This window comes from Georgenia sp. Z2081 (assembly GCF_055326445.1).
In genome coordinates, this window is the sequence record NZ_JBUZNK010000001.1 from 520,219 (window position 1) to 611,267 (window position 91,049).

88 protein-coding genes and 1 pseudogene are annotated in these 91,049 nt (G+C 68.3%); 71 read left to right on the forward strand and 18 right to left on the reverse strand.

The annotated features are described in order from the left end of the window. Nucleotides 1-83: 83 nt before the first annotated feature. A complete protein-coding gene (locus tag ACZLKG_RS02435; protein ID WP_425709963.1) occupies nt 84-899 on the reverse strand; it encodes a QueT transporter family protein in 816 nt (271 codons plus the stop codon). A 581-nt stretch (nt 900-1,480) separates the two neighbouring features. Between ACZLKG_RS02435 and ACZLKG_RS02440 the strand changes: the two genes are divergently transcribed. From ACZLKG_RS02440 to ACZLKG_RS02510, 15 genes are all read left to right on the forward strand, one after another. After that, a complete protein-coding gene (locus tag ACZLKG_RS02440; RefSeq protein ID WP_425709964.1) occupies nt 1,481-3,196 on the forward strand; it encodes an ABC transporter ATP-binding protein in 1,716 nt (571 codons plus the stop codon). Beyond that, on the forward strand, nt 3,193-3,972 hold the full coding sequence (locus ACZLKG_RS02445) for an energy-coupling factor transporter transmembrane component T family protein (RefSeq protein WP_425709965.1): 780 nt from the start codon (nt 3,193-3,195) through the stop codon (nt 3,970-3,972). The genes ACZLKG_RS02440 and ACZLKG_RS02445 overlap by 4 nt, the downstream gene beginning before the upstream one ends. Nucleotides 3,973-4,039: 67 nt before the next feature. Beyond that, a complete protein-coding gene (locus tag ACZLKG_RS02450; protein ID WP_463647813.1) occupies nt 4,040-4,957 on the forward strand; it encodes a nucleoside hydrolase in 918 nt (305 codons plus the stop codon). A 123-nt stretch (nt 4,958-5,080) separates the two neighbouring features. Next, nucleotides 5,081-5,830, forward strand: coding sequence for an MBL fold metallo-hydrolase (locus ACZLKG_RS02455; RefSeq protein WP_463647814.1), 750 nt, complete (start codon nt 5,081-5,083; stop codon nt 5,828-5,830). Nucleotides 5,831-5,950: 120 nt separating this feature from the next. Then, a complete protein-coding gene (locus tag ACZLKG_RS02460) occupies nt 5,951-6,928 on the forward strand; it encodes a phosphoglycerate dehydrogenase (protein ID WP_463647815.1) in 978 nt (325 codons plus the stop codon). A 10-nt stretch (nt 6,929-6,938) separates the two neighbouring features. Further along, on the forward strand, nt 6,939-7,736 hold the full coding sequence (locus tag ACZLKG_RS02465; RefSeq protein ID WP_463647816.1) for a hydroxypyruvate isomerase family protein: 798 nt from the start codon (nt 6,939-6,941) through the stop codon (nt 7,734-7,736). After that, entirely contained in the window at nt 7,733-9,781 is a 2,049-nt protein-coding gene (otnK, locus tag ACZLKG_RS02470; RefSeq protein ID WP_463647817.1) for a 3-oxo-tetronate kinase, read from the forward strand. The genes ACZLKG_RS02465 and otnK overlap by 4 nt, the downstream gene beginning before the upstream one ends. Continuing rightward, the gene (locus ACZLKG_RS02475; RefSeq protein WP_425709971.1) at nt 9,774-10,442 is read left to right on the forward strand and encodes a class II aldolase/adducin family protein; all 669 of its coding nucleotides are present in this window, start codon (nt 9,774-9,776) and stop codon (nt 10,440-10,442) included. Before otnK ends, ACZLKG_RS02475 begins: the two co-directional genes overlap by 8 nt. A 4-nt stretch (nt 10,443-10,446) precedes the next feature. Next, on the forward strand, nt 10,447-11,166 hold the full coding sequence (locus ACZLKG_RS02480) for a substrate-binding domain-containing protein (RefSeq protein WP_425709972.1): 720 nt from the start codon (nt 10,447-10,449) through the stop codon (nt 11,164-11,166). Nucleotides 11,167-11,255: 89 nt separating this feature from the next. Then, nucleotides 11,256-12,041, forward strand: coding sequence for an NAD-dependent epimerase/dehydratase family protein (locus ACZLKG_RS02485; RefSeq protein ID WP_425710005.1), 786 nt, complete (start codon nt 11,256-11,258; stop codon nt 12,039-12,041). Between the two features lie 53 nt (nt 12,042-12,094). Next, entirely contained in the window at nt 12,095-12,769 is a 675-nt protein-coding gene (locus ACZLKG_RS02490) for a GntR family transcriptional regulator (RefSeq protein WP_463647818.1), read from the forward strand. A gap of 476 nt (nt 12,770-13,245) precedes the next feature. Beyond that, complete coding sequence (gene purL / locus ACZLKG_RS02495; RefSeq protein WP_463647819.1) at nt 13,246-15,603, forward strand: phosphoribosylformylglycinamidine synthase subunit PurL; 2,358 nt, start codon at nt 13,246-13,248, stop codon at nt 15,601-15,603. A gap of 297 nt (nt 15,604-15,900) precedes the next feature. Then, a complete protein-coding gene (gdhA, locus tag ACZLKG_RS02500; protein ID WP_425709975.1) occupies nt 15,901-17,235 on the forward strand; it encodes an NADP-specific glutamate dehydrogenase in 1,335 nt (444 codons plus the stop codon). Nucleotides 17,236-17,476: 241 nt separating this feature from the next. After that, nucleotides 17,477-18,340 carry a DsbA family protein gene (locus ACZLKG_RS02505; RefSeq protein ID WP_463647820.1) on the forward strand — a complete coding sequence of 288 codons (864 nt, stop codon included), beginning with the start codon at nt 17,477-17,479 and terminating at the stop codon, nt 18,338-18,340. Nucleotides 18,341-18,768: 428 nt separating this feature from the next. Further along, on the forward strand, nt 18,769-21,327 hold the full coding sequence (locus ACZLKG_RS02510) for a bifunctional metallophosphatase/5'-nucleotidase (RefSeq protein ID WP_463647821.1): 2,559 nt from the start codon (nt 18,769-18,771) through the stop codon (nt 21,325-21,327). Nucleotides 21,328-21,703: 376 nt separating this feature from the next. Here the strand turns inward: ACZLKG_RS02510 and ACZLKG_RS02515 are convergent, their stop codons facing one another. Further along, entirely contained in the window at nt 21,704-22,402 is a 699-nt protein-coding gene (locus ACZLKG_RS02515) for a TetR/AcrR family transcriptional regulator (RefSeq protein WP_463647822.1), read from the reverse strand. Nucleotides 22,403-22,539: 137 nt separating this feature from the next. On the opposite strand from ACZLKG_RS02515, the gene ACZLKG_RS02520 reads away from it, so the two are divergent. The 11 genes from ACZLKG_RS02520 to ACZLKG_RS02570 all read left to right on the forward strand — a co-directional run bounded on the left by ACZLKG_RS02520 (nt 22,540) and on the right by ACZLKG_RS02570 (nt 33,268). Further along, complete coding sequence (locus ACZLKG_RS02520) at nt 22,540-23,877, forward strand: MFS transporter (RefSeq protein ID WP_425709979.1); 1,338 nt, start codon at nt 22,540-22,542, stop codon at nt 23,875-23,877. Nucleotides 23,878-24,185: 308 nt separating this feature from the next. Then, nucleotides 24,186-24,821 (forward strand): nucleoside/nucleotide kinase family protein, encoded by a 636-nt coding sequence (locus tag ACZLKG_RS02525; RefSeq protein ID WP_425709980.1) that lies wholly within the window; start codon nt 24,186-24,188, stop codon nt 24,819-24,821. 412 nt (nt 24,822-25,233) lie between these two features. Continuing rightward, on the forward strand, nt 25,234-26,127 hold the full coding sequence (gene yhfZ / locus ACZLKG_RS02530) for a GntR family transcriptional regulator YhfZ (RefSeq protein ID WP_463647823.1): 894 nt from the start codon (nt 25,234-25,236) through the stop codon (nt 26,125-26,127). A gap of 23 nt (nt 26,128-26,150) precedes the next feature. Then, nucleotides 26,151-26,549: a hypothetical protein gene (locus ACZLKG_RS02535; RefSeq protein ID WP_425709982.1), complete on the forward strand. Its 399-nt coding sequence runs from the start codon at nt 26,151-26,153 to the stop codon at nt 26,547-26,549. Then, nucleotides 26,543-26,908: a DUF2620 domain-containing protein gene (locus ACZLKG_RS02540; protein ID WP_463648072.1), complete on the forward strand. Its 366-nt coding sequence runs from the start codon at nt 26,543-26,545 to the stop codon at nt 26,906-26,908. Before ACZLKG_RS02535 ends, ACZLKG_RS02540 begins: the two co-directional genes overlap by 7 nt. 2 nt (nt 26,909-26,910) lie before the next feature. Next, nucleotides 26,911-28,308 (forward strand): YhfT family protein, encoded by a 1,398-nt coding sequence (locus ACZLKG_RS02545; protein ID WP_463647824.1) that lies wholly within the window; start codon nt 26,911-26,913, stop codon nt 28,306-28,308. Further along, the gene (locus ACZLKG_RS02550) at nt 28,305-29,246 is read left to right on the forward strand and encodes a phosphotriesterase family protein (protein ID WP_463647825.1); all 942 of its coding nucleotides are present in this window, start codon (nt 28,305-28,307) and stop codon (nt 29,244-29,246) included. The genes ACZLKG_RS02545 and ACZLKG_RS02550 overlap by 4 nt, the downstream gene beginning before the upstream one ends. Next, the gene (locus ACZLKG_RS02555) at nt 29,243-30,373 is read left to right on the forward strand and encodes an aminotransferase class V-fold PLP-dependent enzyme (RefSeq protein ID WP_463647826.1); all 1,131 of its coding nucleotides are present in this window, start codon (nt 29,243-29,245) and stop codon (nt 30,371-30,373) included. The genes ACZLKG_RS02550 and ACZLKG_RS02555 overlap by 4 nt, the downstream gene beginning before the upstream one ends. Continuing rightward, on the forward strand, nt 30,363-31,538 hold the full coding sequence (locus ACZLKG_RS02560; RefSeq protein WP_463647827.1) for an alanine racemase: 1,176 nt from the start codon (nt 30,363-30,365) through the stop codon (nt 31,536-31,538). Before ACZLKG_RS02555 ends, ACZLKG_RS02560 begins: the two co-directional genes overlap by 11 nt. Further along, nucleotides 31,535-32,788, forward strand: a complete 1,254-nt coding sequence (locus tag ACZLKG_RS02565; RefSeq protein ID WP_463647828.1) for a phosphopentomutase — start codon at nt 31,535-31,537, stop codon at nt 32,786-32,788. The genes ACZLKG_RS02560 and ACZLKG_RS02565 overlap by 4 nt, the downstream gene beginning before the upstream one ends. A 336-nt stretch (nt 32,789-33,124) precedes the next feature. Beyond that, a complete protein-coding gene (locus ACZLKG_RS02570; RefSeq protein WP_463647829.1) occupies nt 33,125-33,268 on the forward strand; it encodes a hypothetical protein in 144 nt (47 codons plus the stop codon). Nucleotides 33,269-33,654: 386 nt separating this feature from the next. On the opposite strand, the gene ACZLKG_RS02575 is transcribed toward ACZLKG_RS02570, so the two are convergent. Both ACZLKG_RS02575 and ACZLKG_RS02580 read right to left on the reverse strand, forming a co-directional pair. Next, complete coding sequence (locus tag ACZLKG_RS02575; RefSeq protein WP_463648073.1) at nt 33,655-34,134, reverse strand: PIN domain-containing protein; 480 nt, start codon at nt 34,132-34,134, stop codon at nt 33,655-33,657. After that, complete coding sequence (locus ACZLKG_RS02580; RefSeq protein ID WP_463647830.1) at nt 34,067-34,297, reverse strand: hypothetical protein; 231 nt, start codon at nt 34,295-34,297, stop codon at nt 34,067-34,069. Before ACZLKG_RS02580 ends, ACZLKG_RS02575 begins: the two co-directional genes overlap by 68 nt. Before the next feature lie 225 nt (nt 34,298-34,522). On the opposite strand from ACZLKG_RS02580, the gene ACZLKG_RS02585 reads away from it, so the two are divergent. Further along, nucleotides 34,523-35,140: a hypothetical protein gene (locus tag ACZLKG_RS02585; RefSeq protein WP_463647831.1), complete on the forward strand. Its 618-nt coding sequence runs from the start codon at nt 34,523-34,525 to the stop codon at nt 35,138-35,140. Next, entirely contained in the window at nt 35,137-35,715 is a 579-nt protein-coding gene (locus ACZLKG_RS02590; protein ID WP_463647832.1) for a hypothetical protein, read from the forward strand. Before ACZLKG_RS02585 ends, ACZLKG_RS02590 begins: the two co-directional genes overlap by 4 nt. Nucleotides 35,716-35,828: 113 nt before the next feature. On the opposite strand, the gene ACZLKG_RS02595 is transcribed toward ACZLKG_RS02590, so the two are convergent. Continuing rightward, nucleotides 35,829-37,010 carry an acyltransferase family protein gene (locus ACZLKG_RS02595; RefSeq protein ID WP_463647833.1) on the reverse strand — a complete coding sequence of 394 codons (1,182 nt, stop codon included), beginning with the start codon at nt 37,008-37,010 and terminating at the stop codon, nt 35,829-35,831. Between the two features lie 88 nt (nt 37,011-37,098). Between ACZLKG_RS02595 and ACZLKG_RS02600 the strand changes: the two genes are divergently transcribed. Then, nucleotides 37,099-37,479 (forward strand): sterol carrier family protein, encoded by a 381-nt coding sequence (locus tag ACZLKG_RS02600; RefSeq protein WP_463647834.1) that lies wholly within the window; start codon nt 37,099-37,101, stop codon nt 37,477-37,479. Next, the gene (locus ACZLKG_RS02605) at nt 37,476-37,988 is read left to right on the forward strand and encodes a hypothetical protein (protein ID WP_463647835.1); all 513 of its coding nucleotides are present in this window, start codon (nt 37,476-37,478) and stop codon (nt 37,986-37,988) included. Before ACZLKG_RS02600 ends, ACZLKG_RS02605 begins: the two co-directional genes overlap by 4 nt. Nucleotides 37,989-38,249: 261 nt before the next feature. On the opposite strand, the pseudogene ACZLKG_RS02610 reads toward ACZLKG_RS02605, so the two are convergent. Beyond that, nucleotides 38,250-38,522, reverse strand: a pseudogene (locus ACZLKG_RS02610) (hypothetical protein); the annotation flags it as partial. Between the two features lie 28 nt (nt 38,523-38,550). Further along, on the reverse strand, nt 38,551-38,985 hold the full coding sequence (locus ACZLKG_RS02615; protein WP_463647836.1) for a helix-turn-helix domain-containing protein: 435 nt from the start codon (nt 38,983-38,985) through the stop codon (nt 38,551-38,553). Nucleotides 38,986-39,243: 258 nt separating this feature from the next. Between ACZLKG_RS02615 and ACZLKG_RS02620 the strand changes: the two genes are divergently transcribed. Together ACZLKG_RS02620 and ACZLKG_RS02625 are read left to right on the forward strand one after the other, a co-directional pair. After that, nucleotides 39,244-39,813: a type IV toxin-antitoxin system AbiEi family antitoxin domain-containing protein gene (locus ACZLKG_RS02620; protein WP_463647837.1), complete on the forward strand. Its 570-nt coding sequence runs from the start codon at nt 39,244-39,246 to the stop codon at nt 39,811-39,813. A gap of 100 nt (nt 39,814-39,913) precedes the next feature. Then, nucleotides 39,914-40,501, forward strand: coding sequence for a nucleotidyl transferase AbiEii/AbiGii toxin family protein (locus ACZLKG_RS02625; protein WP_463647838.1), 588 nt, complete (start codon nt 39,914-39,916; stop codon nt 40,499-40,501). An 18-nt stretch (nt 40,502-40,519) separates the two neighbouring features. On the opposite strand, the gene ACZLKG_RS02630 is transcribed toward ACZLKG_RS02625, so the two are convergent. Beyond that, nucleotides 40,520-41,506, reverse strand: a complete 987-nt coding sequence (locus ACZLKG_RS02630; RefSeq protein ID WP_463647839.1) for a WD40/YVTN/BNR-like repeat-containing protein — start codon at nt 41,504-41,506, stop codon at nt 40,520-40,522. 235 nt (nt 41,507-41,741) lie between these two features. Here ACZLKG_RS02630 and ACZLKG_RS02635 point away from each other — a divergent pair, with 235 nt between their 5' ends. The 6 genes from ACZLKG_RS02635 to ACZLKG_RS02660 all read left to right on the forward strand — a co-directional run bounded on the left by ACZLKG_RS02635 (nt 41,742) and on the right by ACZLKG_RS02660 (nt 49,405). Further along, nucleotides 41,742-43,511, forward strand: coding sequence for a polysaccharide biosynthesis protein (locus ACZLKG_RS02635; RefSeq protein WP_463647840.1), 1,770 nt, complete (start codon nt 41,742-41,744; stop codon nt 43,509-43,511). 55 nt (nt 43,512-43,566) lie between these two features. Next, nucleotides 43,567-44,895, forward strand: a complete 1,329-nt coding sequence (locus ACZLKG_RS02640; RefSeq protein WP_463647841.1) for a flippase — start codon at nt 43,567-43,569, stop codon at nt 44,893-44,895. 251 nt (nt 44,896-45,146) lie between these two features. Further along, nucleotides 45,147-45,965 carry a nitroreductase family protein gene (locus tag ACZLKG_RS02645; protein WP_463647842.1) on the forward strand — a complete coding sequence of 273 codons (819 nt, stop codon included), beginning with the start codon at nt 45,147-45,149 and terminating at the stop codon, nt 45,963-45,965. A gap of 115 nt (nt 45,966-46,080) precedes the next feature. After that, nucleotides 46,081-47,187, forward strand: a complete 1,107-nt coding sequence (locus ACZLKG_RS02650) for a polysaccharide pyruvyl transferase family protein (RefSeq protein ID WP_463648074.1) — start codon at nt 46,081-46,083, stop codon at nt 47,185-47,187. A gap of 89 nt (nt 47,188-47,276) precedes the next feature. Further along, the gene (locus tag ACZLKG_RS02655) at nt 47,277-48,101 is read left to right on the forward strand and encodes a glycosyltransferase (RefSeq protein ID WP_463647843.1); all 825 of its coding nucleotides are present in this window, start codon (nt 47,277-47,279) and stop codon (nt 48,099-48,101) included. Nucleotides 48,102-48,235: 134 nt separating this feature from the next. Continuing rightward, a complete protein-coding gene (locus ACZLKG_RS02660) occupies nt 48,236-49,405 on the forward strand; it encodes a DegT/DnrJ/EryC1/StrS family aminotransferase (protein ID WP_463647844.1) in 1,170 nt (389 codons plus the stop codon). 38 nt (nt 49,406-49,443) lie between these two features. On the opposite strand, the gene ACZLKG_RS02665 is transcribed toward ACZLKG_RS02660, so the two are convergent. After that, complete coding sequence (locus ACZLKG_RS02665; protein WP_463648080.1) at nt 49,444-49,752, reverse strand: hypothetical protein; 309 nt, start codon at nt 49,750-49,752, stop codon at nt 49,444-49,446. Between ACZLKG_RS02665 and ACZLKG_RS02670 the strand changes: the two genes are divergently transcribed. The 5 genes from ACZLKG_RS02670 to ACZLKG_RS02690 all read left to right on the forward strand — a co-directional run bounded on the left by ACZLKG_RS02670 (nt 49,702) and on the right by ACZLKG_RS02690 (nt 54,881). Further along, a complete protein-coding gene (locus ACZLKG_RS02670) occupies nt 49,702-50,031 on the forward strand; it encodes a GNAT family N-acetyltransferase (RefSeq protein WP_463648075.1) in 330 nt (109 codons plus the stop codon). The genes ACZLKG_RS02665 and ACZLKG_RS02670 overlap by 51 nt on opposite strands. Before the next feature lie 25 nt (nt 50,032-50,056). Next, nucleotides 50,057-50,677: a sugar transferase gene (locus tag ACZLKG_RS02675; protein WP_463648076.1), complete on the forward strand. Its 621-nt coding sequence runs from the start codon at nt 50,057-50,059 to the stop codon at nt 50,675-50,677. A 14-nt stretch (nt 50,678-50,691) separates the two neighbouring features. Then, nucleotides 50,692-51,807, forward strand: coding sequence for a glycosyltransferase family 4 protein (locus ACZLKG_RS02680; RefSeq protein ID WP_463647845.1), 1,116 nt, complete (start codon nt 50,692-50,694; stop codon nt 51,805-51,807). Further along, entirely contained in the window at nt 51,804-53,150 is a 1,347-nt protein-coding gene (locus ACZLKG_RS02685; RefSeq protein ID WP_463647846.1) for an O-antigen ligase family protein, read from the forward strand. The genes ACZLKG_RS02680 and ACZLKG_RS02685 overlap by 4 nt, the downstream gene beginning before the upstream one ends. A gap of 438 nt (nt 53,151-53,588) precedes the next feature. Continuing rightward, on the forward strand, nt 53,589-54,881 hold the full coding sequence (locus tag ACZLKG_RS02690; RefSeq protein ID WP_463647847.1) for an IS256 family transposase: 1,293 nt from the start codon (nt 53,589-53,591) through the stop codon (nt 54,879-54,881). Nucleotides 54,882-55,054: 173 nt separating this feature from the next. Here ACZLKG_RS02690 and ACZLKG_RS02695 read toward each other — a convergent pair whose 3' ends face one another. Beyond that, complete coding sequence (locus ACZLKG_RS02695; protein WP_463647848.1) at nt 55,055-56,338, reverse strand: hydantoinase/carbamoylase family amidase; 1,284 nt, start codon at nt 56,336-56,338, stop codon at nt 55,055-55,057. Between the two features lie 150 nt (nt 56,339-56,488). Between ACZLKG_RS02695 and ACZLKG_RS02700 the strand changes: the two genes are divergently transcribed. Continuing rightward, the gene (locus ACZLKG_RS02700; protein ID WP_463647849.1) at nt 56,489-57,238 is read left to right on the forward strand and encodes an IclR family transcriptional regulator; all 750 of its coding nucleotides are present in this window, start codon (nt 56,489-56,491) and stop codon (nt 57,236-57,238) included. Here the strand turns inward: ACZLKG_RS02700 and ACZLKG_RS02705 are convergent. The 5 genes from ACZLKG_RS02705 to ACZLKG_RS02725 all read right to left on the reverse strand — a co-directional run bounded on the left by ACZLKG_RS02705 (nt 57,235) and on the right by ACZLKG_RS02725 (nt 61,387). Next, the gene (locus ACZLKG_RS02705) at nt 57,235-58,491 is read right to left on the reverse strand and encodes a dihydroorotase (RefSeq protein ID WP_463647850.1); all 1,257 of its coding nucleotides are present in this window, start codon (nt 58,489-58,491) and stop codon (nt 57,235-57,237) included. The genes ACZLKG_RS02700 and ACZLKG_RS02705 overlap by 4 nt on opposite strands. Beyond that, nucleotides 58,491-59,234 (reverse strand): iron-sulfur cluster-binding protein, encoded by a 744-nt coding sequence (locus ACZLKG_RS02710; RefSeq protein ID WP_463647851.1) that lies wholly within the window; start codon nt 59,232-59,234, stop codon nt 58,491-58,493. The genes ACZLKG_RS02705 and ACZLKG_RS02710 overlap by 1 nt, the downstream gene beginning before the upstream one ends. 89 nt (nt 59,235-59,323) lie before the next feature. Next, nucleotides 59,324-59,719, reverse strand: coding sequence for a hypothetical protein (locus ACZLKG_RS02715; RefSeq protein ID WP_463647852.1), 396 nt, complete (start codon nt 59,717-59,719; stop codon nt 59,324-59,326). Next, the gene (locus ACZLKG_RS02720; RefSeq protein WP_463647853.1) at nt 59,706-60,650 is read right to left on the reverse strand and encodes a nitronate monooxygenase; all 945 of its coding nucleotides are present in this window, start codon (nt 60,648-60,650) and stop codon (nt 59,706-59,708) included. The genes ACZLKG_RS02715 and ACZLKG_RS02720 overlap by 14 nt, the downstream gene beginning before the upstream one ends. Beyond that, nucleotides 60,647-61,387: a phosphorylase family protein gene (locus ACZLKG_RS02725; protein ID WP_463647854.1), complete on the reverse strand. Its 741-nt coding sequence runs from the start codon at nt 61,385-61,387 to the stop codon at nt 60,647-60,649. Before ACZLKG_RS02725 ends, ACZLKG_RS02720 begins: the two co-directional genes overlap by 4 nt. 377 nt (nt 61,388-61,764) lie before the next feature. Between ACZLKG_RS02725 and ACZLKG_RS02730 the strand changes: the two genes are divergently transcribed. From ACZLKG_RS02730 to ACZLKG_RS02745, 4 genes are read left to right on the forward strand one after another with little or no spacing between them, the layout of a single operon-like run. Further along, a complete protein-coding gene (locus tag ACZLKG_RS02730) occupies nt 61,765-62,547 on the forward strand; it encodes an ABC transporter ATP-binding protein (protein WP_463647855.1) in 783 nt (260 codons plus the stop codon). Next, nucleotides 62,544-63,353, forward strand: a complete 810-nt coding sequence (locus ACZLKG_RS02735) for an ABC transporter permease (RefSeq protein ID WP_463647856.1) — start codon at nt 62,544-62,546, stop codon at nt 63,351-63,353. The genes ACZLKG_RS02730 and ACZLKG_RS02735 overlap by 4 nt, the downstream gene beginning before the upstream one ends. Before the next feature lie 26 nt (nt 63,354-63,379). After that, nucleotides 63,380-64,438 carry an ABC transporter substrate-binding protein gene (locus tag ACZLKG_RS02740; protein ID WP_463647857.1) on the forward strand — a complete coding sequence of 353 codons (1,059 nt, stop codon included), beginning with the start codon at nt 63,380-63,382 and terminating at the stop codon, nt 64,436-64,438. Beyond that, nucleotides 64,431-65,207, forward strand: a complete 777-nt coding sequence (locus ACZLKG_RS02745; RefSeq protein ID WP_463647858.1) for an ABC transporter permease — start codon at nt 64,431-64,433, stop codon at nt 65,205-65,207. The genes ACZLKG_RS02740 and ACZLKG_RS02745 overlap by 8 nt, the downstream gene beginning before the upstream one ends. Nucleotides 65,208-65,733: 526 nt before the next feature. Here the strand turns inward: ACZLKG_RS02745 and ACZLKG_RS02750 are convergent. Further along, nucleotides 65,734-66,006, reverse strand: coding sequence for a hypothetical protein (locus tag ACZLKG_RS02750; RefSeq protein WP_463647859.1), 273 nt, complete (start codon nt 66,004-66,006; stop codon nt 65,734-65,736). A gap of 781 nt (nt 66,007-66,787) precedes the next feature. Here ACZLKG_RS02750 and ACZLKG_RS02755 point away from each other — a divergent pair. From ACZLKG_RS02755 to ACZLKG_RS02830, 16 genes are all read left to right on the forward strand, one after another. Further along, entirely contained in the window at nt 66,788-68,080 is a 1,293-nt protein-coding gene (locus tag ACZLKG_RS02755) for an aromatic ring-hydroxylating oxygenase subunit alpha (RefSeq protein ID WP_463647860.1), read from the forward strand. A 33-nt stretch (nt 68,081-68,113) separates the two neighbouring features. Next, nucleotides 68,114-68,617, forward strand: a complete 504-nt coding sequence (locus tag ACZLKG_RS02760; RefSeq protein ID WP_463647861.1) for an aromatic-ring-hydroxylating dioxygenase subunit beta — start codon at nt 68,114-68,116, stop codon at nt 68,615-68,617. A gap of 14 nt (nt 68,618-68,631) precedes the next feature. Beyond that, complete coding sequence (locus ACZLKG_RS02765; protein ID WP_463647862.1) at nt 68,632-68,901, forward strand: hypothetical protein; 270 nt, start codon at nt 68,632-68,634, stop codon at nt 68,899-68,901. Beyond that, nucleotides 68,894-70,021 carry an ABC transporter ATP-binding protein gene (locus ACZLKG_RS02770; protein ID WP_463647863.1) on the forward strand — a complete coding sequence of 376 codons (1,128 nt, stop codon included), beginning with the start codon at nt 68,894-68,896 and terminating at the stop codon, nt 70,019-70,021. Before ACZLKG_RS02765 ends, ACZLKG_RS02770 begins: the two co-directional genes overlap by 8 nt. Nucleotides 70,022-70,100: 79 nt before the next feature. After that, nucleotides 70,101-71,165, forward strand: a complete 1,065-nt coding sequence (locus tag ACZLKG_RS02775) for an ABC transporter substrate-binding protein (RefSeq protein WP_463647864.1) — start codon at nt 70,101-70,103, stop codon at nt 71,163-71,165. Between the two features lie 128 nt (nt 71,166-71,293). Further along, entirely contained in the window at nt 71,294-72,214 is a 921-nt protein-coding gene (locus tag ACZLKG_RS02780) for an ABC transporter permease (protein ID WP_463647865.1), read from the forward strand. Nucleotides 72,215-72,217: 3 nt separating this feature from the next. After that, on the forward strand, nt 72,218-73,009 hold the full coding sequence (locus ACZLKG_RS02785) for an ABC transporter permease (protein WP_463647866.1): 792 nt from the start codon (nt 72,218-72,220) through the stop codon (nt 73,007-73,009). Between the two features lie 62 nt (nt 73,010-73,071). Next, entirely contained in the window at nt 73,072-73,851 is a 780-nt protein-coding gene (locus tag ACZLKG_RS02790; RefSeq protein WP_463647867.1) for a creatininase family protein, read from the forward strand. Between the two features lie 79 nt (nt 73,852-73,930). Next, nucleotides 73,931-75,229, forward strand: coding sequence for an FAD-binding oxidoreductase (locus tag ACZLKG_RS02795; RefSeq protein ID WP_463647868.1), 1,299 nt, complete (start codon nt 73,931-73,933; stop codon nt 75,227-75,229). Nucleotides 75,230-75,239: 10 nt separating this feature from the next. Further along, nucleotides 75,240-76,061, forward strand: coding sequence for an IclR family transcriptional regulator (locus ACZLKG_RS02800; protein WP_463647869.1), 822 nt, complete (start codon nt 75,240-75,242; stop codon nt 76,059-76,061). Between the two features lie 52 nt (nt 76,062-76,113). Further along, complete coding sequence (locus ACZLKG_RS02805) at nt 76,114-76,320, forward strand: ferredoxin (RefSeq protein WP_463647870.1); 207 nt, start codon at nt 76,114-76,116, stop codon at nt 76,318-76,320. After that, entirely contained in the window at nt 76,317-77,573 is a 1,257-nt protein-coding gene (locus ACZLKG_RS02810; protein ID WP_463647871.1) for an NAD(P)/FAD-dependent oxidoreductase, read from the forward strand. The genes ACZLKG_RS02805 and ACZLKG_RS02810 overlap by 4 nt, the downstream gene beginning before the upstream one ends. A gap of 77 nt (nt 77,574-77,650) precedes the next feature. Beyond that, the gene (locus ACZLKG_RS02815; RefSeq protein ID WP_463647872.1) at nt 77,651-78,874 is read left to right on the forward strand and encodes an amidohydrolase family protein; all 1,224 of its coding nucleotides are present in this window, start codon (nt 77,651-77,653) and stop codon (nt 78,872-78,874) included. Continuing rightward, nucleotides 78,871-80,127, forward strand: coding sequence for an amidohydrolase family protein (locus ACZLKG_RS02820; RefSeq protein WP_463647873.1), 1,257 nt, complete (start codon nt 78,871-78,873; stop codon nt 80,125-80,127). The genes ACZLKG_RS02815 and ACZLKG_RS02820 overlap by 4 nt, the downstream gene beginning before the upstream one ends. A gap of 110 nt (nt 80,128-80,237) precedes the next feature. Then, on the forward strand, nt 80,238-80,714 hold the full coding sequence (locus tag ACZLKG_RS02825) for a RidA family protein (RefSeq protein ID WP_463647874.1): 477 nt from the start codon (nt 80,238-80,240) through the stop codon (nt 80,712-80,714). 22 nt (nt 80,715-80,736) lie between these two features. Next, nucleotides 80,737-81,744, forward strand: coding sequence for an ABC transporter substrate-binding protein (locus tag ACZLKG_RS02830; protein WP_463647875.1), 1,008 nt, complete (start codon nt 80,737-80,739; stop codon nt 81,742-81,744). A 117-nt stretch (nt 81,745-81,861) separates the two neighbouring features. On the opposite strand, the gene ACZLKG_RS02835 is transcribed toward ACZLKG_RS02830, so the two are convergent. Both ACZLKG_RS02835 and ACZLKG_RS02840 read right to left on the reverse strand, forming a co-directional pair. Next, a complete protein-coding gene (locus ACZLKG_RS02835) occupies nt 81,862-82,110 on the reverse strand; it encodes a DUF2798 domain-containing protein (protein ID WP_463647876.1) in 249 nt (82 codons plus the stop codon). Between the two features lie 275 nt (nt 82,111-82,385). After that, nucleotides 82,386-82,895: a DoxX family protein gene (locus ACZLKG_RS02840; protein ID WP_463647877.1), complete on the reverse strand. Its 510-nt coding sequence runs from the start codon at nt 82,893-82,895 to the stop codon at nt 82,386-82,388. Between the two features lie 142 nt (nt 82,896-83,037). Here ACZLKG_RS02840 and ACZLKG_RS02845 point away from each other — a divergent pair, with 142 nt between their 5' ends. From ACZLKG_RS02845 to ACZLKG_RS02875, 7 genes are all read left to right on the forward strand, one after another. Beyond that, nucleotides 83,038-83,829, forward strand: a complete 792-nt coding sequence (locus tag ACZLKG_RS02845; RefSeq protein ID WP_463647878.1) for an IclR family transcriptional regulator domain-containing protein — start codon at nt 83,038-83,040, stop codon at nt 83,827-83,829. Between the two features lie 226 nt (nt 83,830-84,055). Further along, a complete protein-coding gene (locus ACZLKG_RS02850; RefSeq protein WP_463647879.1) occupies nt 84,056-85,285 on the forward strand; it encodes a CaiB/BaiF CoA transferase family protein in 1,230 nt (409 codons plus the stop codon). Beyond that, nucleotides 85,282-86,076 carry a citryl-CoA lyase gene (locus tag ACZLKG_RS02855; protein ID WP_463647880.1) on the forward strand — a complete coding sequence of 265 codons (795 nt, stop codon included), beginning with the start codon at nt 85,282-85,284 and terminating at the stop codon, nt 86,074-86,076. Before ACZLKG_RS02850 ends, ACZLKG_RS02855 begins: the two co-directional genes overlap by 4 nt. A gap of 51 nt (nt 86,077-86,127) precedes the next feature. Beyond that, on the forward strand, nt 86,128-87,039 hold the full coding sequence (locus ACZLKG_RS02860) for a DODA-type extradiol aromatic ring-opening family dioxygenase (RefSeq protein WP_463647881.1): 912 nt from the start codon (nt 86,128-86,130) through the stop codon (nt 87,037-87,039). Further along, on the forward strand, nt 87,036-87,413 hold the full coding sequence (locus ACZLKG_RS02865) for a hypothetical protein (protein ID WP_463647882.1): 378 nt from the start codon (nt 87,036-87,038) through the stop codon (nt 87,411-87,413). The genes ACZLKG_RS02860 and ACZLKG_RS02865 overlap by 4 nt, the downstream gene beginning before the upstream one ends. 55 nt (nt 87,414-87,468) lie before the next feature. Continuing rightward, nucleotides 87,469-88,959, forward strand: coding sequence for an amidohydrolase family protein (locus tag ACZLKG_RS02870; protein ID WP_463647883.1), 1,491 nt, complete (start codon nt 87,469-87,471; stop codon nt 88,957-88,959). Nucleotides 88,960-88,963: 4 nt separating this feature from the next. Continuing rightward, nucleotides 88,964-90,772 (forward strand): FAD-dependent monooxygenase, encoded by a 1,809-nt coding sequence (locus ACZLKG_RS02875; protein WP_463647884.1) that lies wholly within the window; start codon nt 88,964-88,966, stop codon nt 90,770-90,772. The last annotated feature ends 277 nt before the right edge of the window (nt 90,773-91,049 follow it).

A 91,049-nucleotide genomic window follows, 5' to 3' on the forward strand; every position in this document is an offset into this window, starting at 1 on the left:
TCCAACACATCCCGTGCCCCCTACCCCCCCCCCCCCCCCCCCTTCCCCCCCCCCGCCCCCGTCCCGGTCGGAGGTGGTGCCGGTCAGTGACGCCGCTGCGTCTCGTTCGCGAGCGCTTCCACCTGCTCACGGCCGCCGCACATCACCGAGCCGGCGAAGACGAGGAGGATGAACGGCAGCGGTGCGAATCTGACGAGGGTGGTGCCGGATCCGGCATCGGCGACGTACAGGAGGATGAGCATGGTCACGACGCCACCGATCGCGCCGATCGCGGTGAGGATGAAGCCCACCTTGCGGAACCGTCCGGACGAGACCTCCTCCGGCTCGAGGATGTCGGTCCACAGCAGCCCCCACTTGTGCAGCCGGGGGTAGACGATGCGGATGACGAACGGCGTGACGACGGCGGCGAGGAGCCAGCCCGGCACCAGGACGGCGATGAAGTAGAACTCTGCCGGCGCGAGGCCGAGCAGCAGGGCCACCCAGAAGGTGAGGATGAGCGCGAGAGCGCACTGACGCACCACCTGGATCGCCTGGTACCTCACCACGCGGTTCGTGCTCGTGAGGTTGAGGCCCATGTCGTTGCGGGGGCTGAGTGCGTTCCACAGTTTGTAGGCGAGGAAGCCGTTGACGAAGTTGGCGACGAAGCCGCCGATGGCCCCGGGGCTGAGGGTGCCGAAGAAGTCGCCGATGAGGTTGCCGATCGCTACACCCCAGGCCCCCGCCGGCCCGAAGAGCATGCCGAGGGCGACGGGGAGGATGTCGGCCACCCGGAGTGAGACGTGGCCGGGGATGATCGGGATGCTCTGGAACGGGATCAGCAGCGCGGCGTACATCGCAGCCGACAGAGCGACCAGCACGATCATGTTGGTGTGCCGCCACATCGTGAATATCTCTCGCATCATTGCCACTTTCGACGTCGGGATAGTGGGGGGCTCGTCGCAGCCGCGCGTCCAGCGCAGGCATCCTTGGCGCGCTCGAGGTAGATCGTATAGTATTTGAACAGGCCTGCGGGGTCAACCGTCGCGATCCGATCTGCAGCTTTACGTGGGGTGGGGAGTGCACGGCCGGATGCTTCGGGTGTGGCGCCGCATGGAGCGGGTCGAACTCACGCATGGTGCCGGCCGGCCACGACGCCCTCCTGGGTGTCGCGGCCGGCGGTCCCCCCGTCCTCGAGCTCGGCCGTCGGAGGTGCGTTCCGCGCTCGCTCATGGTGCGGCTGGCGACGCGGGTGGTCGTGTTCCGCAGGGGTTGACACGACCAGAGCTTCAAATACTATAGGATCATTCATCGGTCGGAAGCGGCAGCGTGGCCAGCTGGGTTCGAGCTCTCGTACGGGCACCGGCCGCTCGAGCTCGGAGGTAGCGACGATGCGCGAAGTGTTCACGGCATGGCGGCACACCAACCTGAAAGTGCTGATCGCCCTGTCCGCAGCACACCAGCCTCTGTCCATGACGACGCGGACGCGAGAGGAGTCTTTTCGATGACGAGTGCCACCACCACAGCCGTCGAGCTGCGGGATGTGCGGTTCACCTACCGGGGAGCGCCCGAGGAGACCTTGCGAGGGGTCGACCTCGAGGTCGAGGCGGGCGAGTTCGTCGCCGTGATGGGAGCGTCCGGCGCCGGCAAGAGCACCATCTGCCAGACGCTGAACGGGATCGTCCCCAGGCTCGCCAAGGGGTCGTTCCAGGGGACGGTCATGGTCGGAGGTGTCCTGGTGTCCGACCGGCGGATCGCCGAGATGGCCGAGGTCGTCGGACTCGGGTTCCAGGACTTCGAGGCGCAGCTCTTCTCGACCAACGCGGAGCTCGAGGTCGCCTTCGGCCTGGAGAACATGCGCATGCCCCGCGAGGAGATCCGGGAGCGCGTCGCGACCGTGCTCGAGCAGGTGGGGCTCACGGGGTACAACGACCGGCAGCCGGCCACCCTCTCCGGCGGGCAGAAGCAGCGGCTCGCGATCGCCTCGATCCTCGCCGCGCAGCCAACGGTCGTGTGCCTCGACGAGCCCACCACCGACCTCGACCCGGTCGGCAAGAACGAGGTCTTCGCGATCGCCAGGCGTCTGGCGCACTCGGGTGTGACGCTCATCGTCGTCGAGCACGAGACCACCGAGGCCCTGATGAGCGACCGCATCGCACTCGTCGACCAGGGCCGGGTCGTACGGATCGGTGCGAAGGAGGAGATCCTGCGCGAGGCGGAGCTCTTCGAGGAGCTGCGCATCATGCCGCTGCAGGTCCCACAGCTGTTCGCGCGGCTGGGCGTCGAGACGCGGCAGCGACCGCTGACGGTCGAGGAAGGGGTCGATCGGTACCGGTCCGACGGCCTCGAGCTCGACGTGGACGCCCACCGTGCGCTCCTCGCGGCGGATGCCGACCGCGCGGCGTCCTACGGCGAGGACGTCATCGTGCTGGACAACCTCTCGCACAAGTACCCCACGGGCCTGACGGCGGTGGACGGCGCGACCTTGTCCATCCGGCAGGGTGAGTTCGTCGCCCTCCTCGGTCAGAACGGCTCCGGCAAGACGACGCTGGTCAAGCACCTCAACGGGCTTCTGCAGCCGACGACCGGACGCATCTCGGTCAACGGGAAGGATGTCCGCGAGCACTCGCTGCTGAGCATCGGTAGCCACGTGGCGTACGTCTTCCAGAACCCGGACCACCAGATCTTCTCCGACACCGTGTTCGACGAGGTCTCGTTCGCCCTCCGCAAGCGGCACATGGACGACGACGAGATCAAGGTGCGTGTCGCCGAGGTGCTCGAGGCCGTCGGGATGTCCGGCCAGGAGGAAGAGGACCCGTTCTCGCTGACGAAGGGCCAGCGACAGCGAGTGGCGGTGGCTTCGGCGCTGGCGCTCCGCCCCGAGGTGCTCATCCTCGACGAGCCGACGACCGGCCTCGACTACCACGAGCAGCGCAGCATGATGGAGTTGGTCCGCCGGCTCAACGAGGAGATGGGCGCGACCATCGTCGTCGTCACCCACGCCATGTGGGTCGTGTGCGAGTACGCGCACCGCGTCGTCGTCATGAAGAATGGCTCGGTCGTCAGCGACGGCACGACGCGCGAGGTCTTCGCGCAGGAGGAACAGCTCGAAGGGATGGCGCTGGTACCGCCGCCGGTCGTCTCACTGTCCAACGAGCTCGGCCACACCGTCCTGTCGGTGGACGAGATGCTCCAGATCACCGGGGGCGGTGCGCGATGAACCTCTACCTGTACCTCGACAAGGACACGATCTTCCACCGGCTCGACCCGCGGACGAAGATGCTCGTCCTGGCAGGCCTTTTCGTGCTGGCCTTCCTGTTCATGTCACCGATCGCGAATCTGGCGCTCCTCGTTCTCGAGCTCGCGCTGGTCACGTGGTCGCGGTCCTGGCCCAACGTCCGGCGCTTCGCCGTGCTGCTCGTCATCATCATGATCGGGACGATCGTGATGTTCGGTCTCATCCAGGGCGGCGAGACACCGCTGATCGGATTCATCAAGTTGGAGGGCATCGTCCACGGTGTCTCGATCGGCCTGCGGGTCGTCTGCCTCATCATCGCCGGGCTGATGTTCCTCTCGACGACGACGAACGAGGAGCTGCTCATCGGCCTGGTGCGCATCGGCGTTCCATACCGGTTCGCCTTCGCGCTCTCGACAGCCCTCCGGCTCGTCCCCACCGTCCTCGGTACGGCGCAGATCATCATGCAGGCGCAGCGGAGCCGCGGCCTCGACATCGAGGCGGGCAACATCATCAAGCGCCTCAAGAACATGGCGCCGATCGTCATCCCCGTCTTCATCTCGACGATCCGGTCGACCCACGTCTTCTCGATGGCGCTCGAGTCGAAGGGCTTCGGCGCGTTCGAGGACCGCACGTTCCTCCTCGACCCGAGGTTCCGCGGTATCGACTGGGGCTTCGTCACAGCCATCGTCGTGCTGCTCGCAGGCGCCGTCGCGCTACGACTCATGGGGGTGGGCGCCTCCCTCTCCCCGTTCGTCTAGGCCGAGGTCGGCGAAACCCACCGAGGTGCCACCAGTCAACGTCCATGAACGACCTGAGAGGTGAGAGATGCTCATCGTAGATACCGACCCGGGGATCGACGACACCGTCGCGATCATGACGCTGCTCGCTGCGGGCACGAAGGTCGATGCCTTCGTCAGCGTGTACGGCAACGTCCCGGAGAGCCTGACGACCGCGAACATGCAGCGTGTCCTCGACCTGGCCGGCGAGACCACGGCCGCACGCTTCCGCGGAGCGACGGCGCCGATGTTCGGGGACCCGGTCACGGCGTACCACGTCCACGGCAACGACGGCCTCGGCGGCGCGCTCGAGCACACCGCGACGCGCTCGCTCGACCCCGTCGACTACCCGGCTCTCATCCGCTCGGCTACCGACCCGGTCACGATCGTTGCGCTCGGGCCCCTGACGAACGTCGCACGAGCCATCGTCGCGGCGCCGGACGTCGTCGACCGGATCGAGCGCATCGTGCTCATGGGCGGTGCGGTACTGACCTGGGGCAACACGACTCCGGCGGCGACGTTCAACCTGGTCAACGACCCGTTCGCGGCGGCGTTGGTCTACGACTCCGGCATTCCGCTGGTGCAGGCCGGGCTCGACGTGTGTCGAAAGGCGGGCGTGCCCGGTTCGCGCCTGATGGAGTTCCGAGACTCGACGACGGAGGCCGGGCAGTTCCTCTGGCGGATGTTCAACGGGCACCACATGGTCGACAAGGAGCGCGGGCTGCAGGATGACTCGAGCCTGTGGTTCAACGACGGCCCCGCGATCGCGTACCTGCTCAGGCCCGAGCTGTTCACGACGAGGCGCCTGCCCATGATGGTCGAGTCCGAGGGGCGCTTCGCCCGCGGGGCCACGTTCGCGGACTTCGACGGCGTCACAGGGCGTGCGCCCAACGCCGAGCTTCTCCTCGAGATCGACACCGAGGGGTACATCGACCTCGTGACCTCGATGCTCGCGACCTACCGATGAGGTCCGGCCCGGTGGACCCCGGCGTCGCAGCCGAGGGCCCGACGGCAGGGACGACGACGCGCACCGTGCGTCCGGCTGCCGCCCTCGTGGCGGGGGGATCCAACAGGACGAGAGGAGGCTGCCATGTATGACCTCGAACCGGTCGTCGACGGATTCCCCGGCAAGTCCTCGACCCACGGCGCCTTCGGGTGGAGCAGCGTCCACCTGCTCCGCGGCGAGGGGCGGGTGGTGCTCGTCGAGACCGGGCCACCGGCCTACGCGCCGCTGCTCGCGGCCGGGCTGGAGCGCCTGGGCCTCGGACCGGGCGACGTGACCGACGTCCTCGTCACCCACTCGCACTGGGACCACCTGGCGAACTTCCCGACCTTCGAATCGGCACGCGTGTGGATCGGCGGTCGCGAGCTCGCCTGGGCGGAGAGCCTTCCGGTCGGCACACCGCACCAGTCGAGCCTCCACGTCGCCGCGCTAACCGCTCGGCGGGGCGGCCTCGGTCTGGTCTCCGACGGCGATGAGGCGTGCGCCGGCATCGAGGTCCTCGACGTGCCGGGCCACACCCCGGGACACGTCGCCTTCTGCGTCGAGACGGGCGGCGGACCGGTGATCTTCGCCGGCGACTCCGTGAAGAACGTCTACGAGCTCACCACCGGTGAGGTCGACATGACGCTCGACGCCGAGGCGAGCTGGGCCAGCATCGAACGGCTGCGGTCCCGGATGACAGACAACGACGCGACCTTGGTCCCCGGCCACGACGTGCCGCTCCGCGTCGAGGGAGGACGCGTCGTCCGCGTACGGCCGCAAGGCGCCCAGGTGACGTTCTTCGCCTCGGCCGCGGGGCCGGAGGACCGGTCGATCTCGGACCTGCCGGACGGATGACCGCGTGACCCGCGGGCCGCCCGACCGGGCGTCCGGCAGGCCGTCCGCAGGCACGGCCGCGCCCCACGCACACGAACCCCGACCGCCAGTCGGTCGCACGATCACACAGCAGGAGAAGACATGCCACACCGTCGCGTACTGATCACCACGGGCTATCTCGGACCGGGCGACGAGATCGACGCGATGCTCACCACGGCCGGGTGCGAGGTGAGCTACTCGAGGCCGCAGGACCGCACGGACGACGGGCACCTGACGACCGCGCTCGCGCAGGCCGACGCGCTGATCGCCGGCACCGACCCGTATGGGGCGGACCTCATCGCCGAGGCGCCGTCGCTGGGGGTCATCGCGCGGACGGGAGCGGGCTACGACAACATCGACCTCGCTGCCGCCGGAGAGCGCGGAATCGTGGTGTGCTGCACGCCCGGCGCCAACAGCCGGTCTGTCGCCGAGCTCGCGATCGGGCTCGTCCTGGCGTGCGCGCGCAACATCGTCTCGTCCGCCGCGCAGGTACGGGACGGCCGGTGGGTCCAGGCCAGCGGACGACAGCTCTCCGGCTCGACGCTCGGTATCGTCGGGTTCGGTGGCATCGGGCAGGAGGTCGCCTCTCTGGCGCGCGCCTTCGGCATGCGGGTGCTCGTCCACGACCCGGTGGTGGACGAGTCGCGTGCCGCCGAGCTCGGCGTCGAGCCGCGGGACCTGGCGGAGCTCCTCGCCGAGTCCGACTTCGTCACCCTGCACCTCGGCCTGTCGCCTGCCACGCGGCACCTGATCGACGCCGATGCGCTCGCGCTGATGCGGCCGGACGCCTACCTCATCAACACCGCGCGCGGCGGCATTGTCGACGAGCGTGCGCTCGCGGGCGCCCTGGAGCGCGGCGAGCTGGCGGGGGCGGCGCTCGACGTGCTCGAGACCGAGCCCATGGCGCCGGACGACCCCCTGCGCGGCGCCCCCAACCTCGTGGTCGTCCCGCACGTCGCCGGCGCCACGACCCAGGCTCGCCGCCGGTCCGCGGAGATGGCCGCCGCGCAGGTGATCGCGCATCTCGACGGGCTCCCCGTCGAGCACGAGGTCGCCGTCCCCGCCCCTCCGACGGAATGAAAGCGGGCCGATGATGACCAACGCACACGAGCCGCGGTTCGCCGCCAACCTCAAGTGGCTCTTCACGGAGGACCCTCTCGAGGGCAGGTTCGCCGCCGCCGCGGACGAAGGTTTCGCGGGCGTCGAGCTCCCGGCTCCTGGGGGCCTGACGGCCGCGAGGACCGCCCGGCTGCTCGAGGAGAACGGGCTCGAGGCCGTCCTCCTCAACGTCGCGCAGGGCCCCTCGGGCTCACCCACCGCGGGCGGCGCCGCGTGCCTCCCGGACCACGTCGACACCTTCCGAGACCTGGTCGACGAGGGGCTGGACTTCGCCGGTGAGATCGGCTGCCGCACGGTGCACGTCGTGGGCGGTCGCATCCCGGACGGTGTCTCCCGCGACGACGCGTTCGCCCGGTACGTGCACAACATCGGCTGGGCCGCCGCGCGCGCCGAGGGGACCGGCCTGCGCATCGTGCTCGAGATGCAGAACCAGCGCGACGCACCGGGATTCGTCCTCGGGTCCCAGGCCATGGCAGCGGCCGTCGCGAAGGCCGTCGGCGGCCCGGTCGGCCTTCTCTTCGACGTCTTCCACACCCAGGTCGCCGAGGGCGACGTGACGAGGACCTTCGACGCCGTACGACCGCTCGTGCAGCACATCCAGATCGGAGACGGGCCGGGGCGGACGGAGCCCGGTACCGGGGAGCTCGACTGGCACTACGTCGTCGAGCACGTCCGGGCGTCCGGCTACACAGGATGGTTCGGGTGCGAGTTCATCCCGGCGGGAACGTCCGCCGGTGTCCTGCAGCGACTCAAGGAGGCGGTCCGATGACACGCGACGAACGCACGGTGGCACTCATCAGCGCGACACCGGTGGCGATCCCGCCCGCGACCGACGCGCTCGCCGAGGCACTGCCCGACGCGACGGTCTGGAACCTGCTCGACGAACGGCTGCTCGCCGACGCCGCAGACGCCGGTGAGCTGACCGAGCCGCTCCGGGAGCGCATGGTCAGGCTTATCGCGCACGCCGTCGACGGCGGCGCCGACGCCGTGCTGCTCACCTGCTCGATGTACGGCACGGTGGCCGAGGGGACCGTCGCGGACATCCCGGTGCTCGCCCCGGACGGTCCGGCCTTCGAGGAGGCCGCGACCGGCGGGTACGGCACCGTGCTGGTGGTCGCCTCCCTGGAGTCGGCGCTCGCCGACTCCGTGCAGCGGTTCACCGAGGCGGTGTCCGACGCCGGCACCGAGGTCGACGTGCGCGGCCTCGCAGTGCCCGCCGCCCTCGCGGCGGCCAAGGCCGACGACCCGTCCGCGCTGGCGACGGTGCTGATCGACGCGTGCCGGCCGTTCGTCGACGGCGAGGCCGGCGTGGACGCTGTCCTGCTCGCGCAGTACTCGCTCTCACCGGCGCAGGCCCAGCTCGCCGAGGCGCTCGGGGTCACCGTGATCTCCGGCCCGAGCAGCGCGGCCGCGACCCTGCGGGACGCGCTCGCCGGGCTCTCCGCCTCCGGGCTCTCCGCGGACGAGCCCGGGGCACGCTCGGCGGACGCCCGGGGAGGACCCGCCGAGGACAGGCTCGACACCCGCTCCACGGACGCGCCGCTGGGCGCGATCGCCGACGACTACACCGGCGGCACCGACCTCGCTCTGGCCTGGCGTCGTGCGGGGCTGCGGACCCTGCTCTTCTTCGGACCGCCGCCGCGGAACATCGACCTGCCGGAGCACGACGCGATCGTCGTCGCGCTGAAGTCCCGGACGGCGCCGGTCTTCGAGGCGGTGGAGGAGAGCCTCCGGGCGGGCGAGTGGCTCCGGGCCCAAGGAGCGCGGCAGCTCTACCTCAAGTACTGCTCCACGTTCGACTCCACCCCGCAGGGCAACATCGGCCCCGTCCTCGACGCGCTCGCGGACGCCGTGGGGGCAGGTGTCGTCGTCACCACGCCCAGCTCGCCCGAGCACGCCCGCACGGTCTACGCGGGGCAGCTCTTCGTCGACGACGTCCTGCTCGCCGAGACGCACATGGCGAACCATCCGCTCACGCCGATGACGGACTCCTACCTCCCCCGCGTCCTGCAGGCGCAGAGCGGGCGGTCGGTGGGTACGCTCCCGCTCGCGACGATCCGCCAGGGCACACCGGCGGTCCGCGCCGCGATCACCGAGCCGGCTGGCGGCGGGTCGAGGCATGTCCTGGCCGACGCCGTCGAGGCCCATGACCTCCGCGTCCTCGCGGAGTCCGTCGCCGACCAGCCGCTCGTCGCCGGTGCGGCCGGCCTCGGCGGTGCGATGGCCGAGCTCCGGACCGCCGCCACGTCCTCCGACGAGGCGACGGCGCCGGACCCTGTCGGCGACGGACGGGCCGCGGTCCTGGCCGGCAGCTGCTCCGCGCGGACCCTAGCGCAGATCGCCGATCTGCAGCGCCGCGGTCACCCGACCTACCGGGTCGACGCCCTCACGGCGGACGACCCGGCGGTGCTGGCGGACGGCGCGCTGGCCTGGGCGGACGCCCTTCCCGATGGCCCGGCACCACTCATCTACACGTCACTGCCCGCGGATGAGCTCCGCGAGGTGCAGTCGCGGCTCGGCACCGCGGAGTCGGCCGCGCTCCTCGAGGGTGCGCTGTCCCGCATCGCCGTCGGACTGGTGGACCGCGGGGTCCGGCGACTCGTCTCGGCCGGCGGAGAGACGTCCGGGGCGATCGTCCACGCGCTCGAGGTCGCGGGCGCCGCCGTCGGGGGCGAGGTCTCGACCGGGGTGCCGTGGATCTACGCGATCGGCGCCGAACCACTCGCGCTGCTCCTGAAGTCCGGGAACTTCGGCGATGTCGCGATGTTCTCCCGCGCGGTGGACGTCGACCAGGGATGGGGCACGCATGAGTAGCCGCACGGTGAGCGAGGGCAGCGAGGACGAGGCTCGCGACGAGGTGGTCGCGGCCGCTCGTGCCGTGGCCGCCCGCGGGCTCAGCCACGGCAGCACGGGCAACGTGTCCGTCCGTCACGGGGAGCGGATCATCGTCACCCCGACCCGCAGCAGCCTCTCGACGGTGGAGGCCTCAGAGCTCGCCGTCGTCGATCTCGACGGGCGACCGCTCACGGATGCGCGCCCCTCCAAGGAGGCGTTCCTCCACGCCGCCGTCTATCGAGGCCGTCCCACGGCGGGAGCGGTGGTCCACACGCACTCGCTCCACGCGACGGCGGTCTCCTGCCTCGGCGGGCTGGACCCCGACGACGCGATGGCGCCGTTGACTGCGTACTACGCGATGCGCGTCGTGGCGCTGCCGCTGGTCGACTACTTCGCCCCGGGCGACGAGCGTCTGGCCGATCGTGCGGGTGAGGTCGCGCGCGGCGACGCGTGCATGCTGCTGCGCAACCACGGTCCGGTCGTCGCGGCGGACCGTGCGCTCGCTGCCGTCGACGTCGCCGAGGAGATCGAGCACATGGCCCGGATCGTCCTGCTCGTCGGCGCTCGCGAGACGTCGCCACTGACGCAGGACGAACGGGAGCGCCTGTATGCGAACAACCAACGTGGAGAGAGGACGTAACACCGTGGAATCGACGCAGGTGACGCTGTTCAGCGGGCTCGCGGTCCGCGACATCCTTGAGGACACCGTCCTTCCGGCCTTCACCCGGGCCAGCGGCCACGAGGTCGCCCCCACCTACGAGCCGACGAAGGTGCTCACCGGCCTCATCGCCGACGGCGAGCGGCCCGACCTGGTGCTCGGCGTGGGCGGTGCGCTCGAGAAGCTGGCGGCCGACGGGATCCTCGACCGGCCCGGCCTGACCCCGCTCGTGCGGTCCGGGATCGGTGTGGCGACCGCACCGGGTGCCCAGCCCCCCGAGGTGGGGACGATCGACGAGCTCGTGACTGCCATCCGCTCGGCACGATCGGTCGCCTACTCGCGCACGGGCGCGAGCGGCGAGCACTTCGCCGCCCTGCTCGACCGGTTCGGGATCGCCGACGAGGTCAACGCGACCGCCACGGTCGTGGAGAAGGGGTTTACGGCAGAGGCGCTGTACGACGGGCGGGCCGACCTCGCCGTCCAGCAGGTCATCGAGCTGGCCTCGGTCGGCGGCGGCCACCAGATCCGCCCGCTGCCGACGGACGCCCAGCATCATGTCGACCTGTGGCTCGGGCATGCACCGAACGCGTCGGTGCCCGCCCGCGCGCTGTACGACTTCCTCGTCTCGACGGTGGCCGCGGACGCCTACCGGGCGGCCGGACTCGAGGTGTCCGTACCCGGCGGCGGCACCGTTCCGATGTCGTGAACCACGGGATGGCCCGGCCCATCCGTCCGGACCTCCCGCTCACGTCAGCACTCGACCAACCCCCTGACCCGCCGAATCGCGAGGACTCAATGACTGCATTACTTCTCACCGGAGCATCGGGCCGGATGGCCGCTGCACTTCGCCCCGCGCTCCGAGAACTCTACGACGAGGTTCGACTCTTCTCTCGGTCCGAGATCGATGACGTGGCCGACGGCGAGACGCTCGTGCGAGGCACGCTGGAGGACCTGGCGGCGCTCAGGCAGGCGTCCGCCGGAGTGGACGCGGTGGTCCATCTCGGTGGTCGCGCGGACGAGGCCGAGTTCGCCGCCATCCTCTCCGCGAACATCCTCGGTACGTACAATGTGTTCGAGGCCGCACATGAATCTGGGGTCGGACGCGTGGTGTACGCGAGCTCCCACCACGTCACGGGATTTCATTCCGCCGACGAGATGGTCAGCGTCGACTCGGACGTCCGGCCGGACACCTACTACGGCGTGAGCAAGGTGTTCGGGGAGGCGATCGGGCGGCTGTACCACGACAAGTGGGGGCTCGAGGTGGTGTGCCTCCGTATCGGTGTCTGCCGCGCGGAGCCGGAGAACTCCGACCAGCTCCGCACGTGGTTGAGCGTGCCGGACAGTGTTCGCTTGGTCCGGGCAGCACTGAGCCACGACCTTCCGGGTGGTTTCGCCACCGTGTACGGGGTCTCGGACAATTCCACTCGATTCTGGGACGCGTCCGGCGGTGAGACGATCGGATTCATGCCCGAGGACAGCGCCGACGAATTCGCTGACAGGTTCGGTGGTCATCAGGAATTCTCCACCGCCCATCAGGGTGCAGCATTCACAGCGCCCGATTATCGTGGGGGGATATGGTGACAGGCCGGATCGAAGACGCCCGGGTGCCGCCGTCGCGACGGCGGTCGACCCGCGTGCCTCTCGCGGACAAGGTGCACGACATCCTGCTCGTGCAGTTCATGAACGGCATGCGACCTCCGGGGCAGCGGCTCAACATCGAGAAGCTCTCGCGCGAGCTCGACCTCAGCCCGACCCCGGTGCGGGAGGCGCTCGCGCGCCTGGAGCACACGGGTTTCGTCCGTCGGGAGGCGCTGCGCGGGTACGAGGTGGCCCCGCTGCTCACTCCCAAGGAGATCGTTCAGCTGATGGACGCGAGGCTCCTCATCGAGCCGACGCTCGCCGCAGAGGCCACCCCCCGCAGCACCCCGGAGTTCCTCGCCGAGCTGGACGAGACGATCGCGGTGATGGAGCGGGTGGGGGCGGCGGCCGACGGCGAGGCGCTCCGCCAGTGCTGGCTCGCCGACGAGGCCTTCCATGCGCTCATCAGCAAGCAGGCGGGCAACCCGTTCACCGAGCGCGCCTACCAGGCGCTGGGCGGACAGCTTCAGAGGTTCCGGCTGATCGGAGAGGCGGGTGTGTCGCACGCGCACCGGGCGGCCCGGGAGCACCGGCGGCTCTTCGAGGCGCTCAGCGCGGCCGATGCCGAGCAGGCGGCGAACCGGATGCGGGAGCACATCGAGAGCGCGAAGAACCGCACCCTCGACGACGAGCGGGCTGCCCAGGATGCGAAGCAGGCCGCGCGCGACTGACGTTCGCCCGATGGGATCGAGACGAAGCCGGCGGCCGTCGTCGGACATGGACGGACCGCGCCCGATGACGACGGCTAGTCCTAGCGCTCAGTCAGTCAGGTAACCACCGAGGCAGTGCCCCGCGTCGATTGACTCGGTGGTTACGTGACTGGCTCGGCGCTCGTGCTGCGCGGTGGGAGACATCTGACCGCGCGGGAGGGGGCGCACGGGACCCGGGTAATGGCGGCGGAGCTCGCTGCAGGCAGCCGTTCGGACCCCTGGGCAGCCGCGCCGACCTCTCGGCAGCCGCGCCGCCCCTCTCGGCAGCCGCGCCGACCCTCTCGGCGGCCCGTGGCGCGGACGGGATCGGGCCCCGCCGGACGCCCCGGGTAGATTCGGCACCAGCCCAGGCACCGGTGGCGCCTGCGCCCGCACGAACGGCGCGCAGCCACCGGGCCGACCACCAGCCCAGCCCGCGAGTCCGTGAGGTCGCCCGCATGTCCGCAGATTCACCAGCATCCGCCGCAGCGCCGAGCGCCCCGCAGCACGACGCCGCGCCGAGCGCCCCGCGCCACGACGAGACCGTCGACGACGCCGCCGCGACCCCCGACACCCCGATGCCCTACGCGGAGCTCGGCCTCACGGCCGACGAGTATGCCCGCATCACCGACCTCCTCGGCCGCCGCCCCACCTCGGCCGAGCTCGCCATGTACTCCGTCATGTGGTCGGAGCACTGCAGCTACAAGTCCTCCAAGCGGCACCTGCGCCAGTTCGGCGACAAGACGACCGACGCCATGAAGCAGAACCTCCTCGTCGGCATCGGCGAGAACGCGGGCGTCGTCGACGTCGGAGACGGCTGGGCCGTCACCTTCAAGGTCGAGTCCCACAACCACCCCAGCTACGTGGAGCCGTTCCAGGGCGCGGCGACCGGCGTCGGCGGCATCGTGCGGGACATCATCGCCATGGGCGCCCGCCCGATCGCGGTGATGGACCAGCTCCGGTTCGGGGCGCCCGACCACCCGGACACGAGCCGCGTGGCGCACGGCGTCGTGGCGGGCATCAGCTCCTACGGCAACAGCCTGGGCCTGCCCAACATCGGCGGCGAGCTCGACCTGGACCCCGTCTACCAGGGCAACCCGCTCGTCAACGCCCTGGCGATCGGCGTGCTGCGCCACGAGGACATCCACCTGGCCAACGCGTCCGGCGCCGGCAACAAGGTCGTCCTGTTCGGCGCGCGCACCGGCGGCGACGGCATCGGCGGCGCCTCCATCCTCGCGTCGGAGACGTTCGACGAGGGCGGCCCGGTCAAGCGCCCGTCGGTGCAGGTCGGTGATCCCTTCATGGAGAAGGTCCTCATCGAGTGCTGCCTGGAGCTGTTCGGCAAGAACCTCGTCGAGGGCATCCAGGACCTGGGCGCCGCCGGCATCTCCTGCGCCACCTCGGAGCTGGCCTCCAACGGCGACGGCGGCATGCACGTCGACCTGGAGACTGTCCTGCTGCGCGACCCCAGCCTCACTGCCGGCGAGATCCTCATGAGCGAGTCGCAGGAGCGGATGATGGCTGTCGTCGCGCCCGAGCGGCTCGAGGAGTTCCTCGCCGTCACCGAGCGCTGGGAGGTCGAGACCTCCGTCATCGGCGAGGTCACCGGCACCGGCCGCCTGACGATCGACCACCACGGGCGCCGGATCGTCGACGTCGAACCCCGCACCGTCGCCCACGACGGCCCCGTCTACGACCGCCCCTACGCCCGCCCGGCGTGGCTCGACCCGATCGTCGCGAGCTCGGCGGCCGACCTCGAGCGACCCACCGACCCGGAGCGGCTCGCTGCCCAGATCCGAGAGGTCGCCTCCGACCCCAACCAGGCGCACAAGGGCTGGGTCACCGACCAGTACGACCGGTTCGTCCAGGGCCGCACGGCCCTCGCCCAGCCCGACGACGCCGGCGTCCTGCGCATCGACGAGGACACCGACCGCGGGGTGGCGCTGGCGACCGACGCCAACCACCGATACGCCTTCCTCGACCCGCGCGCCGGCGCCGCCCAGGCGCTCGTCGAGGCGGCGCGCAACGTCGCGACCGTCGGCGCCCGCCCGCTCGCGGTCACCGACTGCCTCAATCTCGGCAACCCCGAGGACCCGGGCGCGATGTGGCAGCTCGTCGAGACGATCACCGGGCTCGCGGACGCCTGCCAGGAGTACGGCATCCCCGTCACCGGCGGCAACGTCTCGCTCTACAACTCCACGGGCGAGCCGGGCACGGCGTCGTCGTCGATCCATCCCACCCCGGTGGTGGGCGTGCTGGGACTGCACGACGACGTCACCCGCGCCACGCCGTCGGGCTGGCGGGGTGCGGGGGAGACGATCGTCCTGCTCGGCGCCACCGCGCTCGAGCTCGACGGGTCCGCCTGGGCGCAGACCGTGCACGGCCACCTGGGCGGGACGCCGCCGCGCGTCGACGTCGCGCAGGAGAAGGCGCTGGTGGAGACCCTGCTCGCGATCCACGGCGAGCGGCTCGCCACGGCCGCCCACGACCTCGCCACCGGCGGGCTGGCCCAGGCGCTCGTCGACGCGACCACGAGGTACGGCGTCGGGGCCGAGATCGATCTCACGGGCGTGACCGACCGGGACGGCATCGACCTTCCGACGGCGCTGTTCAGCGAGACGCAGGCCCGGACGATCGTGGCCTGCGCGCCGGCGGACGTCGACCGCATCACGGCGCTGGCCGCCGCCCAGGGCGTACCCTGCGCGACGATCGGTTCCACCGGCGGCGGGTCCCTCGCCGTCGGGGGCGTGACCGGGATCGACGTGGCCGCGCTCGCCGAGGCGTCGGCCGCGGTGCTGCCCGCACTGTGGGACTGAGCACGGTCCCGGGCCTGAAACGAGGATCGTGTGGCGGACCGAGACGAACATTTGGCACGATCCTGAGACAATTGTGAGCAGTGCCGGGTGCGTCCCGGGCCGCCGCGGTCGACGCGGGGCGTCATGCCCCGTGCGCCGCGCCGGTGAGGCCGCGGGCGACCTTGCCCCGCGCACCGGGCGGGCCCGGCCCGCCACGCACGACCGCACCATCCATGACCGCACCACGCGCGAGCACCCCTCGGGCGAGAACCAAGGACCATCCGCCCGGCGTGAGCCGGGCCCGACGTCAGGAGCCGCATGATCGACGAGCTGCAGGCGGTGTACGACGAGGTCGTCACCCGCGACCCGGGCCAGCCCGAGTTCCACCAGGCCGTGCACGAGGTGCTCGGCACGATCGGCGACGTGGCGCTCAAGCCGAAGTACGAGGGGCAGGCGATCCTGCGCCGCCTCATCGAGCCGGACCGCCAGATCATGTTCCGCGTCCCCTGGGTCGACGACGCCGGCCGGACGCAGGTCAACCGCGGCTACCGCGTGGAGTTCTCCTCCGCGCTGGGCCCGTACAAGGGCGGCCTGCGGTTCCACCCGTCGGTCAACCTCGGCGTCATCAAGTTCCTCGGCTTCGAGCAGATCTTCAAGAACGCGCTCACCGGTCAGGGCATCGGCGGCGGCAAGGGCGGCTCGGACTTCGACCCGCACGGGAAGTCCGACGGCGAGGTCATGCGCTTCTGCCAGTCCTTCATGACCGAGCTCTACCGCCACATCGGCGAGTACACCGACGTCCCCGCCGGCGACATCGGCGTGGGCGGCCGCGAGATCGGCTACATGTTCGGCCAGTACAAGCGCATCACCAACCGCTTCGAGGCCGGCGTGCTCACCGGCAAGGGCACCGGCTGGGGCGGCTCGTTCGGCCGCACCGAGGCCACCGGCTACGGCACGGTCTTCTTCACCGACCGCATGCTGCGCCGCGCGGGCAAGCAGCTCGACGGGCAGCGCGTCGTGGTCTCCGGCTCCGGCAACGTGGCGATCTACGCGATCCAGAAGGCCCAGCAGCTGGGCGCGCACGTGGTGGCGTTCTCCGACTCCTCGGGCTACGTGCTCGACGAGCAGGGGGTCGACGTCGAGCTGCTGAGCGAGATCAAGGAGGTCCGGCGCGGCCGCGTGTCGGACTACGTCGAGGCCCGTCCCGGGGCGGAGCTGCGGACCGAGGGCTCGGTGTGGGACGTGCCGTGCACGATCGCGCTGCCCTGCGCCACGCAGAACGAGCTCGACGAGCACCACGCCCGCACCCTCGTCGACAACGGGGTCATCGCCGTGGCCGAGGGCGCGAACATGCCCACGACGCCGGAGGCCGTCGAGGTCTTCCAGGCCGCCGGGACGGCGTTCGGTCCGGGCAAGGCCGCGAACGCGGGCGGGGTCGCGACGTCGGCGCTGGAGATGCAGCAGAACGCCTCGCGCGAGCAGTGGGGCTTCGACAAGACCGTCGCCAAGCTCGAGGTCGTCATGACGCACATCCACGACACCGTGGCGCGGACCGCCGAGATCCACAACGCGCCCGGCAACTACGTCCTGGGTGCGAACGTGGCCGGCTACGCCAAGGTGGCAGACGCGCTGCTCGCGCACGGGGTCGTCTGACGGGACGGGGTTGTCTGGCGGCTCATCGACGTCCTCGAGCGTGCGGTTCGGAGTGGGCGAGTGTGCGGTGTGACGGTGTCGAGCGTGCGGTTCACCCCGTGCGGACCGCACGCTGGAGGGTCGAGAACCGCAAGCTGGAGGGTCGAGAACCGCACGCCCGAGGGGCGCGAACCGCACGCCCGAGGGGCGCGAACCGCACAATCGATGACTGGGAGGGCCGCTCGTGACAACCGGAGGAAGCATGTCCCGAACCGTTCGCCCGGCGCTCGCCGCCGGCGTCCTCGGCGCAGCACTCGCGCTCGCCTCCTGCTCGTCCGACTCTGACGAACCCGCGACCACCGAGTCCGGCACCGGGCAGGACGCGCCCGACGACGCCGCCGCCCAGGCTGAGACGGAGGCCCGGGAGCGTGCGGAGGAGGACCAGGAGCGTGCGCAGGAGGAGCGGGAGCGCGCGGAGGAGGCCGCCGCCGTGCTCGCGGGCGTGCCGACCACGGACGTCGACGTCGTCGCGGAGGACCCCGCGTACCCGACCGCGGTCGGCGAGGCGGAGGCCGAGGTGACGATGGTGGTCTTCGGGGACTACCTGTGCAGCTACTGCCAGGCGATGGCCACCCAGTCGATGCCGGAGCTGCAGGACCTCGTCGACGACGGCACCCTGCGCATCGAGTACCGCGACGTCGGCGTCCTGGCGCAGCAGTCCGTCACCCTCGCGGAGGCCGCGTGGGCGGCGGCGCAGCAGGACGGGTTCACCGAGTACCACGATGCGCTGATGGCCGAGCCGATGCAGGCCGCGCAGGTGACGACCGAGGCGCTGGTCGAGCGCGCCACCGAGGTCGGGCTCGACGCCGAGCAGTTCGCCGCGGACCTCGAGGACCCGGCCACGGCCGAGCAGATCCGGGCCAACGGTCGGCTCGCGACGGACCTGGAGCTCACCGGCACCCCCACGACGGTGGTCGGCGGGTACGTGATGGTCGGTCTGCAGGACGCCGAGACGCTGCGGCTCGCCGTCGAGGGTGTGGCCACGGGGGTCACGCCCGGCGGCGCCGAGACCGAGAGCGGCGAGGGCGCGAGCGAGGGGGCGAGCGACGACTCGGTCGCGGGCTGACCGGGGCTTGCGTTGCGCCGGCGCGGGTTGACCCGGCACTGCGGTGACCGGTCGTGGGCTGACTGGGGTCGTGGGGCCCCGGCGCGGGCTGACCGGGGCTTGCGTTGCGCCGGCGCGGTGAGTCAATCAGGTATTCGCCGAGTCAATCGACGCGGGGGACTGCCTCGGCGCTTACCCCACTGCCTCGGCAACGGGCTCGTCGCACCTCACTGCCTCGGCGCCTACCCGACTGCCTCAGCACCAGGCTCCGCACGCGAGAATCCGTGCACGCACCGGTGACCACGTGGTGAAGCCACAGGTCGGACCGACCAACCGCGGGTGAACTCTTGGTGGCCGCTCGGTGAGACCCGGGGATCGGCATGGGACCGGCGATAGCCTGGCCGCGCCCTACCCCTGTCGGCCCGACGAAAGACTGAGGTCTCCCCCATATGTCACGCCCCTCTACGGTGAGGATCACGGCCAGCGCCGGCGTCCTCGCTCTCTTCGGCTCGGTCGCCGCGGCGGCCCCGGCCCTCGCGGTCCAGAACGACGACGGCACCGTCACCATCGACCTCGCCGTCATCACCGACTTCCACGGACACATCGAGACGGCCGCCCAGGTGCAGACCGTCGTCGACAGCATCCGCGCCGAGAACGAGACAGGGACCCTGTTCCTCTCCGCCGGCGACAACATCGGCGGCTCCGCCTTCGTCTCGGCGATCGCCAACGACCAGCCGACCCTCGACATCCTCAACGCGATGGAGCTCGACCACACCGCCGTCGGCAACCACGAGTTCGACCAGGGCTACGCGGACCTGCGCGACCGCGTGATCCCGGAGTCGAACTTCACGCACCTCGGCGCCAACGTCGACGGCGCGCCCGAGATCTCGGACCCGGGCTACGCCATCGAGGAGATCGACGGCGTGCGGGTCGGCATCATCGGCACCGTCACCTCCGACACCCCGAACGTCGTCTCGCCGGCCGGTATCGAGGGCCTCGAGTTCCTCGACGAGGTCGAGGTCGCGAACCAGCGCGCCGCCGAGCTGTCCGACGGTGTCGACGACGAGGGCAACGGCGAAGCCGACGTCGTCGTCGCGCTCATCCACGAGGACGCCGACATCATCGCCCCGGGCCTGTCCGAGGACATCGACGCCGCATTCGCCGGCCACTCGCACCTGGTGAAGTCCACCGAGACCGGCGCCGGTGCCCCGCTGCTGCAGCCCGGTAATTTCGGCAGCCACGTCGCCAACACCCAGCTGACGATCGACCCCGAGTCCGGCGAGATCACGGTCGACACGGCGGAGAACATCGAGATCACCGAGGAGACCGCGCGCGACGCGGACATCGAGGCGCTCTACCAGGACGCTCTGGCCGAGAGCCTCGAGCTCGGCCAGGAGCAGGTCGGCTCCGTCGTCGCGCCGTTCGACCGCGGCTCGCGCACGGGAGCACCCGACGGCACGAACCGTGGCGCGGAGTCCACGCTCGGCAACTTGCTCGGCGACGCCGCGCTGGCGTCGGCGAACGAGTTCAACCTCGGCGCCGACATCGGCGTCATCAACCCTGGCGGTATCCGCGCGGACCTCGACCCGGACGGTGACGGCGTTGTCACCTACCAGGAGGCGTTCGACGTCCAGCCCTTCGGGAACACGATCGGCGCCGTGACGATCCCGGGCTCCGACCTGCGCCTGCTCCTCGAGCAGCAGCAGCGCACCGCGACGGACTCGCACCCGTACCTGGCGCTCGGCTGGTCCGAGAACCTGGACTACGTGTGGGACCCGGAGAGCAACGAGATCCTCTCCCTGACGATCGACGGCGAGCCCGTGGCCGACGACCAGCAGGTCCGCATCGCCGGTAACACCTTCCTGCTCGCGGGCGGTGACACGTTCACCGGGTTCACCAACAACGCGAGCAACTTCGTCGACGCCGGAGTGCAGGACGTCCAGGCGCTCAACGACTACCTGGCGGCGAACGAGGAGCTCTCCCCGACCTACGAGCAGCGCTCGATCGGCTGGACCGGTCCGACGTCGGCTGCCGCCGGCGAGACCGTCTCGGTGGACCTCTCGGGCCTGTCGTTCACGACCGAGGCGGCCGCCAAGCCGTTCGAGGTCGAGGTGCTCCTCGGCGACGAGGTCGTCGGGACCGCCGACGTCGACAACACCCCGTCCGACGGCTACAACACGACCGGCACGGCGACCGTCGACATCACCATCCCTGAGGGTGCCGAGGTCGGCGAGCAGTCGCTGACCGTCAGCGCCGAGCCGACCGTCGCCGAGGTGCCCTTCGAGGTCACCGAGGGTGCCGAGCAGCCGGGTGAGCCGGTGCCGCCGTCGCCGGGTCGTGGGTTCTACCTGAACGACGGCTGGGGCATCTGGGCGGATCACGAGTTCAGCTTCGGCCGTCCGGGTGACGAGGTGCTGGTCGGTGACTGGGACGGCGACGGCGCGGACACCCTGGCCGTGCGTCGGGGTAACGCCTACTACCTGAGCAACTCGCTGTATGGCGGGGCGGCGGAGGTCGAGCTGACCTACGGCCGCGCGGACGACGCGGTGCTGGTGGGTGACTGGGACGGCGACGGCAGTGACTCGTTCGCGGTGCGCCGGGGGAACAGCTACTTCCTGTCGAACTCCCTGACCGGTGGGAACGCCGACGCGGAGCTGGACTACGGCCGCGCCGACGACACCGTGCTGGTCGGGGACTACGACGGCGACGGCATCGACACCTTCACGGTCCGTCGCGGCAACACGTACTACGTGTCCAACTCGCTGAGCACTGGTTGGGCGGAGGTCGAGCTCGACTACGGCCGTGCGTCGGACGACGTGCTGGTCGGTGACTGGGACGGCGACGCGGTCGACACCTTCGCGGTGCGCCGCGGGAACCTCTACCTGGTCTCGAACTCGCTGACGTCCACGGTGGCCGACACCGAGGTCCGCTACGGCCGGGCCGGCGACGAGGTGTTCGTCGGTGACTGGAACGGCGACGGCTCCGACACCCTGGGAGTCCGCCGCTGACACGCACCCCACGAGTGCGGGGATATTTCCTCACCAACGAGGGGATTCTTCTCCACGAGTGCGGGGAATCTTCCTCACCAGTGAGCGCCGCCCGGACCTCGGTCCGGGCGGCGCTCACTCGTTCGTCGGGCCGCGGGCACCCCCGGGGCGTGGCCTGGCCGGTGAGTCAATCGGCGAAGCGGTGAGTCAACGCCCCGGGCGACTGCCTCGACACGTACCCGATTGACTGGGCGACAGCGCGACGCCAGGATCCACTCCACGCACCCCAGCGGACCGAGCCCCGCTCTCCCGCGGGGAGGCAGTCCGTTCACTCGCCGGGAGGAAATCCCCTCACTCGCGGGGAGGCAGTCCGCTCTCCCGCGGGGAGGAAGTCCCCTCACTCGTGAGGGGGTGGTTCGAGGCGCGCGACGACGGCGTCGATCGTCGCCCGCACCACCTCGGGGTCTGGGCGGTTCGAGCGGAAGAACGCGTGCACCGTGAAGCCCTCGACCAGGGCGTCCAGCGCCTTGCGCGTCGGCTCGGCGAAGTGCAGGGCGAGGGCGTCGGAGGACATCTGCGTCCACTCGTTGCGCAGCGCCCCGACGGCCGGGTCGTGGTTGCCGTAGGCGTACAGCTCGAGCATGGCGGTGGTGTCGCGGGGCGTGGAGTACTCGTCGTCGGAGATGAGGGCGGCCAGCGCCGTGCACGCCTCCTCCTGCGACCGGGCCCCCTCCATCGCCGCGCGGAACTGGCTGGTCATCGTGCGTACGAGCTGCCGGAACGCCTCCTCGAAGATTTCCTCGAGCCCGTCGAAGTAGTAGGTCATCGACCCCAGCGGCACGCCCGCACGCTCGGCCACGGCGCGGTGCGTCGTCCCCCGCACGCCACCCTCGGCGATCGAGTCGAGGGCCGCCCGCACGATCCGCTCGCGCCGCTCGGGGTCGTTCGCCCCGCGCCTGCGCCCGCTCGCGCCGCCCGGGCCCCGTCCGGGCGCGGCTGCCTTGCTCCCTCCGCCCGCGCCTCCCGAGCCCGGTCCTGTCGCGGCCCCCGTGCCCCGTCCTGTCGCGGCCCCCGTGCCCCGTCCTGTCGCGGACATCTCATCCTCCGGTCGTCGTCGGCCGTACCCTCGTCCCGCTCGTCAGTGTACATTTGTCCGCGAAACATGTACGAACGTACACGAATGGCGAAGCGAGCACGCTGCGCGCACGCGACGAAGGTGCCCTAGGAGGTTGTATGTCCGAGGTGATCGCCCGCCACGAGTCGGGGGTCGGCCGTCGACGGCTGGCGCTGCTCGCCCTGTTCCTCCTGCCCGGCCTCGCCATTTCGTCCTGGGTGACGCGCACGCCCGCGATCCGTGACGCGATCGGTGCCTCGACGGCCGAGATGGGCCTCGTGCTGCTCGGCCTATCGGTCGGGTCGATGGTCGGCATCCTCGCGGCGGGCCCGCTGGTCACGCGGTTCGGCGGGAAGCCGGTCGTCGTGGTCGGGATGACGCTGCTCGTCCTCAGCATGCCGACGATCGGCCTCGGCTCCGCCCTCGGTGAGCAGTCCGTCATCACCGCGGGCCTCGCGCTGTTCGGCGCCGGCATGGGGTCCGGCGAGGTCGCGATGAACGTCGAGGGCGCCGCGATCGAGGAGCTGACCGGGCGCTCGTTCCTGCCCGTCATGCACGGCTGCTTCAGCCTCGGCACGGTGATCGGCGCCCTGCTCGGCATGCTCGCCACGTGGGGCGGCTTCCCGGTCGGCGTCCACCTCGTCCTCGTCGGCGCCGTCGCGCTGGTCGTCGCCCTGGCGAGCATGAGTCTCGTCCCCGGTGGTACGGGTCGGGTCGACCCCGCCACCCGGGCGCTCACCGCCGCCGGGCCGCGCGTGCGGGTCTGGAAGGACTCCCGCCTGCTGCTCATCGGGCTCGTGGTGCTCGCGATGGCGCTCGCCGAGGGCACCGCGAACGACTGGCTGCCGCTGATCATGGTCGACGGCCACGGTGTCGATCTTGCCCTCGGCTCCGCCGTCTACGCCGTGTTCGCCGCCTCGATGATGGTGGGGCGCTTCGCGGGCGGCGCGATCGTCGAGCGCATCGGGCGCCCGGTCGTGCTCGCCGGGAGCGCGATGTCCGGCGTCGTGGGTCTCGGGCTCGTCGCGTTCGTCGACAGCCAGCTGGTGGCCGGGCTCGCCGTGGTGCTGTGGGGCCTGGGCACCTCGCTCGGCTTCCCGCTCGCACTGTCCGCGGCCGGCGACTCCGGGCCGGAGCCGGCCTCGCGCGTCGCGCTCGTCTCGACGGTGGGCTACCTCGCCTTCCTCGTCGGCCCCCCGGTGCTCGGCTTCCTCGGGGAGGAGGTCGGCCTGCGCAACGCGCTGATCGTCCCGATGGTCGTCCTCGTCGGCGCCGCCTTCCTCACGCCAGCCACCGCTCGTCGCGGCGCCCCCGACGACGACGCGCCCACCTCCCGTACCCCTGGCGCCGGGGAGGGCGGCGCGCCTCGCGCGGACGGGGGCCACGGTCCCGGCACGACGACGTCGCACGCCGGCTCGGGTGAGTCCCTCGCCCCGGTCGGGGCTCGCCGGGAGTGAACCGGCTCGCCCGGAGTGTCGCGGCTCCCCGGGAGTGAGGCGGCTCGCCGGGGGTAGCCGGCGGCGGTCGGGTGCGGGGCGGGCGTGCCGCGGGGGACCGGGTTGTTCGTTCCGCGCTCCGCTGTCGATTGCGGTGTCATCGATAGCTTCGCTGTCGATATCGCCGTGATCGACAGCGGCGGTCCGGGAGGCGATCCCCTCCGCCGCGTTCCGCGTGACGCAGGATGGTGCGGTGACCATAACGACGAGGCCGCAGCCCCGCGGCTGCCCAAGGGTTGATGGCCCCGCCGCGAGATCGGCGCGGACCGGTGTCTGACGCGCTGGTCGAGAGCGCGGCGCGGCTGGCCCGGGAGGGGCAGGCGCGGTCCGGACGCCGCCCGATCCTCGGCATCACCGGCGCTCCCGGCGCGGGCAAGTCGACCCTCGCCGCCTCGCTCGCGGAGGGCCTGCGGGCGGGGGGCGTCGTCGTCGGGATCCTTCCGATGGACGGCTTCCATCTCGCGGACGTCGAGCTCGACCGGCTGGGGCGCCGGGCCCGCAAGGGCGCGATCGACACGTTCGACGGTTGGGGCTACCTCTCCGTCCTCGAGCGCGTGGCGGCTGCCCCGGACCACATCGTCTACGCGCCGGGGTTCGAGCGAGAGCTGGAGCAACCGATCGCCGGCGCCGTGGCGATCGAGCCGGACGTCGACCTGGTCATCACCGAGGGCAACTACCTCCTCGCCGACGACGCACCCTGGGACGCGTTGCGCGGCGTGCTCGGCGAGACGTGGTTCGTCGAGGTGCCCGACGCGCTGCGTCGAGAGCGCCTCGTCGCCCGGCACGTCACGTTCGGCAAGAGCGAGCAGCAGGCGCGGGACTGGGTCCGCGACGTCGACGAGCCCAACGCCCGGGCCATCCAGGCAACGCGTGACGCCGCCGACCGAGTGGTCGAGGTCGGCTGAGGGGCTGGCTCAGTCAGGGTCTCGGGGCGATCCGCTACTTTCGCGTTCCGTAGGGGGGCCGATTCGTCGGCTTGAGCGAGACGCCGAGGTTGGACGCCATCGACTGAACGGCGCTCTCGGACCGTCCGAGCTTCAGTCCGATCACTCGTGTGGGCGTATTGCCTCGGGCGAGGGCTGAGAGTTCCTGCTTCTCGGTCGAGGACCATGGCTTGCCTGAGTTGCGTGTCGATTTCGACATGTGACCACCTCGATCTTGATCCTGCCGGGTGGGTCTGACATCGAGCCCGCGTCGGCTCCCCCCGTCGAGGTGCGTCCCTCGGTTGCGGCTGTCCGCGGTGGCAACGGACGCGCAGCCCATTGATTAATCCAGGATCCTGGATATTCTCTCTCCGTGGTGTCGACGGAGATTCTCATGACGCGCGTCGGGTACGTGGTCTCACGCCTGGCGGGCGAGCTCGCCGCGCTCACGCCCGGTGACCGCATCCCGAAGGTCGACGACCTCGCTGAGAAGCTCGACTGCGGCCGCGGGACGATCCAGGCCGCCTTCGCGGTCCTCGAGGAGGCTGCTGCGCTGCGGCTCAAGGCTCGTGGGCGGCTCGGCACGTTCGTCGAGGCGATCGACCACCGCAACCTCTGGGAGCTGTCCGGCCGGCGCTCAGCCTCGCTCGCGATGCCACTGCCGTACACGCGTCGGTACGAGGGGCTCGCCACCGGCCTCCAGGCTGCCTTCGACGACGGCGCCATGCCGCTGACGCTGTCCTTCATCCGCGGCTCGGTCGCCCGGGTCCGCGCGCTGCGCGAGGGACGGGTCGACCTTGCGCTCGTCTCCGCCCTGGCCGCCAGCACCTTCGACGACGTCGAGACCGTCCACGACTACGGCCCCGGCAGCTACGTCGCCGCGCACGCTGTGGTCGTCCGCCGCGGTATGGACCCCACGGACGCAACCTTGAGGGTCGCGGTCGACCCGAGCTCGGCCGATCTGGTCGACCTGGTGGCCCGCGTCTTCCCGGACCTCCCGGCGGAGCGCCGCATCGAGATGTCCTACAACCACCTCGATCGCGCGTTCACCGACGGGGCCGTCGACGCCACCGTGTGGAACGCCGACGAGATCGGTTCGCACATCTCCACGCCCATCGACCTCCACCCGCTGCCCGACTCGGTGGGCGACGCGAACACACGCGGCGTCGTCCTCCGTCTCGCCGGCGACACCCCGATCTCGGTGGCCGTGCTCGACGCGCTGCGCAGCGACCGCGTGCTGGGCATCGCTGACGACGTCGTCGCCGGACGCGCGATCCCCACCTACTGATCCCCGCCTCCAAGGAGTCCCGCATGCATCCCACGGTTACTGCCCGGCTCGACGTCTACCGATCCATGGACACGGTTCCGGACGCGGTCGTCGACGCCGTCGCCGACGAGGTCGACCGCATCGATCCCGGAGGGGCCCTCGACGACGAGGCGGTCGGCTCGTTCGTCTCCCACCTCGTCAGCGCGCTCGCCAGGGCGGTCGACGGCGACACGTCCGTCGAGCAACCCGTGGAGGCCGTCTACGACGAGGTCAGACGCACCGTCCCCGACGCCGACTCACGAGCGAGCGAGCTCGCCGCCCGCGTCTCCGAGCGCCTGTCGGTCGACGTCCCCGAGCCCGAGCGGCGCTTCGTCGCGATCCACCTGGCGGTCATCGACCAGCACCAGACGCAGCACCAGTCCCAGTCGAAGGAGACATCATGAAGATCATCGTCGGAGGCGTGGCGAAGTCCGCCGTGGCCGATGCCCTGAAGCCGATCCTGCGAGAGAGCGACTCGGTCGTCGTCAGCAGCGACATGGATGCGGCGATGAAGCTGCGCTCCGGACAGGCCGACTACTTCCTCGGTACCTGCCACACGGGCGCCGGTGCCAGCCTCGGCGTGCTCGTCGGGCTGCTCGGCACGAACAAGTGCCACACGTTTGCCCGCCGCGTGCCCACGTCCGACGACGTCACGGCCGCCGTCGAGTCCGGCGTGCAGGCGCTGGGCTTCTCGGTCGACCAGGTCGAGGTTGCCGCGCCCACCATCTACCGCGCGCTCGTCGTGCACGACGAAGGACGTTGACCATGGGCACCGTGATGCTCTCCGCTCCGCAGGTGGGGATCAGCTTCGAGGTCTGGCAGTCCGGCGTGGTGCTGGCCGTATCGGCGATCGCCGCCGTCCTGGCCCACTACGCGCTGGCCGTCTTCAACGACGGCGCCCGCCCGTTCATGCTCGACTTCATCCAGGGGCGCACGAGCAGGGCAGCGACCGCCACGATCATCTTCGGCCTGTCCGCCGGATTCATCTTCGGCCTCGGCGCGCCGATGGCCCTGTCCACGGGCGTCCTCAACCCTTGGCTCATCTTCCTGCCCGCCGAGATCCTCGGCCTCATCGCTCCCTGGCCGTGGCTCGCCGCCGCGCTCGGCCTGAGCTGGGGCGCGATCTGCGCGTTCGGCCTGTCCACGGTCAACAACGCCGCGCAGCAGCTGCCGATCGACTTCATCACCGCCCTGCAGCAGATCGGCACGCCGATCCTGTGGCTGTTCGCCATGTTCCCCGTCATCGCCGTCGCCCAGCAGTTCGGCAAGATGCGCGGCGCGATCACGTTCGGCGTCGAGGCCGTGGCGATCGTCGCCACGATGAAGATGTGGCCCAGCATGTTCGCCGGGGCCATCGCGATGGCCCTCGGTGTGGTCATGCTGCTCGCCTTCGCGCTGACCAAGGACCGCACGCGACGGGCAGCCGAACAGAGGGAGCTGTCGACCCAGGGCGCGGAGGCGATCGAGGCGGCCCGGGCGTCGAAGGCAGCGGAGGCCGAGGCGGTCGACCAGCTCTTCGGCCCCAACGCCGAACGCCTGCGCCGCGGGCTGCCGTGGCTCGCGATCCTCGGCGCCGGCGTCGCCGCTCTGTCCGCGACCCACGTCTTCGCCGGCGGCGAGGCCACCTCCTTCCTCATCGCCGACGGCAACGTCACCGAGGCGGCTCAGGTCGACTTCTACCGGGCCTTCGGCTTCATCCCGCTCATCGCGACGACGGCGCTCGCGTCTGGCGCCTACGCGATGGCCGGGTTCACCTTCGTCTACCCGGTCGGCTACCTCACCGGCCACTGGGTCGACAACCCGGTGCTCGCGATCACCATCGCGGCGGTCCTGGGCGCGGCGATCTTCGCCGTCGAGGTCTTTGCCCTGTCGGCCCTCGGTCGCTGGCTGCAGCACTGGCCGTCCGTGCGTGACTCCGCCGACCACATCCGCAACGCGATCCACGAGTCGCTGCACCTCGCGATCCTCGTAGGCTCGCTCATGGCGGCGCTCGCGATGGGCGGCGGGCTGGGCGTGTTCATCGTCGGTGGCCTCTACCTGCTCAACGACGCCATGGGCCGGCCCGTCGTCCGGATGGCCGCCGGTCCTGCCGCGGTGATCATCGGTGGCGTGGTCCTCAACCTGCTGTACCTCGTCGACCTCTTCGCACCGGTCGCCGCGTGAGCATGCCCGGCACGCCGATGATCCGCACCGTCTCGGGCCCGGTGGCCGCCTCGGCGGTCGCCGGCCCGGTCCTCGCCCACGAGCATCTCGCGCTCGACCTGCGCACGGGCGACGACGCCGAGGGTTACCTCGCCCACGAGGACGCGGTCACCGCGGAGCTCGCACGGGCAGCCGACGCGCACGGACTGGCGCTCGTCGTCGACCAGACGGCGCGCGGGATGGGGCGGGACGTCGCCGTCCTCGCCCGGATCTCGGCCGGCTCGGGGGTCGACGTCGTCGCCGCCACCGGCTGGTACTACGCGAGGTTCCATCCGGACGGAGAGCCGGGTGATGACGTCGGGAGGGCGACGGACCTCCTGCTCGCCGACCTGATCGAGGGCATCGACGGGACCGGCATCCGGGCGGGCGTGGTCGCCGAGATCGGTACCCACGCCGAGGAGCCGACACCCGCGGAGTCGATCGGCCTGCGTGCCTCCGCGCGGGCCGCCCGCCGCGCCGACGTCTCGCTCGCCACGCACGCCCACCTGGGCACCGGCGCGCGCGCCCAGCTCGACCTGCTGCTGAGAGAGGGCCTCGACCCCGCCCGGATCGCGATCGGCCACCAAGACCTCAGCGCGGACGAGGACCAGCAGGACGAGCTGCTCGCCGCCGGCTGCTACCTCTCCTTCGACACGGTCGGCAAGGAGTCCTACCGCCCCGACGACGCCCGCCGCACCCGCATCCTCGCGCTCGTCGAGTCCGGGTACGGCGACCGGCTGCTCCTCAGCAACGACATCTCCCGGCACGCCTACCTCGCGTCCGAAGGAGGGCAGGGCTACGGGCACGTCCTGGGACCGTTCGCCGACTCGCTGCGATCCTCGGGGCTGGAGATCGACGACATCGACAGGCTCTACCGGCGCAACGCGCTCCGCTGGCTGACGGGGGTGGGCACCAGATGATCACGAGACCGGAGCTGCCGGCCACGACGCCGCTGCCCGTGATGGACGCGGACGGAGCGTTCGACCTCCAGCAGCGGCTCGTCGAGGCGATGTGCGAGGAGATGCCGGGCGCCGCGCCGTTCGAGGCCGACGCCGGCGTGCGCCCACCGCTGGGTCGGCCCGGAACGACGGCCGGCGTCGAACGCGTCCTCGCCCGCGCGTTCGGCGGAGAGGCGGCGTGCCTCGTCCAGGGCGCAGGGACCGGCGCCATCCGCTCGGCCCTGTCCGCCGGCCCTTGGCGGGCGGGTGTCCGCCGTCTCGTCGTCCACGACGCTCCCGACTACACGACGACGGCGCAGACCTTCGCGGACGGGTGCGTCGAGACCGTACGCGTGGACATGGGTGACGACGACGCCCTGCGGGCGGCGCTCGCCGGCTCGGGCGACGACGCCTGGGTCTACGTCCAGCACACGCGCCAGAGTCTGGAGGACGCGTTTGACCCGATGGCTGTCGTTCGCCTCGCCGTGCAGCACGGCCGCCGCGTGATCGTGGATGACAACTACGCGGTCCTGCGCACGCCGAGCATCGGCGTCGAGCACGGGGCCGCTGCCTCGGCCTTCTCGCTGTTCAAGCTGCACGGGCCGGAGGGGGTGGGCGTGGTGGTCGGGGACGCCGACCTCGTCGATGCCGCCCATGCCGCCAACTACTCCGGCGGCGGCCAGGTTCAGGGGCATCAGGCGCTCGAGGCGCTGCGCGCGCTCGTCACCGTCCCGCTCGCGTGGGCCGCACAGGCCCGGGAGGCGGCCCGGCTCGCCGAGCTCCTCGACGCCGGCCACGTGCCGGGCGTGGTCGGCGCGCGGCTCGCGAACGCCCAGGACCTGTGCGTGGTGGCACTGCTCGAGGAACCGGTCGCCGACCTGGTGCGCGCGGCGGCCGCGCAGCTCGGTGCCGCCCCGTACCCGGTGGGTTCGAACTCGCGCTACGAGATCGCCCCGATGATCTACCGGCTCTCCTCCTCCGCACTGGACTCCAGGCCCGACCTGCGGGAGTGGACGCTGCGCATCAACCCGATGCGGGCGAGCGCCGAGCTCACCGCCCGTCTCCTGCGTCGCGCGCTCGACCAGGTGGGGGGACGCCATGTTTCTTGACGCGTTGCTCCGGCGAAACCCGCTCCTGGTCGACGCTGCGGCCCAGCTGCACGCCGACGGTCGGGTCGAGGCCGATACCTACGTCGTCGACGCCGATGCCGTCGAGGCCAACGCCGCCGCCCTCGCGAGCGTGGCCGCGGAGCACGGGGTCACGGCCTGGTTCGTGGTCAAGCAGCTCGGGCGCAACCCGGCGCTCGCCGCCCGGATCGCCCGTCACCTGCCCCGCGCCGCGGCCATCGACCTGCGGGAGGCTCGGGTCCTGCGTTCGGCCGGCGTCGAGCTGGGCAACGTCGGGCACCTCGTGCAGATCCCGGTCCGTGCCCTCGACGAGGCGCTCGCCTGGCGCCCGTCGCACGTGACCGTCTACGACCGCGCGAACCTCGCGGCCGTGGCTGCCGCCGCGGAACGCGCCGGGATCGTCCAGGACGTGCTCCTGCGGATCGCGGGGGATCCAGCTTCGACCTACCCGGCGCAGGAGGGCGGCATCGACCTCGCGGACGTGGCCGTCCTGCTCGAGGAGTCCGACCGGATGGCGGCGGTGCGGGCCGTCGGCGTCACCGGGTTCCCGTGCGTGCTGCTCGACCCGGTGACGGGGGAGCCGCGGCTGACGACGACGGGCGAGCTCGTCGAGGCTGCGGCAGGCGTTCTTCGCGACCGGGGGATCGATCCGGTGGTGTCGATGCCGAGCCTGTCCAGCTGCTCGACGATCCCCGTCCTCGCTGCGCACGGCGCCACCCACGTCGAACCCGGGCACGCGCTGACCGGCACAACACCGGAGCACGCCCGCCGCGACGACCTCCCCGAGGTCCCCGCGATGGTCTACGTCTCCGAGCTCGCACGCACCGAGCCGGATGCGGCCGTGCTGGGCGGCGGCTTCTACGCGCGCGGTCACGCCGAGCACGCGCTCATCGACCCGCGCGGCGCCGCCGTGCGGGGGCGCCTGATCGGCACCCCGCCGGAGAACATCGACTACTACCGACGCCTCGGCCTCGAGGCGGGCGACTTGGAGCGGGTGCGGCTCGGCGACACCGCCGTCATGGCGTTCCGGACCCAGATCTTCGCCACGCGTTCCCGGGTCGCCGTCGTGTCCGGCGCCGCCTCAGGCACTCCGGTGATCGACGGGATCTACGACAGCCTGGGCACGCGGATCGAGGCCGGACGATGACGGCGACGATCCTCGTCGTCGACGGCCTGGGCATCGGCGCCATGCCGGACGCCGGCGAGCTGCGGCCAGGCGACGTCGAGGCCGACACGATCGGCCACGTGGCCGGCTGGTCGCTGCGCGAGCGCGGACGGCCGCTGGCCGTCCCGCACCTGGCGGCACTCGGGCTGACGGCGCTCCGGCCGGACCTGGGGGAGGCGCTCGAGGCTGGGACCGGGGATGGCCCCACCGGGCTGCCGGCCGGCCTGCGCGCAACGGCACGCCGGGTCGACCTCGGCTACCCGGGCGCCGACACGTTCGCGGGCCACCAGACGATGATGGGCGCGGACATGTCGCACGTGGTGCTGTGTCCCCTCGCGGACCGGATCGACGAGGTCGGGGCCGCGCTGCGGTCGGCGGGCCACCGGATCGAGCGACTGGACGGGCAACCTCTGCTCATCGTGGACGGAGCCGCGCTCGTCCACGACAACCTCGAGGCCGACCCGGGCCTCAACTGGAACGTCTCGTGCCGGCTGGACGACCTGCCGTTCGAGGAGATCGTGGCGATCACCCGCGTGGTGCGCGGCGTCGCGCCGGTGGCGCGGGTCATCGCGGTCGGCGGACGGTCGGACGGCCCGCTGGTGGAGTTCGTGCGTGACGGCGACTTCGGAGTGGTCGGGATGGACACCCCGGCGTCGGGCTTCTACCGCAACGGCGGCCTCGAGGTGCTCCACCTGGGTGCGCCGATCGACCATGCCCGCCAGCTGCCGCAGGTGGCCGCGTCCCGCGGGAAGCGGGTGACCCTCATCGGCAAGGCTGCCGACATCCTCGAGTGCGACCTTCCGGTGGAGAGGCGACCCGGTGTCGACACCGCCGATGTCCTACGGTGGACGCTCGAGGCGCAGGAGAGCTCCGACCTCGTGGTGGCCAACGTCCAGCAGACCGACCTCGCGGGGCACCAGCAGGACGCCGGGCGTTACGCCGACCTGCTCGAGCAGGTGGACCGGGCGCTTGTCGAGCTGACTGCGGGGCTGAGCGGCGAGGACCTGCTCGTCGTCACCGGTGACCACGGCAACGACCCGACGATCGGGCACGGCTATCACACGCGCGAGTACGTGCCGGCGCTCGTCGTGGAATCACGGTACGGGACCGACCGCGGAACGGAACGGAGCGCGGCGTCGGCAGCCGCTGACCTTGGGTCGCTCCGTGAGGTCGGTGAGCTGTCCGCCCACCGGTTGGGAATCGACGAGCCGGGCTCGGTCCGCCGCGCATAGACCTCAGAGCCAGGTCAGGTTGGACTCATATTCCAGTCGAATCGCTGTCGTTCTTACGGCAGCGCACCGGAGGGAGTTCCGTCATGGGAGCCCCACGCTCGGCGCACGGCAGTCGATCCCTTGCCTCCTCCGACAAGGAGAGTCAGCGTCCGGAGGACTGGACCGTCGCCCAGATCGTCGAGCATCTGAGCGACAACCTCGGTCCGAAGGTGGTCGCCTACATGGTGGGCAAGAGCCCCCAGACCGTGTCGCGCTGGGTCGAGGAGAAGCAGCGTCCCCCGCAGCCTGACGTCGAGCGCAAGCTCCGCGGCGCCCTCCAGATCTTTCAGCATCTCGTTGAGCGGGACTCTCGGCACGTCGCGCGCGTGGTTCATCGGCATGAATCCGCAGCTCGAGGACCGCAGCCCCACCGAGGTCATCGCAGACGGAGACGTCCGTGCCGCGATGGCTGCAGCCCGCGCGTTCTCCACCGGGGGATGAGCCCTCGCGAGCCCCGCACGGTTGACGCCCCAGACCGAGTGTGGCGCGTGGCCCGGTGAGGGATGGGCGACGAGCTGCGGAGCCCGACCCGCGGGTCCCGGGTCCTGCTGCTCGGGCCGAGCGCCGGAGTATGCCGGCCATCGTCGATCGCGCCGCACTCGCCGCAGCGGCACCTGAGTGGGTGCTGGCTGTCGGGGCGCGAGGCTGCTCGGCAGGGGTGTTGTTGTCCGGCGGCCGCTACTGATTTCGGTGTGATCGTTAGCTTCGTTGCCAATATCGGTGTGATCAACAGCGTCGTCCGACGACGAACACCCCTGTCCGCCGCGAGGAGCAGCCTCGCAGTCAGGTGGGAAACTCTGCCCCGCCTCCGATGACGGCAGCCGGTGTTACTGAACGTGCGTCCGCAGCGGGTTGACGACTGTGACGCCTCGGAGGACGGACCCCTCGGCGAGGTTCTCCGTCCAGAGCTCCGCGCAGCCCGCTTCGCTCGCGGCTTCCAGGATCATCGCGCCCCAGATAGACAGCTGGTGTTCCGCCGCGGTGCCCATGGCGTGCTCCACGAGCACGCGATCTGCGTTCACCACTCCCAGGTCAGCGGCTCGACCGACGATCTCGGCGGCTCGCTCGGCCGGGAGTGCGGGCGCGAGCTTTCGCGTGAGAACGACATACAGCTCGAGGAGGACCTGTGTGCTGACGACGAAGTCCCGGTCCTCACCGATCGCCGCTCGAGCGGCTGCCTGCTTGCCGGGCGAGGCCGAGCCGTAGAGGTAGGCGAGGATGTTCGTGTCGAGGAAGACCTCACACGTCGTAGAGGTCGTCTCGACGCCATCCGCGCTCGCCGTCGCCGCTCGGGGATTCGTGCTCAGGCACCATCGCGAGGAGGGGCTCGACGGCCGAGTTGTCGTCGGCGCGCGCGTACCGCTCGAGCGCGTCCGACAGGTACTGGTTGACCGACTCGTTGCGCTGCAACGCGCGAATCCTCGCCCGACGCAGCACGTCGGGGTCGACGGAGAGAGTCAGCGTCACCACGCCGACCAGTGTGGCACTGGTCCAGTGCTGAACGATCGACGGCGCCAAGCAGAAGTCCGCTCACTCGCCGGGAGGGGTGGGGCGAACGAGCAGAACTCCGCTCACTCGCCGGGAGGGGCGGGCGGAGCGAGCAGAACTCCGCTCACTCGTCGAGGGGAGCCGGGGACCTCTGACGGGGGAGCGCTGCCACTACGCAGGACCTCGCGCGCCTCCTACTGTCAGGCCATGACGCCGCCCCCGACGCCCCCACGCCACCGATGGCGCCAGCCCGCACTGGGCCTGGCCGTCGGCGTCGTGGCCGCCGTCGTCGTCTTCCTGCTCCTCGGCCTCGTCCGCGACGACCCGGCGGACGAACACATCACCGGCTACCGCCTGAGCGACGAGGACGCGCTCGCGCCCGGCCCGGTCTCGCTCGTCTCGGTGTGGGACGTCCGCCAGCCGTCGTCGGTCCCGGGTCTCGCGGCGCCGACGGGAGACCGCTACATCACCCTCGTCGTCGCGATCGAGGGCGACGTCGGCGCCAGCTCGGACACCGCGACCGATGAGACCGCCACCGATGACGACACCCCCACCGACGCCCCCACCGAGGAGTGGATCGACCTCGACGGCCTGGAGCTCACCCTCTACGCCGTCGACGACTCGGGCGAGCGCGAGGAGCTCGTCCCCACCGATCGCGGCCGGCGCACGCTCGACGGCATCGGCGGCGAGGTCCGCAGCATCGACCCTTACTGGATCCGCGCCGGCTACGAGCCCCCGTCCGGCGACGTCGAGCACTACGAGATGGACATGGTCGTCGACGGGGAGCGGTACACGCTCGTCGCCCGCACGGAGGAGCAGGAATGACCGACGACGACGCCCCCGCCCCCACCCCCGCAGCCGGAACGCGAGCCGCGAACTCCCGCACCCCCTTCTGGGCCACCGCGACCCTTGCCTTCGTCCTCGCGCTCACCGTCCTGGTCCTGCTCCCGCGCGGAGGCGCAGCGACGCCGGCCGCCGCGGGCGAGGAGGTGAGCGCCGAGCTGACGGACGGCGTGACCGTCACCGTCCTGCCAGAGCTGCGGGACCTGGGCTGGCGCGCGGCCTCCTCGACCCGCCCGTACGCGCTCGACCTCCGCCTGACGATCACCAACGACTCCGAGGAGCTCTTCCCGCGCTGGTACCGCGTCGAGGTGTTCGAGGCCGGCAACGTCGTCGAGGGCGAGGACCTGGGGGAGCGGCTGACCGGCAGCCTGCAGACCGCGCACGTCCCCGCGGGCGGGCAGGCGTCCACCGATCTCTCCTACTCCCACGACCGGCCGTGCGGGGAGTTCGTCGCCCGGATCTCCTACCGGCTCACCCTCGAGGGCGGCGACGAGAATCCCGACGTCGACGTCCCCCTCACCGTCGGCGACGAGGAGTGTCTGGCCGAGGGCGAGTGAATGCGCCGCCGCGGTGCCGTCGGTACGCCCCTCGGTGAGGCCCTATCTACTGGAACATCTACTGGAAAGATTTCCCGGGAGGGCTGTGTTGCAGCAGGTCAGCCGCACGCCGGCTACTGCAAAATCTTTACAGTAGGTTCACGTAGTGGCCCTGTCGGGCGCCGCACCCGCGGCACAGGCTGCGGCCCCCGCGCCCGCAGCCACCGCTCGGCCGGGTGCTCGACCTGCGAGTACAGGGCCCACGCCGCCGCCTGTGACACCACGAGCAACGCTCCCCACTCCAGCGCCGCGCCCACCCCGAGCGACGCCAGGCCGAACCCGTCGGGCACCACGTGGTTCCACGCCCGGATGACGGGCTCGTGGATGAGGTACCAGGCGTAGGACCACGCCCCGAGCCGGATGGACACGCGGTCGCGCACAAGGGTGGGCCGCCCGTCGATGTCGTGCTGCGCGGCGGCCACGATGAGCAGGGCGAAGACCGGCGTCGACCACCATTGCGACCCGGAGTACGGCCCGAACCCCGCCTCCGCGCCGGCCACCCGCTCCCACGGCACCATCGCGGCGTGGAAGGCGACCACCAGCACCGCGGCCGGCCAGTACCCCACGGGTGAGCGCCCGCCCCGGCGCACCATCACGGCGCACAGCACCCCGATCACGAACTGCACGAGCCGCGACGGCGGGAAGTAGTCGAGCCAGAACCCCTCCCAGCCGGCGGTGCCGTACACCCACCACAGGCCGAGGAGCACGACGCCGCATCCCACCCACAGCGCCCCGCGCCACCGCCTGCCGTCCGCCGCGATGGCGAGGAGCGCGGGGAAGAGCAGGTAGAAGAAGGCCTCGTCGCTCAGCGACCACGACGCCGGGTTCGCCCCGTCCTCCCACAGCGGGTGCCAGGCCTGGAGGAAGAGGAACGTCGTCGCTGACTCCCACGCCCCCGGCAGCTCGTCGATCCACCAGTAGATCGCCAGGGAGATCGCGCCCGTCGCCGCGACGAGCGGCCACAGCCGCGCGAACCTGCGCCACATGAAGACGCCGAACCCCACGGGCCGGTCGAGGTAGGTCCACGCGAGCACGAACCCGGACAGGAGGAAGAAGAACGTCACGCCCGTGCGGCCGAACGCGGTGAGGTAGCTGAGCACCGGCACCTCGCCGACCTGCGCGCTCAGGTGGTACATCACCACGAGCAGCGCCGCCCAGAACCGCAGCCCCGTCAGCGAGTGCAGCCGCGACGGGAAGTCGCGCCCGACGGCGCCCACGCGCGCGCCGCCCCCACCGGTCCCGCTCGCTCTCGACACGAGCGGACACGTTACGGGCGCGCCGCCCGCGCCGCAGGATCGGCGGCCCGGAGCACCGCCCACCGAGAGCCCGACCTACCCTGGGCCCATGCCCCGACGCCGCATCGACCCCACGATCGGGCTCGCCGCCGTGCGAGCCTGGCAGGAGGACCCGGACTCGATGTCCCGGGCCGACCTCATGACCGCGGTGCGGTTCACCCTCGAGGAGCTGGCGATCTCCTCCCCGGGCGGGGCGCTGGAGGTGCGGGTCCCGCCGGCCGGCGCGGTCCAGGCCATCGCGGGCCCGCGGCACACCCGGGGCACGCCCCCCGGCGTGGTGGAGACGGACCCGGCCACGTGGCTCGCGCTCGCGAGCGGCGACCTGGACTGGGACGCGGCGGTGAGCGAGAGGCGGGTCTCGGCGTCGGGGGAGCGGGCCGATCTCGGCGCGTGCCTGCCGCTCGTGCGCCGGGGTAGGTTCAGCCAGTGACGCAGCACGACCCCTCCGGCACCTCCGGCGAGCCGGACCACCACGCCCCCGACGACGGCGCGCCCCCGCCCGCCGACGACCCCGCGGCGCGCCCCGAGGACCTCGAGGGTGAGAGCGACCAGGCCGCCGAGACCAACGCCGACGCCCCGAACGACACGTCCGACGCCGAGCTGGAGCCAGAGCCCGAGCCGACCCGGGCGACGACGGTCGGCCATGTGCGCGCTGCCCCGAGGTACGGCCGGTTCATGTGGACCGGGTTCCTGCTGGGGATCCTCGCGAGCATCCTGCTCGTCGTGTTCACGGAGGGGCAGTCGTTCGGCGACGACTACGCCGACGACGTCGGGGGCAACCAGTTCTTCACCGATCGCCTGAGCGACTCGAACGCCATCGGCCTGCTCGTCCTCACCCTCGGCCCGCTGGGCATCCTGCTCGGCGCGTTCGTCGCGTACCTGCTCGACCGCCGCTCGCTCCGCCGCCGCGAGCGCGCGACGCGCGGGCTGACTGACTGACCCCGCCAGAGCTTCTGTGCGACACCGTGCTCGTCGTACGTCACACTTGAGGCGCCGGCGACAAGAGGTCAGCGTGGTCTCTTCCCCAGAGGGGATAGCCGGCGCGCGCACGTGACCGCCTCCGAATCGTCTCTGTCGGCGTTCCTCAGTGGTCGGAGTGCTGATCTCGTAGCGGTCGTCCTCAATCGCCAGGTAGGACGAATCGTTGGTGACGACGACATCGATCTCACCCGCGACTGCCGCATCATGGATGTGAGCGTCGTCCGGATCGGCCCCGGCGTAGTCAGGGAGGTGCGGGTAGTCGGACAGCACGCTGTCGGTCGATTCTCGAAGCAGTTTCGAGAGTCGGTGAATAGCGGCGCCATCGACCTCCCGGTTGTTCCGCCTGCGGCGGTACGTCACCTCGGACACGATGTCTTCGGTCGTGTGGAGCGTGAACATGCCGCCACCTGAGGCATTTCGAAGGAGGAACAGCCAGTCGCGAACGGTCCTGCTGTAGAGGACATTGCTGTCCGGCAGCACCTTCGTAATCACTCATCCAGGGTAACCGCCGGCGCCGACGTCACTCCCGAATGCCGTGTTCCACTTCCAGGTCACGCAGCTCGGCAAACGCGTCTCGCTGACGGCGCGTCCGTGCCGACCGGAACTCGAGGACGTCCGCTGAAAGCAGTCGGGTATGCGACCCGACCTTGTGGCTCGTCAGGTCGCCGTTGCGGATGTGCTTCATGAGCGTAGGGCGCGAGATGCCGAGCATCCGGGCCGCCACCGTCGTTGACACAACATCGGGCACGGACTGAAACGTGACATCTGCGCCGGAGGCGATCGCCTCGATCGCCCCCCTCAGGAACTCCGACAGCGCAGGTGTCAGGGTGACGGTGTCATCGCCCAGGTCGGAGGTGGTCATCTCAAGAGGCTGGCCGCTACGAGGCGGCAGGTGCGAGATGAGCTGGCGTGCCTCATTGCGCACCTCATCGGTGACAGTCATGGTGGCAGTCACGGTTGCTCCTCTTCGCGACAACGGCGCTCGCCGCGCGTGTGGTGGACCAACAGTGTCCAGCGTTGCACTCGTAAGTGCAACCCTTGATCGACTTCGAGAGTGACGCGTCCGCCGATCGCTGCGCCGCCGCGAGCGCGCGACGCGCGGGCTCACTGACTGACGCGCATCTGAGGCGGCGGTCGAAGCGCCCAGCAGCCGCCGCCTGTCAATAGCGTACCGAAACTGGTACGCTTTTGACGATCGTAGGGAGGTGTAGTGATGAGCTACCGATCCGACCTGTGGGAGATCGCCGCGGAGCAGCACGGCGTCGTCACGATCCGCGAGGCCGAGGATGCGGGGGTGCCTGCCGTGGAGGTGCGCAAGCTCGCGCACCGCGGAGCTCTGCGGGCCTACGGCAACGGTGTGTATCTGCACCGCGATGTCCCCACGACCGAGCTGACCCAGCCGGCAGCAGCAGCAGCGCTGGCCGGCAGCGGCGGCTTCCTGCAGCGTGAGGCTGTGCTCGATCTGCTGGGCCTGGGTCAGTTCAACCCGCATCGCATCCGGGTTGCGACCCGCCGCAGGGTGCGCAGGACTCTTCCTGAGTGGGTCGAGCTCGAGGTGCGCGCAGACGTCACGGACGAGGAGTTGACTGAGTACGAGGGCATCCCGGCGACCACCGTCCGGCGCGCCCTGGAGGACGTGCGCGACAGGATGCCGCCGGAGCGCTGGAGGGCGCTCGTCGACCAGGCGAGCGTGCGCGAGCTGATCGACGACCGCGAACGTGCGGAGCTGGACCAGGACGATGAACACGAACTGCACCAGGACCAGGGAGCACCCGTCGGATGAGAGCCGCTGCACCGCCACTGAACATTGCGCAGCTGAATGCCCGGCTCGAGGAGGCGTCCCGCGAGTTCGGGGTGCCCAGCGCTCGCGTGCGCCGGACCGCGTGGCCTTCACCGCGGCCCTGAAGCCTCGGCGGCCGCACGACCCTGGGCTTGCCCACCTCCAGTATGTGGTGCACCCCTACCGGGTCACGCTGTCCTTCCTTGAGCGTGAGTGGGCAGGGCTCGACGTGGAGGTGTCTGATCCCGAGATCGGACCGGATGCCCATGTCAGCCGCGACGTCGACGGCGAGCTCGCCGAGCTGAGCGAGCGGTTCGGTTTCGGAGCGCTGCAGCCGGTGGAACTGATCGACCTGGAGTACCAGATCGCGCAGAAGGTCCACTCCGTGACGGACCCTGCCTACGCCCGCGCTCACGATCTGGTGGACCTGCAGCTGCTGCGGGATGCCGGTCCTGAGCTGTCCGCTGTGCGGGAGTTCTGCCTGCGCACGTTTGCCTTCCGACGCGCGCAGGAGTGGCCGCCGCTGCCTCTGCGCGGGATGGAGGGCTGGGAGCCCGCATATCGCGATGCCCGCGAGGAGACAGAGGTCGGCGGCGCCTCGCTCGTGCTGCCGGGGATCGAGTCGGCGCGAGCGTGGCTCGAGCAGGTGGTCACGTCCATCGACACAGCGCGACGCGAACATCGCGGCTGACTGACGCGCCCCGGGGATCTACCAGCTCGCCCCGCCATCGTTAGACACGAGCGTCTCCTCGCCGGCCCACAGCCACATGGCGTCGCCCGCGCCGGCCACGGCGGTCTGACCGGCCTCGGGCTCGGCGCCCTCCGCGCAGCCGACCGGGGCGGTCGATCCCTCGATTCCCGCGGTCCACACCTGCGTGCCCTCGCACCCCTCGGCGGACCCGGCGAGCACGTAGCCCTGCAGGGTGAGCCCGACGGCGACGGCGCCGGTCTCCTCGGCGGTTGTCGTCCAGGAGGCGCCACCATCGGTGGAGACGGTGAGGCTCCCGTCCGTGCACAGCAGGGCGGCGCTGGCGTCGTCGAAGCCGGCGAGCCCTGCGACCTCGCACGGCGCATCGACCTCGCCGACAGTGGTTCCGAGAACCGCCCGGTCGCTGGGGTCGATGTACCAGGTGCCGTCGACGAGCTCGGGCGCCTGTTCCCAGTTGTTCCCACCGTCCACGGAACCGGCGTAGACGGGGGCGCAGTCCGGGTCCACACCGCCGACGGCGAAGACCGCGGTCGGGGTGATGGCCTTGAGGCGTGTGATAGGGGCGAGGCCGGTGTCGGTGGGGGACCAGGTGGCCCCGCCATCGGTGGTGAGCTCGACGCTGCCCGGGTTCTGGCAGTCGCCGACGACGGCGCGCCACGCCACCTCCCCGTTCGCGCTCGCCAGGAGCCGCTCAGCAGGTATCGGAAGGGCCGCCTCGACGGGGCCGTCCGACTCGGGCTCTGACGGAGCCTCTGGCGTCTCACCAGGGGTGTCGCTCGCGGACTCGCCCGGACCGTCGCCTTCTGTGGCTGCGCCCGACGACGACTCCTCCGGTGCGGTCCCGACGCTCGGCGGGACGTACTCCCCGGCCTCGCCCGACGCACTCGCAGGATCGCGCACCAGCAACAGCACGATCAAGACAATGTTCAGCAGGACGAGGACGCCGATCAGCGCGTACGTCACAGGCCTGCGCACGCGGGGAGACATGCGGAGAGCATAGGGGACGTCGCAGTGGCCGAGAGCGCTTCGGCCCGTGCTGGCAGCGATTGTCAGTTGCGGGCCCGGACCGTGACGCGCGCAGCACTTTCATGCGTCTCAATCCATTCGGGGTGAAACCGAGGGTGATTACGATGGCACGGTCCGTGCTCCGCGAGGGGCTTCGCTGAAATTGGAGGCGCATGCGCCCATGGTGATGAGTCCGGTCCTCCGCAGGCTGGTGAGAGTGGCCTGGGACGTCCTGAGCTGGATCCTGGCGATAGCTGCGATCGTGCTGACCCGGTACGATTTCTACCTCGAGACCGACCAGTGGAACTGGATCGCCGTCTACGCGCTCCTCGCCTGTGGTCTGCAGGTCGTCGTGGGCGCGGTGCTGAAGATCTACCTCGGGCGCTACCGGATCGGAAGCTTCGACGAGATCCTCGGGCTCGTCGTCAGCGTCGGCATCGTCATGTTCCTCGCGGGATCCACGTTCCTCGCGATCCGCCCGTTCGGCGACTTCCCCAGAGGAACGGCGATCCTTGCTCCTCCGCTCGCGCTCCTACTCATGGCCGCGGGACGCTGGGGCTACCGCGCGTGGCAGATCAACACACGCGTCATTCCGAAGGACGCCGAGCCCACCCTCATCTACGGGGCCGGCGACGCCGGCTACCAGCTCGTGCGCCTGCTCAAGATGGACGACGCCTCGCCGTTCCGGCCGGTCGGACTCATCGACGATGACCCCAGCAAGCGCAACCTCACCCTCGCGGGGGTTCCTGTGCTCGGGTCGCGGGCGCAACTCGCCGACGCCGCCAAGGCGACCGGGGCTACGAAGGTGGTCATGGCGATCTCCCGGGCCGAACCAGAGATGCTCCGCGAGGTCTCCGCCCTCGTGGAGGACGCGGGACTGCAGTTCCTGCTGCTGCCCCCGGTGAGCCAGATGGTGGGTGGCCGCGTGAGTCTCGCGGACGTCAAGGAGCTCGACATCGCCGACATTCTCGGTCGCCGCCAGGTCGACCTCGACCTCGACTCCATCGCCGGCTACCTCACCGGCAAGCGTGTGCTCGTCACGGGTGCCGGCGGCTCGATCGGCTCGGAACTGGCGCGGCAGGTGCACCGCTTCGGCCCGGCGGAGCTCGTCCTGCTCGACCGGGACGAGTCTGCCTTGCACTCGGTGCAGCTCTCGATCTACGGCAAGGCACTCCTCGACACGCGGGACGTCGCGCTCGTCTCCATTCGTGACCAAGAGTCGCTCCAGGCGGTGTTCGACTCCCACCGCCCCGAGGTGGTATTCCACGCGGCAGCGCTCAAGCACCAGCCGCTTCTCGAGATGTACCCCGAGGAGGGATGGAAGACGAACGTCTTGGGCACGCTCAATGTGCTGCGCGCGTCTGAGAAGGTCGGTGTCCAGCAGTTCGTCAACGTCTCGACCGACAAGGCGGCGGCACCCGTCAGCGTCCTGGGCAATACCAAGCGCGTGGCAGAGCGGCTCACGTCGTGGTTCGGGGAAACGGCGGAGGGCACCTACATCTCCGTCCGCTTCGGCAACGTGCTTGGCTCGCGAGGCTCGATGCTCCACACCTTCCGTGGCCAGATCGAGCGGGGCGGACCCGTGACCGTCACGCACCCGGAGATCACCCGCTACTTCATGACGATCCCCGAGGCCGCGCAGCTCGTTGTCCAGGCTGCGGCGATCGGCAACGACGGCGAGGTACTCGTCCTCGACATGGGCGAACCGGTGAGCATCCTCGACGTCGCCGAGCGCCTCATCGCCGCCTCCGGAAAGAAGATCGACATCGTGTTCTCGGGGCTCCGCCCCAACGAGAAGATGCACGAGGTCATTCTCAGTGAGTCCGAGTCTGCGGCACGCTCGCACCACCCGTTGATATCAAAAGTTATAGTGCCGCCATTGAATCCGAAGGAAATTCTAATCGGTTCGCATAATCGAACCGCAGGAGACTTTACGTCAGTGCATGAAGTAGGACAGCAGGCAGCCGAAACTGTGCATACCGAATGAGAATCGAACAACCTGACGGCAACCGCGCTATAGACAGAACAGGTGGTTCTCAGGCGTGAGGGCGAGCACTCAAAACGCCGCCAGTCCTGCTAGGAGTGCGGCGTGGGCCACGGCCCACCAGTTTTCCAATCTCTTATACACGGCGTTGCTCATGGTCGTAGGGGCCCGGTATCTGTCGGTATCGGAATTCGGCGCTCTCAACTATGCACTCAATATAGCAGCACTCGGCATATCAATAAGTTCCGCCGGATTCTACGGCCTTGCGTTAAGGGAATACGCGAACCATCCCAACAGAGCGGCACTGATCACCTCCTCAATTGTTGCCGTACGCGAAAGCGTTGCGATTGCCTGCTATGCAGCGATCATCACGATCGCGGGTATGACATCCTCGGACCAGCTACTAGCGGCGGGGATCGCAGGACTCGCGATGTTCGCGCGCGCATTCGATGTTGTGGAGCTCTGGTTTCATTCGAGACTAGAAGCGAAAACGCCTGCGATCGCCAAGATCGTCACGGGCGTGCTGTTCCTGATACTCAAAGTGGTGCTACTGGTCTACGTCCCGAATGTTCAAGTCATACTCCTCGCGTATGTAATTGAGCAACTTACCTACGTTGTTCTAATTCAGATCCAGTACGCAAGGCGCAATCCGTCACGATCATGGAAACTTCCCAGAGCGCAGGACTCGATTCGGTTCGCCAAACAAGGTGCGCCGCTAATGATTTCCAGTATCGCGAACCAGATCAATCTACGTAGCGACATAATCATCATTCAGGCGATTCTAGGGAGTTCGTCTGTTGGGGTGTATGCCGCAGCATCAAGAATTGGCGAGATCGCCTACGTTCTCCCGGTAGTATTCATGAATGCGACCTTTCCGGCGCTGCTGAGGGTTCGAAGAAGACACGGAAATCAAAGTGCCGAGTATGCTCGAACGCTACAACGATCATTAGACGGCGCTTGCTGGTTCGGACTCGGTACAGCGATGGTGATGATTGTTTCAGCACCGATCGCTGTGCCGCTATTGTTTGGTTCAGACTTCAAGGAGGCGGTCGGCTTACTTCAGATAATGTCAGTCGCATGCCCCGCTATCTGTATCGGCGCTGTCGTAAGCAAATGGATCCTCGCTGAAAACCGCCTCTGGCTTTCGTTCTGGAGGCACACTGCGGGAGCCATACTGAACATTCTGGCCACGATCGCACTAACACCAGTCTTTGGTCTTACGGCAGCGGCATGGTCTACGGTTGCATCCTACCTGCTCGCGAATGTTGCGTTCCTCTTTGTGGGCAAAGAAACGCGCACCATTGGGTGGATGTGCGTCAAAACACTGGTCGCGCCAGCCAGGATAGTAAGATCGATCGTCTCACGACGCATAAAGAGGGGAAGATAACGCACATGCGTGCAAGAGTGGAGCGCCAACTTCGGAGAATTGGACGGCGAGCTATCGATGCAAGCCGCCCGTATATATACCGCTCGCGCGGACGTCTCGCAAACCTCTACTATTCAGTAGCCAATTCCTCATTCTCCAATGAACAACGCGCAGTCTTTGCTGGCATATCTCGCTTTCACGCTTTGGATTCAGAAGGTCGCCAACACTACTATCTCAGACGCAGAATTCACATGCTCGAGAAAGGTCTCTCAATGAGACCGCGCCGCGACACCTTCGCAGTCGACTATATAGAGAAGACAGTCGACACCGCGAGGGAGCTATTAGACATTGGTGCCCTCACCGACCAATTGCGCAATTGGGTGCTCGATGTCCTCGCCATGTACTTCGATGCAACGTCGAACTCGTCCAGTCCCGAAATATCGCGCGCACGCGAAACATTCAGGGAACTGCGAAATCGATTCTCGCCAGAAGAAGGCGAGCTGTCCTCCTGGTTGGGACCGAGCAGCGCCGGCGTACTAACAGATGAGTACTCGTCCCTGAGGCTCCACGAGCTCGCGTTGATTCGGCGATCAACGCGCTGGTTTACTCAGGATCCGGTCCCAAGGGCGACCGTTGATCGTGCAGCCGTGACCGCGGCAGAATCACCAACCGCTTGCAATCGCACGCCATTCCGCTTCCTTGTCATTGACAACCCAGAAGAGGCGCAGCAAGTCGCTAGTTTGGCTGGAGGGACTGTAGGCTACTCGCATCAGATCCCTGCAGTCATTGTAGTCGTTGGTGACTTGTCGGCTTACCAGGATGAAAGAGACCGTCACCTCATCTACATAGATGCGAGCCTCGCGGTGATGAGTATGCTATTGAGTTTGACTGCCGACGGTGTCTCCACATGCTGCATCAACTGGCCCGATATACCGCGCCGGGAACGCAATATCTCACGACTTCTCGATCTCGACGCGCATGAGCGGGTTGTGATGTTGATTGCTTACGGTTACGCCGATCCGGAAGGCCTAGTCCCTGCTTCGGCTAAGATTTCACTGGACGAGGTCCGGCAGTATCATTCGTTGAAGTAGCGCTCGAACCCTATTGGAGGACGCCATGGCAATTTCAGGAACCGACGTTCACGCCAGCCGTCGAAGAAATGTCCTAATAGTTGGTGCGGGGTTTCACAATCAAGGCGCATACATGATGCTCCTTGCGGCATCTCAGTTCGTACGAGACAGGCTCAATGCGCAGCCTCTCATCGAGGTGCAGTACGGAACTTCCCGGCAGAAGCGTGCGGCTGGTCTTGATACGCTTCTCGCCGTCCAAAAACTTAGATTCCGTCCTTGGGGTACGGCGGACACTAGGTTCCAAAGGATCACAGATCGGCTTCCCTTCCGAATGGGAGCCGACGTAGATGCAGTCCTCGATGCGTCCGGTTTTTGCTATAGTGACCAATGGCGACATTCAGCAATAGGCAGGCAAGCTTCTGAACTTAGGCGTTGGTCACATAAAGGGGTGCCTGTCATACTTCTTCCGCAAGCGCTCGGACCATTCGAGCACACTGCCGACATTGCCCGCACCATTACTGAAGCAAGTCAGCTGGTGATTGCGCGCGACCAAGACTCATTCCGCTGGACGATGGAACACGCCGAATCAAAGGCATCACAGAACAAAGTTCATCAGTTCCCAGACTTTACCATTGGGCTGCCCCCGAAAGCTCCATCGAACTATCAGCAATACGAAAAGTATGATGATGCGCTAGCAATAGTGCCAAACTGGAATATCCTCGCACGAGCGAATAGCGGAGCGAAGCGGGATCTCTATCTGGATTCACTTGCCGGGGCCGTAGAGGCCGCCCGGGGACAGCAGGTGTCCGCCTATGGCCTTGGACATGAGGGCGGGCGGGACATCGAAATTCTGGAAGCTTTACGTAAACGAGTAGGTGACCTCGATATCGTTCGCGGACTCAACGGGCTTGAATCAAAGTGGATGCTGGCGAGGGCGTCTGCGCTAGTTGGTGGACGTTACCACGCCCTGGTTAGTGCACTATCAGTCGGTACACCGGTCCTACTTCACGGCTGGAGCCACAAGTACCGCTGGCTTGCACAGGACTTCGGGGTACAAGAGTCAGTGTGCGACCCCTACGCCGGACGAGAAGCTACGCACGAGGCTGTGAGCACGTTGCTTGATAGGTCAACCTCATCAGTCAGCTCTCGCGAGCAACTAGAGAACCACTCACGACGGCAGGCAGAGCTCAATGCCCAGATGTGGAACCTGGTAGAAGCGAATGTCGCACCGTTCTGGCGCTGACGAAGTGTGACCCGCACTACCGACGTACCTGAGCACACTAGTTCCGGATCGCACAAAGCCTCAACGTCTAAATAAGGAGGGAGAGAAAAATGGGTAAAGCACGGAGCCAATTTGACGTCAGGGGCCGTGTAAGTGTGGTCATCCCGGCAGCGCGGGTGGACACGCATCTCATTGAAGCTCTAGAGAGCGTGACGAGCCAAGGACACCCGGATGTAGAAGTGGTACTCGTCTTGGATGGCGTTACGGACGAGGAACGGTACCGCGCTCAGCAGACGGGTACTGAGATAGTTATCGCCCTTCCTAGGCGCTTTGGAACGCCGTATGCGCTTAATGTAGGTGTTGGTGCGTCCAGCGGTGAATTCATCGCAAGGCTTGATGCGGATGACATAGCCAAACCGGGTCGGTTTGAGAAGCAAGTGGATACCCTAAACGCCTCTAGCGATCTTGTAGGGGTGGCTTCACGGTGCGATCTGATCGACGACTCTGGAACGTTGCTGGGACACACAGAACTAGTCGAGGTAAATTCAGTAGACGCTCTCTTGCGCAGCAATCCATTTGTGCACTCATCGACGATGTTTCGGGCAGCAGCCATGAGACAAATCGGGGGATACAATCTTGCGTGCACTCGTATGCATGATTACGAGTTCTACCTGAGGCTTGCCGCCCTGGGCAAGATTCAGTACGACGACTCTCTTCTCACCCAGTACCGTATTCACGCGAATCAGAACAGTAGGAGGTCGCCCGTAATCTCGCGATCGTCGATCGCGATAACTACGGCCCGAGTTCAGCTCGGAAGAGACGCTGGTTCGCCCGCTTACCGCACGCTAGCTCTCGCTGGCGCCTGGCTCGCCTGGCAGGGCCTCCGTCAGGCTGGCTTAGTGAAACCACGACACGCGAATCAGATAGCATCTTGATGATGTTCGTGTGCCCTGGTTGGTATGTGCGGCGTAAGCAATCGTGCATGTTGTAGGATGCGAAATCCAGGACTTTAGTATCGCACGTACCGTTAAGAGATTTTGCAAATGGAACGACGGAACGGGGCAGTGGAATGGCAACTGACAGAGAATTTATTCCGTTCGCGCTTCCCGATATCACGGAGGCGGAAGTTGAGGCCGTCGCACAGGCTGTGCGTTCTGGGTGGTTGACTACCGGGCCAGTTACGCGCAAGTTTGAAAGTGAGTTTGCGGCGTTTCTGGGGCCCGACGTATCCGCCGTTGCGGTGAATTCGGCGACGGCTGGTCTCCATTTGGCGTTAGAGGCACTGGGTATCGGTCCGGGCGACGAAGTGCTGGTACCCACGTGGACGTTTACTGCCACTGCGGAGGTCGTCGAATACGTTGGTGCACGGCCAGTGTTTGTGGATGTGTCTGAGAGTTCTTACAACTTGGACCTAGAAGTTGCTGAGGCGAACCTAACTTCTAGCTCTCGCGCAATCATTCCGGTCCACTTCGCCGGTTTGCCAGTAGATATGTCAAACCTTGGTAGGGTTGCCTCAAAGTATTCACTTGAAGTGGTTGAGGACGCCGCGCACGCATTTCCTGTACGCAATCAAGGTGCTCTAGTCGGCGCCGGGTCTAGTGCGGCGACAGTATTTTCGTTCTATGCGACGAAGACGATGACTACCGGTGAAGGTGGCATGCTGGTCACTTCGAATGGTGCGATCGCAAACCGGGCAAGGAGTACTAGGCTTCACGGCATTTCTAGAGACGTGTTTGATCGATACCGAAGCCGGACGCCATCGTGGATGTACGAGGTGACTTCGCTTGGTTTTAAGTACAATATGACGGATGTCGCCGCCTCGATTGGGCTTGTACAGTTGATGCGAGCTAAGGAAATGTGGTCAAATCGAGCCCACATTGATTCGCGCTACCGCGAAGCTTTTGCTGATCTTCCGGTTAGGGTTTCGGTCGGTCCGTCCGAACATGGCGGACACGGCCATCACCTCTTTGTCCTGGAACTGACAAATGAGTCTCCCGTGGATCGAGATGGTTTTGTATCTCTGATGGCAGATAGGGGAGTTGGAACGAGTGTGCACTTCATCCCTTTGCATCATCAACCCTATTGGCGAGAAAAGTACTCTCTGGAGCCGGATGCGTTTCCCGTCGCCTCTCGAGCTTTTGGTAGAGTTGTGAGTCTCCCCATCTTTTCTTCGATGACATCGGATCAGGTCGACCGCGTAATCGAGAGTGTTAGACATATCCTTCTGGGTGGGGGCTGATTGTGACTGGCAACGGCTTCCTTATAGAGTTCTCGGTGTCAGCGGCGGACTGTAGAGCATTGGCGCGCCTTCACCGTGAGGCATTTCCTGATTTTTTCTTGTCCACCTTGGGCGAGGGTTTCCTGACCCAGTTTTACCGCGCGTTCATTGCGAATCCGGAAGCGATTGTTGTCGTAGTTCGCGATCACAAGCGTATTCCAGTTGGTATCGCTGTCGGTCCCCGTGATCCCCGAGCATTTTATACTCGCGTACTGCGTCGGAGACTTCTTCACTTCGCCTGGTTCGGTGCGGGCGCTGTGGTTCGTAATCCCGCCGTTGTAGGGCGCGTATTGCGCGGTGTACGTCATAGAGGTGGTGCTGGGCAGCGGGCCGAGGGTGCAGAACTAAGCTCAATCTGCGTATCACCTTCGGTGAGGGGGACGGGGCTGGGCGCTCGGCTGCTTGTGAGTTGGAGACATAAGATGGCAGAGTCTGGGATTGAGACTGCGCACCTGACCACGGACGCAGTTGATAATTCAACGGTGAATCGATTCTATGTTCAGGACGGTTGGCAATTGCACGGGTCATTTGAGACTCCGCATGGTCGTCGGATGAATCTCTATACACACGAGAGACTCGGGGCATAGGATTATGGGCGCCTTGGAGTTGGATATGTTCCGCGTTCGTGATTTGAGTTTGGCAATCCCTGGTTTGATTATAGCAGCGCCGCTAATCGGAGTCCTGTGCGTAGCCGTGGCGTTGGATTCTCGGGGCAGTCCGATCTTTCGGCAGACTCGTGTTGGGAGGGGCGAGAGTCGGTTTGTGCTATATAAACTCCGCACGATGACGCAAGCTGAGACCAGCAATGCAGTGTCTGCCAGTGAAGCTCATAGAGTTACACGGGTCGGGAACTTCTTGCGTGCATCTAAGTTAGATGAATTACCTCAGTTGTGGAACATAGTGCGTGGCGATATGGGTTTAGTTGGTCCCCGACCAGAGGTGCCGTTGTATGCTGGTAGCTGGCCTTCGGAGGCGCGCTCGGCAATATTGTCTATTCGGCCGGGATTGACCGATCCGGCATCGATCGCATTTCGCAATGAGTCGGAGATGCTTTCGAGGTTCTCTGATCCTCACCGCGCCTATATAGATCGAGTGTTGCCCGCAAAGGTTGCGCTATACGAAAAGTACGTGGAGGCCCGGTCCCTTCGGGGTGACTGGCGCATCATGCGTGACACTGTACTCGCACTAGTACTTTCATCTGTATCGGTACGTTACAGGGATTCGGTGGCGTAATGAAAATTCTGTCTGTGTCGACAGTCTCGCGACAGTTCTATCTCTTCGAACGCGTCAACTTTGAAGTGCTTGATGAGCTGGGTTTCGAGATTCATGGCGCCGCCAACTTCGAGGATTCCGACGCGAGGCTTGATTCGATTCGGTTTGTTCGTCACCACATCGACTTTGCTCGCTCCCCTGTATCGCCGAAGAATATTGCTGCATTGGTTCAATTGGTCCGTCTTATGAACCGATTGCGGTTTGACGCTGTGCATTGCCACTCCCCGGTAGGTGGTATCGTGGGACGGATCGCCGCCTTTTTAACGCGAACTAGTCCGGTGCTGTATACTGCCCACGGATTTCATTTTCACGCGAGCGCGCCTTTGGCGCACAAACTGACGTACTACGCGATCGAAAGTGCGATGTCGTGGATTAGTGACGCCATAATCACAATCAACAACGAGGACTACACCGCTGCTTCAAGGATGCATGCAAGGCGCGTGTTTAGGACACCCGGAATCGGTGTTGATATTGATGCCATGCAGCCCGCTTCTCATGACGCTCGGAGTGTGGTTCGCGAGTCTCTAGGCATTCCTGAATCAGCGGTGGTGCTGTTATCGGTGGGGGAGCTGAACGTAAATAAGAATCACAAGGTGGTGCTCGACGCTTTGCGGATCGCGGATTTTGACAATGTTTGGTTTGTTCATTGTGGTCGCGGGCCGTTGATGGACAAGTTGCAGCGTCGAGCCGAAGATTCTGGAATTCAGGACCGTGTTCGCTTTCTAGGGTTTCGTAATGATGTGACGCGCCTGCTTGCGGCCTCCGATATATTTGTTCACCCATCGTTTCGCGAGGGTCTGCCAGTGGCTGTAGTAGAGGCGATGGCTTCGGGGCTTCCGTGCATTGTGTCGGACACGAGGGGAAACAACGAGCTCGTGGAGGACCCGCTCGGTGGTCGAGTGGTTGTTGCGGATAGTCCGGAAGATCTGGCCGATGCTATTCGTAGTTTGCTGGATCGTAGTGCTCGGTTGCGTGCGGGTCGACACAATGTAGTGGTCGCTGGCCGATACTCGACCGACTCTGTGCGTGACGAGATGCGACTGATTTATTCGTGGATGCTGGAGAATGTTCGCTCGAGGGTTCGACGATGAGTGTGTTGAATCCGGAGGTGCGTATGCGCTGGCCCGTAATTGCGTTCTCGGGGGGCTTGCTTCTATCAACGGCGAAGAGCTTCAAGCTTTTCGGAGTCGTCGGCCCGGGCGAATTGCTGCTAATAGTGTTCGTGGCTCACGTTTGCTTGGAGAGGCGTGAAAGAAGTGCGCATACCACGCTCTCCTCGGGGAGCCAGGTTGTCGTACGCAAAGCGCGGTCCGTGTTCTTTGTGTTTTGGTATTTATTCTTCTCGGCGCTAATTGCGGGTTTCTTGGTGCGCTCTGTATTCTTCCCGAACTTTGACGTGTTCCCGAGATCGCTTTTCGCCTATGCGCTGTGCGCTGTTGTGGGTATGGCCATCTTTGTGTACGTAGAGACTCCTCGGCGGATCACGCATCTTGCTGTTGGGTTGACGATGGGAACGGCCGCGCTGGCTGTGTTTGTGGCGATAATCTGGCTGAGTGGTTTTCGTGGCCTAGGCGGTGTCTCATTCTACTGGCGGGGCAGCGAGCGTTTCCAGGGATGGTCCACGGATCCCAATCAGTTCGCAATAGCGTTCGTCGCGATACCGTTCCTTGTGCTCTATCTACTTCGCAGTGATATTTGGCAGTTGTCCCGGGCCTGGTCGCTGTCGTTTGCTTCCATCCTCATCTTTTCCTTGGTCATTGTTCAGGTGGCGACAGATAGTGACTCGCTATTGATGGCATGGTGCGTTGGGGGCATACTTGTTGTAGTTGCGTGGTGGGTAAGGCTTGGGCCAGTGGCTACTACTCTGGCGGTGTTAGCTGGTGCGTCAGTATTAATTGGTTTTTGGGGGCCGCTGATGGATCGCTTCGGCCTGTTTTTTGATGAGCTCTTTGCAAAGGATGACCAAGGTTCGACGCGCATTAGCATTTGGTTGGAGAGCGGTCGGATAGTCGGCTCGTCGCCACTTGTCGGGCTCGGCCCAGAAGTTGGTCCTGTCGAGGCGTCAGGTGCTGTGCTGGAGGCGCACAACAATATATTGCACATAGGAATGAGTTCAGGCTTAGTTGGCGTGCTGGCCTTTGTTGGAGTTTTCGTCTTATCGTGCTGGTTCACTTCACGTCGTGGTGTTTCGTTGCTCTCGGGGGCTGTTGTTGCGCTGTTTGTGTTTGGGCTGACTCATACGACGGTGAGGCACCCCGTCTATTGGGCCGCATTGATTGTGGTCGTGCTTCTCGCCACGGCAGATGGTTGGTCGGATGATAGTGCTACTCGTCTGCGGCGGTCGGGGTGCAGCCGCGCGTTCCTGCGCCGCACTGTCGTTCAGGGCGCCCGATCGCGAGGGCGTCCTTTCAGTGTCAAGGGGCCGGTGCGCTGAAGGGTGGCACGTCCCCCGTGATGCCAAGAGCCGGCACTGGATTAATCGTTCTTTTGCTGTGCCTGATATGGAACGTATTTGCTGCGGCTTCGAGGATGGCTGTATTCTCGCGCCTTCAAGTGCGAGTCCGCTGAACTGCGTGAAGTCCAACGGTTTGCCCGACTACTGGCGTAGGTGGATTTAGTGGAGTTATTTGTGCGCGCCGGGGTGGTCTGCGTTTCAAACTCGGACGTGTCGGGATTGTGGTGTATCCGTTCCCTAAGGAACGTTCCTGAATCGGGCACCGTGCGTCGGTGACGTGCTGGATCTTGAAGACGCGTAGTTGAGTCCCTGATAGTGGTGTAGCGCGGTGGCCCGTGATCGTCCCGGACGGGGGCGCGGTCACCGTGTGATCCTTCGAGTGAACCTCTCACAGCACTCTCGAACGGAGTCATCACGATGACCGCTCCTCATATTGTCGACCCTCGCGGCTTGCTCGGTGAAGCCCTGGCCGAGGCGTCCCCGGATCTGATGCGCAGCCTGCTCCAGGACGTGATCAATGCTCTGCTGTCCGCGGACGCTGACGCGGTCGCTGGCGCGGAGTACGGTCGGCCCAGTCCTGACCGGGTCGCGCAGCGCAACGGCTACCGCCACCGCGACCTCGACACACGCCTGGGCACGATCGACGTCGCGATCCCCAAGCTGCGCACCGGGACGTACTTCCCCGAGTGGCTGCTCGAGCGCCGCAAGCGGGCCGAGACCGCCCTGATTACGGTCGTGGCGGACTGCTACCTGGCCGGGGTTTCCACCCGTCGGATGGCTCCCACGGTGCGGCGCTACGCGCAGCATCGCACCGCGGGGCCCAAGCTCGTGAAGACCCTGGGCATCAGCTCACTGTCGAAGTCCCAGGTGAGCCGGATGGCAGCCGATCTCGACGAGCACGTCGAGCAGTTCCGTCACCGTCCCCTGGACGAGGCCGGGCCGTTCACGTTCGTGGCCGCCGATGCGCTGACGATGAAGGTCCGCGAGGGCGGGCGCGTGATCAACGCGGTCGTGCTGCTGGCCACCTGCGTCAACGGCGACGGGCACCGCGAGGTCCTGGGCATGCGGGTCGCGACCAGTGAGACCGGGGCGGCCTGGAACAGCTTCTTCGCCGATCTCGTCGCCCGCGGGCTGGGCGGGGTCCGCCTGGTCACCAGCGACGCCCATGCCGGGCTGGTCGAGGCCATCGCCGCTCACCTGCCGGGTGCTGCCTGGCAGCGGTGTCGTACCCACTGCGCCGCCAACCTGATGTCCGCCTGCCCGAAGAGCCTGTGGCCGGCCGTCAAGGCGATGTTGCACAGCGTCTACGACCAGCCCGATGCCTCCGCGGTCCAGGCCCAGTTCGACCGGCTGTTGGACTACGTAGGCGAGAAGCTCGCGGCCGTGGCCGAGCATCTCGACGCCGCCCGCGCCGACATCCTCGCGTTCACGACCTTCCCCAAGGACGTCTGGATGCAGATCTGGTCGAACAACCCCACCGAACGGCTCAACAAGGAGATCCGTCGCCGCACCGACTCCGTAGGCATCTTCCCCAGCCGGGAAGCGATCATCCGCCTCGTCGGCGCGGTCCTGGCCGAACAGACCGACGAATGGGCCGAAGGCCGCCGCTACCTCGGACTCGACGTCCTGGCCCGCTGCCGACTCAGCGTCATCCCCAACAACGACGACCAGGAGGTGACCACCCAGGCACTGCCCGCCCTCACCGCCTGACCCCATCGCGAAGGACCGCTACACCACTCCCAGGGACTTGACCCGAGAGTTGCGAACTCTGCTGGCGGTGAGGTCCAGGCGTTGGATCAGGCTCGCTTCAGTACGTGCCACTGGCGATGTAGGTCGGGGTGTGCGGAAGGGGACTATACGGAAAGTGGACAGTGCTGGCGTACTTAGTCGTCCGCGGAGTCCTGCGTACCCAACGCCCAGAGCGCGCGGACCAGCGTGGCAGTTCCGAGCGCGATGTCATCGACGCTCGTCTCCTCCTCGGGAGCGTGCGAGATGCCGCGGACGCTGGGCACGAACATCATGCCGGTGGGGATGATGCCCGCAATGATCTGTGCATCGTGGCTGGCGCCGGAGTAGAGGTGGCGCACAGGCTTACCCAAGTGCTCGATCGCACGCGCGACGACGTCGATCACCTTCGGGTCGAAGTCGGTGGCGCCCACGCGCGCGAGCTGCTCGACGGCGACGTCACACGCCCTCTGCCCGCCGATCTCTTCGGCCAGGTCCTTCAGCTGCTCGACGGTGCGATCCATCCGATCGTTGTCCACGTCGCGCACGTCGACCCATACCGAAGCGTGCCCGGGGACCGTGGTCAGAGCATTCGGGGAAACGACGGCTTGCCCGAACGTCACACGCAGTTCCGAATGCGACTCGGTCGCCATCCGGTCCCCTTCGAGCATCCACTCGGCCGAGGCCATGCGTGCGTCGCGTCGCAGTGTCATGGGCGTGCCGCCGGAGTGTGAGGCGACGCCTGTGAAGTCCACGCGGAACCGGGATGAGCAGGAGACTCGGTCGACCACTCCGAGCGTGAGTCCCTCGCTCTCCAGGACGCTGCCTTGCTCACAGTGCAGCTCGATGAAACCCCGCCACCTACTGCCGTCCCATCGCGCGCTCTCGAGGTCGTCGGGCCTGAGACCGCACGACGTCATGGCGGTGCGCAGCGAGATCTCGTCGACGTCCGTGAGACGGTCGAGATCATCCTGGGTGAGGGACCCCGCAGCGGCTCTGGAGCCGTTGCATGCCTGGGTGAAACGTGCGCCTTCCTCATTGGCCCAGATCGAGATGACCAGGTCGAAATGCCGTGGTTCGGCGCGCGTGGCGAAGGCGCGCGCGGCTTCGACGGCTGCCACGACCCCGATGACGCCGTCGAACCGCCCTCCGTTGGGTACGGAGTCGAGGTGTGACCCGGATCCGACGATGGGACGCTCTCCGGGTTCTCCGACGGTGCCCGCGAGCGTGGCGATCGTGTTGCCCACGGCGTCCGTTGTGACGTCCAGACCCAGGGCTCGCAGGCGATCGGCCATCAGGTCGTGGGCCGTGCGCTCGTACTCGGTCATCGCCAGTCGGGTGATGCCCGGGCCCGCGTCGGGCGCCGTGATCCGTGCGATCTCGTTCAGATCACGCCTGATGTTCTCGACGGACACGGTTTCCGCGAGCCGGACGGATGGCACCAGTGACCTCCTAGGTCAGACGTTGACGGCACGGCATTCTGAGCATAGAAACCGGGGCGGCCCGCAGGTAGCCCTGTCCTGGGTCCTTCCGCGAGCCGGTAGGATGGCGGCTGTGGTCGCCGCTTCGCGGATCCTGACGGAGGTAGTTTCATGCAGCTGGTCCGACGATCGCTGGCGGTCCTCACCGAGTTGGCCGAAGCTGGCGAGCCGCCGACCCTGCAGGAGCTGTCGGACGCATTGGACATCCCGCCGGCGTCGATGCACAGGATCCTCGCGACGCTCACCGATGAGGGGTTCGTCGTGCGTGACTCGCAACGGCGATACTCGCTAGGCAGCGCTGCGCTCTCGCTCGCGGGGGATCGCCGGAACCTGGCTGACGTCGCACGGCCCCTCCTTCGGCAGATGGTGGCCCAGACGGGTGAGACGGTTTTCGTCGCGGAGATGACAGGTCGGCGAGCGGTGTGCACGGGGATCTTGGATGGGACTCACGCCTTGAGGCTCTACGTACGTGCGGGACAGGAGCTGCCGCTCAACGCCTCTGCGGCGGCACGGGTGCTGCTCGCCGGTTTCGACCGGCGCCGCCAGGCGGCGTTGATCCACGCGAATCCCATCATCGTGTACACCGAGCGCACGCCCGTCCACGTCGACAAGATCCTGCAGCGTGTCGATGCGATCGCGTCACGTGGCTACGAGACGTGCGAGGACGAGCTCGACTCGGCGGTGTGGGCCGTGGCTGCTCCAGTGAACATCGGGGGACAGTACGCCGCAGCGTCCATCGCCACCGCCGTTCCTTCCGCACGGCTGACCGAGGCACGCAAGCAGACCCTCATCGACCAGGTGACGCGCGCCGGTCGCGCTCTGTCGCAGCGAATGGGGGGCGAGGTCGTCGCCAGCGCCTAACCTGCGCGCGCGAACGTCTCGCGGCCGCGACGGTAGGTGCTGACGATCTCGTGGTGGAGGCGCCACCCCGGGAACGGAGTGTTGCTGGAGCGGGAGACGTGCCTCGTCGGATCGACCGTGACGTCGCGCTCGGACACGACGCTCACGGTCGCCTCGTCGCCGACGCTCAAAGACACGTTCGAAAGGCCAGTGAGTGAGCGCGGGGCGTACGACATCAGATCTGAAACGGTTCGCCAGTCGACGACGCCGCGCTCCTCGCGCAAGACCTGGGCGACCACCGCCACGGCGGTCTCGACGCCGGTCAGGCCGAACGCGGCGCGGATCCAGTTCTGGTCCTTCAGAGCATGGGTATGCGGGGCGTGGTCGGTCGCGACCACGTCGATGGTTCCGTCGAGCAGCGCCTCGCGCAGGGCGGCCTGGTGCGGCCTCGAGCGCAGGGGAGGGTTCACCTTGAGGGACGGGCCCGTGCGATACGCGTGGGTGGACGTCAGTGACAGGTGATGAGGGGTGGCCTCAGCAGTGACGTGGAGCCCTGAGGCCTTCGCCTCGCGGACGAGCTCCAGCGACTCCTTGGTCGAGACATGGCAGAAGTGGACGCGGCAGCCGGTGTCGGCGGCCAGCTGGATGTCGCGTTCGACGATGTGGGCCTCGCCGCTGGTCGGCCAGCCTGGGACCCCCAGCGCGTCAGCGATGCTGGCGTCGACGACGCCCTGGCCGACGATGTGTGAGCTCTGGGCATGCTCGGCATAGATCCCGCCGGCTGCCGCCAGCCTGGCCATCGCCTCCCGGGCGAGGCCGTCATCCTCGAGGCAGTGGCCGTCGTCGGAGAAGAGGAGGGCACCCACGGCGACCATGGCCTCGATATCGACCAGCGCCGTGCCGCCGAGTCCCTGCGTCAGTGCTGATACCGGGTGGATCCCGACGTCGAGGTGCTCGGAGCGTCGCCGCATGTCTGTCCAACGGCCGGGTGTGTCCGTGACGGGGTCGGTGTTGGCCATGGCGAACACCTCCGTGAATCCGCCGGCGGCGGCGGCACGTGCACCCGACTCGAGATTCTCGGAGAGCGCCTGCGGGCTTCCCGGGACCGCAGGATCACGGAAGTGCACGTGGACATCGACAAGCCCTGGGATCGCGACCCGCGGATCCTCGTGGCCAGAGGCCTCGGTGACTTCAAGGATGCGCCCGTCGTCGATGACGAGATCGACGGGCTCGTGATTCCCATGGAGCAGCAGGTCCGTCAGGCGTTCCATCATCAACGGAGCTCGAAGACGGGACCGTCGACGCACACCAGCGGGCTCTCCTTGCCGTTGTGGGAGTCTGCGCAGCCGTGGCAGTAGCCCAGGCCGCAGGCCATGTGCGCCTCGACGGAGACCTCGACGCGTGCTCCCCAACGCTGACCGAGCTCAGCAGACATGTCTATCAGCCGGCGAGAGCCGCAGGTCATGATGACGGCGGGCGGGTCGTCATCGAGAAGCTCGTGAAGGTTCCGGCTCAGCTCGTCGACGGAACTGGTGCCGGCGACGTCGTCGACGACAAGGCTGGAGGCGCCGAGCTCGTCGAGGTCGGCGCGCCCGACCACCTGAGCCTCCGTTGCGCCGGACAGCACGGCAAGGTGTGGTCGCTGCGCGGCGACGGCGTCCTCGATGACGCACATGACCGCGCAGGTTCCGATGCCACGGGAGAGGGTCAGGATCTTGCCCGCAGCGGGAGCAGTCTCGAACCCGCGCCCCAACGGACCGACAAGAGTGATCTCCGACGACGGCGGAGCAGCGGCCAGGACCGAGCTGCCGTTGCCGATCGGCGAGACGATGAGGTCGATCAGTCCGGCCCCAGGACGCCGCCGGTGGATGGCCATCGGACGCGGAAGCGGCGGGACCATGTCCGACGGTCCGGGTACGGTCACCATGACGAACTGGCCAGCCTGGGCGACGCTTGCGATCAGCGGGGCGTACAGCGTGAGCCGCTGATAGCGCATCGACTCAGTGACACGCTCCACGAGGACGGAGTCCGTCACCACGGGTCTCGGCGGCGCCGAGCTGCGCCCGAGCACGTTGAGTCTGTCAATAAGGTTCCGGGTTCCGGCAGTCATCGACGCTTGACCTCCTCGATCGTGACCGCGACGTCCGCGCCGATCGTGCAGGCTGCCAGCACGTGGGCGGTCCGCTCGACCGTCGTCCGGAGCGCGGACTGGTTGACGGCGTCGCCGCCGTGCCCGTCAAGGAGTACGACCCGCTGACGCTGCCGAAGGGGAGGGCTGACGTAGATGAGACCTGCTTCGAGGCCCGCCAGGGTGACACGGCACTCGAGGCGTCGTGCGATCGAGTGGGCTACGAGCACGGTGGCCGTCCCACCGGTGACGACGATGTCGTCGATCTCGAGCACGGCATCTGCCGGTAGTTGCGTGATGCACGCGTCCGCGACGCGGTCGACCAGGTCAGGGTCGTGGACGACCTCTGCCAGTGAAAGTTCAGGCTGAGCCACGATGTGCGCCTTTCGTCAGCATTGCTGGAAGCGGAATGTCGGGGACGTCGTCGGCCATCTCAGCGGCGATGACTCCCAGGAGTCGGGGGTCATGGAACGTCGCGGTCCCAACCTGCACCGCACGGGCACCTACGGCCATGTAGTCACGAGCGTCCTTCGAGCTGAAAATACCGCCGCACCCGATCACCGGTATGGAGTTCGCGGCGACCGCGTCGCGGGCGAGCCGGAGGGTGACGGGTCTGATCGCCGCGCCGGACAGGCCGCCGTCGACGTTGCCCAGCGCTGGCTGCCGTGACGGACCCGCGAGCGCGAGCGAGGGAAGGGAGTTGGCGACGGTGACGGCATCGGCTCCGCCTTCTGCCGCAGCATGGACCGACGTGTCGATCGAGGAGACCATGGGCGGGAGCTTGACGAGGAGCGGGAGGTCGGTGATCTCCCGGGCCTCGGCCACGATCTCGCGGACGCGCTCCGGATCGGATCCGATCTCCGGGCCCCCGTCCTCGAGGTTGGGGCACGACACGTTGATCTCAAGTGCCGCGCAGGGGGCGTCCCGCAGCTCGGTGATGACCTGCCGGTACTCCTCCCGGGTGAGCCCTCCGACCGACACGATCACTGGCGGTCCGAGCTCGCGATAACGCGGGAGTGTCTCGCCGAGGAAGTAGCCGGTTCCGCGCGACGGAATTCCGACGCTGTTGAGCATGGCGCCGGGCAGGTCGGACAGTCTGTGCTCGATGTTGCCCGAGCGCTTCGCGGTAAAGACCGTCTTGGTGACGACCGCGCCGAGCCGGGACATGTCGGTCAGTCCGGCGAGCTCGGGCCCGAAGCAGCCCGAGGCCGGCATGACCGGACCGGGGAGGGCAAGGCGTCCGAGACGGACCGCGTCCTCCGGACGGGCGGGTGCGCCGGGCGCCTGACGGTCGAGGGTCGTCATGTGGCTGACCTCGTTGCCAGCGCTGCGGCGGCGCGGCAGGCGACCGTCATCATCGCGAGCTGGCGAGGTTCGTAGTCAGTCACCCACGAGTCATCCACCCGGTTACCGTGCGCGACCAGGATGGCGCCGACGTCGAGCCCCAGGGCGCCACCCACCGCGAGGATCGTCGCAGCCTCCATGTCGATACCGGCAGCGTCGAGCGCGAGGAGCTCGGCGTACCGGCGCTCAGCCATGGCCTCGAGACCCGGCAGCGCGCGCCCCTCTCCCACGTAGTACGAGTCCGCGGAGACGACGGCCACAGGTGTGCCGCCTGACTCGCCCTCCTCGGAGAGCGCAGTGCGCAGCGCATCCACCACGGTCGGCGTGGCATGGACGATCGGATCAGCCTCGTACGCACGTGCCGTGCCGGAGGCGGCGGTGTGTGCGTCGTCGACGACGACGATCTCCCCCGCCGCCACGTCCGTCGTGGTGGAACCCATACCACCAGTACGGATCACGGTCCGCACCCCGAGCCGGGCGAGCTCCGCCACAGCGATCTCGGCGGAGGGCCCGCCGATGCCGGTCGAGCAGACGGCGATCGTCACGCCCGCGTACGAGCCGCGCGCAAGGACGAACTCGCGGCGGCGGCCGAGGACAGCAAAGTCATCCATCACGCGTGAGTACAGCTCCACCCGGTCGGGATCGCCGGGAGTCAGGCACACCTGGGGGAGCGGTCCGTGCTGGGTCTGCCAGGGCACGTGCGGTGGCTCGTTCCCGAGCCACGGATCGCTGGCGGTCTGCAATGGAAGTCTCCCTCTGACGTGCTCGGGTACGTACGGGGCAGGTCCGCTCCAACGCTGTACCCACCGTGCCGGAACGTATCTCGCTGACCGGCGGATGCCACGGCCACGGGTTGAGGTTTTCGCGAGACGGAAGACTTTGGATCGGCGCTTCCGCTTCATAGACCCGGATTGACCGACCAGAACTCGCGCTCCTAACGTCCTGGAAATCCAGCCGATGACATCGGCGGCGACAGATCAGACGTGGAGAAGGCGACGACGGTGTGCCATGCGGTGCGCCGGTCGCCGACCCTTCGCTGGATCACCGAGAGGTAGCTGTGCTTGAGACGTCAGACGTGAACGGGCCGCAGGCTCATGGCAGTTCGGACAAGACGCTCGTCGGGATCGACAGCGTCTTCAAGACGTATCGTCCCCGCGGAGCCGAGCCCGTCGTCGCCCTGTCGAACGTCAACGTGGACATCCACGACAACGAGATCGTGTCGCTGATCGGACCGTCCGGCTGTGGCAAGTCGACGCTGCTGCGCATCATCGCGGGCCTGGACAAGGACTACGACGGCAACCTCAGCTGGAGCCGGCAACCGCGTCCTGGAAAGGACATCGGCTTCGTCTTTCAGGAACCTGCGCTCCTACCTTGGCGGACCGTGCGCCGCAACGTCGCCATCGGTCTCGAGGTGCAGGGCACCAGCGCGGCGGAGCAACAAGAGCGTGTGGACTATCTGCTCGGTCTCGTCGGCCTCCAGGACTTTGCCGGGTCCTTCCCTCGCCAGCTATCAGGCGGAATGCGCCAGAGGGTCGCGATCATCCGCGCGCTCGCCTACGACCCTCAGATCCTGCTCATGGACGAACCGTTCGGGGCGCTGGACGCGATCACCCGAGACAAGTTGCACGACGACCTGCTTCGCATCTGGGAAGAGACGAAGAAGACCATCGTGATCGTGACCCACGCCGTCGACGAGGCCACCTATCTCTCCTCCCGAGTGGTGGTGATGAGCCCACGTCCGGGCCGCATCCGCTCGGTGCACACGGTGCCGATCAAGCGCGAGAACAGGGATGCATCGGCGCGTCAGACGGCTGAGTTCGCCGAGTTCACCGGCATGCTGCGGAGCGAGCTCGAATGACGACCAAGGTTGTGGCGGAGGTCGCCGCAGAGGCCCCCACCCTCAAGAGAGGCACCCCCTGGTGGCGCCGCACGGGGGCGATCGTCGCCTACGTGGCGGTTGCGCTGCTGGTGTGGGAGGCGTACGTCCGGATCGCCGACGTACCGGTGTACATGCTTCCCGGCCCGGCGGCTGTCTTTCGGGAGCTCGCGACGATCGCCACGAACGGCGAGCTCTGGCCGAATCTTGCCTACACGGTGCGAAACATTGTCATCGGGTTCGTCTCCGGCATCCTCATCGGCGTCGCACTGGGGTGGCTGCTGCACTCCTCGAAGTGGGTGCGGCGGATCCTCAATCCCTACATAGTCGTGCTCCAGGCGGCGCCCAAGATCGCCATCGCACCCTTGCTGGTGCTGTGGTTCGGCCTCGGACTCTCCTCACAGATGACGCTCATCGTCCTGTTGGCGTTCTTCCCCATGATGATGGCGATGATGCTGGGGCTGTCCTCCATCTCCGACGATGTGCGATCGCTCGGCCAGCTCCTCGATCTCAACCGCTGGCAGTACTTCCGGATGATCCAGATCCCCGGCGCGATGCCCTCCCTGCTCGCGGGCGCCAAGATCGCCATCGTCGACGCAATGACGGGCGCGTTCCTCGCCGAGTACATCTCTGCGCAGAGGGGGCTCGGATACCTCATGGTCCTCGGCAACACGACCTACAACACCCCGCTGCTCATGGCAGCAATTCTCCTCACGGTCACGGTGGGTCTCCTCGGATACAGCCTCGTGGCGGCAACTGAATCGCGCCTCCTCCGGTGGCGTGGCTAGAAGCAACTGGCAAGAAGGGAACGTCAATGTCAACGTCTCGAAAGTGGGCCGCGGCTCCTGTGGTCACGGCACTCGCCCTCACCCTGGTGGCGTGCAACCCGGCGAGCTCGGGCAATACCGACACGGACCCGGACGCCGGGGCAGACGACGGCGGCGGCTCAGGCGAGCTCACCGATGTCGTCATCCAGATCGACGGATCAGCGGTGCCCTACTACGCCCCGCTCTACGTCGCGCAGGAGGAGGGGTACTTCGCAGACGAGGGCCTCAACGTCGAATTCACCTACGCTCAGGGCTCCGCCATCATGCAGAACGTGGCCGCCGGCAACGTCGACTTTGGTTTCCCCAACGGTGACTCGGTCATCAATGGTTACGGCAACGGCGTCGAGGTCGACGTCGTCCACACCACCTACCAGCAGGGGATCGGTGCACTCCTCTTCTCCGAGGAGTCCAGTATCGAGTCCCCGGCAGACCTCGAGGGCCTGACCGTCGGCGTGACCGACCTCGGATCTCCGAACTACGCACAGCTCCAGGCGATGTTGCAGGCCGAGGGACTCACGGTCGACGACGTCGACGTGCAGGTCGTCGGCACGGGTGCCATCGTCCAGTCGCTGGTGAACGGCGACGTCGACGCCATCATCTTCTCCCGGTTGCGGTACTTCACTCTTCAGGAGCAGGGCTTTCCCGTGGAGCAAATCCTCTCCGACGAGTATCTGCCGTCCTTCGGGAACGTCGTCGTGACGAGCCCGGACACCGTCGAGAACGACTCCGAGGTGGTCGAAGGCTTTACCGATGCCCTCGACCAGGGAATCCAGTACACGATCGACAACACTGCCGACGCGGTCAGTCTGTCGATCGAGAACTACGCCGACACCTTCGCAGGCCAGGAGGAGTCGATCACGCAGGTAATGAACGAGGTCTTCATCCCGGACCTGTGGCAGTCGGAGTTCACCGTCGAGCAGGGCTTCGGCTTCGGCGACATAGACCGTTGGCAGGACGCGATCGACGCTCAGGTCGAGGCCGAGATCATCCCGGAGTCCTTCCCTGCGGACGAGATGGTGGTCAACCGCGAGGACACCGATGACTAACAGTGCCGTACAGCGGGAGCGCACCATCTCAGTCGGGGTCGGTGCGCTCTCGCTGGCTGCAGGATTCTCGGCGTGGTGGGCCCTCGCCGTGTTCTCGGAGATCCCCTCGTACGTCTTGCCGTCACCGGGTGATGTCTGGCAGGTAGGAACCCAGCTGTGGTCGACCGGCAGTCTGCAGACGCACACGCTCCAGACGCTCATGGAGATCGGCCAGGGAGCGATCATCGGCGTCAGCGCCGGAATCGTCCTGGCGATCCTGTTCATCCGGATTCCACTCGTCGAGCGGCTGCTCACTCCGATCGTCGTCGTCCTGCAGGTCACGCCGAAGATCTCGATCGCGCCACTGATCGTGCTGTGGCTCGGACTGGGGATCGGTTCCAAGATCGCGCTGGTTGCGCTCGTGACGTTCTACCCCGTGCTCATCAACCTCGTGTCCAGGCTCCAGGGGATGCCATCCACGTATGGCGACCTGGCCAAAGTGCTGAACATGAGCACGGCGAAGAAGGCGCTTAAGATCGACTTCCCGTACGCCATGCCCGCGTTGATGACCGGCCTCAAGCTGGGCGCGCTGCAGGCCGTCACGGCGGCGGTCATCGGTGAGTACATCGGAGCAACGGCCGGACTCGGTTTCCTGCAGAAGCAGGCGCAGGACAACGACCAGGTCTCGGTCGTGATCCTTGCCCTCCTCCTTCTGAGCCTGCTCGGCTGGGCCCTTTACTCCATCGTTGCGTTCATCGAATCGCGCACACAGCGCAAGTTCGGCGACTAGTAGGCGGTCACGCTGCACCGGCGCGGTGGTGAACGGCGCGGGGCAGGCAGCCTGCGACGGCGGGTTCCTCGTTTCGCTCGAACGCCGCCACTCCGCGTCGTCAGCTCGAGGAGGACGTCACGACGACCAGCTTCGCAGCCGCCAGCTGGATCTCCTTCGGGCCGGCGCCACCGACGGCCCCGCCGAACTCCCGGCATGGTTCGGCACCCGCATGGTGTGAGTACTCGGTTCGTCGCGAGACCACGGCGCCGAGCGGCTGACGAGCGTGGGGGAGGAGCGCAACGCGCCGGGCGCGGCTCCGGTGAGCTGACGGTCCAGGGCGTGGCTGACGACATCGACGTCCGGTCGCGCTGGACATCGGCGTTGCCGTGGGTGGCGGATCGGTCATCAACCGCCACTCTTGCCCCACCCCTTGACGCAGACAGATGTACAGGCTTCGGCCAGCGCCGGTAGGTTGGACCGTGCGTCGAGCCACCCGGTCGTATACGTGACGAAGAATTGCCTCGACCTCCACCGCGCTTTTCGTTCAGATCGAGGATTGTTCCGAGGGGTGCGCGTCGGGCATGCGGCCGATCGAGCCGATCGATGCTCCGCGCTTGCGCAACGCACCCATGATCGGATCGCCGTCGAGCGGGTCCAAGACTAGGGCGCGATCCACCGGTAGGGGTGCGACCCATGCTTCCTGAAGTTCGGGTGGCACTAGAGCGAGGACGTACCGTGCCCCGAGTGCCGCGCGCGACTCGGCGTTGGCTGCGAGCATGCAGTAATCCAACGGTCCCCAGAAGGTCGTGTTGGCCATGGGAAGGACCCCGGTTCGGCGGGACCTGAGTGCCAGCGTGGCCGCACACGGCATGAATCCGAGCTCTTTGGGATCTCATGGATCCGGCGTCGCCTCGATGCGTCGTCACGACCGCGGCCGCTGAGCGTGTTGGACTCCGTGGTCCATGAAACACCGGGCAGCTCGGCGATGTCACGCAGCCTCACACGTGGTGGACCGCTCGTCGGCCTGGTGTGGCATTGGGCACGGCGTCAGTACCCGCAACGATGGCGCCCGAGACCGCACGTGCTCAGTCGTGGACCGGGAGACGTGACCGTGGGGGTGCTCCGCGACCTGACCCGCTCATGGCCATGGGCATGCTGGCCTTGGTGGTGCGCTGTTGACGAGCAGCGTCGGGACCTGCCCGCGAAGGTTCCCGGCGAGTGGTAGTTGCCTACCCCGCTTCGATCTCCGCGGGCTGCGCTCGGTTCGGAGAGCAGAGGTTCAGGGAAAGTTGAGACTGTATTGGCAAGCTCGGCGTGCTGCCAGCATTGAGCGCTATCGACAGGTTAGGTAACCCTATCCTCAGAGCAACTGATTTACGGCACTCGCGTATGATGTTTCCCGGCCAGTGGGAACTCGCTTTGACACCACTGACGGGGGCGAGCAGTATCTATGCAACGCCGAGCGCAACCGAAATGTAGGAGTGACGCAGAAGTCGCTCCGACCTGGTCAGCGTGTAGCCGACCGTCATTGATTACTCCGCGCAGTGCTGTCGCGACGTCGCGGCGGTGCTCGCTTGATCCGTGAAGGAAGCGAACCAGTGACCCAGCAACAGGACATCGCCGAGGAGGCCGGGACGCGCGCATACGTCGTCGACGAGCCGAATCGATTCAGTGTGCACCGCGACGTCTACACCGACCCGATGGTGTTCAACCACGAGTTGACCTACATCTTCCATCGCCAGTGGATATATGTGGGTCACACCTCGGAGATTCCGGAGAAGGGTGACTACGTCGTCCGGTCGGTTGGAACGCAGCCTCTCATCGTGAGCAGGGATCAGGAGGGGAAGATTCACGTCCTGCACAACCGCTGCTCGCACCGTGGTGCAGCTGTCTGTCGTGCTGAACGCGGAAACTCCAACTTCTTCCGCTGCTTCTACCACAACTGGATCTACGACAATGCTGGGAAGTTCGTCGGTCTCTCCCAAGCGTCCGGCTACGGTCCAGACTTCGACCGCAGCGACCTCTCGCTCGCTGCCCTTCCGAACGTCGAGGAATACCGCGGACTGATCTTCGCCAGCATGGCGCAGGAGATCGAGCCGCTCGAAGAACGCTTGGCTGAGGTCAAGGACTACATCGACATGTGGATCGACCGCGCGCCTGAACGAACCATCACCGTCGTCACCCGCCCCGAGCGTTATGACTACCCGGCGAACTGGAAGTTCCAGGCCGAGAACGGCGTCGACGGCTACCACGGGAACTTCGTCCACGAGTCCTACGCGCAGATTATCGAGCGGTCCGGCGGCGCCACCGTTGACGAGATCCGCACCTCGCGCAACCGCGTCGGCATCGACAACTACGCCAAGGGGTTCAGCTCCGGCGATGCGTTGCTCGAGCGGACGGGCACGATGCTCGGCGCCTTCGACACCTCCGACCAGCAGGACTACGCGGACAAGCTCAACGAGATCCACGGTGAGGAGCGAGCCGCCCGCATCAACATGATGCGCAACATCTTCGTCTTCCCGAACCTGTACCTGTTCGAGTCCCATCTGCGCATCCTGCGGCCCACGGCCCACAACCACACCGTGGCGGAGAACTTCTTCGTCAACCTCGACGGGCTGCCCGACGAGATCAACACCGCACGGCTGCGCGAGCACGAGCGCTTCTTCGGCACGGCCGGCTTCGGCGCGGCCGACGACGTCGAGGTCTTCGTCTACAACCAGACCGGCCTGCAGTCGCACGGCAAGGACTGGGTGGACCTGTCCCGCGGCCTGCACCGGGAGGTCACCGGGCCCGGCGGCGAACGCATCGGCCACTCCAGCGACGAGCAGCCTCAGCGCGCCCTGTACCGGCGCTGGAACCAGCTCATCTCGAACGGCCTAGCACGTCGGTGACGGCGCGACGAAGAACCAGGAGCTGACCCGGACATGACCATGCAGACCACTTTCGACGTCACCGAGTTCCTCGCCGCCGAGGCCGCCTGCCTCGACAGTCGCGAGTTCAGGCGCTGGCTGACGTTCTACAGCGACGAGACCCTGTACTGGGTGGCGGGATGGAGCGACGACCCGGACGCCGGGATCGCCATCATCTACGACGACCGCGAGCGGATGGAGGAGCGTGTCTTCCGCCTGCTCGACACCTCGGCGTACGCGCAGATGCCGCCCTCGCGCACGGTGCACACCCTCGGCGTCGTCTCCCACGTGACCGAGGACGAGGGCTCGGGGACGATCACCGCCCAGGGCACGATGATCGTCGCGGAGATGCGACCCGGAGACCTGTCCCAGGTGGGGCTCGCGCAGCAGCGAGCCATCCACGGGCGGTACGAGGTCGAGCTGCGGCGCGGGGGCGAGAACGGCTTCCAGATCACGAAGAAGATCATCCGGCTCCTCGACCGGGAGCAGCCCATCTACAACCTCACGTTCATCCTCTAGGCCGGGAGCTGCACATGTCGATGCCCGGTGCCAGGTACCAGCTCAGGAGCGAGTTCGCGATGGTCGAGCTCGAGATCAAGGAAGTCCCGATTCGTGCCCGCGACGAGAACGACCGGTACAGCGTGACCATCACGGACCTGGAGACGAACGACTCCATCACCCTCGACGTCCTCGAGCTCGAGAGCCTCACGCGGATGAAGCACGAGGACTTCGGCCCGATGATCGTCGACCACTACCCGACGCCGGAGGGCGCCGACGACTGGACGGGACCCGAGTATGAGTAAGCTCCTGGCCCCGCCCGAGCCGGACGTCACCAGCGAGGACACCGAGCGCGACGTGGTGATCGACCAGGTCACCAAGTCGTTCGGGGACATCGTGGCCCTCGAGGGGATCGACCTCTCGATCAGGCGCGGCGAGTTCGTCACCCTGCTCGGCCCGAGTGGGTGCGGCAAGACGACGCTCCTGCGCATCATCGCCGGGCTGGAGACCCTCGATTCGGGCCACGTGTACCTGGCCGGCAAAGAGATGTCGCGCGTCCCGCCGCACCGCCGTCCGGTGTCCCTCGTGTTCCAGAACCTGGCCCTGTTCCCCCACCTGACCGTCGAGGAGAACATCGCGTTCCCCCTACGGATGGCGAAGACTCCCAAGTCGGAGATCCCGGCACGGGTGGCGGAGTACCTCAGTCTCGTCCAGCTCGAGGACCACGAGACGCGTGCCGTCTCGGAGCTCTCCGGCGGCCAGAGGCAGAGGGTCGCGCTGGCCCGCGCGCTGGCGCACCGGCCGGCGGTGCTGCTCCTCGATGAACCGCTCTCGGCGCTCGACGAGAAGCTCCGCAAGGCCATGCAGGTCGAGCTGAAGAACTTCCAGCGTCAGATGGGCACGACGTTCGTCTACGTCACTCATGACCAGGAGGAGGCCCTGGTGATGAGCGACCGGATCGCCGTGTTCAGCAAGGGCCACGTCGAGCAGTTCGGTGGCCCGCTCGAGATCTACAACCACCCGACCACTGCCTTCGTGGCGGACTTCATCGGGGAGACGAACCTCTTCGGGTGCAGCGTGGTCCGAGACGGCGCCGACTGGGTCCTCGACGCCGGCTTTACCCGGTTCCCCGTCGCCGAGCCGGTCCGCACGGGCAACGAACTGGTCGCCTCGCTGCGCCCGGAGCACATTGGCGTGGTTCGGGCTTCCGAACTACAGGGGGAGGAGGAGGTCGCCGTCGAGGCTGACGTCGTCGACGTCCTCTTCTACGGGTCCGACGTCAAGGTGGCCGTCGAGGTCGCGGGTGGCCAGCGGATCCTCTCGCGCGTGCCCGTGAACTCGTTCGGCAAGCGGCTCGTCCCCGGAGAGCGCGTCCGGATCTCGTGGCGCGCCGAGACCGTCGCCGTCGTCGACAGCGACAACTGACAACAGCTCCACATCTATCGAGAACTCGGAGAAGGACATGAACGCTCGAGTACATCGTGGTACTTCATACGGCGTGGTGATGGCGGCAGCCGCCCTGGTCCTCGCGGCCTGCGGGGGCGGCGCGGAGGCCGAGGGCGACGGCGACGGCAACGGGGAGGTCTCGGGCCAGCTCGCGGTCGCGGTCTACGGCGGACCGACCGCGGAGACCTGGAACGACACGTTCGGCACCGGGTTCAGCGAGGCGTACCCGGACGTCGACCTCAGCATCTCCGGCGTCCCTAACCCCTCCAGCCTCCTGCACACGCAGGAGGGTGACGTGCAGTTCGACCTCATCCTGGGCACCGCGTCCGACGTCGCCCAGCTCGCGGACTCGGGCGACGACCTCTACACGGTCGTCGACCCGGCGGACCTCGAACGCTCGGACCAGGTCTTCGACGAGCTGATCCACGAGAGCGACGGCGGCTGGACCGCGGTGCCGGTGGCATTGACCTACTACGGCATCGTTTTCAACACCGAGGTCCACGAGGCTTCCTCGATCCAGTCGTGGGCGGACCTGGCGAACCCGGAGTTCGAGGGGCGCTACCTGATGAACGGCCCGTCGTTCTTCTCCACGACGGACCTGCCGATGTTCTCCCTGGCCAACGGTGGCTCCGACACCGACCTCGACCTGGGCATGGAGCTCCTTGAGGAGACGCTGCCCAACGTCCGCGGCGTCGTCACCGACCTCGCCAACGCGGCCGCCCAGATGGAGAGCCAGGCCGCGACCGTCTCGCCGTTCTTCTTCTCGCAGTACTCCCAGCTCCTGGACTCCGACGTCCCCGTGGAGATGGTGCTGCCCGAGGAGGGCGGCTACGCCAGCCCGCTGTATCTCGTCATGAGCCCCGACGCGGCCAACGAGGAGGCCGCGCTGGCCTTCCTCGACACCGTCCTCAGCGAGGACCTGCAGGTCGAGGTGCAGGAGCCGTCGGCCTACGTGCCGGTCGTGCAGGATGCCGGCCTCATCGACAAGCTCCAGGAGCGCTCAGGGTTCGAGTCGCCCCAGGACATCATCGACAACCTGGTCTTCCCCGACTACGGCTACCTCGCCGAGCACCGTGACGAGTACACCAGCCGGATCGAGGACCTGCTCGCCACGACCTCCTGAGGCCCTCGCACGCCGCCGGGGTGGGCAGACGCCCCGGGCCGCGCGTCAGGTCGTGAGACCGAGCCGCGCCGCACCGCCCCCTCTGCCACGGGACGGTGCGGCGAACATCAGACGATGAGGAGTAGACGATGGCGTCAGGCGTGACCGAACGGCCACGGGTGGTCGAGCCGCGCATCGAACCCGACCTGCGCACCTCGACGAGGTTCGAGGAGTTCCTGCGGCACCGGGGCTGGATCATCCTCGCCCTGCCCGCGTTCCTGTTCCTCGCGATCGTGTTCGTCATCGGGTTCGTCGGCCTGGTCTCCACCAGCCTGCAGCCCGCCGACGACGGGTCGCGGTTCGGCGTCTACCTCGACCTGTTCCGGAGCCCGGCCTTCCAGGACGCGCTGTGGCGCACCCTGCGGCTGTCGTTCCTCACGGTCATAATCTCGCTGCTCATCTCGTACCCGATCGCGTACTTCATCGCCCGCAGTCCCGAGTCCAAGCGGGACAAGCTGCTGCTGCTCGTCGTGGTGCCGTGGCTCTCGAGCATCGTCGTGCGCAGCTTCGGCTGGCAGATCATCCTCGGCGACCGGGGCCCGATCAACCAGCTGCTCATGTTCTTCGGAATCGTCGACGATCCCGTCCTGCTCGTGCAGAACGAGTTCGGCATCCTCGTCGGGCTCGTGCACGTGCTCTCGCCGTTCATGATCTTCACGCTGCTCACGGTCCTCGTGGGCATCGACGTGCGGCTCGAGGAGGCGGCCACGCTCCTCGGTGCCGGCCCGTGGCGGACGTTCACCCAGGTGGTCTTCCCGCTCAGCCGGCGCGGCGTCGCCACCGGCTGCGTGCTCGTCTTCCTCATGTCCAACGCCGTCGTGGTCACCCCTCTCATGCTCGGGGGAGTCAGGAGCCAGACCGTCGCCACGATGATGTACTCCCAGCTGCTCGAGCTCTACAACTTCCAGCGGGGCGCCGCCCTGGCGTTCGTCCTCGTCGTCCTCGTCGTCCCGCCGACCCTGCTCATGACCTGGTGGGGTCAGCGGGGACCGAGCAGGAAGGGGCGTTGACCCGTGCTGTACAAGTCCCGGCTGCTGCGCATCGCCGTCGTCCTCATCTTCGTCTTCATGCTCGCGCCGCTCGTCATCGTCGTGGCGGCGTCCGTCAACTCCTCCGGCGTGCTGTCCTTCCCGCCGAAGGGGTTTTCTCTCCAGTGGTACGGGGCGATCCTGGAGGACGACCGCTGGGTGAGCTCGGCGATCACGAGCGTCCAGCTCGCGCTCGCGACGACGCTCGCCAGCGTGGCCCTGTCGTTCGCCGCGGGACTGAGCATCACGTGGTGGCGCTGGAAGGGGTCCGGCGCGTACGGCTTCTTCCTCATCCTCCCGCTCATCTTCCCGTTCACCGCCACGGGCGTGGCCATGGTGCTGGTCTTCCGGGAGTGGGGACTGCTGGGATCGTTCACCGGCTTCCTGCTCGCGCACATCGTCATCACCATGCCGTTCGCCTTCCGCGCGGTCCTCATGAGCCTCGAGGAGCTCGACCGCAGCTACTTCGAGGCGGGCATGATGCTCGGCGCGGGGCCGGTGGTCTCCTTCTTCCGGATCGTCATGCCGCTCCTCGTCCCGGGAATAGCCGCGGGAGCCGTCTTCGCGTTCCTGCTCTCGTTCGACGAGGCGACGGTCAGCCTGCTGCTCGTCGGCCCGTTCATCAGCACGCTGCCGGTGGAGCTGTACGGGCAGGCGGCGGAGAGCGCCAGCCCGGTGGTCGCCGCCGTCGCCACGCTGCAGATCCTTGCCGTGCTCGTGATCGTCTTCGTCGTCCGCAAGCTCTTCGGGCTGCGCGTCTTCACGAACTCGTACTGACCACGACGGGGCGCGACGCCGGCTCCGGCCCCGCGCCCCGGCCATCGACGAAAGGGGAACCGGTGGGATCCATCGAGCTCGCCGACCTGGCGGCCGGGCCCGAGGCCGAGCGACTGGCCTCGCGCGCCCTGTTCGTGCTGCCCGTCTCCGCCTGCGAGCAGCACGGCCCCCACCTGCCGGCGGGCACCGACGCCGCCATCCTCGACGGACTCAAGGACCGCGTCGTCGCCCGGCTCGCCGACGACGTCGACGTGGTTTGGCTCCCGCACCTGCGCTACGGGAGCTCCGAGGAGCACGTGGGGCTGCCGGGCACGGTCAGCCTGCGTCCCGAGACGTTCCTTGCGGTGGTCGACGACCTGTGCCGGTCGCTCGCAGCCGGCGGCGCGCGATCCGTGGTCCTGTTCAACGGCCACGGCGGGAACGCCCCGCTCCTGCAGGTCGCCGCACGGCAGGCACGCCTGCGCCACGACCTGCGCGTGTCGATCGTCCGCCCGCTCGCCGGTCTGCCGGGCACCGCGGGCGGAGTGCTCGACATGCACGCGGGGTGCGGGGAGACGTCCGTGATGCTCCACCTGGCGCCGCACGCGGTCAGGAACGAGCTGGTGCCGGACGCCGGCGCCATGGCGGCGGCACGCACCTCGCTCGCCACGCGGCTCGGGGCCGGGGGCGGGCCGCAGGTGGGGTGGCGGACGACGGACCTGTCGTCCAACGGAGTGATCGGCCTGCCGCACCTGGCGTCGGCCGAGCAGGGTGAGCAGCTCGTGGCGTCGATCGTGGAACGCGTCGTCGGCGAGCTGGAGGCGGCAACGAGCATGGACGGGACGGATTCGGATGAGGAATGAATCGATGCACGACGACGCCCCGACGACGGGGCCTGCGTTGACCACGGGCCCCGCGCGGGCGGTGGGTACCGCGTCGACGATGATCGACGACGGTCGCAGCGAGCTCGTGGCCGAGCTCGCCCGGGTGCTGCCCGAGGGTGACCTGTCGGTCGAGCCCGACGTGCGGGAGCGCTCCTCGCGCGATCGGTACGACCTCTCACCCGTCCTGCGCGAGACCATGCCAGGAACGCTGGCCGACGTCGTCGTCTGGCCCCGCGACACCCACACCGTCGAACGGATCCTCGAGATCGCCTACGCGAGACGGGTCCCCGTGACCACCCGAGGCAAGGGCACCGGCAACTACGGGCAGGCTGTCCCGTTCGAGCACGGCATCGTCATCGACACCAGCAGGATGAGCGGTGTCAGCGAGGTCGGGGACGGCTGGCTGCACGCCAAGGCCGGCACGCGCATCCTCCAGCTGGAGCGGGCCGCCCACCGGGAGGGCCAGGAGCTCGCGCTCATGCCGTCCACCGTCGGGAGCACGATCGGCGGCTTCCTCGGCGGCGGCTCCGGCGGCGCCGGCTCCATCGAGCACGGGTGGATCTGGGACGGATTCGCCCAGGAGGTCACGGTCGTGCCGTGCGTGGCGAGCCCGGAGGCGTTCGTCTCGCCCACGCTCGAGAACCGGCCCTTCCTGCACGCCTACGGCACCACGGGCGTCATCACGGAGGCCCGCGTCCGCCTCGTCCCGGCGCAGCAGCGCCGCGGCGTCTTCGCCGAGTTCGAGACCCTCGAGGCCGCCGCCGCGGCCGGCGCGGAGATCATGGCGGGCCGTGTCAAGCCGCGCTTGCTCAGCATCGACAGCCCCGAGGTCGGCCGGGTGCTCGCCGAGACGAACGACCTGATCTCGCCGGACGGCGTCAACATGCGGGTGCTCATCGGGGCGGACGCCGTGCCGGACGCGACCCGGCACGTCGAGACCCACGGCGGCCGGGTGACCGCCGTCGAGGAGGGCGTGGACGGCATGCTCGTCTCGCTGGGCTTCAACCACGTCACCGAACGCGTGCTGGCGACCGTGCCGGACTACTGCCACCTGCAGGCCTCCGGCGACGGGCTCGTCGCGGCGAAGGAGCGCCTGCGCGAGGAGATCCCCGGCCTGTTCGTCCACCTCGACGGCTTCCACCTGCGCGGGCGCCCGGCGTTCGTCAGCATCCTCTTCCACCCCTTCCACGGCGTGGAGGACATCACGCGGTCCAAGGCGTTGCTCGCCGACGTCGACGTCCGCGTCAACGACCCGCACACCTGGGGGATCCACCGCGACGTCGACCTCTACCGCCAGGCCGCCGAACAGTATGACCCGCTCGGCCTGCTCAACCCGGGCAAGCTCCCGAAGGAGTGAGCGGGCGACCATGACCCTGTCCAGCGCGGAGCGCGCCGACGCCGCCGATCGGGCCGGGCGAGAGGACCGTCCGATCCCGACCTCGGTGACCGGACGGTTGATGCTCATCCTCGAGTGCTTCCGGGACAGCCGCCGACGTCTCACGCTGAGCGACATCTGCCGCCGGACGGGACTGCCGACGTCCACGGCACACCGTCTGTTGTCCGAGCTCTGCGAGTGGAACGCGCTCGACCGGGCGGACGGCGGCTATCGAGTGAGCCTGCGGCTGTTCGAGATCGGCGTCGGCGCCTTCGCGCAGGAGAACATCTATCGGATCGCGACGCCGATCATGCAGGACATCTTCAGCGTCACCGACGAGAACGTGCACCTGTGCATGCTCGACGACCTCGACGTCGTGTTCATCGCGAAGCTCATCGGGCGGCGTTCACGAGCCCTGCTGACGCGTCCCGGCAGCCGACTCCCCGCCTACGCCACCGCGAGCGGCCGCGTCATGGTGGCCCACGCGGGCGAGGAGATCATCGAGCGCGTGCTCCGATCGGAGAAGAAGAAGTTCACCGAGCACACGATCATCGACGAGTCGGCGCTCCGGTCGAGCATTCGTGACGCGGCCGAGAGGGGCTTCGCGACCTCCGTCGATGAGCTGCGTATCGGCACGATGGCCATCGCAGCGCCGGTGTTCAGCGCCGACGGCAGCATCCTCGCCGCGCTGTCGGTCGTGGGCAACGTCGCCACGCTCGCGCACCGACGGGTCGCTCCCGCCCTGCGGACGGCCGCCATGTCCCTCACCCGATCGCTGAGCACGCATCAGGCCATGCCGCCGCTCTATCTCTGAGTTCCGGACAGAGACACGAACGTCACGAACGATCAGACAAGGAAGAGGCAACATGTACAGGATCACCGCCAACCTCAGTGCCTGCGAGGCGTACGCCAACTGCGTGGTCGCGGCACCGGAGTACTTCGACATCGACGACGAGGCCGGGGTCGTCAGCGTCCTCGAAGAGCACGTCACGTCGGACCGGCGGGCCTACGTCGAGAACGCAGTTCGTAGTTGCCCGGTCTCCGCACTGACCCTCACCGAGGTGACGGAATGACCGGTGTCGTCATCGTCGGTAGCTCCGTCGGCGGCGTCCGGACCGCCCAGACGCTCCGGTCCGAGGGCTACGACGGCAGAATCACGCTCATCGGGGAGGAGACCGGCCGGCCCTACGACAAGCCGCCGCTCTCGAAGGACTACCTGCACGGCACCTCGGACCGGGACAAGGTGACCCTCCTGACGGAGGAGGAGGCAGCCGATCAGGAGATCGACCTCCTGCTCGGTGTGGCGGCGACCGGCCTCGACGTTGCCGGCACAGCCGTCACGCTCGCATCGGGCGAGGTCGTGCCGTACGACCGGCTCGTCATCGCCACCGGGAGTGCGCCGCGTCCCTCGCCGTGGGGCCAGCGGACCGGCATGCATGTGCTGCGCACGATCGACGACGCCGAGGCCCTGCGTGCGGACACCGCGGCCGGGGGCCCGGTCGTCATCATCGGTGCGGGCTTCATCGGCGCGGAGGTGGCCGCCACGCTTCGCCGGAGGGGCGTCGACGTCACGCTTGTCGATCCGCAGCCGCTGCCGATGCAACGCGGCCTGGACGCGCTCGTCGGCGGGTGGTTCCGCGACCACCACGTGCAGCAGGGGGTGCGCATGGAGCTCGGCGTCGGTGTCACGGCCGTCGACGGGACGGCGGGCGACTTCCGTGTCGAACTCACCGACGGCCGGCGGCTTCCAGCGACGGCCGTCGTCGTGGGGCTCGGCGTGGTGCCGACCACCGCGTGGCTCCAGGAGTCGGGCGTGCCGCTGCAGGACGGCGTACTCACCGACCAGTTCTGCCGGGTCGCAGACGCCGACGGTGTGTTCGCGATCGGCGACGTTGCACGCCGGTTCTCCGTCGCGGACGGTACGCACGTCAGGCTCGAGCATTGGACGAACGCCGTGGACCAGGCGACCTACGTGGCCCGACAGATCGCCGGTGCCCCCTCGACGGAGGGCTACGAACAGGTCCCGTACGTGTGGAGCGATCAGTACGACTGGAAGTTGCAGGTCGTGGGAGTACGGGGAACCCGGACCTGGGTGGTCGGCGACCCAGACGACGGCAGGGCGGCCGTGCTGTACGGAACACAGGACGGCACCTTCACCGGGTCGATCACGCTCAACTGGCCACGGGCGCTGGTGCGCTGCCGACAGGCTGCGGCGCGCGGAGCCCACGCGCCCGAGCTCGCAGAGAAGCTGGGCGAGACCCTCGCCGCGCCCACGCCGGCAGCGGCTCGTCCGCCGGTCGCCGCGGGGGAGGCGGCGCCGCGATGAGGACCGCGTCCGTTCCGGCAGGGGAGGGCTCGGTGCCATCCACGCCACGGTCCACGCCGTCGGGACCGGGTGCGCGGGTGCGTGACCTCTACATCAGGGACTGCGTCGTCGTCGACGCCACCGAGCAGCGGCCGCGGGCGGGACTGTCGATCTCGACGGTCGACGGCAGGATCGAGTCGGTCCACCCCACCGCCGATGACCGGATACTCCCGTCGCAACGACTGATCGACGGCCGGGGCCGCTGGGTGGTGCCCGGGATCTGGGACGTCCACTCCCACCCCGGGACGGCCGGCCCACGGGACCTGGCCGCCGACGCCGAGGCACGTCGGGCCCGCGTGCGGGAGAACCTGGACCACTGCACGGCGTCCGGCGTCGCGGGCGTGCGGATCCTCGGCGAGGCGCTCGGCGCGGACGTGCGGGCACGCACGGAGCTGTCCGGGACCGATCGGCCGGCAGCCGTCGTCAAGGTGGCCGGCCCCGCCCTCAAGCCCACCGGCGGGCATGGATACGTCACCCTGCCGCCGGGGACCGACCCGCGCTCGAGCCTGGTCGACCAGTGGGGCAGCACCGAGGCCGACACACCTCAAGAGCTGCGCGAGCAGGTGCGGGCGCTCGCGACCGAGCATCGCGTCGACTGGATCAAGATCTTCGTGTCCGGCGGGATCGCGGGCGAGCGCGAGAGCCACAGCGACACCCACATGACGCTCGAGCAGGTGCGGGCAGTTTGCGACGAGGCACGCTGCCACGGCGTCCCGGTGGCCGCCCACGCGGGTAACCCGGAGGCGGTGGCGCTCGCCGTCGAAGGAGGCGTGACCTCCATCGAGCACGGCTACGAGATGACGCGGGACAACGCCGAGGCCATGGCCGCGCAGGGCGTCTGGTACGTGCCCACCCTGTCGATCACCCACAACGTCGAGCGGATGCGGACCATGGGGTGGAGCGACGGCACCATCGCCAAGGCGGAGGCCATGCAGCCCGTCCATCGGGCCTCGCTCGATCATGCCCGGCGCGCGGGCGTGCGCCTCGCCTGCGGGTCGGACATGCGGCCGGTCGGTCCCGCGTCGATCGACGAGGTGATCCTGCTCCACGAGCGCGGGATCCCCGCGTGGGAGGCCCTGCGGATCGCGACCGCCGGGTCCGCCGAGCTGTGCGGCGAGCTCGACACGATGGGCACGCTCGAGGTCGGCAAGCGGGCCGACCTGGTGATGGTCGACGACGATCCCCTCGAGGCGCTCGACGCGCTGCGGCGACCGGTGCTGGTCGTCAACGGCGGACATATCGTCCCCGGGGTCGTGCCGTGAGCCGTGCGACGACCGGAACGCGTCGACTGACCGGCGCCCTTGTGGCCGGAACGACAATCAGGCAGGACGTCGACATCGAGGACGGCACCATCGTGCGCGTCAGCGCCGCGGGCGGCACCAACGACCACGAGCGTGGGGGCGACTCGGTCGACCTCACGGGCTACGTCCTCTTCCCGTCGTTCGTCGAGCCGCACACCCATCTCGACAAGGCCCTGCTCGTCGACGAGGCTGTCGAGCCGGGCGACCTTCGCGCCGCGATCGATGTCTTCCGGCGCTCGCACTACGCGCAGATGTCCCCCGAGGGTGTGCGCGACCGGGCCTGGCGCGCGATTCGGATCGCGATCACGAAGGGCTGCACCGCCATCCGGACACACGTCGACTGCGGCGGCCCTGCGGGCACGGTGGCCCTGGAGCCGGTACTCGAGCTCCGCGACCGGCTCCGCGGGGTTATCGACGTCCAGGTCGTGGCGCTCGTACTGCCGCCCCTGACCGGACCCGACCGCGCGCCGCAGCTCGAGCTGCTCGACGAGGTGGCCGAGTCCGGCGTCGACCTCATCGGTGGGTGCCCGGCCTTCGACCCGGATCCCGCCGAGGCGATCGCGCGGTTGCTCGATGCGGCGGAGTCCGCCGGCACGGGCGTGGACCTGCACCTGGACGAGACGACCGACCCCGCCAGCACCGAGCTCCTCGAGCTGACGTCCGCGTTGGGCGACCGACCGTCGCTCGCCCCGGTCACGGCGTCGCACTGCGTCAGCCTGGGCCAGCACCGGACGTCGGACGTCGAGCAGGTTCTCGCACTGGCGAGGCGCGCGAACATCGGCGTCGTCACGCTCCCGCAGACCAACCTTCTGCTCCAGGGCAGGTCCGCGGGTGGCGCCGTTCCGCGCGGGCTTCCCCCGCTCCGTGCCGTCCTGGACGCCCAGGTACCGCTCGCCGCAGGGGGCGACAACTGGCGGGACGCGTTCAACCCGCTCAGTCGGATCGACCCGGTCGAGACGATCAGTCTCCTCGTCTCGGCGGGACACCTGACACCGCGTGAGGCGGTCGATGCCGTCACTTCGGGGGCACGACGTGTGATGGGGCTGCCGCCGGTGGCCGTGGAGGCCGGGTACCCGGCCGATCTGGTCGCCGTTCGCGGGGACTCGATGTGGGAGGCGCTCGCCGATGCGAGCGACGAGCGGATCGTCCTCAAGGCCGGACGCGTCCTCTGCGATACCCGGGTGACCCAGCACCTCGAAATCCCTGAGCTGTGAGCGATCACGCGCGAGGTCGCGCACGGTTGCTGGCGACCTTCTCGTTCGGCGATGGCAGCCGCCGAACAAGGAGTTGTCGATGACTTCCAGACGCTCGAAGAGAGGAATCCGTGAGTACTGAACACTCGTCCGGCGCACTACCGCTGGCCCGTTACGCGCCCTACCGAAGAGCAGGGGACCTGGTCATTCTGTCGGGGATCATCGCCGTCGATCCGACGGCTGGAAAGGTCGTCACCGGGTACGGCGACCTGCGCGAAGAGGTGCGGCAAGCTGCGGGCGAGACCGGTGAGATGTCGGTCGACTCGAAGGACGGGCCTATCCAGGCACAGTCCTGGTACGTCATGGAGCTCATCGAGCGCACGCTGAGGACGGCGGGAGGAACGCTCGAGGACGTGGTTCACCTCGTGCAGTACTTCACGGACCTGAATGAGTATCCCGGTTACAACCGGATTCGCTCCCGGTTCTTCAGCTCCCCGCCCGCGAGCACGGTTGTTCAGGTCTCGGAACTCCTGCCCAACAACCTGACCCGGATCGAGGTGCAGGCCACTGCGTACATTCCTGAATCGTCCAGCCAGATCGACGCCTGACTACCCAGAAGGAGGGACCGCCGTGGCAGTAAAGAACCGTGGTCGATTCGAAATGATGGCGGGGATTCTCGCCGTCGGAGTAACGCTCGTCGCGTGTTCGTCCGACAGCGACGCCGGCTCGGGGACGCTCGATGACGAGTCCGTCGACGAGGGGGCCGTACCGGTGAGCGTCGGGGTCATCCCGAACATCGGCGTCGCTCCGATCTACCTCGCCGTCCAGGAAGGATTCTTCGAGGACCACGGCCTGGATGTCACACTCGAGCAGTCGCAGGGTGGGGCCGCCGTCGTCCCGGCAGTAACCTCGGGCGAGTATCAGTTCGGCTACTCCAATCCGATGTCCCTGCTGAGGGCCCAGGCCGGGAACATCGACATCGAAGTCGTCGCTCCCGGCGAGGCCTCGTCCGGTGACGTGGCGGCGGACTCCGGCTACCTCTACGTCGGGACCGACAGCGACATCGACGAGATCTCCCAGCTGACGGGGCACTCGGTGGCCGTCAACACGCTCGGATCACTCCTGGATCCACTGATCCGGGAGGCGATCACGGAGGCGGGGGGCGACGGAAGCCAGGTCGAGCTCGTGGAGATGCCGTTCCCGGAGATGGGAGCGGCGCTTGCCGGTGGCTCGGTCGACGCGATCTACCAGGGTGAGCCGTTCGGCACGATCGTCCAGCAGGACGAGATCGGCGACCAGCTCTACGCGTTGTACGCGAACGCGCACCCGGGGCTGCAACTCGCCGCATACTTCACGTCGGTGGAGTATGCCGCCGACCACCCTGACGTGGTGGAGCGCTTCCGCGCGGCCATGGCAGACGCGGTTGAGCATGCCCAGCAGAACCCGGAGGACGTGCGTGAGGTTCTCAGCGTCTACACCGAGATCTCGGACGAGGTGCGGGGCGAGATGATCATGCCGGACTACCCGGCCTCGGTCGATCGAGGATCGTTCGAGTACATCGCAGAGGTGGGCGTCAACTGGGGGTACTTCACCGACGAGGAGGTTGATGTCGACGTGCTGCTCGGCGAGTCCGACTGAGCGTGCGCCGCGCGATGTCGAGTCGCCCGTCGCCCGTCGCCCGTCGCCCGTCGCCCGTCGCCCGTCGCCCGTCGCCCGTCGCCCGTCGCCCGTCGCCATATTCGCCCTCGGACCCAGTCAGGACGCCTCGGCGGCTCCACGGCCCTCGGGCGTCGGCAGCACCTTCCTGGCGAGCGTCATGGAGGCGGGCCAGGCGACCATCGTGAGGAGGAAGGCGATGGGCCAGGCGACGAGGAACTGCTTCGGCCATGCGGTCAGCCGGTCCATGGAGGGGCCGGCCATGATGAGGCCCATCGGGCCGGACATCGTGGCGGCCATGATGCAGGTCATGACGACGTGGGACACAAGGGCGAACTTCTTGCTCATGCGCGGTTCCTGTCCTGGGCGCGGCGCGGCGATGAAGCAGGCGCCGTCGTCCATGTCGTCGGGGAGGGGCGCCACGGGTTCGCGCGATGCGCGACTTCATCTCAGGAGTACCGAGAGCCGAAGTACCCACACCGGACAGGATCTTTCTGGCGGGCCAAGAATGGCAGGCGAGCGTGAGTGGATCCGAGCGCGGGCCGGTCGCCGAGGGGGGCGTCGATGTCGCGGGGTGCGCCTGGGCCGGTGGGCTTCACGTGGCCCCACGGCGCCATCGTGCCTCAGCCGACGGTCGTGCCACGGTGCCGCGCCACCATCAGCACGATCGGCAGGGCAGTCACCACAGCGAGCAGCGCTGCGCCACCCGCCCACAACGGCCCATGGAACGGGAACCACGGCAGCGCTGCGTCCAGCGAGTAGGCACCCGGGCCCGTGACCGCGAGCACGAGGGCGATCAGCGCATATGTCAGCGGGACCTCGAACCCGCCGAGGTGCGCCCACACTCCTTTCGGCCACAGCGTCGAGATCGCGACGATCATCGTGCCGATCGCGATCGCGCTGCCGAGCGGGGTGAGCGCGCCCAGCGCGATGAGCGTCGCCGCGGCGAGCTCCGAGAGGCCCGCGATCGTCACCATGAGGGCACCGGGTCGCACGCCGTCGGCCTCGAACAGCAGGGCGGTGCCCCGGATGCCCCGGCCGCGGAACCAGCCGAAGAGCTTCTGGCACGCGTGGCCGGCGAGCAGCGTGGCAAGCACGACGCGAAGGAGCAGCAGTCCCAGGTCGGTCTCCATCGACTCACCCTTCTGTCCGTGTAGCGTACGGATGTCCGAAAGGTAGGCCCGGGCGGTCGGGACAGTCAACGGCCGCCCATCGGCGTCGGCGCCTACGCTGAGCGGCCGAGGCAGGCCGACCGGCGGGATGAAGGAGAGTGCGATGCGCGAGAAGACGAACCCCGACTTCGTCGAGGCGGTCGCGCGCGGGTTCGACGTGGTGCGCTCCTTCGACGGCGCGCCGTCGCAGTCCCTGAGCGAGGTCGCGCAGCGCGCCGGGCTCGCCCGCCCGACCGCCCGCCGCCTCCTCATCACGCTGCAGGAGCTCGGCTACGTGGCCGCCAAGGACGGCCGCTTCGAGCTCACCCCGCGGGTGCTCGAGCTCGGCGTGGCGTACTTCAGCGGCGGCGACCTCTGGGAGGCCGCCATGCCCCGCCTGCGCCAGCTCGTCGAGCGCACGAACGAGTCCTCCTCGATCGCGCAGCTGGACGGATCGGACGTCGTCTACGTCGCCCGCGTCTCCGTACCCAAGCTCGTCACGCTCTCGGCGAGCGTAGGCACCCGGTTCCCCGCCGCCCAGACCTCGCTCGGCAAGGTGCTCCTCGCCAGCCTCACGTCCGACGAGCTCGGCGCGCTCCTCGAGCAGCCCTCCCGCTCCGGCGTCGTCCCCAGCTGGCAGCCCAGCCGCAGCGAGCTCGACGACGTCCTTGCCGAGGTCCGCCGGCAGGGGTGGGCCATCTCCGACCAGCAGCTCGCGCCGGCCATCCGCTCGGTGGCCGCGCCCGTGCGCCGGTCCGACGGCACGGTGCTGGCCGCCATGAACGTCAACGCCCACGCCGCCGAGACCAGCCTCGAGACGCTGCGGGAGCAGCACCTGCCGCACCTGCTCCAGGCCGCCGCCGACCTCGGCGTCGACGTCGCCCTGCGCGCACGCGTGCCCGCTGCCACCGCCTGAACCCGCCCGCGGCCACCGCCCGAACCCGCCGCCCCGCCGACCGGGCACCCGCGGGCGGCCCCCCTCCGTCACGGCAGCCGGGAGTCGCGGCTCGCGGTTCGTCGTCGTGCATTGACTCCACCCCGACCCGTGGCTAACCTCGCCATCAGACGAGATGTCCGCCTGGTGGTGGACTGTACGGCTAGCGGACACTGGTGGTCCGGGCCGAGGCGCGAGGAGGATCCCGATGACGCAGGGACTGGGTGAGCAGACGGGCGGTGCGCGGCCGGAGCGAGGCGCCGCCGCGGGTGACGCCGCACGAGGACCGCTGAGCGGCCTGCTGGTGGCGGACTTCTCGCGCGTGCTCGCCGGGCCGTTCGCCACGCAGATCCTCGGCGACCTCGGCGCGGAGATCGTCAAGGTCGAGGCCCCGGTGGGGGACGAGACCCGCGACTGGCGTCCCCCCGAGCGCGACGGGATCTCGACCTACTACCTCGGCATCAACCGCAACAAGCGGGACATCGTGCTCGACTTCCGCGCCGAGGAGGACCGCGCGCTCGCCCAGGAGCTCGCCCGCCGGGCCGACGTGGTGATCGAGAACTTCAAGCCCGGTGGCCTGGCGAAGTTCGGGCTCGACTACGACGCAGTGGCCGAGTCCAACCCCGGCGTCGTGTACTCCTCGATCACCGGCTTCGGCGCGGCCGGCGGGGCGAGCCTGCCGGGCTACGACCTCATCGTGCAGGCGATGTCCGGCCTCATGAGCCTCACCGGCGACCCGGAGGGGCCCGCCTACCGCTCCGGGGTGTCGGTGTTCGACATCATGAGCGGCCTGCAGTCGGTCATCGGCATCCTCGCCGCCCTGCGGCACCGGGACGCCACGGGCGAGGGGCAGCACGTCGAGGTCAACCTGCTCTCGACCGCGCTGGCCGGGATGGCCAACCACTCCTCGACCTACGTGGCCGGGGACGCCGTGCCGTTCCGCATGGGTAACGCCCACCCGAGCCTGTTCCCCTACGAGCCGCTCCCGACGGCCGACGGCGACCTCATCGTCGTGGCCGCCAACGACCGGCAGTTCGCCACCCTCGCCCGCGTGCTCGGGATCGAAGACGTGCTCGACGACGAGCGCTTCACGACCACCGACGCCCGCAACCGGAACCGCGACGCGCTGCGACCGCTCCTGGTCGAGGCCCTCGGCGCCGCCACCGCCGAGCAGTGGTTCGAGCGCCTCAGCGAGGCCGGCATCGCCTGCGGCCCCATCCAGACGATCGACGGGGGAGTGGCGCTCGCCGAGCGGCTGGGCCTCAACCCGGTCGTGACGGTCGGCGAGGGCGAGAGGGCCGTGCCGATGATCCGCAACGCCATCACCTTCTCGCGCACGCAGCCGCAGTACCGGCTGCCCCCGCCCACCCTCGGCGAGCACAGCGACGAGCTGCGCGACTGGTTGCGCGCACCGGCGAGCGAGGAGGCCACCGCATGAGCGAAGACCGAACCTACCCGACGGCGATCGGCACCTCCACCGAGGAGACCATCGAGCTCCTCGGCCACGACCTCGCGGGCGAGCTGCTCGGCCAGATCAGCTTCGGCGAGCTCGCCTACTGGCTGGCGACCAAGCGCCGCCCGAGCGCGGGCCAGCTCCGCGTGTTCGAGGCGGTCCTCGTCTCTCTCGCCGACCACGGGTACACGCCGACGGCGATCGCCGCGCGCATGACCTACTACTCGGCGCCGGACTCGATCCAGGGGGCGATCGCGGCCGGTCTGCTCGGCGGCGGGTCGCGGTTCCTCGGGGTCACCGAGGGCACGGGCCGGTTCCTCGCCGAGCACCTCGCCGGGCTCGGGGACACGAGCGGCTACGACGAGGCGGCGTGGGACGACGTGGCACGCCGCGTGGTGACCGAGGAGAAGTCCGCCGGCCGGAAGGTCCCCGGCCTGGGGCACCCCGTGCACAAGCAGGGTGACCCGCGCACGCCGGTGATGTTCACGATCGCGCGGGAGGCGGAGGTGTTCGGGCCGCACCTGGCGCTGTTCGAGGCGATCGGCCGCGTCCACGCCGAGGTGCTCGGGCGCACCCTGCCGCTCAACGGCGCCGGGGTGGCGGGTGCTGCTCTTGCTGATGCGGGTCTGCCGTTGCGTCTGCTGCGCGGGTTCGCGCTGCTGGCCCGCACCGCCGGTCTCATCGGTCACCTCGCCGAGGAGCAGGAGAGCCCGGTGGGACCGGACATCTACATGGAGGTCGACCGCCACGCGCGGTACGTGCCTCCTTCCGTCTGACGCCGGCCCGACCCGGTTGTTTACTGCCGAACCATCTCGAAGGAGAGTTGCATGGCCACGCTGTCCGCGGTGCTCGCGACGACGCACCACCCGTTCTTCTACAAGGCGACCGAGCTGACGCCGCCGGAGGAGCAGATGCCTCAGGCGCCGGAGTGGAAGGCCAAGGTCGCGGCCTATCGGGAGACGCTCACGGCCGCTGAGCCGGAGCTGTTGGTGATGGTGGGGTCGGACCACTTCCACCAGTTCTTCTACGACAACTACCCGACGTTCCTCATCGGGAAGCAGCCCCGGTACGACGCGACGTTCTACAACGAGATCCGCGAGTTCGGCATGCCGACCTACGAGCTCGAGGGGCACGAGGAGCTGTCCGGCTTCATGCTGCGCGGCCTGCTGGAGCGGGGCTTCGACTTCTCGGTGTCCAACGAGCTGAAGATCGATCACTCGATCATCTGCCCGATCATCACCACCCGGCCCGACGGCGACCTGCCGATCGTGCCGATCTACACCAACATCTTCGCGCCGCCGCTGCCGAGCCCGAAGCGGTTCTACGAGCTGGGCCGGGCGATCCGGGAGATCATCGAGGAGTTCCCCAGCGACAAGCGCGTCGCGGCCATCGGGTCGGGGCATCTGTCGCTCGAGCTGGGCGGTCCGCGGATGTTCGAGGACCACGGCCCGGACCCGGAGTGGGACGTGCAGGCCATCGAGTGGCTGGCGGACGGGGACATCGAGGCGATCCTGGACAACGTCACCTGGGAGTCGATGTCGAAGTCCGGCAACGCGACGCCGGGGTTTCTGGACCTGGTGCTGATGCTGGGGATCGCCGGGCCGGAGAAGGCGGCCTACGTCGACGATCTCGACCTGTACCACACGCGCGAGATGTACATGACGTGGTACCCCGACGGCGACCCGAGGCAGCAGCGCGAGGCGAGCTCCGCCGTCGTGGGCGAGGAGGCGAGGGCATGAGCCGGTACGCGGTGAACAAGTTCCTCTTCCAGGTCGATCGTGACCCGGACCTGCTGGCGGCCTACAAGGCCGACCCGGCGGCAATGGTCGCGCGCTGGGAGAGGGAGTACATGCCCTTCCTGGGCTCGCAGGGGCAGCGCGTGGAGCGCACGTCGTGGCTGGGCCTGACCGACGCCGAGCGCACGGCCCTGGTCGAGCACGACTACGTGGCGCTGTTCGAGATGGGCGCGCACTACTTCCTCACGCTGACGATCTTCATCGGTATCTACGAGGAGGACCACATGGCGCGCAGCGGGCCGCTGGCGTTCCAGAAGGAGTACCGCGACAAGCTCAAGCACTGGATCGGCAAGGACTACCCCAGCGTCGAGGTCTGACCTTTTCCCCCGGATCGGCACCGACTGTCCAGACATTCTCGAAGAGGAGCATGCAATGACCACCCCCGTACCCGAAGCAGGCCGACCCATCGTCTTCCGCGGCGGCATCGTCGTCACCATGGACGACGCGCGGACCGTGCACAACAACGCCGACGTCCTCGTCGTCGACGGCAAGATCGCCGACATCGGCCCCTCGCTCGCCGTGCCCGACGGCACGTTCGAGATCGACGCCGCCGGCGGCATCGTCATGCCCGGCATGATCGACTCCCACCGGCACATGTGGCAGACCGCCATGCGCGCCTACGGCTCGGACTGGACGCTCACGCAGTACTTCGTCTGGTACTACCTCGAGCACGGCACCGCGTTCCGCCCCCAGGACTACTGGGCCGGCAACGCGCTCAGCACCATCGACGCCATCGAGTCCGGCATCACCACCACCGTGGACTGGTCGCACGGGCTGCAGTCCGTCGAGCACGCCGAGGCCGCCATCGACGCACTCGTGACCTCGCCGGGCCGGTACGTCATGGGCTTCGGCAACATCTTCGGCGGCCCGTGGGAGTGGACGGCCGACCCGGCCTACCGCCGCGTGTTCGAGAGCGCTCTTGCTGATTCGAGGCTGGCGGGCGTGCAGCTGGCGTTCGACGTCACCGGCGACCCGGCGTTCCCCGAGAAGAAGGCCTTCGAGGTGGCCCGCGAGCTCGACGTGCGCGTGACGACCCACGCGGGCGTGTGGGGCGCGACCAACGACGACGGCGTGCGGCTCATGCACGAGCACGGCTTCATGGAGCCCGGCACCGTCTACGTCCACGCGGCCACCCTCAGCGAGGACTCCTACCAGCGGATCGCCGCCACCGGCGGGGTGGTGTCCCTGTCGACCGAGAGCGAGCAGAGCTGCGGCCAGGGCTACCCGCCCTCCCACGCGCTGCGCGCGCACGACATCCCGGTGTCCCTGTCCGTCGACACGAGCGCCTGGTTCAGCGCCGACCTGTTCTCGGCGATGCGGACGACGCTCGGCGCCGACCGCTCGTGGGAGCACCTGACCGCCCACGAGCACGGCGACACCGTGACGCACTCGCACCTGCGCAGCCAGCACGTGGTCGAGTGGGCCACGCGCGGTGGGGCGAAGGCCGTGGGGCGCGAGGACGAGCTCGGGTCGCTCGAGGTGGGCAAGCTCGCCGACGTCGTGCTGCTGAAGAACGACCACTCGCCGACGATGTTCCCTGTTCTCAACCCGTACGGGCACATCGCCATGCAGGCGAGCCGCGGGGACGTGCACACGGTGCTCGTCGGTGGGGACGTGAAGAAGTTCGAGGGCCGGCTCGTGGGCGTGGACCTGCCGGCGATGCGCTCCAGGCTCGAGGACACGGTCGAGCACCTGCGCTCGACCCTCGGCGACGACGTGTGGCAGGCCGGGATGAACCCCGACATCCCCGAGACCAAGGTCCTCGACAACCCGTACATGTACACCGAGTACCGGGACAGCTCGACGCGCACCGCGTACGAGACGCAGGCGGCGTCGCGCGGGACCGCTGGTGAGAAGGGCTGAGCGCGTGAGCGTGGCGTCGAACGTGTCCGGAGGAGCGGCGGACGCGCCGGTCATCGTCGTCGGCGGGGGACCCGTCGGTCTCATCTCGTCGATCATGCTGTCCCGTCTCGGCGTGCCGAACGTGGTGCTCGAGCGGCACCCCTCGACCTCGATCCACCCGAAGTCGGTGGGGCTGAACCAGCGCACCGCGGAGATCTTCCGGGCGGTCGGGATCGCGGACGAGGTCATCGCCCAGGCCGCCCCGCCGGAGACGGTCGGGCGCACGTCCTGGTACACCTCGTTCGCCGGCCCTACCGAGCTGCACGGCAGGCAGATCGCGATGCGCGACGCCTGGGGCGGCGGGGCGTACGCCGAGGAGTACGCGGCGATGAGCCCGGCGAGCTACATCGTCATCCCGCAGATCAGGCTCGAGCCGATCCTGCTGCGGGCCGCACGGCAGTATCCGCAGGCCGACATCCGGTTCGGGCACGAGGTGCTCGATGTCAGCGCCGACGGCACGGTCACGGTGCGGAGCGAGGCGGGCGAGACCCAGATGCGGGGCCGGTACGTCCTCGCCGCCGACGGCGGACGGATGGCGGCCGAGCGCCTCGGCATCGGCATGGAGGGGCCGACCGACCTGCTCGACATGGTCAGTGCCCACTTCTCGGCCGACCTCTCCGAGATCGCGCTCGACCCGGGAAGCCTCATCAGCTGGTTCATCAACCCCGACTTCGGCGGGTCGATCGGCAGCGGGTACCTGTACCACATCGGCCCGTGGGACGAGCGGGGTCGGTCGAAGGAGTGGGTGTTCGCCTCCGCGTTCGCGGCGGACGACCCGGAGCGGTTCGACGAGGAGGCGATGGCCTCCCGCATCGGCCGGTCGCTCGGCGTGGAGTCGCTCCAGGCCGAGGTGCACTCGATCTCGCACTGGTACATCCAGGCGCGGGTCGCGCAGCGGTTCCGCGAGGGGGCCGTCTTCCTCGTCGGGGACGCGGCGCACCGCATCCCGCCGTGGGGCGCTCTCGGGCTCAACACCGGGATCCAGGACGCCCACAACCTCACGTGGAAGATCGCGGCCGCGCTGGCCGACCCCGCGCTCGAGCCGCTGCTGGAGAGCTACCACCAGGAGCGGCACCCGATCGCGACCGCGGTGGCGGAGCGCTCGCTCGGGAACTTCCAGGCGCACGGCGGCATCGTCGACCAGGCCCTCGGCCTCGACCCTGCGGCCGGGCCCTCTGCCGGCTGGGCGAGCATGGCGCAGCTCTGGCAGGAGTCGGACGACGGCGATGCGCGCCGCGCGAGCCTGGCGGAGGCGATGACGACGCTCGACGAGGAGTTCCACGCCCACGGCGCGGAGTGCGGCTTCGCCTACGGCGAGGGCGCGCTCGTGCCCGAGCAGGACGACACCTCGGTCACGCTCGGGTCGCTCATCTATGCGCCGACCACGGCGCCTGGACATCACCTGCCGCACGCGTGGGTGCACGGGCCGGACGGGGCGCGGTCGACGATCGAGCTCGGCGCGCCCGGTCGGTGGCTGCTGCTGGTGGACGAGGGTGCGGACGCGTGGCGTGCCGCGCTCGAGGAGTCCGGCTCTGTGCTTCGCGCGGTGGTCGACGTCGTCGACGTGGGCGCGGGGCGGACGTTCGACGACCGCGAGGGGGCGTGGGCCGCGGTCCGGGAGGTCTCGCCGACCGGCGCGATCCTCGTGCGGCCCGACGGCGTCGTCGCGTGGCGGGCGGAGGATGCGGCGGGTGCTGCGCAGGTTGGCGCGGTGCTCGACGAGCTCGTGGGGGAGAAGGCGTCGGCGCGCGAGGCCGTGCAGCCCGCGGGCTGAGTGTCGATCCCACACCCTTACGCCGAGCCCACAGGTTGAGTGCCGAGCCGGCCCACGTCGCATGTGGGGTCGGCACTCGATGTGTGGGTTCGGCGTCGGAGGGGTGTGTCGGGGGTGCCGTGACGGTGTCGGCCGGCCCTTGATGCCGGCGGTCCGGTAGCCGGCTTGCCGGCGGCGGGGGGGGGGGGGGGGGGGGGGGGGGGGGGGGGGGGGGGGGGGGGGGGGGGGGGGGGAGGGGGAAGATAGGGTAGGGAAAGGGGGGGAGGGGGGATAGGCG

Excerpts from the sequence above, each read along its gene's own strand:
- ACZLKG_RS02435 (WP_425709963.1), bottom strand. The coding sequence starts at position 899 with ATGCGAGAGATATTCACGATGTGGCGGCACACCAACATGATCGTGCTG.
- ACZLKG_RS02440 (WP_425709964.1), top strand. The coding sequence starts at position 1,481 with ATGACGAGTGCCACCACCACAGCCGTCGAGCTGCGGGATGTGCGGTTC.
- ACZLKG_RS02445 (WP_425709965.1), top strand. The coding sequence starts at position 3,193 with ATGAACCTCTACCTGTACCTCGACAAGGACACGATCTTCCACCGGCTC.
- ACZLKG_RS02450 (WP_463647813.1), top strand. The coding sequence starts at position 4,040 with ATGCTCATCGTAGATACCGACCCGGGGATCGACGACACCGTCGCGATC.
- ACZLKG_RS02455 (WP_463647814.1), top strand. The coding sequence starts at position 5,081 with ATGTATGACCTCGAACCGGTCGTCGACGGATTCCCCGGCAAGTCCTCG.
- ACZLKG_RS02460 (WP_463647815.1), top strand. The coding sequence starts at position 5,951 with ATGCCACACCGTCGCGTACTGATCACCACGGGCTATCTCGGACCGGGC.
- ACZLKG_RS02465 (WP_463647816.1), top strand. The coding sequence starts at position 6,939 with ATGATGACCAACGCACACGAGCCGCGGTTCGCCGCCAACCTCAAGTGG.
- otnK (WP_463647817.1), top strand. The coding sequence starts at position 7,733 with ATGACACGCGACGAACGCACGGTGGCACTCATCAGCGCGACACCGGTG.
- ACZLKG_RS02475 (WP_425709971.1), top strand. The coding sequence starts at position 9,774 with ATGAGTAGCCGCACGGTGAGCGAGGGCAGCGAGGACGAGGCTCGCGAC.
- ACZLKG_RS02485 (WP_425710005.1), top strand. The coding sequence starts at position 11,256 with ATGACTGCATTACTTCTCACCGGAGCATCGGGCCGGATGGCCGCTGCA.
- purL (WP_463647819.1), top strand. The coding sequence starts at position 13,246 with ATGTCCGCAGATTCACCAGCATCCGCCGCAGCGCCGAGCGCCCCGCAG.
- gdhA (WP_425709975.1), top strand. The coding sequence starts at position 15,901 with ATGATCGACGAGCTGCAGGCGGTGTACGACGAGGTCGTCACCCGCGAC.
- ACZLKG_RS02505 (WP_463647820.1), top strand. The coding sequence starts at position 17,477 with ATGTCCCGAACCGTTCGCCCGGCGCTCGCCGCCGGCGTCCTCGGCGCA.
- ACZLKG_RS02510 (WP_463647821.1), top strand. The coding sequence starts at position 18,769 with ATGTCACGCCCCTCTACGGTGAGGATCACGGCCAGCGCCGGCGTCCTC.
- ACZLKG_RS02515 (WP_463647822.1), bottom strand. The coding sequence starts at position 22,402 with ATGTCCGCGACAGGACGGGGCACGGGGGCCGCGACAGGACGGGGCACG.
- ACZLKG_RS02520 (WP_425709979.1), top strand. The coding sequence starts at position 22,540 with ATGTCCGAGGTGATCGCCCGCCACGAGTCGGGGGTCGGCCGTCGACGG.
- yhfZ (WP_463647823.1), top strand. The coding sequence starts at position 25,234 with ATGACGCGCGTCGGGTACGTGGTCTCACGCCTGGCGGGCGAGCTCGCC.
- ACZLKG_RS02535 (WP_425709982.1), top strand. The coding sequence starts at position 26,151 with ATGCATCCCACGGTTACTGCCCGGCTCGACGTCTACCGATCCATGGAC.
- ACZLKG_RS02545 (WP_463647824.1), top strand. The coding sequence starts at position 26,911 with ATGGGCACCGTGATGCTCTCCGCTCCGCAGGTGGGGATCAGCTTCGAG.
- ACZLKG_RS02555 (WP_463647826.1), top strand. The coding sequence starts at position 29,243 with ATGATCACGAGACCGGAGCTGCCGGCCACGACGCCGCTGCCCGTGATG.
- ACZLKG_RS02560 (WP_463647827.1), top strand. The coding sequence starts at position 30,363 with ATGTTTCTTGACGCGTTGCTCCGGCGAAACCCGCTCCTGGTCGACGCT.
- ACZLKG_RS02565 (WP_463647828.1), top strand. The coding sequence starts at position 31,535 with ATGACGGCGACGATCCTCGTCGTCGACGGCCTGGGCATCGGCGCCATG.
- ACZLKG_RS02585 (WP_463647831.1), top strand. The coding sequence starts at position 34,523 with ATGACGCCGCCCCCGACGCCCCCACGCCACCGATGGCGCCAGCCCGCA.
- ACZLKG_RS02590 (WP_463647832.1), top strand. The coding sequence starts at position 35,137 with ATGACCGACGACGACGCCCCCGCCCCCACCCCCGCAGCCGGAACGCGA.
- ACZLKG_RS02600 (WP_463647834.1), top strand. The coding sequence starts at position 37,099 with ATGCCCCGACGCCGCATCGACCCCACGATCGGGCTCGCCGCCGTGCGA.
- ACZLKG_RS02620 (WP_463647837.1), top strand. The coding sequence starts at position 39,244 with ATGAGCTACCGATCCGACCTGTGGGAGATCGCCGCGGAGCAGCACGGC.
- ACZLKG_RS02630 (WP_463647839.1), bottom strand. The coding sequence starts at position 41,506 with ATGTCTCCCCGCGTGCGCAGGCCTGTGACGTACGCGCTGATCGGCGTC.
- ACZLKG_RS02645 (WP_463647842.1), top strand. The coding sequence starts at position 45,147 with ATGAGACCGCGCCGCGACACCTTCGCAGTCGACTATATAGAGAAGACA.
- ACZLKG_RS02650 (WP_463648074.1), top strand. The coding sequence starts at position 46,081 with ATGCTCCTTGCGGCATCTCAGTTCGTACGAGACAGGCTCAATGCGCAG.
- ACZLKG_RS02655 (WP_463647843.1), top strand. The coding sequence starts at position 47,277 with ATGGGTAAAGCACGGAGCCAATTTGACGTCAGGGGCCGTGTAAGTGTG.
- ACZLKG_RS02660 (WP_463647844.1), top strand. The coding sequence starts at position 48,236 with ATGGCAACTGACAGAGAATTTATTCCGTTCGCGCTTCCCGATATCACG.
- ACZLKG_RS02665 (WP_463648080.1), bottom strand. The coding sequence starts at position 49,752 with ATGACGTACACCGCGCAATACGCGCCCTACAACGGCGGGATTACGAAC.
- ACZLKG_RS02675 (WP_463648076.1), top strand. The coding sequence starts at position 50,057 with ATGTTCCGCGTTCGTGATTTGAGTTTGGCAATCCCTGGTTTGATTATA.
- ACZLKG_RS02685 (WP_463647846.1), top strand. The coding sequence starts at position 51,804 with ATGAGTGTGTTGAATCCGGAGGTGCGTATGCGCTGGCCCGTAATTGCG.
- ACZLKG_RS02690 (WP_463647847.1), top strand. The coding sequence starts at position 53,589 with ATGACCGCTCCTCATATTGTCGACCCTCGCGGCTTGCTCGGTGAAGCC.
- ACZLKG_RS02700 (WP_463647849.1), top strand. The coding sequence starts at position 56,489 with ATGCAGCTGGTCCGACGATCGCTGGCGGTCCTCACCGAGTTGGCCGAA.
- ACZLKG_RS02705 (WP_463647850.1), bottom strand. The coding sequence starts at position 58,491 with ATGATGGAACGCCTGACGGACCTGCTGCTCCATGGGAATCACGAGCCC.
- ACZLKG_RS02720 (WP_463647853.1), bottom strand. The coding sequence starts at position 60,650 with ATGACGACCCTCGACCGTCAGGCGCCCGGCGCACCCGCCCGTCCGGAG.
- ACZLKG_RS02735 (WP_463647856.1), top strand. The coding sequence starts at position 62,544 with ATGACGACCAAGGTTGTGGCGGAGGTCGCCGCAGAGGCCCCCACCCTC.
- ACZLKG_RS02740 (WP_463647857.1), top strand. The coding sequence starts at position 63,380 with ATGTCAACGTCTCGAAAGTGGGCCGCGGCTCCTGTGGTCACGGCACTC.
- ACZLKG_RS02745 (WP_463647858.1), top strand. The coding sequence starts at position 64,431 with ATGACTAACAGTGCCGTACAGCGGGAGCGCACCATCTCAGTCGGGGTC.
- ACZLKG_RS02750 (WP_463647859.1), bottom strand. The coding sequence starts at position 66,006 with ATGGCCAACACGACCTTCTGGGGACCGTTGGATTACTGCATGCTCGCA.
- ACZLKG_RS02760 (WP_463647861.1), top strand. The coding sequence starts at position 68,114 with ATGACCATGCAGACCACTTTCGACGTCACCGAGTTCCTCGCCGCCGAG.
- ACZLKG_RS02765 (WP_463647862.1), top strand. The coding sequence starts at position 68,632 with ATGTCGATGCCCGGTGCCAGGTACCAGCTCAGGAGCGAGTTCGCGATG.
- ACZLKG_RS02770 (WP_463647863.1), top strand. The coding sequence starts at position 68,894 with ATGAGTAAGCTCCTGGCCCCGCCCGAGCCGGACGTCACCAGCGAGGAC.
- ACZLKG_RS02775 (WP_463647864.1), top strand. The coding sequence starts at position 70,101 with ATGGCGGCAGCCGCCCTGGTCCTCGCGGCCTGCGGGGGCGGCGCGGAG.
- ACZLKG_RS02780 (WP_463647865.1), top strand. The coding sequence starts at position 71,294 with ATGGCGTCAGGCGTGACCGAACGGCCACGGGTGGTCGAGCCGCGCATC.
- ACZLKG_RS02795 (WP_463647868.1), top strand. The coding sequence starts at position 73,931 with ATGATCGACGACGGTCGCAGCGAGCTCGTGGCCGAGCTCGCCCGGGTG.
- ACZLKG_RS02800 (WP_463647869.1), top strand. The coding sequence starts at position 75,240 with ATGACCCTGTCCAGCGCGGAGCGCGCCGACGCCGCCGATCGGGCCGGG.
- ACZLKG_RS02805 (WP_463647870.1), top strand. The coding sequence starts at position 76,114 with ATGTACAGGATCACCGCCAACCTCAGTGCCTGCGAGGCGTACGCCAAC.
- ACZLKG_RS02810 (WP_463647871.1), top strand. The coding sequence starts at position 76,317 with ATGACCGGTGTCGTCATCGTCGGTAGCTCCGTCGGCGGCGTCCGGACC.
- ACZLKG_RS02835 (WP_463647876.1), bottom strand. The coding sequence starts at position 82,110 with ATGAGCAAGAAGTTCGCCCTTGTGTCCCACGTCGTCATGACCTGCATC.
- ACZLKG_RS02840 (WP_463647877.1), bottom strand. The coding sequence starts at position 82,895 with ATGGAGACCGACCTGGGACTGCTGCTCCTTCGCGTCGTGCTTGCCACG.
- ACZLKG_RS02845 (WP_463647878.1), top strand. The coding sequence starts at position 83,038 with ATGCGCGAGAAGACGAACCCCGACTTCGTCGAGGCGGTCGCGCGCGGG.
- ACZLKG_RS02850 (WP_463647879.1), top strand. The coding sequence starts at position 84,056 with ATGACGCAGGGACTGGGTGAGCAGACGGGCGGTGCGCGGCCGGAGCGA.
- ACZLKG_RS02855 (WP_463647880.1), top strand. The coding sequence starts at position 85,282 with ATGAGCGAAGACCGAACCTACCCGACGGCGATCGGCACCTCCACCGAG.
- ACZLKG_RS02860 (WP_463647881.1), top strand. The coding sequence starts at position 86,128 with ATGGCCACGCTGTCCGCGGTGCTCGCGACGACGCACCACCCGTTCTTC.
- ACZLKG_RS02865 (WP_463647882.1), top strand. The coding sequence starts at position 87,036 with ATGAGCCGGTACGCGGTGAACAAGTTCCTCTTCCAGGTCGATCGTGAC.
- ACZLKG_RS02870 (WP_463647883.1), top strand. The coding sequence starts at position 87,469 with ATGACCACCCCCGTACCCGAAGCAGGCCGACCCATCGTCTTCCGCGGC.